The organism is Bifidobacterium moraviense (genome assembly GCF_012932365.1).
GTDB lineage: Bacteria > Actinomycetota > Actinomycetes > Actinomycetales > Bifidobacteriaceae > Bifidobacterium > Bifidobacterium moraviense.
Genome location: NZ_JAAIIH010000002.1, coordinates 1 through 115343, shown reverse-complemented (window position 1 = coordinate 115343; position 115343 = coordinate 1). Strand labels below are relative to the sequence as shown.

Below are 115343 nucleotides of genomic sequence, written 5' to 3'. Positions count from 1 at the left end.
GCGGCGCTGCTGGCGACGATCGCCGTGTCGTGATTTGCCGTCACGATTCGGCATCGTCCGCGCCGTCGCGGGCGGATGACTGCGTGCCGTTGACCTCGGTGTTTGCTCTGGGCGAAACCGTCGGACGTGCCTTCGGCATCGGATTAGTACAGAAGGTGTCAGAAGGACCCGTGAAGTGCGGGGTCCGAAACGTGATTGGAGACTCTCATGGACGAGAAGGAACTGGTTGCCGAGCTGAGCAATGCGCAGGTGGTGCAGGATGTGCTGGCCACCGCCAAGAAGTACGGCAAGGAGCTCACGTTCGAGCAGGCCGACAAGCTGTTCGGCCACATCCTGCAGACCAAGTCCGACACCGCCGATCTGGACGGCGATTCGCTCGAGGGCCTCGTCAAGGAGACGTTCGGCCTGTGATGCGGGCCCGCTGACGGCGGCGTGCGCGTCGCCGGATAGCCGAAGGTCCCGATCCGCCACATGCGGATCGGGACCTTTTCGCGTTCTGGGTCGAGCCGTTACGCGGGCAGCCCTGTGGGCCGAGCCGTTAAACGGAAGCCCCAGTGGGGCTTCCGTAGGCGAGGTGAGAGGCCGCCAAGGCCCCGAAGGGTACTCAGGACAGATTGTCCTGAGTACCCGCAGTCGCCTCGTTGGCCTGCTGCTCGGCCTGCGCGGCGTCGAGCTTGGCGCGCACCTCGTCGAGCAGCCCCTGCGCGCGCCTGGCCAGCGCCTCGCCGAGCTCCCACTGGCGCATGGACTGGTCGAGGTCCAGCCCGCCGGTCTCCAGCGCCTGCACGGCCTTGATGAGCTCGTCGCGCGCCTGCTCGTACGGCATGCGCGCGATGGCCTCGCGCTCCTTGTCCGTCAGGCTGGACGCCGGCGCCGCGCCGGTCATGGTCTTCGTCTCGTCGGTCATGATGATGCTCCTGTTCTCTTGCGTCCGTAATCGTCGGTCAGTCACTAATCGTCAGTAATCGTCAGTCGTCGCCGTCGGCGGGCTCGGCGCCGCTCGCCACGGCGGTCACGCGGCCGCGGCGCAGCGTCAGCGTCAGCTCGTCGCCGGGACGCACCGCCGCCGCGTCGGTGAGCACGTGCCCGTCGGCGGTCTGCGCCACGGCGTAGCCGCGGTCGAGCGTGGACTGGGGGCTCAGGGCGGTCAGCGCCGCGTGGCGCTTCTCGATGGTCATGGTCTCGTAGTCCACCGTGCGGCGCAGCGCCACGTCCATGCGCCGGCGCGCGTCGTCGATGAGCCGCTGGTGCGGTTCGAGCATGGTGAGCGGGCGCGTCAGGCTCGGGCGGTTCGCATAGCCCTCCACGAGTCGGATCTCCCCGGCGATGCGGTTCTCGATGCGCAGCCGCATGCGCTGGCGCGCGCCCTCCACGAGCTGCAGCTGCTCGTGCACGTCCGGCACCACGCGCTTGGCGGCGTCGGTGGGCGTGGAGGCCCTGAGGTCCGCGGCCAGGTCGATGAGCGTCCAGTCGTCCTCGTGTCCCACGGCGGTCACGATCGGCGTGGCGCATTCGGCCGCGGCGCGCACCACGCCCTCGTCGGAGAAGCCGATGAGGTCCTCGAAGCTGCCGCCGCCGCGCGCCACGATGATCACGTCCACGTCCGGATCGGCGTCGAGCCGACGGATCGCGGCGATCACGTCCGCGGGACACTGCTCGCCCTGCACGTGCACGTGCACGACCGTGAAGTCCACGACCGGCCAGCGCAGGCGCACGTTGGTGATCACGTCGCCCTCGGCGCGGGCCTGCGGAGCGCAGATCAGGCCGATGCGGTGCGGGAACTCCGGCAGCGGCACCTTACGGTCGGCGTCGAACAGACCCTCGCCCTTGAGGCGGCGGCGCAGCTCCTCGATCCGCGCCTTGAGGCTGCCGCCGGCGCCCACGCGCACGATCGCGTCGCCCCTGAGGGACAGCGACGTGCGCTTCATCCACAGATTGGGCCTGCCGTGGATCGTGACGCGGTCGCCCTGCACGAACACCGAGGCGGCCTGCGCGAACGGGCCGAAGCCGTTGACCTCCATGGCCACGTCCTCGCGGTCGTCGCGCAGCGTCAGATAGACGCTGCCGGCGCGGCGGGCGTTGATCTGCGTGATCTGCCCGGTCACCCACACGCTCGGCCAGCGCTCCACGGCCGCGTAGAACTTCTGGCTCAGCACGCTCACCGGCCACGGACGCTCCACCGTGGTGTCGCGGGCCAGACGCGGCAGCTCCTGCGGCTGCTGGGGCCGCGTCCCGTCCGGCGTCGTCGATGCATAGGTTCCCATGTCGGTCATGTCCCTTACTTTGGGTCATCGGCCCGACATCGGGGAGCCGCCCCGGAGCCGGCGCGAAACACGCCGAAGCGACGAATCACACGGGTGTGGTTTTCGGCGGAATGTCGCCGAAATCACTATTCCTAGTGCTGGGAACCCCCGTTCGTAACTAGATATTGGGGTGGGGATGCATTATCTTTTCTATAGCCCAATACGACTTACATGACTGTAGTTTGCCGCGCCCCGACGAGGGACGGGCGAACGGAGGAGACAGAGAGGACACCATGGAGACCAACGTGCTTGTCGACACGCGGCCCGCAGCCGCCGCTTCCACCGCCACCGTGCTTGTGGAGAAGCGCGACGGCCGTGTGGTCGACTTCGACCCGATCAACATCATCTCCGCCGTCAAGGCGGCCTTCGGCGACCTCAACAAGCAGGTCGGCCCGGAGGAGGAGGCCATGATCCGCGGCTTCGCCAACCACATCGAAGGCGAAATCAAAGAACGCTACGCCGGCCCCGCCAAGATCGAGGACATCCAGAACCTCGTGGAGCACGCGCTCATCGACGCCCACCTGTACGACGTGGCGCGCGCCTACACCAACTACCGTCTCGACAAGGACATCCAGCGCGCCAAGGCCACGGACGTCAACGAGGCCGTGTCCCGCTTCATCAACCAGGACCCCACCCTCATCCACGAGAACGCCAACAAGGACGCCAACGTCTACGCCACCCAGCGCGACCTGCTGGCCGGCGCCGTCTCCAAGGCCGCCGCGTTCAACATGCTGCCCCCGGCCGTCTCCAACGCGCACATGAAGGGCGACATCCACTTCCACGACGCCGACTACTCGCCGTTCACCGCGCAGTCCAACTGCTCGCTGCCCAACTTCTGGGACATGCTGGCCAACGGCTTCACGCTCGGCAACGCGCCCATGGCCTCCCCGAAGTCCATCGCCATCGCCGCCACGCAGATCACGCAGATCATGAAGGACGTGGCCTCCAGCCAGTACGGCGGCCAGACCGCCAACCGCGCCGACGAGCACCTCGCCACCTACGCGCGCCTCGACTACGCGAAGTTCCTCGACGAGGCCCGCGAGACCATCCCGGACGGCATGCCCGTGGAGTTCGCGCGCCGCCAGGTGGAGAACGCCAAGCGCAACGAGCCCGCCAAGCTGCACTTCGGCTCCCGCGAGCCGCTGCCCATGGACACCCCGTTCCACACGGACGTGGACGAGCTCGAGCAGGAGCGCGAGATCCTCGCCAAGATCCGTACCCGCAAGGCCATCTACGACGCCATGCAGACCATGGAGTACCAGATCAACTCCAACCGCGTCTCCAACGGCCAGACCCCGTTCGTCACCATCGGCTTCGGACTCGGCACCGACTGGTTCTCCCGCGAGATCCAGCGCGCCATCCTGCTCAACCGCATCCGCGGCCTCGGCAAGGAGCACCACACCGCCATCTTCCCGAAGCTCGTGTTCACCATCCGCCACGGCGTGAACGCCGACCCCGGCGACCCGAACTACGACCTCAAGCAGCTGGCGCTCGAATCCGCCACCAAGCGCATGTACCCGGACGTGGTGTTCTACGAGAACATCGTCAAGATCACCGGCTCCTTCAAGGCCCCCATGGGCTGCCGCTCCTTCCTGCAGGGCTGGATCAACCCCGCCACCGGCAAGGACGAGGAGGACGGCCGCATGAACCTCGGCGTCGTCTCCGTGAACATCCCGCGCATCGCGCTCGAATCCCACGGCAGCAAGGAACGCTTCTGGAAGCTGTTCGCCGAGCGTATGGAGGTCGCGCACCAAGCGCTGCAGTTCCGCATCATGCGCTGCAAGCAGGCCACGCCGGTCAACGCGCCCACCCTGTTCCGCTTCGGCGCGTTCGGCCGCCTCGGCGCCAACGACAACGTGGACCAGCTCTTCAAGAACGAGCGCGCCACCGTCTCGCTCGGCTACATCGGTCTGGCCGAAGCGACCGCCGTGTTCTACGGCAAGAACTGGATCCGCGACCACGGCTGGGATCCGGAAGGCAAGGAGTTCGCGCTGTCCATCGTCAAGCGCATGAGCGAACTGTGCCACCAGTGGAGCAAGGCCGAGGGCTACCACTACTCCGTGTACTCCACGCCCGCCGAGTCGCTCACCGACCGCTTCAACCGCATGGACCGCGAGAAGTTCGGCCGCGTCGAAGGCGTGACCGACCACGACTTCTACACCAACTCGTTCCACTACCCGGTGTGGCTGCAGCCCACCCCGATGGAGAAGCTCAACTACGAGAAGGACTTCCCGTACTACGCTTCCGGCGGCTTCATCAACTACTGCGAGTACCCGTGCCTGCAGGACAACCCGAAGGCGCTCGAAGCCGTGTGGGACTACGCGTACCACATCGGCATCGGCTACCTCGGCACGAACACCCCGATCGACCACTGCTTCGTGTGCGGCTTCCAGGGCGACTTCGAGCCCACCGAGGAAGGCTTCAAGTGCCCCGAGTGCGGCAACTCCGACCCGGACAAGTGCAACGTCACCAAGCGCACCTGCGGCTACCTCGGCAACCCGGTCCAGCGCCCGATGGTGCACGGCCGCCACGAGGAGATCTCCCACCGCGTCAAGCACATGGCCGGCGAGACCGGTCACGTGACGCTGGCGGACGGGGAGACGCGCGAGTGGTTCGAGGATACGAAGTGACGTTGCGTCGCTAAGACGCTCCACGGGGATCGGGACGTACGATCCACGACACGCTCAAGGCCGCTCGGCCAAGCCTACGGTCGCGGATCGTATGTCCCGATCCCCGTTTCGCTGCGTCTGACGTCACGGGTTCGGTGAAGCGCCAAAATGGGATGACGGGCCGCTCGTCCAAGCTTACGGTCGTGAACCATGCGCCTTCATCCATGCTCCGCGTTCGATGGCCGCGTCACCGATTCGGTGAAGCGCATGGTGATGGAATGATGAGTGGGAAGGAGACGACGATGGGGGAGATGACGAGGAGGGACTTCGCGGCGGGGGAGACCGACCGCGGGCCGGGCGTGCCGTCGAACGGACTGGCCAACGATCCCAGGGCCGGCCAGTGGGACGGACGGCGCATGTCGAAGCGCATGATCGCCGACTACAAGACCTTCATCGTCACCGACGGCGAAGGCGTGCGCAACTCGCTGTACGTCTCCGGCTGCCCGTTCCACTGCGTCGACTGCTTCAACGCCTCCATCTGGGACTTCAAGGCCGGGCACGAATACACGCCCAAGCTGGAGGAACGCATCATCGAGGATCTGAAGGCCTCGTGGGTGCAGGGCATCACGTTCCTCGGCGGCGAGCCGCTGCTCAACACGCCCGTGCTGGTGCCGCTCGCCCGTCGCATCCGCGCCGAGTTCGGCCACGACAAGGACATCTGGTGCTGGACCGGTTACACGTGGGAGGAGCTCATGCGCCCCGGCGAAACCCCCGACAAGCGCGAACTGCTCGAACTCATCGACGTGCTCGTGGACGGCCGCTACCTCAGGGACCGCAAGGATTCCCTGCTGCAGTTCCGCGGCTCCTCCAACCAGCGCATCCTCGACGTGCCGAAGTCCCTTGCCGCAGGCTCGCCCGTCATCTGGCCCAAGCTGCACGATCAGGAGCGCGACATCCCCGAGATCTACCTCAGGGACCGTGAAGCCGGCGAAGGCGCGCAGGCCTCGTAGCGTCACGATGCCGCGGCGTCAGCGATGGGCACCGTGGCGCAGTGCCGTGCTGCCCGATGTGCGCGGGGAACGCTGGTCATTCGGGAAGTTCGGATGTGGATGCGGACGTTGTGCGCGCCCGGATCGTCCGTTTCGACATCCGATCCCTGCTTCGGATGTGCGTCCGGACGTTTTCGCCGCCGATTTCGTCTGTTTCGACCTCCGATGCTCATTGCGGATGTGGATGCGGACGTTGTGCGCGTTGTGTGCGTCGCACGTGTCGCGCACTCGGGCCGTCCCGCGGCCCCCGCCTCCGACCGCGCCGGGCGACCCGGCTCCGGAGGCCCGGATATCCGTCAGGCCGGCGCGCGATGTCGGGTTTCGCTGTTCTTTGTCGGCTAAATCACACGGCGTCCCGCAGGTGCTGGGCGGGCTTCAGACTAAGTTAGCTCGTAGTGAGCAGCCGGGCTCAGGGGTCGTGCGCACCCGCGTGCGCGCCGTCAATGCCGCAAGGGGCGGGGCCCACCCGGAGGACGAGACGATTGAGGTAAAGCAATGGGTGAAGCGACGGATACGCTGCGCGTGGGACTGGACATCGGCTCCACCACGGTCAAGGCCGTGGTGCTCGGCGACTCCGACAGGCTCGAGGACGCGCTGTTCTCCGACTACCGGCGCCACCACGCCAACGTGCGCAAGGCCACCGCCGACCTGCTGACGGACGTGAAGGCCACGCTCGCCGCCAAGGGCATGGAGCATCGTCCGATCCGCTTCGCGATCACCGGCTCCGGCGGTCTGGAGCTCGCCAACCAGCTCGGCTGCGAGTTCATCCAGGAGGTCATCGCCGAGACCGACGCCATCAACGTCACCTACCCGGACGCCGACGTCATCATCGAGCTCGGCGGCGAGGACGCCAAGATCACGTACCTCAAGCCCGTGCCCGAGCAGCGCATGAACGGCTCGTGCGCAGGCGGCACCGGCGCGTTCATCGACCAGATGGCCACGCTGCTCAACACCGACGCCCCCGGCCTCAACGAACTGGCCAAGCAGTACAAGACGCTCTATCCGATCGCGTCGCGCTGCGGCGTGTTCGCCAAGTCCGACCTGCAGCCGCTCATCAACGACGGCGCCGACAAGGAGGACCTCGCCGCGTCGATCTTCCAGGCCGTGGCCACGCAGACCATCGCCGGCCTCGCCTGCGGACGCCCCGTCAAGGGCAACATCGTGTTCCTCGGCGGCCCGCTGTTCTTCATGTCCGAGCTGCGTGAGGCGTTCAAGCGCATCCTCGAAGGCAAGGCGAGCGAATACATCGTGCCGGAGAACGCGCACCTGTACGTGGCGTACGGCGCCGCGCTGGAAGCCGGCGAAAGCTCCAAGGCGACCGTGGAACGCACCGCCGGCGTCGAAGGCAACCCGCTTTCGGAGGACGTCAACGATCCGTTCGGCCCCGCATTCTGCATGCTCGAAGACATGAAGGACGGCCTCGCCACGCTCAAGGTCAGGCGCCACGGCGACGACGCGGCCGACGACGCATCCGCCGCCGCATCGCGCGACGCCGACGCGCAGCATGCCGCCAGCGCCGCCGCCGCAGCCGACCCGCTGCACTTCGCCAACGAAGCCTCGCAGACGCTGTCCGAAGTGGAAACGCAGGGACACTTCGACCTGTCCACGCTCGACGGCGTGCTCGACGCCCTCGACTCGCTCAAGAACCGTCCGAACACCGCGCGCACCATCCGCCCGCTGTTCCTCAACGACGACGAGCGCCGCGAATTCGACGAGCGCCACGCCAGGCAGAAGATCGCCGTCGGCAACCTCGACGGTGCGCACGGCCCGCACTTCCTGGGCATCGACGCCGGCTCCACCACCATCAAGGCCACGCTCATCAACGACGACAAGACCATCGTGTGGTCCTCCTACGCCACGCACAAGGAGAACCCGCTGCTCGCCGCCGCGGACATCGTCAGGGCCATCACGGCCGCCATGCCCGACGGCGCGTACATCGCGCGCGCCTGCGCCACCGGCTACGGCGAAGGCCTCATCACCGCAGGCCTGCACATCGACGAAGGCGTGGTGGAGACCATGGCCCACTACCGCGCCGCCGAGGAGATCAGCCCCGGCGTCACCGCCGTCATCGACATCGGCGGTCAGGACATGAAGTACATGGACGTCAACGACGGCGTCATCGACTCGATCTGCGTCAACGAGGCCTGCTCGTCCGGCTGCGGCTCGTTCCTGCAGACGTTCGCGCAGTCCCTGGGACTCACGATCCAGCAGTTCACGCAGGAGGCACTCGCCTCCAAGGCGCCGGCCGACCTCGGCTCGCGCTGCACCGTGTTCATGAACTCCGCCGTCAAGCAGGCGCAGAAGGAAGGCGCGTCCCCCGAGGACATCGCCGCCGGCCTGTGCTACTCCGTGGTGCGCAACGCCCTGTACAAGGTGATCAAGCTGCGCGACGCGAACGCGCTCGGACCGGTGGTGGTGGTGCAGGGCGGCACGTTCCTCAACGACGCCGTGCTGCGCGCCTTCGAGCTACTCACCGGCCGCAAGGTCACCAGGCCCAACATCGCCGGCCTCATGGGCGCGTACGGCGCCGCGCTCACCGCGCGCATGCACTGCCCGGCCGAATCCGAGGCGGACGCGGCGGCCGGCACCGAGGCCGCGCACCCCGTGTCCACGATGCTCACCGGCGACGCGCTCGACCATCTGAGCATGACCACCACGCACGACGTGTGCAAGCTGTGCCAGAACCACTGCAAGCTCACCATCACCGAATTCGAGGACGGCACGCGCTACGTGACCGGCAACCGCTGCGAGCGCGGCGGCGACAAGACCAAGAAGCGCTCCGACCGCCCGAACCTGTACGACTTCAAGTACAAGCGCGCGTTCGCGTACCGCAGGCTCACGCCCGCCAAGGCGACGCGCGGCGACATCGGCATCCCGCGCGTGCTCAACATGTACGAGGACTACCCGTTCTGGTTCACGCTGCTGACCAACCTCGGCTTCCGCGTCATCATCTCCGGCCGGTCCGACCACAAGCTGTTCGAGGAGGGCATGGACTCCATCGCTTCCGAGAACATCTGCTACCCGGCCAAGCTGGTGCACGGGCACATCCGCGACCTCGTCGCCAAGGGCGTCAAGCGCATCTTCTACCCGTGCGTCTCCTACGAGCAGCAGCTCGTGCCGGACACGCAGAACCGCTACAACTGCCCGATCGTGGCCAACTATCCGGTGGTCATCGAGGCGAACATGCCCGAACTGGCCGCGGAGGGCGTGCGGTTCATGCGCCCGTACTTCAACCTTGCCAACAAGGACAAGATGGTCGACCGCATCGTCGAGGTGTTCGCCGACGACGGCGTGACGCGCGAGGAGGCCGAGCTGGCCGTGACCGCCGCCTACCGCGAGGACGCCGTGTTCAAGAACGACGTCAAGCAGGAGGGCCTGCGCGCGCTCGCCTACATGCAGGAGCACCGCGTGCGCGGCGTCGTGCTCGCCGGCCGCCCGTACCACATCGACCCGGAGGTCAACCACGGCATCCCGGAGACGATCTGCGCGCTCGGCATGGCGGTGCTCTCCGAGGACTCGGTGTGCGAGCTCGACCCGCACCACATGCCGCGCATCACCGAATACCTGAACGACGACAAGGCGCAGCGCGCGCTCGAGGCCAACCGCGAGGCCGACGGGTTCCGCAAGACCGTGCCCGCGTTCGACGCCGACCACAAGATGCCGCTGCGCGTCTTCAACCAGTGGGCCTACCATTCGCGCCTGTACGAGGCGGCGCGCTTCGTGAGCGAATACCCGAACCTGCAGCTCGTACAGCTCGTGAGCTTCGGCTGCGGCGTGGACGCCATCACCACCGATCAGGTGCAGGAGATTCTGGCGGACAAGGGCGACGTGTACACGCAGCTCAAGATCGACGAGGTCTCGAACCTCGGCGCCGCGAAGATCCGTCTGCGCTCGCTCAAGGCCGCCATGGAGGAGCGCGACCGCAGGAACGATCTCGCGCTCGGGGCCGGCGTCACCGCCATGCCCACCAAGCGCGACGGTTCCGCGCCCGACGGCTCGGGCCGCGAAGCCGGCAAGACCACCGGTTGGGTGAGGACCTCCCGCGAGCCGTTCGACCAGGCCATCATCGACACGTCCGCCAAACCGCGCCATCCGCTCGCCGGGCAGTTCGCTCCGGTCGATGCCGCGCAGACCGGCGCCGGCGCGAACCTCGACGCGATCACCGCAGACATCGTCGCCAAGGGCATGACGTCCGAGCACGTGAGCCTCGACGAGGCCAAGGCCACGATCGCCGAGCTCGCCGGATTCGTGGCGCGCCACGACGCCACCGCCAGCTCCGGCATCGCGGTCGGCAAGCGGGAGGACGTCATGTCGCACGGCTGCCCCGCGTCCGCGTTCGACGACGCCGCGCAGTCCGACGACGCCGAAGCGAAGCGCAAGCCCGCATCCTCGGCGGACATCAAGCCGTCGCTGAGCAAGTACAAGACGCTGCACCCGTTCACCAAGGCAATGGCGCACACGTACACCGTGCTCGCCCCGCAGATGAGCCCCGTGCACTTCTCGCTGCTCAAGAGCGTGTTCACGTCCGGCCACTACAACTTCGAACTGCTCACGCACGCCACGCAGGAAGACATCGAAACCGGCGTCAAGTACGTGAACAACGACGCCTGCTTCCCGGCCATCATCGTGGTGGGCCAGCTCGTCAACGCGTTCCTCACCGGCAAGTACGATCCGCATCGCTGCGCGCTCGTGATCACGCAGACCGGCGGCATGTGCCGCGCCACCAACTATCTGGCGCTGCTGCGCAAGGCGCTCGCCGACGCCGGCTACGACTACGTGCCGATCATCGCGCTGTCGGTGCAGGGCTTCAACGACAACCCCGGCTTTAAGGCGACGCCGGCGCTGGCGCACCGCGCGGTCAAGGTGTTCTATCTCGGCGACATCCTTTCGCAGCTGCTGCTGCGCGTGCGCCCGTACGAGGCGGAGCCCGGATCGGCGAACCGCCTGTACCGCGTGTGGGACACGATCACGCGCGAGACGATCGAGCATCACGGCTGGTCGGCCACGTATCAGAAGCTCTACCACCGTCCCGGATATCTGCCGTACGGCAGGCTCATCCGCCGCATGACCGAAGCGTTCGACAAGCTGCCGCTGCGCGACATTCCGCGCAAGCCGCGCGTGGGCGTGGTCGGCGAGATCCTCGTCAAGTACCATCCCGACGCCAACAATCACGTCGTCGACCTCATCGAGGAGCAGGGATGCGAGGCCGTGCTGCCCGGCATCTGCGACTTCATGCTCAACGGCATCTACTCGGCCGACTGGAACGAGGACCATCTCGGCACCGGCGGCAACCTGAAGATGAACCATCTGATCCGTCGCATCGCCGACCTGTACCGCAGGCCCATGGTCAAGGCGTTCGAGGCGAGCCACGGCAAGTTCGAAGTGCCGTGGCCGGTCGACAAGCTGCGCGACAAGGCCGCCACCGTCACGTCGATCGGCGTGCAGGCCGGCGAAGGCTGGCTGCTCACCGGCGAGATCGTGGAGCTCATCGAGACCGGCGCGCCGAACGTCGTGTGCGCGCAGCCGTTCGCCTGCCTGCCCAACCACGTGACCGGCCGCGGCATGTTCGGCAAGATCCGCCGCGTGTACCCCGAGGCCAACATCGTGTCGATCGACTACGATCCGGGCGCTTCCGAGGCGAATCAGCTCAACAGGCTCAAGCTCATGATCGCTGCTGCGAAGAAGAACATCACCAAGGCCGACTGAGCGCGCCGGTTCCCTCTGTCATTCTGTGCGGCGCCGGTTCCCTCCGTCATCCTGAGCGGAGCCCGTTCCCTTCCTTTCGTCATCCTGAGCGGAGCCCGAAGGGCGGAGTCGAAGGATCCTTGACCAGCAGGCATGTCAAAGATCCTTCGACTCCGCTGCGCTTCGCTCAGGATGACCGGGGGAGGGCGCTTCTCTCGGGATCGCCGGACTTCTGCTCCTTCTTGCCGTCCCATGTGCAACCGATCCCTTCTCTTCGTCATCCTGCGCGGCGCCGGTTCCCTTCCCGTCATCCTGAGCGGAGCCCGAAGGGCGGAGTCGAAGGATCCTTGACATGCTGCTGGTCGGAGATCCTTCGACTCCGCTGCGCTTCGCTCAGGATGACCGGGGGAGGACGTGCTTCGCTCAGGATGACCGGGGGAGGACGTGCTCTGCTCAGGATGACCGATGGGGACCGTCCGCTCGGGATCCCCGCGCGTGAACCCGTTATCGATTTTCCGTATGGGATTGCCGCCTCATCGCCCGTCAGGGTCGGTTATGCTGAGCGCATGAACGCACCAAGGATCAGCTATGCCCATCTTCTGACCAAACCGAACCCCAAGCACGTGGACAGCCTGCTCAGGTTCTTCGAGAAGGGCAAGTCGCAGCCCGGCACCGGTGGATTCGGCGTGGAGATCGAGCACCTGCCGGTGCACAACGCGGACGACACCGCCGTGAGCTACTACGAGCCGAACGGCATCGAGACGCTCCTCAAGCGCATCGCCCCGTACTACGACAAGGAGAAGGAGTACTGGGAGAACGGGCATCTGGTGGGTCTCGGACGCGAGGGCATCGCCGTTTCCCTCGAGCCGGGCGGTCAGGTGGAGTGTTCGCTCGGCATCCTCAGGAAGCCCGAGGACCTCATCGCCCTGTACCGTTCGTTCCGCAGGGACGTGGACCCGGTGCTCGACGATCTGGGCTTCCGTCTGGTCAACTACGGCTACCAGCCCAAGTCGAGCTACGCGGACGTGAAGGTCAATCCCAAGGACCGCTACGACGCCATGACCGCCTATCTGGGACGTGTGGGCCAGTTCGGCCCGTGCATGATGCGCTGCTCCGCTTCCACGCAGGTGAGCATCGACTTCGTGGACGAGCGCGACGCCATCGAGAAGATGCGTCTGGGCACGGTGATCGGCCCGATCCTCGCATGGTTCTTCCGCAACACCCCGTACTTCGAGGGTCGCGAGAACCCGTGGCCGCTGCTGCGCCAGCGCATGTGGGACTATCTGGACTTCCAGCGCACCAACGTGATCCCCGGCCTGTTCGACCCGCGCTTCGGCTGGGAGGACTACGCGGTGGACGTGCTGTCCACGCCGCTGATGTTCGCCGACCTCACCCACACCCCGGAGGCCGCGGGACTGTCCGGCAAGGAGCTGCACCACCCGGCGTTCTACGAGAACGCGGCGGACGTGTACCCGGATCGCGAGCTCAACGCATACGAGATCAACCACATCATCTCCACGCACTTCAACGACGTGCGTCTCAAGAACTTCATCGAGCTGCGCCACTGGGATTCGCTGCCGATCGTGCGCGCGGAGCGTCTGACGGAGATCATCGCGTCCTTGTTCTACGTGCCGGCCAACCGCAATCGGCTGGAGAGCTACTTCGACGGCATCCGCGAGGAGGACGTGCTCGAGGCTAAGTGGAACCTGCAGGCGCACGGCCGCGACGCCACCCCGTACGGGCAGCCGCTGGAGTTCTGGCGCGCGTTCCTGGGGCTCGAGGGGCTGCTGGCCGACGAGCCGGGCGATCCGAAGCATCCCGACGTGTTCCAGGCGTAGCGGATCCGGACGGGCGGTTTCGCCTCGCCGGACATCGTGTCGGGCCCCGTCATGGCGACGGGGCCCATTTGTCATCTATATGGGGTTTCCTCCGCCGTTCCGAGTTAGGACGCGGTCCGTCCCCGGTCGTCTTGGGCGGAGGAGCAGTCCGTTCCTCCGGTCGTCCTGGGTGAGGGAACGGTCCATCCCCCGGTCATCCTGAGCGGAGGCGGAGCCGGAGTCGAAGGATCCTTGGGGTGCGTGTCGTGTCACGGATCCTTCGACTCCGCCCTTCGGCCTTCGCTCAGGATGACCGGAGAAGGCCGCGCTTCGCTCAGGATGACCGGAAAGGACGGTCTTCGTCCGCACCCCCGATGGCTGGGGATGGGGCCTTTTTCTTCTGTCATCCTGAGCGGAGCGCAGCGGAGTCGAAGGATCTTTGGTGCGCCGTGTGGGTGTTCAGAGATCCTTCGACTTCGGCCTTGCGGCCTTCGCTCAGGATGACGGGAGAAGGCCGCGCTTCGCTCGGGATGACGGGGGATGGCGCGTTTCGCTTGGGATGACAGGGGTCTCTTCGTCATCCTGAGCGGAGGCGGAGCCGGAGTCGAAGGATCCTTGGCGGCGCGGCACCTCCGACACGCCGATTGTTGCATGTGCAACTGTTGTATGTGGGACGTATTACACTGCACTGATGCAGAAAGAAGTTGCATATACAACCAAGTCATGACGGAGGCGATGCGATGTGGACCAACACGTCCTCAGCATGGAGATGAAAGCGCTGTGCAAGACCGTCAACCGGTACCTCGGCGAGACGATGCCCGAATCCGCCAGAGAGGCCACCGGGGGCAACGCCCACATCATCATCTTCCTGGCGCGCAACCGCGACAGGGAGATCTACCAGCACACCATCGAGGAGAAGTTCTGCGTCACGCGCTCCACCGCGTCGCGCGTGCTCGCCCTCATGGAGAAGAAGGGACTCATCGTGCGCGAACCGGTGCCGCACGACGCCCGTCTCAAGCGCATCGTGCTCACCGGCAAGGCCGACGCGATCGTGAACGACCTCAGAGCCAACGGCGACCGCACGGAAACGCTGCTGCTGCGCGGCTTCACGGAGGCGGAGAAGGCCGCGTTCCATGATTACCTCCACCGCATGCGCGCGAACATCGACGCCGCGCAGCGCGACTACGAGGCGAATCATGACGCGAATCGCGAGCCGAAGCGCGAAACGAAACCCGGAACGAAGGACATCATGAAGGAGGAAGGCAAGTGACAGACACCGCAACCGCCAGGGACCGCGCGTCCGCCGAAGAGCCGGCGCGTCCGAAGCACATCATCCGCACGCTGGGCGCATCCCTGCGCGAATACAAAAAGGCCAGCTGGCTCGCCCCGGCGTTCGTCGCCGTCGAAGCCATTCTGGAGATTCTCATCCCCACCGTCATGGCCTCGCTCATCGACGAGGGCATCACCGGCGGGTCCATGCCCGCCATCGTCAAGTTCGGTCTGATCCTGCTGGCCTGCGCCATGGTGTCGCTCGCCTGCGGCTTCATGGCCGGCCGCTATTCGGCCATCGCCGGCGCCGGCTTCGCCAAGAACCTGCGCCACGATCAGTTCGAGCGGATGCAGGCGTTCAGCTTCACCAACATCGACCGGTTCTCCACCGGCTCGATCATCACGCGCCTCACCACCGACGTGACGAACCTGCAGATGGCGTACTCGATGATGATCCGCATGGGCGTGCGCGCCCCGATCATGGTCGTGGTCGCGTGGATCTTCTCGTTCCGCATCAGCCCGTCCATCTCGCTGGTGTTCCTCGCCTGCATCCCGATCCTCGGCATCGGCCTGTGCGGACTCGCCGTGCTGGTCCACCCGGTGTTCAAGCGCGTGTTCCGCACGTACGACAAGCTCAACAACGTGGTGGACGAGAACCTGCAGGGCATGCGCGTGGTCAAGTCGTTCGACCGCGAGGACTTCGAGATCGACAAGTTCGGCCGCATCTCGCAGCGCATCTTCAGGGACTTCTCGAAGGCCGACCGCATCATGAGCCTCAACATGCCGATCATGATGGTCTGCATCTACGGCTCGATGCTCATGATCTCGTGGATGGGCGCCAACCAGATCGTCGCCTCGGGCAACGACCCGGCCGTGGGACTCACCACCGGCGACCTGACCGCCCTGGTGACGTATGCGATGCAGATCCTCATGGCCATGATGATGCTCTCGATGATCTTCGTCATGGTGATCATCTCGCAGGCGTCCGCCGAGCGCGTCTGCCAGGTGCTGCAGGAGAAGAGTACCGTGACGAACCCCGAGCATCCGGTTTCCGACGTGGCGGACGGCTCCATCGAGTTCCGCGACGTGACGTTCCGCTATTCCGACAGCTCCGAGAAGCCCGTGCTCGACGACGTCAATCTCGACATCCGCTCCGGCATGACCGTGGGCGTGGTGGGCGGCACCGGCTCCGCGAAGTCGAGCCTCGTCCAGCTGATCCCGCGCCTGTACGACGTGTCCTCCGGCTCGCTCAAGGTGGGCGGGCGCGACGTGCGCGACTACGATCTGGAGGCGCTGCGCGATCAGGTGGCCATGGTGCTGCAGAAGAACGTGCTGTTCTCCGGCACCATCGCCGAGAACCTGCGCTGGGGCAACCCGGACGCCACGGACGAGGAGATCCGCCACGCCGCGCGTCTCGCGCAGGCCGACGGCTTCGTGCAGGAGTTCCCCGACAAGTACTACACGATGATCGAGCAGGGCGGCACCAACGTGTCCGGCGGCCAGCGCCAGCGTCTGTGCATCGCCCGCGCGCTGCTGAAGAAGCCGAGGATCCTCATCCTCGACGATTCCACCAGCGCCGTGGACACCAAGACCGATCAGCTCATCCGTCAGGCGTTCCGCGACGAGATCCCAGACACCACGAAGATCATCATCGCCCAGCGTCTCGCCTCCGTGCAGGACGCGGACATGATCCTCGTCATGGACGAGGGCCGCATCATGGCGCGCGGCACGCACGAGGAGCTGCTGAAGACCTGCGACGAATACCGCTCCATCTACGAATCCCAGACCAAGAACCAGGGCAGGCCGGCGGCGATCGAAGCCGAGGCACAGGCCGAGGCCCGTGCTCTGGTCAGCAGTTCGCTCGGCTCCCCCTCGCAGGAGGAGTTGTCGGCAGCATCGCGTCCTGAACTCGCCCTTGGCTCCCCCTCGCAGGGGGAGCTGTCGGCAACGCCGACTGAGGGGGTCCCCAGCATCGAAGGAGGTGCACGATAATGGCAACCACCACCAAACCCGAACAGCACGGCAAGCCCGAGCAGTCCGGCAAACCCGGCGCCAGCTTCGGCAAGCGCAAGCCCGGCATGGCCAAGGCCGCGCCCGGCACCACCAAGCGCATCTTCGGATACATCATGCAGTACCGGTGGCGCGTGATCGCCATCGTGGCGTGCATCCTCGTCGGCGCCGCCGCGCAAGCCGGCTCCGCGCTGTTCCTCCAGTCGCTCATCGACTCGTACATTCTGCCGATGGTGGGCGTCGCGAATCCCGACTGGGCGCCGCTCATCCGGGCCCTGACGCTCATGGGCTGCCTGTACGCGGCCGGCATCATCGCCAGCTGGGCGTGGCAGTGGATCATCGTCACCGTGGAGCAGGGCGTGCTCAAGAAGATCCGCGACGACATGTTCGCCCATCAGCAGCGGCTGCCGATCCGCTACTTCGACACCAACGAGCACGGCGACATCATGAGCCGCTACACCAACGACACCGACACCCTGCGCCAGGCCATCTCGCAGTCGTTCCCGCAGATGTTCTCCTCGATGATCTCCGTGGTCGCCGCGGTCATCTCGATGCTGTGGCTCTCGGTGCCGATCACGCTGTTCGTGCTGCTGTTCACCGTGCTGCTGTTCGTCATCATGCGCAAGGTCGTCTCCCGCGCCGGCCGCTACTTCGTCAAGCAGCAGCACTGGCTGGGCGACGTGAACGCGTTCGTGGAGGAGTCCGTCAACGGCCAGAAGGTCATCAAGGTCTTCAACCACGAGGACGCCACCCAGAAGACGTTCGACGAGAAGAACGAGGAGCTGTTCCAGGCGTCCGCCGAGGCGAACACGTGGGGCAACGTCACCATGCCGATCGTGGGCAACATGGGCTACGTGCTCTACATCCTGCTGGCGATCGTCGGCGGCGCGATGGCGCTTTCCGGCGTGGGCAACTTCGGCCTGTCCGGCTTCGGTCCGCTCACGCTCGGCACGCTGGTCTCGCTGCTCACGCTGTCGCGCTCGTACATCAACCCGATCGGCCAGGTCTCCATGCAGTTCAACATGGTGATGATGGCGCTCGCCGGCGCGTCGCGCATCTTCGCACTCATGGACGAGCCGGTGGAGTCCGACGGCGGCACGGTCACGCTGGTGAACGTGGAGCTCGCTTCCGACGGCCGCACCATGACCGAGACGGATCGCGTGACCGGCCACTGGGCGTGGAAGCGCGAGGCCGGCGACGACGGCACTCGTTCGCTCAAGGCCGCGGAGAAGCTCGAAGGCCAGGCCCGCGAGGTGGCCGTCAAGGCCAAGGAGCAGGCGATCACTTCGCCGGACGGGCGTCTGACGCTGCTGCGCGGCGACGTGCGCTTCACCGACGTGACGTTCGGCTACGATCCGGCCAAGCCGGTGCTGCACGACATCACGTGGTTCGCCAAGCCCGGCCAGAAGATCGCCCTCGTGGGCGCGACCGGCGCCGGCAAGACCACGGTGACGAACCTCATCAACCGCTTCTACGACATCCAGCAGGGCCAGATCCTCTACGACGGCATTTCCGTGGCGGGCATCCGCAAGCCGGACCTGCGTCGATCGCTCGGCGTGGTACTGCAGGACGTGAACCTGTTCACCGGCACGGTGATGGACAACATCCGCTACGGCAAGCTCGACGCGACCGACGAGGAGTGCATCCGCGCCGCGAAGCTGGTGAACGCGGACGGCTTCATCCGCATGCTGCCGGACGGCTATGACACGGTGCTCGAGGGCGACGGCTCCGGCCTGTCGCAGGGCCAGCGCCAGCTCATCTCGATCGCGCGCGCCGCCGTGGCCGATCCGCCCGCGCTGATCCTCGACGAGGCGACGTCGTCGATCGACACGCGCACCGAGGAGGTCGTGCAGGCCGGCATGGATGCGCTGATGAAGGGACGCACGGTGTTCGTCATCGCGCACCGCCTGTCCACCGTGCGCAACTCCGACGTGATCATGGTGCTCGACCACGGCCGCATCATCGAGCGCGGCTCGCACGACGAGCTCATCGCGCAGCGCGGCGAGTATTACCAGCTCTACACCGGAGCTGTAGAGCTGGAGTAGACGGTCTTCGACTGCCAGTCAGTCGTCTGCTGCGCACAGACGATTCGGCCCGTCGACATGGTGCTTGCCATGCCGACGGGCCGAATCGCGTTCAGAAGCCTGGCGGCATCCGTCACCAGAACTGCGGCGCCGCTGCGCCGATCGACTGGAGGAACGCGGCCACGTCGCGCATCTCGTCCATGCAGATCGAATGCTCCATGCCGGGGTAGACCTTCTCAGTGAGCGTGCCGTGTTCGCGCCAGAACGCGCCCATCGCCGCCACCTCCTCGGGCGGGAAGATCGTGTCTGCGCCGCCGTGGCCGTAGAACACCGGCGGCCTGCTCGCCGCCAGCGTCGCGTCGCCCGGGTCGACCGCGCCCGGCGCCAGCCAGCCGGAGAAGCTCACGGCCGCGCGGTAGCGCCCAGGATCCAGTCGCAGCAGATGCGCCGCCAGCAGGCCGCCCTGCGAGAATCCCATGGGGATCACCGCACGGTCGGCGGGAATGTTCGCCGCCACCCAGCGGTTCACCGCCTCGCCCGCGTCGCGCGCCTGCTCATCCAGCGACGCGCCCTCCGGCACGCCTTCGTGCGCCCACGATCCGAACCACGTGTAGCCCATGCCGTAGGCGATCGGCGCGCGCAGGCTCGCAAAGTCCGCGCCGGGCGCGCAATAGCGCAGCAGATCGGGCAGATCATGCTCGTTGGACCCCCACCCGTGCAGCAGCACGAAGACCGGCCGGCTCGCCGGCCCCCTCAGCTGCGTGATCGCCGTCGTGACCTCGAGTCGCGCCATCGTCGTACCCCTTCCGCATCGTTCCGTCGGATCGCTCGTCCGCAGCCCAGTCTAGCCCGTGCCCCGTCCGCCGCCACCCGGTAGGTTGTTGTCCTGCAAGCACACGAACACGCCCGAACCGAGGAGGTGCGCAATGACGAGATTCAACACTCAGCTGGTCCACGGACTGCCGGGAGACGACAACAACACCGGTGCCGTGAATCCGCCCATCTACAATTCTTCGACCTATGCCTTCGAATCGGTCGGCGCCATGCCCCGTTGGGACTACGCCCGCAGCGGCAACCCCACGCGCGACTTCCTCGAGCGCCAGATCGCGCAGCTCGAGCACGGTTCGCGCGGCTTCGCCTTCTCCTCCGGACTCGCGGCCATTCACGCGGTGCTGAGCATCTTCGAGCCCGGCGACCGCATCGTGGTGGGCGACAACATCTACGGCGGCACCTACTCGCAGATCAACGAATTCTTCTCCCGGTGGGGCCTGCGCTTCACGCCCGTGGACACGCAGGACCTCAACGCCGTCCAGCGGGCGCTGGCGGGGGACGAGGCGAACGGCGTCGCGCCCGCCAAGGCCGTCTACTTCGAGACCCTCACCAACCCGCTGCTCAAGGTGAACGACGTCAAGGCGCTCTCCGCGCTCGCGCACCGCGTGGGTGCCATCGCCGTGGTGGACAACACGTTCGTCTCCCCGTACCTGCAGCAGCCGCTCGATCTGGGCGCCGACGTGGTGATCCACTCGGCCACCAAGTACATCGCCGGCCACTCCGACGTGGTCGCGGGTCTCGCCGTGGTGCGCGACGAGGAGCTGGGCAGGCGCGTGTACTTCGCGCTCAACCGTCTGGGCGGCGTGCTGCCGCCCGCCGAATGCGACGCCGTGCGCCGCGGCCTGCAGACGCTCGCGCTGCGCATGGACCGCCAGCAGGAGAACGCCGCGAAGATCGCCAACTATCTCAGGCGCCATCCGCTCGTCGCCGCGGTGCACTATCCCGGGCTCTCCTGCGATCCGGGCTATGCGCTCGCCTCCCGCGAGCTGCGCGGCTTCGGCGGCGTGCTCTCCTTCGAGGTGCTGCCCGGCGTGAACCCGGCCGTGGTGCTCGACTCGCTGAAGGTGTTCCGTCTGGCCGTTTCGCTGGGCGCCGTGGAGTCGCTCGCGGAGCTGCCGTGTCGCATGACGCACTTCGAGCTGCCGCGCGAGGAGCGCCTCAAGATCGGCATCACCGACCAGCTCATCCGTCTCTCGGTGGGCATCGAGGATTCCGTGGACCTGCTCGAGGATCTGGAGCAGGCGTTCGAGCAGGCGCGTCGCGCCCGCGTGGAGGTTCCCGAGGTCGCCGCGTCCGACGCCGCGCCCGCCGTGTCCGCCGTGTCCGCGAAGACGGACGCGCGTGTGGCGGCGCTGGTCTGAGCGCGGGGAACGGCACAGGGGAACATCGAGGGAAGACAGAGCATGACGAGTTTCGCGACCAGGGCCGTGCACGCGGGCTACGATCCGCAGGCGAACGCCAACGCGGCGGTGCCGCCCGTCTACGCCTCCGCGGCGTTCGATCTGGGCGACGCCGAGCGCGGTGACGCCCTGGCCGCCGGCGAGATCGACGGCTTCGAATACTCGCGCGTGGCCAACCCCACCGTGGATGCGCTCGAACGCCGGCTCGCCGCGCTCGAGGGCGGCGTCGGCGCGGTGGCGGTCGGCTCCGGCATGGCCGCGGTCACGTACGCGCTCATGTGCGCCGGCGAGGGCGGCGGACGCATCATCGCCCCGTCGGACCTGTACGGCGCCTCCGTAGACGCGCTCGCCGACTTCCTGCCGCAGTTCGGCATTCACACCGACTTCGTGAACGACGTCAACGACCTCGACGAGGTGGCCTCGAAGATCGGCCCGGACACGCGCGCGATCTTCGCCGAGACCGTCGCCAACCCGTCCACCGCGTTGCTCGACATCGCCCCGCTCGCCGATCTGGCGCACCGCAACGGCATCGCGCTCATCGTGGACAACACCGTGCCCACGCCCTACCTGCTCAACCCCATCGCATTCGGCGCCGACGTGGTGGTGCACTCCACCACCAAGGGCATCACCGGCCACGGCAACGCGATCGGCGGTGCGATCATCGACGGCGGACGCTTTGACTGGGCCAACGGACGCTTCCCTCAGTTCACTGCGCGCCAGCAGGTCATCAGCGACGACCGCGCCGGCGTCTGGCACAGCTTCGCGGGCAAGTTCGGCAACGAGGCGTTCATCAAACGCATCCGCATCAAGTACCTGCGCACGTTCGGCGCCGTGGCGAGCCCGTTCAACGCGTACCTCACGCTCGTGGGGCTGGAGACGCTGCCGCAGCGCGTGGCACGGCAGGTGGAGACGGCCCGGCGCGTCGCCGAGCACCTCACGCGCACGCCGCACGTGATCAAGGTCAACTATTCGGGATTGGGCAACACGCCCCAGTTCGCGCTCGTGGGGCGGTATTTCCCGCGCGGCGTGGGGCAGATCCTCTCGTTCCTCGTGGACGGCAGCGCCGAGAACGTGCGCCGCATCCTCGACGGGACGCGCCTGTTCTCCTACGTGCCCAACATCGGCGACGCCCGATCGCTCATCGTGGACCCGGCGCACATCACGCACCGCGAGGTGCCGGCCGCGGCGCGCGTGGCCGCCGGCGTGACCGACAACCTCATCCGCCTGTCCATCGGCCTCGAGGACGCGGACGACCTGATCGCCGACCTCGACCAAGCCATCGCCGGCGCCTACTGAGCCTCGCGCGGTCCTCTGAGACCCGCGGGTCTCATGATGCGGACCGCCGCCCATACCGCCCGGTTGATAGGATGGGCACTACCAGCCGAACCGAGGGAGGTCCGGCGTAGCAAAGAAGGGGGCTCTCATGGGCCTGATCATTCTGGCGGTCGTTGCGGTGCTGGTGATTCTGCTGCTCATCGCATCGATCTTCATCGTTCCGCAGCAGCAGGCATACATCATCGAGCGATTCGGCAAGTACAAGACGGTGCAGTTCGCCGGCATCCACGCCAAGATCCCGTTCGTGGACCGCATCGCCATGAAGACCAACATGCGCGTCAACCAGCTCAACGTGCAGCTGGAGACCAAGACGCTCGACAACGTGTTCGTCACGGTCGTCGCGTCCACGCAGTTCCGCGTCAACCCCAACGACGTGGCCACCGCGTACTACGAGCTGCGCGACCCGGCGGGCCAGCTCAGGAGCTACATGGAGGACGCGCTGCGCTCCGCCATCCCGGCGCTGAGCCTCGACGACGCGTTCGCCCGCAAGGACGACGTCGCCTTCGACGTGCAGAAGACCGTGGGCAACGAGATGAGCCGCTTCGGCTTCACCGTGGTCAAGACGCTGATCACCGCCATCGACCCGAGTCCGCAGGTCAAGAACGCGATGGACTCCATCAACGCCGCCCAGCGCGAGAAGGAGGCCACGCGCCAGCGCGCCGAGGCCAACCGCATCCAGATCGAGACGCAGGCGCAGGCCGACGCCGAGAAGACCCGCCTGCAGGGCGAGGGCCAGGCCAACTACCGCCGCGAGATCGCCAACGGCATCGTCGACCAGATCAAGAGCCTGCAGGCCGTGGGCATGAACATCGCCGACGTGAACAACGTGGTGCTGTTCAACCAGTACCTCGACGTGATGCGTTCGCTCGCCGAGTCGAAGAACGCCAAGACCGTGGTGCTGCCGTCCAGCACGCCCGGCGGCTACTCCGACCTGTACGAGCAGGTCACCAAGGCCATGCTCACCGCAGGCGAGACCAAGCCGCAGCAGTGAGATGACGGCGATGGGGGTCTCCCGATTTCGGGCGGCCCCTTTTTCGTCCCCTGAGAGTGGGGCGCTTCTTCTTTCCCCGTCATCCTGAGCGGAGGGCGAAGCCCGGAGTCGAAGGATCCTTGACCTTGTGCGCAGGTATTCGCGCGCGGGGTGTCAGAGATCCTTCGACTCGGCTGCGCCTCGCTCAGGATGACGAGGGGAGAAGACCCGCCTCGCCCCGGATGGCAGGGGAGGGGACCCGCCTCGCTCGGGGATGACAAGGAAGAAGCCGTTGTTCTGCGCCCGGGCCGACGGGCGACCGCCTCACCGTGCCAGGAACGCGGGGATCGCGGCAGCCGCCGCATATCCCTTGCGGTACATGCGCTCCAGTCCTTCGAAGCTCTTGCTCAGCGTGCTCAGTCCGCACAGGTCGTCCGGGGCGAGGATGAGCACGCGGCCGTCCGCCTCGTATTTCTTGGCCAGCGCCACCTCGTCGTTGTACGTCCGGTACCGCTCCAGCAGGCGCTCGGCGGCGGCAGGGTAGCGGTGGCGCAGGATGCGCGCCGGGGCCACGTCCTTCCTCTGTTCGCGCAGCACGTCCTTCAGACGCGTGAGGATCACCACCACGCGGTCGTAGCCGTCGTCCAGGGCCTTCTGCACCGGGATCGGATCCGCGATGCCGCCGTCGTAGTACGGCACCCCGTCCACCACGTACGGCTCGCACGCCACCGGCACCGCGCTGGACGCCTTGACCACGTCGAAGTCGTCGTAGCGGATGCGCGACTTGTCGAAGTACTTGGTGCTGCCGTCCTCCGCGTTGCACGCCACCACCGTGAAGCCGGTCGGATTCGCCTCGAACGCCTCGAAGTCCACCGGGTATTCGCCGTCGTGGTTGGAGAGCGTGCCGTAGATGTAGTCGAGGTTCGCGAAGTTGTGGTACCTGAAGAACGCCTCCGGGCTGGCGTACTCCTTGCGGAACGCGTACTCGGTGTAGAACTTGTGGTTGCGGCCGGGCTGTCGCGCGATGTACGACGTCATGTTCGCCGCCCCCGCGGAGACGCCGTAGCAGTGGTCGAAGTCGATGCCGTCGTCGAGCAGCCGGTCCATCACGCCGCATCCGAAGATCGCGCGGAAGCCGCCGCCCACGTCGATGAGCGCCGTCCGATGCGTGGTTGCCTGTGCCGATGCGTCCATCATTGCCGTTCCCCTTCCCTGATGACGTCTCCGACGAGCATATCGCCCCTGAGCGGACAACGCGGACGTCCGATCGTCACGCGGCGCCGAGGTGTCGTTCCGGACCGCGCCCCGGCCGGTCTGCTCCCACGTCACCGCATCCTCCCGTCTGCGCGCTGCACCCACCTGCGCGTCTGTGCGTCAGCCCGCATCCGTCTGTGCATCCTCCCCTCTGCGCATCCGCCCGTCTGTGCATCCGACCGCATCTGTCTGTGCGCCCGCGTCCCTTCTCGTCTGTGCATCCCGTCCGTCCGTCTGTGCGTCCGCGTCCGCCCCGTCCGTATTCTCCCCGTTTGTGCGCCCGCGTCCTCCCGCACTCTCACCTTCTTCACGAGTCGACGCCAACATTCCGGGCTCAAAAGGACGAAATCCCGGATTCCGAGCGCCAAATGGACGGGAATGCGGGGGTTTGGCGCTTAGAATTGCGGATTTCGTCCTTTTGAGCCCGCAAAGTTGGGCAATCCGGTGCAGTTCAGCCTAGTGCAGCGCAACACAGTCCAGTGCAGTGCAGTCCGGCGTAATGCAGTACGGCACAGCTCGGCGTAGCGCAGTGCGGCGTAGCGCGGCACAGTGCGGCGCACTACAGCAAGCACGTTGCGGCACAGCGCCGCGCACTCAGCGCCCGTAGGCGAGCAGCTCGCGCGACAGCGCGGCGATGCGCGGCGACGGATCGGAATTGGCGAGCTCCACGCCTCCGACGGCGTCGTCGGGGGCCAGACGCCCCAGCGATTCGAGCACCACGCCCAGATGGCGCACGGTGCCCTCGTTGCCGTCGATGATCGCGGCGGTGGGCGGCAGCAGCTCGCGGAAGTAGTCGCGGTAGAACACGAAGTGCGTGCAGCCGAGCACCACGGAGTCGATGGCGTCCAGATCGTAGCGGTCGAAGTAGCCGTGCAGCGTGCGCATCACCAGATCGTGGTCTCCCAGCCGCCCGGACTCCACGATCTCCACCAGGTCGGGGCACGGTTCGCGGTAGATGGTGTGCTGCTCCTTGAACCGGTCCATGAGCGCGGCGAACTTGCGTTCGCGCAGCGTCAGCGGCGTGGCGGCCACGATGACGCGCTGCCGCGTGCCGTGGCCGGCGTCGCAGGCCACCTTGAGCGCCGGTTCCATGCCGATGATCGGGATGTCGTAGCGTTCGCGCAGGTCGTTCACGGCCGCCGACGTGGCCGTGTTGCAGGCGACCACGATGGCCTTGACGCCTTGGCGCACGAATCGCTCGGCGATGGCGAGGCTCAGCTCGCGCACCTGCTCCGGCGTCTTGATGCCGTAGGGCGCGTTGGCCGAGTCGCCGAAGTACAGCACATGCTCGTGCGGCATGTCCCTCACGATCTGCCTCACGACGGAGATGCCGCCGAGCCCGGAGTCGAAGACGCCGACCGGAGCCGTGGATGCCATGTCAGAACCTCCCGTTCCCGTTCGTTCCCAATGCCGTGATGCGACGTGATGCGCGTCCGGCGCGTTCAGCCGCGCGGTTCCAGCGTCACGCGGCCCACGATCGTCGCCGCGCCGGTGAGCGTCACGTCACGGTCGGTCACGTCCACGCGCAGCACGCCGCCGCGCACGCGGATGGTCCAGTGGCCGATGCCGGTCAGCGCCCGCAGCGTCACGCCGGTGGCGCACAGTCCGGTGCCGCATGAGAGCGTCTCGCCGCAGCCGCGCTCGTTGACGCGCATCGTGGCGCGTCCTTCGCCGGTCTCCTCGTCCGTGCCGTCCACGCGCACGAACTCCACGTTCTGGTCGGACTCGATGACCGGCAGCACCTGCGGCTTGACGGCGAGGTCCAGATCCTCCACCGCCGGCAGCGTCGCGATGCCGTCCTGCAGCACCGCCACCACGTGCGGGTTGCCCATGTCCACGAACGTGCCGCGCGCGGATCCCGCGGTGCCGGGGATCGTCACCTCGTATTCGCCGATCTCGCCGATGCGCCATGCGCCGATCTCCACGCGGAACACGTCGCGACCAAGCCCCTCAACGGCGCCGAGCGGGGTGAGCGTCTTGACGCCCGCGCGCGTGCCCAGACGGAACGCGCCCTCGTCGGGCTTCGGCGCGAGACCCAGGCTCTGCGCGAACAGCGTGACGGCGCGCGTGCCGTTGCCGCACATCTCCGCCAGCGATCCGTCCGCGTTGCGGTAGTCCATGAACCATGCGGCGCCGCCGTCCTCGCACGCCAGCACCTGCTCCGGCGTGAGGTCGGACACGTCCGCGGGGTGCGCGAGGCGGATCAGGCCGTCCGCGCCCACGCCGAAGTGACGGTCGCACAGGAACCGCACCTCGTCGGGCGTCGGTTCGTAGGCACCGTCCGGATCGGCGTAGACGACGAAGTCGTTGCCGGTGGCGTGGGTCTTGGTGATCTGCTGCGGAATGCTCATGGCTTGCATCCTAGCGCGGGCGATGAACCGGATCCCGCGGCCGTCGCGCGCCTTTTTCCGAGTTCTGCATGCCCGAACGCCGGTGCGCCGGATAGTCGTCGCCGTCGTTCCGCCGTTTTGGAGGCATCGTTGACCGGCGAGGAACCGACCGGGCATGCAGGACTCGGAAATGCGTTCGGGCGGATGCGCGCCGGACGCCCGAACCCGCCGCGAACCCGCCGCGAACCCGTCTCACGGAGCGATTCAGAACAGCACGGCGCCGTACTGCAGCAGGATGAGCGCCACGAGGATCACGATCCACAGCGCGTCCGCCATGAGATCGAATCCCAGACGGTAGTACTTGTCGAGCGCGCGAAGGGCGCCGCCGCGCGGCAGCCGCTGCACGGTCACGGACGCGTGGCTGAGCGCCATGAACTGCACGGTGGTGGCGAACATGAGTCCCAGACACCACGGGCACAGGGCGTGGATCACGTACATGGACTGCGAGAACAGCCAGTAGGCGTAGGCGAGGGCGGCCAGACCGCCCAGCCACGTGCACAGCGCGAACCAGCGCGGCACGGTCACTCGTGCCATGCCGATCACGGCCACGGTGACGAACACGGATTCGGCGGCGATGCCGAAGAACGCGTTCGGGAAGCTCATCCCCGCGAACTTGATGATCTCCGACTGCCAGGCCTGCGCCACCGTGGAGCACGAGACCACGCCGTTGACGTCGCAGCCGAGTTTCACGCCGGGGTTGCGCGCCATCACCAGCGTCTCCGCGGACAGCACGAGCGAGACCACGAGCGCCGCCGCGGAGGCGAGCAGCATCACCAGATACGTCCACACGGCGCCGTGACGGAAGCCGGTCGGCGCGGACGCCTGCGCCGGACGCGCGGATGCGGACGGGACGTCCTCTGCGACGGGATCGTTCGCGGGATCGTTCGCGGAATCGGTCATGACAAAGCCCCCTGCACGGATGAACGGATACGCGGAAAGGCCGTGCGATGCGCGCGGTGCGCGCCGTCGGCCGGTTACAGCTTACGATGGTGATATGACTCGTGACGTCGAACGACTTGAACCCCCGCGCAGCGGCTGGGACCTGCACTGCCACACGGCGTTCTCCGATGGCACCGAAACGCCGCGCACGATGATCGCCCGCGCCGCCGAGCTCGGCCTGCACGGCGTGGCGATCACCGACCACGACACCACCTCCGGATGGGAGGAGGCCGAGGCCGCCGCCCTCGAATTCGGCCTGCCGCTGGTGCGCGGCACCGAGATCACCGCGGAGGACGGCCGGGTGAGCGTGCACATGCTCGCCTACCAGTACGACCCGCGTTCGCAGACCATCGCGCAGCTGTTCGCCTCCACGCGCGCCGCGCGTCTGGAGCGCACCAAGGCGATGGTGGAGCTGCTGAGCCGCGACTTCCCGATCACCTGGGAGGACGTGCAGGCGCAGGTGCGCGAGGGCGGGCGCACCACCATCGGCCGCCCGCACATCGCCGACGCGCTGGTGTCCGCCGGCGTGTACGCGAACCGTTCCGAGGCGTTCGCCGACGCGGTGTCCGCCACGAGCAGGTACTACATCCCCACGCCCTCGCCATCCACGCATGAGGTGGTGCACGCGGTGGGCGCGGCGGGCGGCGTGATCCTCATCGCGCACGCGGGCGGCCTCAACCGCAACCCGGTGCTGCTGAGCGACCGGCAGATCGAGGATCTCATCGACGACGGGCTCGACGGCCTCGAGGTGTGGCACCGCGACAACCCGTCCGAGCAGCGCCGCCGTCTGCTCGGCATCTGCCGTCGCCGCGGGCTGCTGGTCACGGGCGGCTCCGACTGGCACGGCAAGGGCAAGCCCAACCGTCTGGGGGAGAACCTCACCGACGACGCCACCGTGCGCGAGATCGTCGACCGCGGCGCCATCACGCTGGTCGGAGGACGCAGCGCCTGAGCACGCGAAAACGGCCGGGATCCTCACCGCAAGATGAGGATCCCGGCCGTTTTCGTATCCGGAGTATCCGGAGTGTCCGCAGGCCCTGCGACCCGCTGCCGCGGCCTTCCGCGACTCAGGCGTCGAGCGCGCCGAATCCCACGGCGTGCTTGGTCTCGGAGCCGATGATCGCGTAGCCGAGCGCGGCGGCCGGCACCACGATGCGGCGGCCCTTGTCGTCCGTCAGATCGATCACCTTGCCGGAGGCCACGGCGTCGGCGATCACCGCGCCCACCTCGTCGGCGCTCGCCTCGGTGCTGAAGGTGACGGGACGGGCCACGTTCTGGACGCCCAGTTCGATATCCATGTTGTTCCTCGCATTCCTTGTTGTACGTGTTGTGCGTTGTTGTGCGTTTGCCGTATCGCGTTCCATTGTTCCGCGCGGCACGGATCGGGCGACGCGCTTACGCCGTGCGCTTAGGTCCGTCAGGGGCGGTGCAGCGTCACGGTGGCCATGTCGTCCGGCTTCGCGTCCCCGCCGCCGGACTGCGCCGGGATCACCACGGTCTCCGCGTCGCCGGAGGCCTTCGCCGCCGCGCCCGTCCTGCCGATCGCGCCCGTCGCTCCCATCGTCCCCGCGGCGTCCCCGTCGAGATGCACCACGTTCGCCACCGGCACGTCGGGCATGGTGGGCACGCGCGGCGTGTTCGGCCGGATGTCGTCGTAGGCGCCCCGCAGCGGGACCGTGGTGCGCGTGGCGGAGCGCATGCCCACGGCGGTCTCCGGTGCGGGGGCGGGACGCGCCGCGCCGCGTGCCGGGGCGTCGCCCAGCAGCGTGCCGACGGTGATCGTGGACGACGACTGTCCGTTGCCGCGTGCCGCGCCGGGATCGCGGCGCGGTGCCGAGTCGGCGGAGAGCATCGCGAGCTGATGCGCGAGCCGCTCCACCTGCGCCTTGAACTGGATGATGCGGGCGTTGTCCGCGCGGTCGATGGCGTCGATGAAGTCGCCCACCTGCTCCATCTGCAGCCACAGGTTGGCGCGCAGCATGATCAGGTCGTCGAGCCGCGAGCCCATCATGCGCCCGTACGCGGCGATGACGGCGTTGCGGTGCGTCTCGTCCAGCTTGCCGAAGATCCAGGCCAGATCGCGCGCCGGATCGTTGATCTGCATGCTCTGCCAGTGGTGGACGGCCGTCAGGCCGGAGCCGGAGAACAGCAGGTCGCCGTCGTCGAACCCGCCGTGCACCGGGCAGGTGGCGAAGTCCCACAGGCCCTCCGTCTCCACCACGCGCGACCAGCTGGAGGTGATCTCCGGCGGGACGTGCCCGGCCTGCTTGAGCCGTGCGATCCAGGCGATGAGCTGGGCGTGGATCTGCTCGGTGGAGTACGAGGGGTACTTCGCGTCGGTCAGGAACGTGCCGCGCAGGCGGTGGATGGCGCCGATGGCGGTGCCCACGGACGAGCACTCGTCCGTGGTGAGCGTCTCCAGCGGCTTGGCGACGCCTTCGACGTGCTGCATGATGAGCAGCGCCGTGCCGCCGGTCGGACTGTGCTCCTCGTCGCCGGCGACGAACTTGAGCACGCGTTCGATGCCGAAGCTCAGCCCCGCGGGCTCCTTGGCCTCCGCCAGCGTGCGCGCGGCCTTCACGCGGCGCTTGAGCAGCGTGCGGGCCTTGTCGCCGTCGGCGGCGACCACGTCGTACAGGTGACCGGTGCCGTCCTGGATGACGGCGTTGCGGATGCCGAGCGCGGCGTCGGCGTCGCCGGTTCCCGCGCCGTCGCGCACCCCGGTCACGGTGAGTCCGGGGGCGGCGGCGGAGGCCAGCGCGGCGAGTGTGTAGTAGCTAGAAAACGTCACGTTTCCACAGTAATACACGCGCGCGTCCGACTCGGGCGGGACGCGGAACGCACGGACGCATGGACGGACGCATGGACGGGCACATGAACGGGCGCACGGACCGACGCGCGGCGGCCGGGTCCGCGGCGGCGGGCTCGGCGGGATAATGGGGGAGTGAACGATCAGCCGGAATCCATACTCGAATCGCTCGACGAGGCGCAGCGCGAGGCCGCGGGCGCGCTCGACGGCCCGGTGCGCATCGTCGCGGGCGCCGGTGCGGGCAAGACGCGCACCATCACGCGGCGCATCGCCTACGCCTGCGCGCGGGGCGACTGGGATCCGGCGCGCACGCTGGCCGTCACGTTCTCCGTCAAGGCGGCGCAGGAGATGCGTTCGCGCATCGCGGATCTGGGCGTGGACGGCGTGACCGCGGCGACGTTCCACTCGGCGGCGCTGCATCAGCTCAACCGCGTGTGGGCGGACGTGACCGAGGCGCCGTTTCCGGATCTGGTCTCGGACAACCGCGCGCTGATCGCCGGCGCGTACCGCCGCGCCACCGGCTCCGACGCCGAGGATCCGCTCGCGCTGCGCGACCTCGAGGCGGAGATCAACTGGACCAAGGTGAGCCTGATCAGCCCCGCCGACTACGCGCGCGTCACGGCCGCCACGCACCGCCAGCCGCCGGCCGGGCTCGACGCGCAGCGCATGGCCGACCTCATCGGCGCGTACGAGGCGGACAAGACGGCGCGCAACCAGATCGACTTCAACGACATCCTGCTCATGGTCTGCCATCTGCTCGAGGACCCGGAGCTGAAGGACGCGGCGGCCGTGATCCGCCGGCGCATCGGATGGCTCACCGTGGACGAGTACCAGGACGTCTCGCCGCTGCAGCACCGGCTCATGCGCCTGTGGACGGGGGACGGGAGCAACCGCAACGTGTGCGTGGTGGGCGACGCCGCCCAGACCATCTACTCGTTCGCCGGCGCCACGAGCTACTACCTGCGTTCGTTCGGCGAGGAGTTCGGTCCGCTCGCCGCGGACGTGACGCTCAACGTCGACTACCGCTCCACCGCCGCGGTGGTGCGCTACGCCAACCGCGTGCTCGCGGCCAGTCCCGAACGCGCCGGGTACATCCGGCTCACGTCGGGACGCGAGGGGACGGGCGCGCGCGTGACGCAGATGCGCTATGCGACCGACATGGACGAGGCTCGCGGCGTGGCGCAGCGCTTCCGCCGTTTCGTGGACCGCGGTGCGAAACCGTCGCAGTGCGCGGTGCTCACGCGCATCAACGCGCAGCAGGGCATGGTCGGCGCCGCGCTGCGCGAGGCGGGGCTGTCGTACCGCGTGCGCACGGACGCCGGCTGGCAGGCGCAGTCGCTGGACGTCGAGTCGCTGAAGGTCGATCCGTCCGGTGGCGCGGTGACGATCTCCACCATCCACGCCGCCAAGGGCCTCGAGTTCCCGCACGTGTGCATCGTCGGCTGCTCGGAGGGACTGATGCCGTTCGGCTCGCCCGCGCCCGGCGACGCGCTGGAGGAGGAGCGCCGGCTCATGTACGTGGGCGTGACGCGCGCCGAGGACACGCTGCAGCTCTCGTTCGCCGACTCCAAGGACGGCTACGGCGGCGCGTCGCGCGTCCCGTGCCGCTTCCTGCAGCGCTGAGCGCGCGGCGCGCCGCCGCGTCGTGGTCGGCACCCTGCGGACGGGGCGCCGGGTCAGGCGTTCGGGGTTCCGACGTCCGGGGTCTCGGCGGGATCGCCGTCGCCCGCGTCCGCGGATCCGTCCGCGGGACCGTCCGTGCCGTCGCCGTCCTCGCCGAGGAGCTTGCTCAGTTCGGCGTCCCAGTCCACCGTGCTGTTCATCGTGGTGCCGTTCATCGTGCCGCCGTTGACCGCACCCGTGCCCGCGTCGGCGCCCAGGTTCGCGTCGCCCGCAGCGCCGTTCGCGCCGTCACCCGTACCCGATGCCGCGGATGCCTCGCCCGACGCGCCCGCGGGCTGCTCCAGCGCCGGCAGCAGATCCGGGTGCGACCATTTCGCGTCGCGCGCCTCGGCGCCCTCGGCCGCGGTGACGCGCTCCCACATCGCGCTCGCCTCGCGCTGGCGCTTGGGATGCAGGTCGAGGCCCAGCAGCGACTCGAACGTGCGCTCGGCCGGGCCTCCCACGGCACGCTCGCGGCGCAGCATCTCGCGCAGCTGCTCGATGTGCGGGATGTGGGCCATGCCGGCGCGCCACGTCACGCAGTCCACCCAGCCCTCCACGGTGGCCAGCAGCGTCTCCAGCGCGTTCAGCGCCTCGCGCTGCTCCGGGGTGTCCGTGAGCCCCACCTTGGTGAGGTTCACCGCATCCGCGATCGATTCGGGGTTCATGTCCTGCGCCTCGCGCAGCTGCTGCTCCATGGCGTCCAGATCGATGGAGATGCCGCGCGCGTACTTGCCGATCAGCGCCTCGAAGCGCGGCATGAGCCACGGCACGGAGGCGAACAGGCGCGCGTGCGCCGCCTCCTGCAGCGCCAGGAACGCCATCACCTCGCCGCGGGGCAGGTCCAGCGAGTCGGCGTATTCGTCGATGTTCTGCGGGATCAGGCCGCCGGCCGGGGTCCTGAGCAGCGCGATGCCCTGATCGAAGCTGCCGCGCACCTCGGTGGACAGCGCGCCCGCCGCCTGCCCGAGCTGCATGGCGAACGACGTGTTGCCCAGCAGACGCATGAGCTGGCCGGGGTCCTTCATCGAATCGGGGATCGGGATCGGCACGGGGCCGGCGAACATGCCGGAGATCTCGCCGCCGTCGAACATGCCGCCCAGACGCTCGGAGATCACCGAGGCCAGCGCGTCGCTCATCGACTGCGCAACGGGCGCGGCGAAATCCGCCCACGCGTCGATGGTGCCCTCCACCCATCCGGCGCGGGTGAGCACCTGCGCCTCGCCGCTCGGCGGGTTCATCTCGCACACCGAATCGAGCCAGAGATTCGCCTCGCTCAGCGCCCTGCGCGCCGCCTGCCCGTCCTGCGCGCTCACCATGGCCTGCGCGCCGGTCTCGTTGACCTTGCCCAGCGCGATGGACCGGGCCAGCTTCACGTTGATGGGCCCCTCGTCCACCGTGCGGCGCATGTCCGCCATGGAGTTGAGTCCGCCGGCGGACAGCGCCTGGATCAGGGACTGCACCTCGCTGGGCTTGGGCAGGCCGCTCTTGCCCTGGCTGAGGATCTGGTCGCGCACCGGCTGGGGCAGCTGCGCGAACTGCTGCCATGCCATCTCGCCCTCCACGGGCCCGAAGCATTCGATGAGCCACTGGCGAATCTCGTTTTCTTCCATGCCTTAAGTCTAGACAACGTTCCTACACTGTGCCTATGGCTGATTTCACGAATGTCGTCCGCGCGCTGCCCGCGCGGGCCCGCGACTGGTTCCGCGCCCGCACCCCGCGCTTCCGTCTGGGGGCGGCCACCGCCGCGCTCGCCGTGGTGACGCTCGCCCTGCCGAGCCCCTACGTGGTGGAGCAGCCGGGGCCCACGGCGGACGTGCTGGGCGAATCGGGCGGCGCGGCCGTCATCACGATCAGCGGCGGGCGGACATACCGCGACGAGGGCAAACTGCTGCTCACCACGGTCAACGCCGCGGGCATGCCGGGATACGTGGTCACCAACGCGGAGGTGCTCGTGGGATGGCTGCGTTCCGACAGCATCGTCCTGCCGCGCGAGGCCGTGGTGCCCGCCGGGCAGAGCGCCGACGAGTACAAGCGCGAGACCGAGTCGCAGATGACCGGGTCGCAGGACGCGGCGTCCTCGCAGGCGCTCGCGTTCCTCAGGGCGCGCGGCGTGGACGTGGACGGCGTGCAGGTGAGCATGCACGTGGACGACATCGGCGGCCCCTCGGCGGGCATGATGTACACGCTCGGCGTGATCGACGAGCTGACCCCGGAGTCCGAGACCGGCGGGCAGACCATCGCCGGCACCGGCACGATCAACGAGGACGGCACCATCGGCAAGATCGGCGGCATCCGGCTCAAGATGCTCGGCGCGAAGCGCGACGGCGCCACGTGGTTCCTCGCCCCTGCGGACAACTGCTCCGAGGTGGCCGGGCACGTGCCCGAGGGGTTGCGCGACGTGCGCGTCTCCACGCTCGAGGAGGCCTACGACGCGCTGACCGCGATCGGGCGCGGCGAGGCGGATGCGCTGCCGCACTGCACCGCGCAGTAGGGGAGCGACGGAAGACGCGGCGGCGGGTCCGTCCCGTGTCCGTCCTTCGGTCGTGTGTCGCCGGCGTTACGTGGCTGTTCGCCCAGACTTGTTATGCTGGTCCTCGTGACTGAAACGGCATCACAGAAAGCGGAAGAGTTCGGTTTCCACCCCGGGGACATCGTTCAGGAGTGGCTGTGGGACGACGACGTGGATGATTCCATCCGCGCCGCCATCGAGGAGCTGACCGGCGAGGACCTGGTGGACGAGGACTACGACTCCGCGGTGGACGGCGTCATCATCTGGTGGCGCGACGGCGACGACGAGGACGAGCTGTCCGACACGATCGTCGACGCGGTCGCCGTGCTCGGCGACGACGGTCCCCTGTGGGTGCTGACCCCCAAGCCCGGACGCAAGGGCGCAGCCAGCTCCACCACCGTGCAGAACGCGGCCAAGACGGCCGGCATGAACGCCGCCACGCCGCTGACGGTGGGCGCCGACTGGAACGGCATCCGCCTGCGCGCGTTCGGCAAGGGACGCTGAACCATCGTTTCCGCCTGTGCGCCTGGCCGTGCGCGGCCGGGAACGCGAACACGCAACACGAACGCGAAACGCGAACGTACAGAGCAAAGGAAACCATGAAGAAGACCATCAGGAAGGCCGTCGCGCTGCTGGCCGCCGCCACGCTCCTCGTGGGCGTGGGCGCATGCTCCGGATCCTCCGACGCCACCGCCACGGACACGGCGTCCACCAGCCAGAGCGCCAGACCCGCCGCGTCGAGCCTCGTCAAGCCCGGCGACAATCTCTTCGACGCCGAGGAGGCGCTCCAGGACGCCGGATACGAATACTCCGACTACGAGATCGAGAGCGACAGCGGCAAGACCGTCCTCCTCTCCTCGAACTGGACGGTCGTCTCCGTGACCGACGGCGACAAGCCCGTCCTCACCGTCACCAAGGCCGCCGACGCCACCGACGATGCCTCCTCCGACGCCTCCGAGTCGGCCGAGCCGTCCGCGACGCCCACCTCGGCATCGCCCACGGCAACCCCCACGCCGACCGCGACCCCCACGGCGACGCCCACGCCCACCGCCACGGCGTCTTCGACGCCCAAGGCCACATCCACACCGAAGGCCACGCAGTCGTCCTCCGCCGCGAGCACCTACTATTCGTCCTGCTCCGAGGCCAAGGCCGCCGGCGCCGCCCCAATCTACAAGGGCCAGCCCGGCTACTCCAAGAAGCTCGACCGCGACGGCGACGGCGTCGCCTGCGAGAAGTAGCGCGCAGACCACCTAAGCCGCTTATGGCATGACGAAGCCCCGGAACCGTTGCGGTTCCGGGGCTTTTCCGTGTGGGCGATGAGGGACTCGAACCCCCGACGTCCACCGTGTAAAGGTGGCGCTCTAACCAACTGAGCTAATCGCCCGCATCGCACAAGGATAGCGCATGTTCCGCGTTTCGGCCGGCACGAGTCGCGTTGGTCACGTAAGGTGGGGTGCAGTGTAATCCCTCGTCGTAGGAGGTACGTTCATGTCCCAGCAGCCTGAGGGCTCCGGCCGCGGCCCCGTGATCTCGCGGGCCGGCAAGCGCAAGTGGGGGTACGACGTCGGCCAGGTGGACGAGTTCCTCGCCCATGCGCATGAGCTGTACGACAGCGAGGAGCCGAAGCTCACGCAGCACGACATCCAGAACGCCTCGTTCGATCTGGTGAAGAACGGCTACGTGATCGCGCAGGTGGACGCGGCGCTCGCCCGTCTGGAGCGCGCCGTGGTGGACCAGCACACGTCGTGGGAGCTCGCGCACGGCGGGCGCGTGCCGTTCAAGGCCCGCAGCGAGTCGATGCTCGCCGAGCTGAAGCCGCACTACGAGCGCGAGCATGGGGAGCGCTTCCGCGCCGGCACCGGCAAGCAGCCCTCGTACGACCGCAAGCAGGTGGACCGTCTGATCGACCAGGTGATCGCCAAGGCCTCCGCCGCGGTGGGCGCTGCGGGCGCCGACGCCGACGCCGACGACCGCAAGACGTCCGATCTGACCGCCGCGCGCGTGGCCGGCGCGGTCTTCACCCAGCGCAAGGGCAAGCGCGGCTACGACGAGCGCTGCGTCGACTACTATCTCGACGCCGCGGTGCAGCTGCTGTCGCGCCTTGAATCGTTCGCGCGCGTGAACGAATACGACCATGCGGACGACCGTGCCGCGGCTCCCGCGCATGACGCCGCCGTCCGTGCCGACGGTCGCGACGCGGTGTCCGCCGTGCCGCCCGCGCCGGCGCCCGCGGCTGCCGCCGCATCGTCCCTGTTCGCGGCCGCCGCCGCGTCCGCCCCGGTTCCGGCTCCGCCCGCGCCCGCCGCACCGACCCGGCAGGATCGTCTGGCCGCCGAGGAGCGTCAGGAGTCGTTCGCGTCGCTCAACGCGGCGGAACAATCGATCTTCAGGCCGCGCACCGATTCCGCGACCGTGCCGGCTCCGGCTGCGCAGACTCCGGCTCCAGCCCCCGCCCCGCAGCAGGCGCCCAAGCCGTCGGTCGCGCCCGCGCCCGCGTTCAACGCCGCCGAGACGCCGGGCGAAACGGCCAGCAGCTCGCTCGCCGCGCTGGCGCATTCCGTCGATCATGCCGACGTCGCTCCCGCGCCGGCCTCTCACGATCCGGAACCGCAGGCAGCGCCGAAGCCCGCGCAGGACATGGCCGCCACGCAGTCCTTCACCCCGTGGTTCGCGCAGGATACCGCGCAGAACATCGCTCCGGTCCCGGCTCCGCAGCCGCAGCCCGCGCCGGATCGCGCCGCCGCGCCCGCCGCCCCGCAGCAGACCTCTCCCGCGCCCGCTTCGGAACCGCAGCCCGCGCCGCAGCCCGCCGCCGAGCCGGAACAGGACGACGCCGACCGCTACCTGTCCAACCTGCTCGCCAACACCTCGTTCCCGAAGGTCGATCTGGACATTCCGGACCTCGCCTTCCCGTCGCTCAGCGGCGGCCTCGACGCCCCCAAGGACGCGTCCAAGCCGGGCACGGACCACGCCGGCCACGATCATGAGTGACCAGCGCACCCATTAGTGTGGTGGGTGTGTCAGAGGGTTTCAATTCACAGCAAACATCACCGGAGCGGGAGCCGTCGGCGTCCGCCGTGCGCAGCGTGACGCTGCTCGGATCCACCGGCTCCATCGGCACGCAGGGGCTGGACGTCATCGCCCGGCACCCCGAGCGCTTCCGCGTGTACGGTCTCGCCGCGTCCGGAGGTCATCTCGATCTCCTCGCCCGTCAGACGGCGCGGTTCGGCGCGCGCCACGTCGCCATCGCCGACGCCTCGAAGGTTGCCGACCTGCGTGACGCGCTCGCCGCGGCCGGAGTGAACGCCGCGGACGTGGAGGTGACCGCGGGCCCCGACGCCGTCATCGCGCTCGCCGGCGCGGGCGCCGACGTGGTGCTCAACGGCATCACCGGATCGGTCGGCCTCGAACCGTCCATCGCCGCGCTCCGGGCCGGCTCGCAGCTCGCGCTCGCCAACAAGGAGTCCGTCGTGGCCGGCGGCCACCTGCTGTTCGAATCACAGGTCCGCGCCAACCAGATCAACCCCGTGGACTCCGAGCATTCCGCCATCTGGCAGTCGCTCAGGTCCGGCGCGCACGGCGAGGTCGCCAGACTCGTCGTCACCGCGTCCGGCGGCCCGTTCCGCGGCTGGAAGCGCGAGCAGATGACCGGCATCACGCCCGAGCAGGCGCTGCATCACCCCACGTGGAACATGGGCCCGGTCGTCACCATCAACTCGTCCACACTCATGAACAAGGGCCTTGAGGTCATCGAGGCGAGCCGCCTGTTCGACATTCCGCCCGAGCGCATCGCCGTGACCGTGCATCCGCAGTCCATCGTGCATTCGATGGTCGAGTTCGTCGACGGTGCCACCATCGGCCAGGCGTCCCCGCCGGACATGCGCCTGCCCATCGCGCTCGGCCTGTCCGCGCCGGACCGTCTGCCCAACGTGGCCAGCCCCTGCGACTGGACCAAGGCCGCCGAGTGGACGTTCGAGCCGCTGGACGACGAGGCGTTCCCGGCCGTGAGCCTCGCCCGCCACTGCATCGCCGCCTCGGAGAAGCACACGGCGGTGCTCAACGCCGCCAACGAGCAGGCCGTGCACGCGTTCCTCGACCACCGCCTGCCGTACCTCGGCATCGTGGACACCGTCAGGGCCGTGCTCGACCACATGGACGCCGAACTGCGCGGCAACCCGCGCTTCGCGTCCGTGGAGGAAATGCATCAGGTGGAGCGCGAGGCCCGCCTGCGCGCCGACCGTCTGATAGACAAGGCTGCATGACCGTGACCGAATCGAACGTGACCGAATCGAATTCCTTCCGCAGAACCGGCGAGGCCTCCTACGCCGAGTCTCCGCTGCACCCGCGCCGCACGTCCCGCCGCATCATGGTGGGGCCGGTGCCGGTGGGCGGCGGCGCGCCGATCTCCGTACAGTCGATGACCAACACGCTCACCGCGGACGTCAACGCCACGCTCCGCCAGATCGGCGAGCTCGCGCAGGCCGGATGCGACATCGTGCGCGTGGCCGTGCCGAGCCAGGACGATGCCGACGCGCTGCCGGCGATCGTCGCCAAGTCGCCGATTCCCGTCATCGCCGACATTCACTTCCAGTCCAAGTACGTGTTCCAGGCGATCGACGCCGGCTGCGCGGCCGTGCGCGTCAACCCCGGCAACATCCGCAAGTTCGACGAGGTGGGCCCTTCGATCTGCAAGGCGGCCACGGATGCGGGCATCAGCCTGCGCATCGGCGTGAACGCCGGCTCGCTCGACAAGACGCTGTACGCCAAGTACGGCGGCCCCACCCCGGAGGCGCTGGTGGCCAGCGCGCTCAAGGAAGCGCACATGTTCGAGGATGTGGGCTTCCACGACTTCAAGATCTCCGTCAAGCACCACGACGTGATCACCATGGTGCAGACGTACCGCCTGCTCGCCTCCAAGGGCGACTGGCCGCTGCACCTCGGCGTCACCGAGGCCGGCCCCGCATGGCAGGGCACCATCAAGTCGTGTCTGGCGTTCGGCGCGCTGCTGGCCGAGGGCATCGGCGACACGATCCGCGTCTCGCTGTCCGCGCCGCCCGTCGAGGAGGTCAAGGTCGGCTGCAAGCTGCTGGAATACATGGGACTGCGCAGGCGCAAGTTCGACATCATCTCCTGCCCGAGCTGCGGACGCGCGCAGGTGGACGTGATCCAGCTGGCCAACGCCGTGACCGAAGGACTCAAGGGCGTCACCGCCCCGATCCGCGTGGCCGTGATGGGCTGCATCGTCAACGGCCCGGGCGAGGCACGCGAGGCGGACCTCGGCGTGGCGTCCGGCAACGGCAAGGGGCAGATCTTCATCAAGGGCAAGGTCGTGGAGACCGTGCCGGAGGACCGGATCGTCGAGACGCTGCTGACGCGCGCGCAGGACATCGCCGCGCAGATGGAGGCCGACGGCACCGCGACCCCGGACGCCGCGGCATCGGGCGCGACGGGACCCGTCGTCATCCCGATCCAGTTCCCCAACCACGTGGGTCGCGCCGGTCACGCGGGCCGCGCCGCCTGAACCACTGAACCACGTCCGGAGCGCGTCCGGAGCACATCCGGAGCCGGAAACGGATGTGGTTCAGGACGAAGCACGGCCGACATCCGTCCGGATGCACATCCATGTCGCGTTCTGGCTGTGATTCCGGACGGGAAACGGCCCATATCGGTCCGATGCCACACCCGTCAGCGATATGGGATGTGACATCGGACGCCGCCGACCCCCCGCATACGCCCTCGGCGTACTCCCGTCCGGCACGGGCGGCTAGAATGACGGCGTGTCGATGAACGATGGAACCCCGAAGGCGCGGACCGACAGGTCGCCGGTGTATGAAGAGCCGTCGGCGCAGCCGTGGAGCGTGCGCCGGCGGCTCATGACGAGCCTGCCCATCTTCATCGTGCTGCTCGGCATCCTCGTCACCGTGTCCAACTGGACCAACATCCCCTGGGACAACGAGCCCACCGGCCAGACCATGGAGTCCCTGAGCGCCGACACGTCCGTCACCTTCGCCAACCCCACCGGCGAGACGCTGCCCACACGCGGCACCTACGAGGTGGAGGTGATCGAGGACGACATGACCGTCACCCGCGCGTCCACCGGGGAGACCGAGGACCTGCATCTGGTGGTGCGCGTGCCCACGGGCGTCTCCGGCAAGATCCCCGGCGTGGTGTTCATGCACGGCGCCGGCTACGGACTCGCCAAGGACTGGTTCGTCGACGTGGGGGACGATCTCGCCTCGGCGGGCTTCGCCACCATCGCCATCGACAAGCCGGTGTGGAGCACCAACGACGTGACGCGCGACTATCCCGCCTCCGCGGACGCCTACGAGCAGGCCGCCGAATACCTGCGCGCCCTGCCGAACGTGGACGGCGACCGCATCGGCATCTACGCCACGTCGGAGAGCACGTGGATCTCCGCGTTCCTGCTGCAGAAGGACCCGCGCATCGCGTTCCAGATCCTCGTGAGCCCCATGGTGCACACGCCGCGTCACGGCCTGGGCTTCCTGGCGGCGCAGGACTTCGCGCTCGTGGGCGCGCACCCCGGCTACCAGTCGATCGTCCGGCGCGTGTTCAGCGCCGACCTGACCGTGTTCGGCCTGACGAACTTCGACATCGACACCGACCTGCCGCGCGCCTACGCCATCCCCACGTTCGTGGCCTACGGGTCCAAGGACGTCATGACCGCGCAGGTGGAGGGCGCCCGCGTCATCTTCGACCGCGCACACCGCGCCGGCAACTGGGACGTGACCGTGCGCGACTACCCGGTGGGCAACCACGTGCTGCGCATCGGCGACGAGGAGCAGGGCGACACCAAGCTCGCCGACCATTTCGAGGACGACATGGTGAACTGGGCGGTGGGCAAGGTCCGCGGGCTCGAACAGACCGACGTGCGCGTGGCCGGCACGGACATCTACCAGTCGATCGCCGTGCCGCAGGATCTGTACGGCCACCGCGCCCTGACCGTCTACATGGTGGCCGTGCACGTGCTGGCGGTGGTGCTGCTGCTGGCCTCGGCGGTGCTCGCCGTCGTGGCGCTGGTGCGGCGGATCCGCTACGCGGTGCGCCGGCGGGGGCCGCGCCCCGGGTTCCTCAACGGGTTCGGCGGCGTGCTGGCCGCGCTTTCGTTCACCACGCTCGCCACGCTGGACCTGTTCGCCTCCGGCATCGGACAGGTGGTGATGCAGATCGTCTCGCTGGTGTGGGGCGCCGCGCCCGATCCGATCCCGATGATCTACTGGAGCTGGCCGGTCATCCAGACCGTCACCACGGCGGTGGTGTGGGCGTGGTCGCGCGTGTTCGCCCGCCTCATCGAGGTCGCCTCGATGCGCGGCTACACGCGGCTGGGCCTGCGTGAGTTCGTCCGGCAGTCGCGCAGCGGCGAGCTCATGCGTTCGGTGCGCCGGCCCGTGATCGCCGACACGCGGTTCTCGCGCGTGCAGTTCTGGGTGACCACGAGCGCCATGTTCTGCGTGCTGCTCGTGTTCGCGTTCTGGGGCATGTTCATCTACTGAGATACTGAGACCGATCGGGAAGCACGGGAGCAATCGCATGCCGCTGTATCGAGACGAGGGCGTGGTGCTGCGCACCGCGAAGCTGGGGGAGGCCGACCGCATCATCTGGCTGTTCACGCGTGCGCACGGCAAGGTGCGTGCGGTGGCCAAGGGCGTGCGCCGCACCAAGTCGCGCTTCGGCGCGCGGCTGGAGCCGTTCATGCGCGCCGACGTGCTGATCAACACGGGCCGTTCGCTCGACGTGGTCTCGCAGGCCGCCACGATCGCCGCCTACGCCGCGCCGCTCGCCGCCGACTACGACTCCTACGCCGCCGCGAACGTCATCGCGGAGACGGCGGACAGGATCGTCTCCACCGAGCGCGAGCCCGCGCCCGACCAGTACCGTATGCTCGTGGCCGCCCTGGCCGCCCTGGCCCGCGGGGCCCATCGCCCGCAGGCGGTCGGCGCGTCGTACGTGCTGCGCGCGCTGGCGCTGGCCGGCTGGCGTCCGCGGCTCGAGTCATGCGTGGTGTGCGGGGACCCGGCGGGGGAGGACGCGCCGGACGGGCGTTCCGCGTACTTCTCCGTGCCGGCGGGCGGGGTGATGTGCGAGGCCGACCACACGCCGGAGTCGCGCAGGCTGCTCGGCGGCGGCCCGGACGGCGGCGGCACGGGCGCCGCCCCCGGCACGCTGCGCCAGCTGCGCGCCCTGCTCGACGGCGACTGGACGGTGCTCGACGCCGCGCCGCTCGCGGCGCAGAGCGAGCACATCGTGTCCGATTGGGGCGCATATTATCTGGAGCGCCCGATTCGTTCGCTGCGGCTGCTAGATTCCTGAACTATGGCTTTCGAACACGTCGACTACACGTCTCTGGACATCCCCGCGGCCCCGTTCTCCGATCCTTCGAGGATTCCGGACTTCCCGAAGAACAAGGTGCCGCGGCACGTGGGCGTCATCATGGACGGCAACGGCCGCTGGGCGCAGCAGCGCGGACTGATCCGCACGGACGGGCATCAGGCCGCCGAACCGGTGGTGTTCGACACGATCGCCGGCGCCATCGAGGCCGGCGTGCGCTATCTGAGCCTGTACACGTTCTCCACGGAGAACTGGAAGCGCAGCCCGCAGGAGGTGCGCTTCCTCATGGGGTTCAGCCGCGAGATCATCCACCGCCGCGTGTCGCAGATGGACGACTGGGGCGTGCGCGTGCGCTGGTCGGGGCGTCGGCCGAAGCTGTGGAAGTCGGTGATCGACGAGCTGGAGGCAGCGCAGGAGCGCACGAAGCGCAACAAGGTGATCGACGTGGTGTTCTGCATCAACTACGGCGGCCGCGCGGAGATCGCGGACGCGTGCGCGGCGATCGCGCGCGAGGTGGCGGCCGGCCGCATCAAGGGCGACCGCGTCACCGAGAAGATGGTGGCCGAGCACCTGTACAACCCGGACATCCCCGACTGCGATCTGGTGATCCGCACGTCCGGCGAGCAGCGCACGTCGAACTTCCTGCCGTGGGAGGCCGCCTACGCGGAGCTCGACTTCGTGCCGGAGCTGTTCCCGGATTGCGGCCGCGAGGTCCTCTGGCGTTCCATCGACCACTACATCCACCGCGACAGGCGGTTTGGAGGCGTGAAGCGGTAGCCGACAGCCCTGTGGGCTGTCGGTAGCTTCACGCCGAGCGCCCCACCAAGGGGCGCTCGGAAACATGACAGCCCGGCCCGCAGGGCCGGTCCGTAATTACGGTTGTGAAGCGGTAGCCGCCGGGCTCAGCGGTCGGTCGGCTAGTTATCGGTCTGTTTCAGGTACACCGTCGGCGTCATGCCGTTGCCGGTCATGAGCACTCGCTGCTTGTCGGTGATGTCGTGGAACGAGTTGATGCCCGGGTCCCTTGTCCCGGTGTCGTAGACGTTGGCCGCAGGATTGCCTGCGTAGGTTACGCCGGCGGGGATGAACACTATTTTTTCGTCGGCACGGGGATCCGACATGCTGACGATGCCCTGACCTTCCGAAATCGGTTCGGACAGCCTCTGTGCCACATATGTTCCATCTTCGTCGTATCGAGTCATGGAATGTGTGCAGTCGGCCTTCACCTGAATGGTGACGTCGGCGAGCCACGTCGAGTATGTTCCGACGAAGGCCGAGCAATCGACGGGCTGCGCTGATTGGTTCGACTGAGCCGACTGAGTCGGTTTCGCTGATTGGCTCGGCTGACCCGATTGGCTTGGCTGCGGGGAGGCATCCTTCTGGTCGGAAGACGACGTGCCCTGCGTGGCCGTGTCGTCGCTCGTGCCCTTGTCGGTGTTGTCCGTGATGGACTCGCCATGCTTGAGCTTGTCATCCGCGTTCCTGAGCGCGTTACAGGCCGTGTTCAGCGCCGCTATGGTCTTGCGCACGTCATCGTTGTAGGACGTGGCCTGCGCGGCGAAATTCTCCCAGCTGGCGCTCCAATCGGACAAGGCGTTGGCCGTATTGTCTGTGTCGCAATAGCCGGTATAGACGTCCTGCCCGGTCTGCGATTGCATTCGTGAAGCGTCCCGCACGGCCTTGATCAGGTCGTCCATGCGGGACGCGGTGGCGGAGTCGATGTTCGCGAACTCGCCGGTGCGCTCGTAGTAGCTCTTCATGATGTCGTTGGCGTCTTTGTAGATCCTGTGGTATTCGGCCACGCTGTTCTGACAGGTCACCGCCGCCGATGTTCCCCTGTATCGCCAGTATGTTGTGACGAACGAAGGAGCGCTGAACCCTACCGCGGCCGCGCATAGGACTGCGATCCCCACGGCCACGGGCTTGTTTATCTTGGTCTTGGCCTTGGTGTGGCTTTTGACAGGCGATTCCGGGGAACCGCCACCCACCGGTTCGGGGGATGGGGTCGGGATCATGGATGGGGGCGTGGACGAATTGTGCGTTGCCTGTTCCTCTCCGCCGTGCGCGGCGCCGTCGCCGAGATAGGCTCCGCATTGGGGACAGACGGTTGTCCCGCCGGTGATGCTGCTCCCGCAACGAGAGCAAAACTCCTGATTCATCGTGAACTCCTACTACAGTCTGGTGGCATTGCCCGAATGGGCGCCATTGTTCGTTGTGCATCGGTCGGATGCCTGGCCGGTGGCCGTTTCAGTTGAAATGACTGCGCTTGGCGGCCTTGTACCCTCCGGGATCCTCGGTGAGCTCCTTCTGACACTTGCTGATGGTCGATGTGATGTTGGGCGGAAGACCGGCAGCGCTGTCAATGCTTTTCCTGAGATCGCTCGGGTCGTCGTTCGGATCGCATTCCACGCCGTTCGCGGTGTACAGGGCTGTTTTCAGGTATCGATATTGGACGTATATCCCGGACAGATGGGCCGTATTGACATTGTCGTTGACGTCGTACTGGCTGTTGGCATCCAGATAGGCCTTGGCTTTGTCCTTGGCGGTTTCCAGATCGGGCATCAGCGCCTGACACTGTGCATACAGGTCTTCGGTTTCGGCGGTTTTGGCGGCCTGCGTGGCCTGGAACGCCCGTTGATTGAACATGGAGTTGAGCGATGCGTTCGCGCTCAGTGCAATGGCGAAAACCACCGTGATGGCTATGATCACGAGGGCGGGCCGCGCCAGCACCCAAGGATCTCGTTGCAGTGCTTCGTTTGCCTGCGCCGTCATGGTACGGAGCTGGTCGGCCTTGTTGGGGACAGCGGCCTTGGTGCCGCATTGCCGGCAGAATCTGGCATCGTCGGACATGGGCGAACCGCAATTGGCACATAGACGTCGTCCTAAATCGTCGGTTCTCTCGACCTTCTGCCCGCAGTTCGGGCAGAACTTGGCGTCGTCGTCAAGAACGGCGTGGCAGCGATTGCAGTGCTGACTCATCTTCTTCTCCTTCTCGAGGCCATCATAGGCCCGCTGGGTCGTCTCTCCGAAGGGTCATATCGGAAGAAGGCCCCGCACGTCCTTGGTAGGTGTGCGAGGCCTGTGTGGCGGAGTTCCTATGGCCTAGTCGGCGTTGGCCCGGAAGGGCGTGCCCTCGTCGTTCCAGCCATTCGCGGTCACCACGTCACGCTCCTCGGCGTTGGTGGTGAACATGTGGTCGCCGTTCTGCGGGTTGTACACCCTGTACACGGCGTTCGTGCCGTCCCCGTCCTCCGGGGCGAGGAACGCGACGCCCTCGTACGTCCAGCCGGAACGCAGCAGCGAGTCGATCTCGATCTGGCTGGAGGTGTACATGTGCTTGCCTCCGGGCAGGTAGAAGCGCTTGATCTGCTCGCCGCCCGTCCTGTTCGCGTCGAACGCCACGCCCTCGTACGTCCAGTCGCCCGCGGCAAGGACGTCGCGCTCCTCGACGCTGGCGGTCAGCAGGTGCTCGCCCGTGTACGGGTTGTACAGCCTGTACACCGGCACCGTATCGTCGGCGGGCTGCCCCGGCGTGGTCGTGCCGCCGTTGCCGCTGCCTCCGTTGCCGCCGCCCGGGGTGGTCGTGCCTCCATGGTTGCTGCCATTGCCTCCCGGCTGGGTGGGAGTGGTGCTCTTCGCCTTGACCGTCACCGTTCGCGTCACCGTGGTCACATTACCCGCAGCATCCTTGGCGGTGTAGGTCAGCGTGTAGGTACCGGGCTTGTTCACATCCACCGAACCAGACACTGTGACGGTGACCGTGCCATCCTTCGCATCCAGACCACTCACGCCATTCATCGGGTCGAACGTGCCACCCTGAGTAATCTCGGTGTTGGACGCTCCAGAAATCACTGGCGCATCCTTGTCAGCGGTCAGCTCATCGTACGCCTTCTGAGCAGCAGCGAGGTTCGCCTGCGCCTCATTGAGCGCCTTCCGAGCATCCTCGACGGCCTTGAGTGCAGCATCATTCGCCGTCACCGTGTCCTGAGCCGTCTTGAGCGCCTTCTGAGCAGATTCCAGCTTCGCCTTGGCCTCAGTAAGCTTCTTGACCTGCTCGTTGAGCTTCTCATACGCGACCCTGATGCGGGCGAGCTGTTCAGGCTGAATGCCCGAAGCATCCTCAAGGGCCTTGAGCTTGTCGGACGCCGTCTTCAGCGCCGCGGCAGCATCGGCGGCATCCTGCTTGGCCTCACCCAGAGCCTTGTCCGCGGCGGTCTTGTCCGTGGTCGCAGCTTCCAGTGCCTTCTTGGTTTCGGCGAGGGTGTTCGCCGCAGCGGTCTGCTTGGCCTGAGCTTCAGCGTACGCAGACTGCGCGGCATTCACTTTGTCACGCAGGTCAGTGAGCGTCTTCAGCTCATCCTTCGCCGCCTTGAGCGCATCCTTCTTCTGCTTCAGCGTCTGATCGGCGGTCGCCTTGGCCGCGGCGGTGTCGGCGACCTTCTGTTCGGCCGCGGTCACCTTCCGGTCAAGCTCGTTCACCGCATCCGTCTGCGTGGTGATTTCCGCATTCTTGGTGGTGATCTGGGTATCCACGTCGTTCAGCTCGTTCTGGAGCTTCACGATGGTGTCCTGATCGCCTTCGGTCGGCTCGCCATGTTCGGCGACCCACTGATCATACGCACCTTGAGCGGAGTCAAGTGCGTTCTTCAGCGTCTGAGCTTCGGCAGCAAGTGCGTCCTTGTCACCGACCTTCTGATCGTATGTGGTCTGCTTCTTCTCGGTTTCAGTCGTTGCCGCTTCAGCCGCCTTTTGCGCTTCCTCCGCCTTCGCCTGCGCCTCTGCATATTCCTGCGGCGCGTTCTTCAGCGAGCTCTCATACTCATCGAGCATCTTCCCGAACTCAGCGACCGTGTATCGTCCGTCGGTCTTGCCGGTGATCGATGTGCCTGCAAGCGAGGAGTGCGTGGTTTCGTAATCACGTCCGCCGATGAGACCCCAGTCGGATTCCTTGGTGGTGTCCTTGCCGAATGCGGCGCCGGAGGCATAGATGTCCTCCTGCACGATGTTCAGGTAGTGGCCAGCCTGATGATCTTGATCTTGATGCCACACATTCGGTCGGTTGACAGAGACCCAGTAGGCATCATGACGATGGGCTGCGAGCTCGGGGTCATTCTTGGCCATCTCATCAAAGTATGCCTTTTCCTCGGTGTACCATCCATCGAATGGGCTGCCGCCCATGTTCTCAGAGCCGTAAGAAAGGTTCTCGTTGATCATGTAGTGCTGGATCATATCCGTGTCGTGTTCAAGGGAACCGCGATTCTTCTGAACCTCATTGGAGCCGGCGGCAGTTGCCATGAGCGTGTCGGAGACCTTGACTTCGGAGAGTCCTTCAGCCGCACGATACTGGTTGATCTGATCAATGTAGGCGAGTGCCTTGCGGACGTTGGCGAGGTTGAAGGAGTTGTTCGCGTCCTTCGGATTCACCAGTCCCTTGTTGACCCATTCGGCGAACTTGGAATCACTGGTGATCAGCGCTTTGGCGGCATCGGAACCATGCTGTCCAAGGAAACCGAGGTATCCCTTATCCAGCTGCGCCTGTGCGGTGTCTGCAGCCTGCTTCTTGCCGGCCGCATCATTAGCCGTCTTCTGGGCCTCGGCCTTCTTGCCGGTTTCATCCTTCTTGGCGGCGTCCAGTGCGTTCTTCGCATCGGTCACTGCCTGTTCCGCCGTGGTGACCTCGGCCTGCTTGGCATCATACTTGGCCTGTGCATCCGCGAGTTCCTGCTTGAGCTTAATGCCCTCAGCATCACTGTTCGCATTGTCAATCTGCTTCTGGAGGTCATCGCGCCTAGTCTTCAGCGCATTGAGCTCGGAATTGAGAGTGTTGAGCTTGTCCTTGGCCTCATCCCTCTTCTGCACCGCCTCGGTCTTCTCGGTGGTCGCATCGGACGCGGCCCTATCCGCAGAGTCGGCGGTCTTCTGTGCCTCGTCGACCTGCGGCGTCACGGTGTTGACCGTGTTCTGCGCCTGCTGAATCTTCTCGTCGGTGGCACCGGCATCGGCGGCATCCTTCTGGGCGGCGTCGAGGGTGTTCTTCGCCTCGGTTGCCGTCTTGTCGGCGGCGTCCGCATCCTGCTGGGCCGCGTTGACGTTGGCCTGCGCGTCGGTCGCCTTCTGCGCAGCGTCATCGGCCGTCTTCTGTGCCTCGGTCGCCTTCGCGTCGGCCGCGGTCTTGTCCGCCTCGGCCTGAGTCACCTTGTCGGCCGCTTCGCCCATTTCCGGCGTGTACTCGCCGGAAGCGTCGCCTTTGGCGGCATCGTATTCCTGCTGTGCAGCGTCCTTGTCGGCCTGTGCCTTGTCGAGGGCGGCCTGTGCGTCCTTCACTGTCTGTTCCGCCTTGGCGGCTGCATCCTTGTTGGCGGCCTGCTGGGCATCGGATGGGACGTTCTTCTTGGCGGCGTCGAGGGCGGCCTGCTTGGCGGCGACGTCCTTCTTCGCGGCGTCCAGCGCCTTCTGAGCGTCCGCAAGCACGTCGCGGGTGGCGCCGGCCGGCGACTGGTCCACCGGAGCGGTCGAGGAGGCGTTGTCCGCGGCCATTGCATTCGGGGCCACCATGCCGGACAGCACCGCGGCCGTCACCGCCGTGGTCGCGATCCGCCTGTAGTTCGGCGTGTGCCTGATCTTCTTGCGAGCATGACGAGCAGTCATAACGGCTGAATCCTTTCTGCGCAGTCTGTCGCCGCGCACCTTCTCCATCCGAGAGAGGATCATGGCCGCGACGCCAAACACCCCACGCCGCGCATGAGCCAACTCTCCGTAAAGCCTTACAGATAAAGCTTTACCGGTTAGGCTAGTACGTGTGGCAGACTCCCATAGCGTGACCTCATGCCGCATACCCAGATGCCGGACGAATGGCCCGGATACGCCAAGGAGCTCGGCCTGAGCATCCAGCGCAAGCGCAATGAGAAAGGACTCAGTCAGGAGCGCGTAGCCTACAATGCCAACCTTTCGCGCTTCTCGTACCAGCAGCTGGAAAAAGGGGAATCGAGGCCCGGCAGGCCCTCGAACCCGAGCCTGCTGAACGTCATGGCGGTCGCCCAAGTACTCGGGGTCACGCTCGACCAGCTGCTGCCGAAGCCGTGGCCGGATCTGAGGGCTAAATGACGGAAGGAGATGCCGGGCTCCTGAATGGAGAAGCCCCGGCCCTTTGACGGACCGCATCTCGATCGCCGCTCCGGCCGAACCGCTTACCGCTTCCCGTCCGCCACCGAGTCCTTCTCGATGAGCGCGCAGTGCACCTTCACCTGATCGGGCCCGTCGAGCGGCGGCAGCGGCGCGGAGGTGCGTGCCATCCGGTTCGCGGCCGGCTTGCGTCCCTCGATGAGCGTCACCGCCTTGCATACCGCCCAGTATCCCATCTCGTAGTGCGGCAGCTCCACGGTCGTCAGCTCCGGCACCACCGTCTCGGCGATGAGCCGGTGGTTGTCCACGCCCACCACCGAAAGATCGCGGCCCACCGTGAGATCCAGCTTGAGCGCCGCCTGGTACACGTACAGCGCGCGGGCGTCGTTCCAGCAGAACACGCCGTCCGGGCGCTGTTCGCCGATGAGCCGGTCCACGGCGTCCTGCGCCGGCTGGTGGTACATCACGTCCACGGCCAGCGACTCGTCGAAGCGCAGTCCGGCGTCGGCCAGCGCGTGCCGGTATCCGGCGAAGCGTTCGGTCTGCGCCACCAGCGGCTTCGCGCATCCCACGTAGGCGATGCGCCGGCATCCGGCCCTGACGAGCCGCATCGTGGCGTCGTAGCCTATGGCCTGTTCGTCCGGCGTGATGCCGGGCGCCCTGCCTGCGCGGTCGGTGGCGTCCACCAGCACGGTGGGGTAGTCGCTCAGCTCCCGCGGGATATCCGTGACGCGGTTCGACATCTTGGCGTACAGGAATCCGTCCACGCCGTAGCGCTTGAGCGCGGCGATCTGCTTCGCCTCGTCCGCTTCGCCGTCGGTGTTCACGGTGATGAGCATGTAGCCGAACGCGTTCGCGGCGTTCTGTGCGCCCAGGATGATGCCGCCCGCGAACGGCGTGGTTGCGATCTCCTCGCTGACGAAGCCGAGGATCCTGGTGTGGCTGGTGCGCAGGGAGCGGGCCAGCGGGTTCGGCTTATACCCCAGCCGTTCCGCCGTCTCGCGCACCCTGCGGGCGATCTCGGGTTTGACGCGCCCTGAATCACGTCCGTTGAGGACAAGTGAAACGCTGGAGACCGAGACCCCCGTCTTCTCGGCAATCTCCTTCATGGTTGTCATGACCGTATAGTTTAGCCGATGTGAACGCTCAACCGCACATTTGTGATCGTTTTCGGTAAACGTTGTCTTACATGTTGACGACGGCACGGCGCGACGATGTGCTCGCTCACGGAAGTCGGACCGGGGGAAGGCTATAGATTATGCGTATGACCGGTGCCTTGCACGCGGAACGGGCGGCGGGGTAGCGTGTGGGGAAACGCCCGCGCATCATGCGGGGCCGGACGGGAGGCACGCGTTGAGGATTCCGCTGATCTACCAGATGACCCGCTACGACTGCGGCCCCACCACGCTGGTCAACGCGCTGCGCTTCCTCTACGAGCGCGAGGAGATCGACCCGGAGCTCGTGCGCGCCGTCTACGCGCGCACGCTCGACGACTTCAGCGAGGACGGCGAACTTGGCAAGATGGGCACCTCGCATCAGGCCATGCGCCATGTGGCGCGCTACCTCAACGTCTATGCGCGCGGCGCGGCGTTCCCCGTCGAGACACGCATCCTCTCCGGCGCGGACGCCCGGCTGGCGCCGGATTCGGCCGTGTACCGGGCGCTGGCGTCCAACGGCACGGCGAAGAATAGACGTCCCCGCGCGGCGGCGATCGCGCGCGTCTGGCATGGGGCGAACGGCCACTACATCCTGCTCACCGGCGTGGAGGACGGGCGCGTGCTCGCCTTCGATCCGTTTCTGGAGGACGCGGACGGCGGCGCCGTGGACGGAACGGTCATCCGCGAGGTGCGTGATCTGCCGCTCGCGGCCAACCGCAGCGTGGACGTGCGCGCGTTCAACCGCGACGTCCGGGCCGACTATGCGCTCAAGAGCTCGCGCAACGCCGACCCGTCCGATCCGGAGGGCGGCGAGCTGATCCTCATCCGTCGCACCGATCGCTGACGCCGGCGGAACGGTCCGCATCCGTGGCGCGCTCGGCATCCGTGCGTCCGACGCCCCGTCGACGCAGCATCGCGCCGACCAGATAGGCGAACGCCCATACGGCTGCCGGGATCACATAGAACTGCATCGCCAGTCCGGCGTCGAGGTGCAGCACCCATCCGTTCGGCAGCGTCGTGCAGGACGATTCCAATTCAGTGCAGACACCGGGACCGATCGGCGCGACGCCGAGCGACCAGACCAGCGCGATCTGCATCACCGCGCCGGCCGCCGTGAGCCGCCAGGCGCGCGGACCCGCATACGCCGCCAGCCCGTTCAGCGCGGTCAGTGCCGTCGGCGTGACCACGACCGCCACGAGCGCCGATACAAATCCGTACTGGTCGACCGCGCGCACCGCCGCGGCGCATCCGAACGTGACCAGCAGCATGATCCAGCATCCGGCCGTCACCGGGTCGCGTCCCAGCGTCGCGCGCACGCGCAGCGTCAGCCGCCCGGTGCGCGTGGCGGGATCCGGTTCGGCGAACAGCCCGCGCAGTCCGTGATGCGCGATCGCATAGGGCACGAACGCGGCGATCGCGAACCATGCCAGCGCCAGTGCCGCGTTCATCAGCGCGCCTCCTGCATCCAGGCCGAGCGCGGACCCGGCTGCGCCGAATCCCACCACCACGGCGAACGTCAGCACGCCGCTGAGCGCGGGCATCGTGAGGCTGCCGCGGCGCAGCAGACCGCCCGCGAAGTTGGCCACGGCGAGCCCCAGACCGCCGGCCTTGAGTCCGAGCCGCAGCCACGTCGGCACCGCCTCGGAGGCCTCCGGGGATCCGCCGGTCCACGCGTTGATCGCGGTCTGGAAGACGAGGATGACGAGGACCACGCAGTACGCGATCATGAAGATGACGTGCGTGCGGTTCCACGTGAAACGACGGTCCGCGGCGTTGCCGCCGCGTCCGGGTCGTGTGGTCGATGATCGTGTGGTCGATGACATCCGTTCCATCGGTCCCACCTCCTTGCGCGTATGCCGATGTGCGTTCCGGTCATCATCCATGATGACAGGTCGAGGCGGCGCGGGCTAGCATTGTCATGACGACGATGACGTCCGCCGGCAGCGGTGCCGCGCGGATGGCAGCATGGAACCACGGAACCGGGGCCGTGACGCCCCGGGATTCGACGGACGGACGCAGGGAGGGGACATGACGGACACGACGGTTCGCATTGGCATCGTGGACAACGACCCCTACGCGCTCAAGGTGCTGCGCGCGGTGATCGGGCGTCTGGATCCGGCGTTCGAGGTGGCGTGGACGGCCGAGCTCGGCGCGGTCGCCGTCAGCCGCTGTCTGAGCCCGGCGAGGCGACCGGACGTGCTGGTCACCGACATGTCGATGCGCGACGTCTCCGGCACCGACGTGTGCCGCGCGATCCGCGTGAAGACCCCGGCCGTGGGACTGGTGGGCATCACCTCCTACGCCGTGGAGGCGTTCCGCGACGAGGCCGCGCGCTGCGGCGCGCAGGCGCTGGTGTCCAAGACCGACCTCGCCGCGCTGACCCGTGCGATCCGCGCCGCCGCGCGGGGACTGCCGTACGATCCGCAGAGACCGCCGGCCGGGTCTTCCAAGTCTTTCGAGTCTTCCGGGGCAGCAGGGCCATCCGGGGCTCCCGCTTCGGACGCGCCCGCGTTCCTCACCGCGGCCGATGCGCACGCGCTGCTGGAGGACGCCTCCCTCGCCTCCCCGTCCTCGCGCAGGGCGCTGTCGCCCAAGGAACGCGAGACCCTGCGCCGCTACGCGGATGGCGAGAACACCAGGGAGGTGGCCGCGTCGCTCGGCGTGAGCGTGGCCACGGTCGGCACGTTCGAGCGGCGCGCGCTCGCCAAGCTCGGCGCCCGCTCCCGCGCCCACGCCATCTCGATCTGCGTGAGGAGGCATGAGTTCTGATGGACGGCATGACCGAGGACCTGCGCGCGCTGCGCCTGTGGTTCCGCCGCGCCGACGACGAATCGCGCAACGCCTGGCTGCTGCTCGTGACGCTGCTCTCGGCTTTCGTCTGCGCCGTCGAGGCGCTGCACGGGCTCGCTGCGGCGGGGACGTCGCAGGGCATGCCACAGGGCATGTCGCAGTGGGCGACGCTCGCGGCCTTCGCGTTCTGCGGGACGCTGTGCCTGGCGGCGTGGCGTCCGGTGAGCGGCGGGCTGCTGACGGTGCTGTGGTGGGCGCTGCTGTGCGTCACGCCGGCCGAGCTGCCGTCCTCGATGCTGATCGGCGTGCTGCTGTGCGTGGGCGTGCTGGGATACGCGCGCAGGGGACTGGGCGTGGCGGTGGCGGCGACGGCGGTGGCCGTATGGGCGTTCTCGCGCGGTGGAATGACGCTGGGAGGCTGGGGCGCGGCCGATTCCGGCGATGCCGTCGGCGCAGCGCCGCAATCGCCGTCGCCGTCCGTGCCATCGTCTGCGCCCACGGCGCCCGACGTCCCGTCCGGTGCCGGCCACGGATCCTCGTTGCTGGGCATGATGACGTTCAACGGCGTCCTGCCGGTGGCCGCGCTGTTCCTGGGGTTCCTGATCGGTGGCATCGCGGCCCGCTGGGGCCACGACCGGGACGCGGCCGAGTCCGAGCTGCGCATGCGGAGGGAGCGCGAACGGGCCGCGCGCACCATCCACGACTATGTGTCCAACGATCTGGCCTACGTGATCCTCAGACTCGATCAGGACATCGCCTCCGGCGGGACGGTGAGCGCGGCGGAACTGCACGAGCTGCGTCAGGCCGCGGCCAAGGCGCTCGGGCACACGCACGAGGTCATCGCGCTGATCGAGGGGCCCGAGGACGCGGAACGGGCCGTGCCACGGATGGCGCCGCGCGACGCGGCCGGCGTCGACGCCGAGGCGATCGCCGGATTGCGCGACCAGTGCGCGCGATACGAGGAGCGGCTGCGGGCGCTGGGCTTCGACGGGCAGACCATCGTCACCGTGCAGCCGGAGGCCCGTCTCTCCACCGCGCGGCGGGAGCTGATGGGCGGTCTGATGGAGGAGTTGTACACGAACATCGGCAAGCACGCGGACCCGGCGTACGGCTACGTGGTCGCCGTGCGCATCGCCGCGGACGGCATCGACGTGGCCGTCGCGGACACCGCCGCGCACGCCGGAGCCGTGGACCCGGCGCTGTCCGCCGGCACCGGGCTGAAGCGCTGCCGCGAACGCATCGAACGGCTCGGCGGCACGATGCGCGTCGGCGCCGGCGAGGACGGCGAATGGTCGCTCGCGGCGTGGCTGCCGGCGGACGACGGCCACGCGGGCTGATCCGATCGACTGATGTCCGACCGACCTGGCCGGACCGATGCGACCGATGCGTGCGTCGGCGCTATTCCGCCTGTTCCGCCTGTACCGCCTGTTCCTTGGCGAGGATGCGGTTCACCAGCGCCGGCTTCTCGGTGAGCTGGCCCTCGAATCCGGGACGGATGTCGAGCTTCAGCGTCACGCCGGTGCGGTAGCCCTGCTCGGCGAGCTTCTTGGCGGCGGCCACGGCCACGCGCACCACGTCGTCCAGATCGCCCTCCATGTTGGTGAACATCGCGTTCGTCTCGTTCGGAATGCCGGATTCGCGGATCACCTCGATGGCCTGCGAGACGTAGTCGCTCAGCTCGGCGCCCACGCCGTTCGGCGCGATGGCGAGCGCCGCCACGGTGTTGAGGTACGGCTTGCCGGTCTCGGGGTTGACGGGGACTTCCTGCTTTTCCGCGTAGCGGTCGATGGCCATGTGCGTTGCCTTTCGTGGGTCGTGATGATGGGTGATGACGGATCGGATGATGACGCTGGATGACGCGTGGCGAGCCGTGCGCGATGATGCGTGTCCTCGCACGTCGGCGTATCGGCGGTGGGACGACTCAGAGCTTGTGCGCCTTCCACGCGTGGTTGAGCGGCCCGGAGCCGTGCCCCAGATCGAGCCCGTCCCTGATGGCGCCGGTCAGGTACTTCTTGGCGTGCTTGACGGCCTTGGGCAGCGGTTCGCCCTTGGCGAGGAATGACGCGATCGCCGAACTGAGCGTGCACCCGGTGCCGTGCGTGTTCGGATTGTCCACGCGCGCGGCCTTGAACCAGACCGTCTCGCCGTCCGGCGTGACCAGCACGTCGCTGGCGGTGTGGGGGGAGCCGTGGCCGCCCTTGACGAGCGCGGCGCATCCGAACCGTTCGGCCAGACGCGCGCCGGCGGTCTCCATGTCCTCCGCGTTGGCGATGTGCGCCACGGTGAGCGTCTCGGCCTCGGGGATGTTCGGCGTGACGAGCGTGGCCAGCGGGAACAGCCGCGACGTGAGCGCGTCCACGGCCTCGTCGGCGAGCAGCCGGGCGCCGGATGTGGCGATCATCACCGGGTCCAGCACCACGTCGTCGGCCTTCCAGTGCCGCAGCCGGTCCTCGATCACTTCGATCAGCGCCACGGACGAGACCATGCCGATCTTCACGGCGGCCGGGCGGATGTCCTCGAACACCGCGTCGATCTGCGCGGCCAGCATCTCCGGGGTCACGTCCTCCACCATGCGCACGCCGGTGGTGTTCTGCGCGGTGAGCGACGTGACGGCGGTCATGCCGTAGACGCCGCACGCCATCATGGTCTTCAGGTCCGCCTGGATGCCGGCCCCACCCGACGAATCCGACCCTGCGATCGACAGCACCGCCGGCATGGCGTGTGCGTTCCTTGCCCCTTGGTTCATGGCTCCCACTCTATCGACGGGGGCTCCCATGGCCGCGGCGTCACGTCGACGTCGCGGCCATGGGAGCCCCGCAATGGTTCATTGCGCGGTCATGCCGCCGCACGGGTTCACTGCGCGGTGGTGTAGAGCTTGCCGCCCTGCTCGCGGAACTTCTCGCTCATCTTCGCCATGCCCTCGGCGGCCTCGGCCACCGAATCGGCCACGACCTGCTCCTGCGCGGCCGCGTCGCCGAACTGCTTGCGGATGTTCTGCGAAATGGCCATTGAGCAGAACTTCGGGCCGCACATCGAGCAGAAGTGCGCCATCTTGGCCGGCTCGGCAGGCAGCGTCTCGTCATGGAACGCGATGGCGGTGTCCGGGTCGTAGCTCAGGTTGAACTGGTCGAGCCAGCGGAACTCGAAGCGCGCCTTCGAGATCGCCAGATCGCGATCCTGCGCATGCGGGTGATGCTTGGCGATGTCGGCCGCGTGGCAGGCGATCTTGTAGGCGATCACGCCCTGCTTGACGTCGTCCTTGTTCGGCAGGCCCAGATGCTCCTTCGGCGTCACGTAGCACAGCATGGCCGTGCCGTAGCGCGCGATCTCCACGCCGCCGATCGCGGACGTGATGTGATCGTAGCCGGGCGCCGTGTCGGTGGTCAGCGGGCCGAGCGTGTAGAACGGCGCATCCTGGCAGATCGCCTTCTCCATCTCGATGTTCATGCGCACGGTGTCGAACGGCACGTGGCCCGGGCCCTCGATCATCACCTGCACGTCCTTCGCCCAGGCGCGCTTGGTGAGCTCGCCCAGCGTCATCAGCTCGGCGATCTGCGCGGCGTCGTTGGCATCCGCCAGCGAGCCGGGGCGCAGGCCGTCGCCCAGCGAGAACGCCACGTCGTACTTGGCGAAGATGTCGCACAGCTCGTCGAAGTGCGTGTACAGGAAGCTCTCCTGATGATGCTGCAGGCACCACTCGGCCATGATCGATCCGCCGCGCGAAACGATGCCGGTCACGCGGTTCGCGGTCAGCGGCACGAAGCGCAGCAGCACGCCCGCGTGGATCGTCATGTAGTCGACGCCCTGCTCGCACTGCTCGATCACGGTGTCGCGGAACAGCTCCCAGCTCAGCTTCGACGCATCGTCCTCGACCTTCTCCAGCGCCTGGTACATCGGCACGGTGCCGATCGGCACGGGGGAGTTGCGCAGGATCCACTCGCGCGTGGTGTGGATGTCGTTGCCGGTGGACAGATCCATCACGGTGTCGGCGCCCCACTTGGTGGCCCACGTGAGCTTCTCCACCTCCTCGTCGATGGAGCTCGTCACGGCGGAGTTGCCCATGTTGGCGTTGAGCTTGGTGAGGAACTTCGTGCCGATGATCATCGGCTCGGCCTCGGGATGGTTGATGTTGCACGGCATCACCGCGCGGCCCGCGGCCAGCTCGGAGCGCACCAGCTCCACGTCGCAGTTCTCGCGCTCGGCCACGTACTTCATCTCCGGGGTGATGATGTTGTGGCGGGCGTACCACATCTGCGTGACCGGATGGTCCTTGGCCTTCATCGGGTTGTGCTTGCGGCCGCGCCACTCCTTGGTGGCCTTGCCGCGCTTGATGGCGCGCTTGCCGTCATCGGCCAGGTTGCGGGCGCGGCCCTCGTACTCCACCACGTCGCCGCGGTCGAGGATCCAGTCGAGGCGCAGGGGCTTCAGGCCCTCCTTCGGATCGCACTTGGGACCCTCGGTGTTGTAGTCGATGAACGGCGGGTTGGGGCCCACGCCGGGCGTATCCGACAGCTTGATCTCGGTGTACGGCACTTCGAGGTCGTACGAGCCGTGCTCGTTCTCGAAGTGCACCGGCTTGGTCTTGCGGATGTGCGCCTTGTCGCGCTGCTTGGAGCCGCGGGCGGCGATGTCCACGCGCTGCTGCTTGGCCAGGCGCTGCGCCTCCTTGGCTTCCTTCGCGTTGGTGAACTTGGGCTCGGCGCTCTTGGCGTCGGCCTCGGCCTCGCTCGGCTCGGCGATCACGCGCTTGGCGTAGCCGTGCTTCGCGTCGCCGCGCACGGCCTTCCACGCCTGCACGAGCTCGCGCGTGGCGGCCTGCGGATCGTCGGCGCCGGCGATCGCGGAGACCACGAACCAGCCGGCGGCCTTGGTGGCGGCCAGCATCGGAATGTCGGCGGCCTTCACGCCGCCGCCCACGACGACCGGGAAGTCGCAGGCCGCGCAGATCGTGTTGATCTGGTCGGCGTCCAGCGTGCGGCCGGAGCCGTCGTTGCCGCCCACCGAAGCCTCGGGCTTGGTGGAGGACACGTGCAGCGGGCCGGCGCCGATGTAGTCGATGCAGCCGTCGGGCAGCTCGTTGATGAGCTTGACGAGGCTTTCGGTCTCCGCCGACAGGCCCACGATCGCGTCATCGCCCAGCAGGGCGCGGGCCTCGCGCGGCTCCATGTCGGTCTGGCCGATGTGCACGCCGTCGACCTTGATACCCTTGTTGCGGCACTGCCACACCACGTCCACGCGGTCGTCGATCACGAACGCCACGGAATCGGACTTGTCGTTGTCCTCGATGATCTGCGCCACGTCCTGGGCGAGCGAGGTGATCTCCTTGGCGTCGGCGTCCTTGGCGCGAAGCTGGATGAAGGTGGCGCCGCCGCGCAGCGCCTCCTCGATGACGTCGGTGACCGGTCGGTCCTTGGTGTCCTGCGGGCCCACCACGAAGTACGCGGACAGGTCGAAGCTGTCGCGCATCGAGGCGAATGGATAGTTGTTCATCGGTGCTCCTTTTGGTTGTGATGACGTCTGATGAAATCTTGGAAATCAGGGAGGCGCGTGCGGCGGCCGTGCGATGGCGCGGATCATGCCCCCGAGGATCGGTCGGCGGATTGCGCGGCGGCTTGTTCGAGGATCTCGCTGCCGGCCACCTGCTCGGGCGTGACGTTCCACAGTGCATCGAGGAACGCGACCTGGAACGAGCCGGGCCCGTGCGCCACGCGCTCTGCGGCCTCTCCGGCGCGGTTGTACAGCGCGCTCGCGGCCAGCGCGGCGGTCAGCGGGTCGGCGACGGCCAGATAGGTGGCGACGACGCCGCCCAACGAGCAGCCGGCGCCGGTGATCTTCGTCATCAGTGCGCTGCCGCCGGGGATCCTGAACACGCGCTCGCCGTCGGTTACCAGATCGACCTTGCCGGAGATCGCCACGGCGGCCCGGCCCTGCGGCGCGTACCTGGCCAGATGGCGTGCGATGGCGCGGGCGGCATCGACGGCGGCGTCCACTTCGTCGACGGACTCCACGCCGGCCGGGCGCGACGCGCCGTCCGGGTCGATGAGGCGCCACATGCTCGCCAGCGCGATGGCCTCCGACGCATTGGCGCGCACGATGGTCGGCGGCACGGCGCGGAAGGCGTTGAGGATCTCGGTGCGGGTCTTGCCGATGCCGGCCGCGACCGGGTCGAGCACCCACGGGTGGCCGGCCTTGGCGAACGCGCGGGCGATCTGGGGCAGCGCGTCCTTGTAGAACGGCAGCAGCGTGCCGACGTTGACGTAGTCGGCGCCGCTGATGGCGGCCGTGTCGATGACGTCGTCGGGAAGGAAGCTCATGGCCGCAGTGCCGCCGGCGGCAAGCTGCGCGTTCGCCACGAGGTTGATGGTCACGAAGTTCGTGAACGACTGGGCGAGCGGCGTGCGTGCGCGGACGTCGCGCACGGCCTGCGCGATGCGCTCGCGCAGCGGGTGGGTACACGGAAGGTTTGCTGGATCGCTCATTGCTGCTCCCTACGCTGGTCTTAACCAACAGGTTCAAAGGGTCAGGCCGGATGCCTATCTCAACCCGCCGAGTGGGTGCGGGTTCCCCTGCATGTTCGACTACAAACCTAGGAAAAACTCTGGACAGACGGACGTTTTGGTGGTAATGGGGGCGTCGCCGCGCTTCGCCCCGCGAATCGTCACCACTGGTCGGTGAACGTGCCGGACGCGGCCCACGGCTGGTCCGGGGCGAGATGATGGTCGCGCGAATAGTAGACCCAGCCCGGCTGCGGCCTGCCGCCGAGCAGCTGCGGGATGGTGACGAACGTGAATCCGCGCGCCTTGAGGTCCGTGATGATGCGTTCGATCGACTGCGCGGTGCTCGGCTGGATGTCGTGCAGCAGGATGATCGACCCCGGATGCGTCCACCTGATGACGTTGTCGTGCACGTGCTCGGCGTCACGCGCCCAGTCCACTCCCGCGGTGTCGTAGTTGACGAGCGCCGCGTTCATCAGGACTGCCTCGTCGCGCACCGCGTCGTTCCAGTTGCTGTAGGGCGGGCGGATCATGCCCGGCATGTATCCCGTGACGCGTTCCACGGCGTCGCTGGCGTCCTGCAGCTGATGCGTGAGGTCTGCGGCGCCGAGCCTGCTGAGATCCGCGTGGTTCCACGAATGGTTCTCGATGGGGTACCCGGCGTCCGCGAGCCGCTTGGTGAGCGCGCCTTCCTGCGGATCGGAGACGTGCTCGCCCACGGTGAAGAACGTGGCGATGGTCCGGGTGCGCTCGAGCACGTCGATGACCGTGGGCGTGGTGGCCCCGCTCGGACCGTCGTCGAAGGTCAGCGCCACGCAGCGCGCGCTCGCGCAGTCCACGCCGAGCGCCTTCACGTTGGACTCGGCCACGGCGTCCATCGCCGTGTTGAGCGCGGCCGTGGCCTGCCGGTACGGGGCGTCGTCGACGACGACGTCGCTGCCGTCGAGCAGGGCGCGGGCGTCGGAGACGGCGGCGTTGAGCGTCGATCTGAGCGCGTCATCGGTCACCTTGCCGGCCGTGGAGTCGAACCACCATCGTCCCTGCGAGACGGCGGCGGACAGTGTGCGCCGCGCTCCGGCGTTCAGTGCGTCCGCGCGCTCGCGGTTCAGCGTCGCCAGTTCGTCCGACCGCGTGCGGACGTCGTCGGAGCGGCTCCGCAGCGCGTCGGCGCGCGCGGTCAGGTCCTCGGCGGTGCGCGCATCCGAACACTGCGGGACGTCCGCGGCAGCATCCGCATGCGCCGCGGAGACGGCCGCGTCGAAGGTTTGCGAATCGGCGTCCGGCGCGGTCCCGCGCGCGCGGTCCGCGATGGCGTCGGACGTGCCGAGCGTGTTCCGCAGCGTCGTCAGCTGCGCGGAAAGGCCGCGGGCCGCGTCATCGCATTGCGCCGTCAGCCGCGCGGTGCGTTCGGCGAGCGTCCAGTGCGCGGCCAGGCCGGCCGCGAGCAGGACCGCCAGCGTGCAGGCGATCGCCGTGACGATGATGCGGTGCCGCGGGGCGGGCATCCCCCAACGTGCGTGTCTTGGCATGAATCCCCCTGAGACGCTCCGTATGTTGCTCACGATGATAACGGTCGCGCGGTACGCGGGGTCAGCGCGGCACGTGGATCAGCGCGGCATGGCGTCGGCTACGACGCGGTAGGCCTCCGCGAGCCGCGGCAGTGACATCGCGGCGTTCGCGGCGCTGGTGGACGGCAAAGGCGTGACGGGGATCGCGTCCAGACCGGCGTCCGCCATGCGCGGGGCGACGAGCCGGCGGTACAGCTGCGCGGCGCGTGCCCCGGTGAGGACGATGCGTCGGATCGGCGCTCCGGACGAGCGCAGCAGACCGGGGATGTCGTTCGGCACCGCGTTGCGGATGCTCGCGTCGCTGGCGCCCGTGATGTCGCACGAGGCGATCACGTCCCACAGGGCGACGTGATGGTCCAATGCGAACGCGCGCCGGGCAGCGACCAGTCCGGCCAGTCCGTCCGCCGACGCCGGCCATCCGTCCGCGGGCAGGCACGAATCGTCGCCGAAGGCCGCCGCCATCACCGGCCAGAACCGATTGGACCGGTGCATGTAATAGAAGTCCGCCTCGCGCGACTTCGGACTCGGCATCGACCCGAGCACCAGTACGCGCGAGTCCGCGTCGATCACCGGACCGAACCCGTGCTCCACGTGCTGCGGCACGTTCCGCGAATCCGCCTTTCCGCTCATGCCACCGAGCATAGCCCCGCGATCCGTCCCCCGTCATCGCCAACCGCGATGCCTGCCTCCTTCCTTGTCGTTCTGAGGGCGATGGCCGTCTCCTTCCCCGGTCATCCTGAGCGGAGGCGGAGCCGGAGTCGAAGGATCTTTGACATGGCGCGTGATGGTCAGGGATCCTTCGACTGCGCGCTGCGCGCTCCGCTCAGGATGACCGGGGAAGAGCGGCCGCCTCCAGGATGACCGGGGGAAGAGCAGCTGTCTTCAGGATGACCGGAGGAGGGATGCCGCCTTCAGAATGGCGGAGACTGGCGTCTTCTCTCCGCCGTTCCGAACAGGTGCCTTCTCGTTGCCGTTCCGGGCGTCGTCGGCTCGCTGCCGTCGCCCCGGAAGCGATGGCCGCTTCTTTTCTCGTCATCGGGCGATGGCCGCTTCCTTCCTCGTCATCGGGCGATGGCCGCTTCCTTTTTCGTCATCCTGAGCGGAGGCGGAGCCGGAGTCGAAGGATCTGTGACATGGCGCGTGATGGTCAGGGATCCTTCGACTCCGCGCTGCGCGCTCCGCTCAGGATGACCAGGGGAAGAGCGGCCGCCTTCAGAATGACCAATGGAAAAGAGCGGCCGCCTTCAGGATGACCGGAGAAGGGAAGCCGAACGGCTCCGTCGCCGCGTGCGGATATGCTGAAGCGGCTAATACAAGTCCCCAAACCGTTCAAACCAGAAGGTGCATTGTGGCTCAGTCCAAACTTGATGAAGTAGTGTCCCTCGCGAAGCGCCGCGGCTTCGTGTTCCCCGCCGGCGAGATCTACGGCGGCACCCGTTCCGCCTGGGACTACGGCCCGCTCGGCGTGGCCCTCAAGGACAACATCAAGCGCGAATGGTGGCGTTCGATGGTCGTCACCCGCCCGGACATCGTGGGCGTGGACACCTCCATCATCCTGCCCACCCCGGTGTGGGTCGCCTCCGGCCACGTGGCGGTGTTCAACGACCCGCTGGTCGAGTGCCTCAACTGCCACAAGCGCAACCGCGCGGACAAGCTCGAGGAGTCCTACGCGGAGAAGCACGGCGACAAGCTGCCGGAGAACGGCATGAAGGACATCGTCTGCCCCGACTGCGGCGCCCGCGGCCAGTGGACCGAGCCCCGCGACTTCAACATGATGCTGCGCACGCACCTCGGCCCGGTGGAGGACGAGAACAGCCTGCACTACCTGCGCCCGGAGACCGCGCAGGGCATCTTCGTGGACTTCAAGAACGTCATGACCTCCTCGCGTTCCAAGCCGCCGTTCGGCATCGCGAACATGGGCAAGTCGTTCCGCAACGAGATCACGCCCGGCAACTTCATCTTCCGCACCCGCGAGTTCGAGCAGATGGAGATGGAGTTCTTCGTGGAGCCCGGCACCGACGAGGAATGGCATCAGTACTGGATCGACGCCCGCACCCAGTGGTACCTGGACCTCGGCGTCAAGCCGGAGAACCTGCGCCACTACGAGCATCCGAAGGAGAAGCTCGCGCACTACTCCAAGCGCACGGTGGACATCGAGTACAAGTTCGGCTTCCAGGGCTCCGACTGGGGCGAGCTCGAGGGCGTGGCCAACCGCACCGACTTCGACCTGTCCGCCCACGCCAAGCACTCCGGCGAGGACCTGAGCTACTTCAACCAGGCCACCGGCGAGAAGTTCGTGCCGTACGTCATCGAGCCGGCCGCCGGCCTGACCCGCTCCCTCATGTGCTTCCTCGTGGACGCCTACGACGTGGACGAGGCCCCGAACACCAAGGGCGGCGTGGACAATCGCACTGTGCTGCGCCTCGATCCGCGCCTCGCCCCGGTCAAGGCCGCCGTGCTGCCGCTGAGCAAGAAGCCCGAGCTGCAGTCCGTGGCCCAGGATCTGGCCGCCGACCTGCGCCAGCACGAGTGGATGATCGACTACGACGAGTCCGGCGCCATCGGCCGCCGCTACCGCCGCGAGGACGAGATCGGCACCCCGCTGTGCATCACCGTCGACTTCGACACCCTCGAGGACCAGGCCGTCACCATCCGCGACCGCGACACCATGAACCAGGAGCGCGTGGCCCTGAACAAGGTGGCCGAGTACGTGGACTCCCGCATCGGCGAGCACCGCACCCGCGTGCCGATGAAGCCGGTCCAGCTGGGCGGCGAGCCGTTCGGCGACGAGGTGAAGATCCAGGAAGCCGGCGGTCTGTACTAAATTGACGGACCATACGGACGAAACCGTGGTCGACGAGCGCGGGGACTGCCTCACCGGGCAGGATCCGCGCTCGCCGCGTCATAGCGACCCGCACGGCGCACCGGACCTCGCCGACCCCGCGTCGGCCTTGCCGCTCGACGTGCGGCCCGTGCAGCTCGGACCGGTCAGCGTGCCCACGCCGGTCGTGCTGTCCCCGATGGCCGGCGTGACCAACTGGCCGTTCCGCGTCCTGTGCGAGGAATACGGTCCCGAGGGCCTGTACGTGGCGGAGATGATCACCGCTCGCGCCTTGGTGGCCCGCAACCCCAAGGCGCTGCGGCTGTGCCGTTTCGCGCCCACCGAGCGTGTGCGCTCCCTGCAGCTGTACGGCGTCAACCCGTCGATCACCGAGCAGGCCGCCAGGATCGTGGTGGACGAAGGCATGGCGGACCACGTGGACCTCAACTTCGGCTGCCCGGTGCCCAAGGTCACCCGTCGCGGCGGCGGATCGGCGCTGCCGTGGAAGACGGACATCTTCACCGAGCTCATCCACCGGGTGGTCGCGGTGTGCGAACCGGCGAACATCCCGGTGACCGCGAAGATCCGCGTCGGCATCGACCACAGCCACGAGACCTTCCTCGAGGCCGGCCGCATCGCGCAGGAGGAGGGCTGCAAGGCCGTCACGCTCCACGCGCGCACCACCGCCGAATACTATGGAGGCCACTCCGACTGGAGCCGGATCGGCGAGCTCAAGGCCGCGCTGGACATCCCGGTGTTCGGCAACGGCGACATCTGGGGCGCCGAGGACGCGATCGCCATGATCCGCGAGACCGGATGCGACGGCGTGGCCGTGGGACGCGGCTGCCAGGGCCGTCCATGGCTGTTCGCCAACATCCGCAACGCCTTCGCCGGCGATCCGGAGCGCGTGAACCCGAAGCTGGGGGAGGTGTGCCGCGTGATCCTGCGCCATGCCGAGCTCCTCACCGAGTTCTACGAGGGCGACGAGCGCATGGCCGTGCATGATCTGCGCAAGCACATCGCCTGGTATCTCAAGGGGTTCCCGGTGGGCGGCTCCACGCGCAGGGCGTTCATGGAGTGCGAGTCGATCGACGACGTGCGCCGCGAGTGCGACCGGCTGGACCCGACGATCGAATACCCCCCGCGCGTGATCGACAAGCCCCGCGGCCGCGTGCGCTTCGCCAAGAAGGTGCATCTGCCGTACGGATGGCTCGATTCGCGCACCACCACGCACGAGGAGCGCGAGACGCTGTTCGGCGACGATCCGATGGACGCGTCCTACTGAGCGGACGGCGGTCGGACGCCGGTCGTCGGACGTCCGGCCGCCTGCCCGAAAGCCGTGTGCGGACGGGCGCGAGGCGGGCGCGTGAAACTTTGAGGCCACACGCCGCGGCAATCCGTGTGCTCGTTCGGATGCTGCGATACAGTGAGACATAACCGTGAGTGACAGGAGCCAAACCGTGAGCGAGATTGCCCAGGAAGAATTCAACGACCGCACCAACATCAAGGTCGTCGGCGTGGGTGGCGCCGGCGGCAACGCGGTCAACCGCATGATCGCCGAGGGTCTGCAGAACGTCGAGTTCGTGGCCATCAACACCGATGCCAAGGATCTGCTGCGCTCGGACGCGGACGTGAAGATCTCGCTGTCCGACAAGACCAGCCGCGGCCTGGGCGCCGGCGCCGACCCGGAGAAGGGCGCCAAGGCGGCCCAGGACCACCAGTCCGACATCGAGGAGGCGCTCAAGGGTTCGGACATGGTCTTCGTCACCTGCGGCGAGGGCGGCGGCACCGGCACCGGCGCCAGCCCCATCGTCGCGCGCGCGGCCCGTCAGCAGGGCGCGCTCACCATCGCGGTCGTCACCCGTCCGTTCTCCTTCGAGGGCCCGCGCCGCTCCGCCTCCGCGGATTCCGGCATCGAGAACCTGCGCAAGGAGGTGGACGCCCTCATCGTCATCCCCAACGACCGTCTGCTCGACCTGTCCGACCGCACGGTGTCGGTCATGGACGCGTTCAAGACGGCGGACACCGCGCTGCTCGCCGGCGTTCAGGGCATCACGGACCTGATCACCATGAACTCCTACATCCACGTCGACTTCTCCGACGTCACGGCCATCCTCAAGGATTCCGGCACCGCGCTGTTCGGCATCGGCGCCGCGCGCGGGGAGGACCGCGCCACCCAGGCCGCGGAGATCGCCATCAGCTCCCCGCTGCTGGAGGAGAGCATCGAGGGCGCCCACGGCGCGCTCATCAACGTGGCCGGCCCCACGGACCTCACCATGCAGGAGGCGTACGCCGCCGCCCAGCTCGTGCAGGACGCCATCCACCCCGAGGCGCAGATCATCTGGGGTCTCGCGCTGGACGACTCCTACGGCGACGAGGTGCGCGTCACCGTCATCGCCGCCGGCTTCGACCCGTCCGCCAAGAAGGACGGCGACGCCACGCAGGACGAGGCGGGCGAGGTGAAGCCCCTCACCGACTACACTCCGGCCGCTCAGCAGACCTCGGCCGCGGCGCAGCCCGCTCCGACGGTCCCGCAGGTCGCTCCCGTGACCCCGGCCCCGGTCCAGCAGCCCGCCCCTGCCTCGTTCGACGAGACCAGCGAGCGTCCGGTCGTGCGTCCCGCCGCCCCCGTGGCGCCGCAGCCCGATCTGGGCGATCTGGACATCCCGGACTTCCTGCGCTGAGCGCCGACCGCGGACGATCGAGCAAGCACGAGTAAGGAGCTGATATGGCCGGTTTCATGAAGAACGCGATGTCGTACCTCGGCATGTCGGACGTCGTCGACGACGAGGACGACGACATCGTCGACTCGCCCGCCGCCGCCCCGAATTCCTTCGATTCGGACCATTCGGTGACGCCCCAGCCCACGGTGTCCGCCGCTCCCGCCGCGCGCGAGACGCCCGCCGCCATCCGTCAGGGGCGCATCAACCGCATCACCACCATCCACCCCAAGACGTACGAGGACGCGCAGCTGGTGGGTCGCGCCATCCGCGACGGCGTGCCCGTGGTGCTCAACCTCACGGGCGTGGCCGAGGCCGTGGCCTACCGCATCGTGGACTTCTCGGCCGGTGTGGTGTTCGGCGTGCGCGGCTCCATCGAGCGCGTCACCCCGCGCGTGTTCCTGCTCAGCCCCGCCCAGGTGAACATCAAGGTGGAGGAGCCGCAGGCCACGGCGTCCTCGCGCGACCTGTTCGCCGACTGACGCCTCCGGCGTCTCCGCCGCGGCGTCCTCGGTGCCGTGGTCTCCGGCGTCGTGGTCTCCGGCGTCGTGGTCTCCGACGCCGTCGGCGCCGCGTCCGGCGTCCGTCCGGCTCGCTCCCAGCGGACGCCCAGACCGCCACGGAGGCGCGATGGTAGGGTAGGCGCCATGGTGCTCATTCTGATCCGCTTCGTCATCGCCCTGCTCATCGACGCCTACATGCTCGTCCTGTTCGCCCGGATGCTGCTGGACTGGGTGAGCGTCCTCGCGCCGCGCTGGTATCCGCGCGGCGTGGTCTCCACGCTCATCGCCGCGGTGTACGCGGTCACCGAGCCGCCCCTGAGATGGCTGCGCCGCTACGTGCGGCCGATTCCCATGGGCATGGTGAGCTTCGACGTGAGCTTCATGGTGCTCTGGTTCGCGCTGGTGGTGCTGCGCGTGCTGATCTGACGTGCCGCGGGCCGCAGGTGGCCGAGTCGTGATAGAGTCAAAACTTGAAGCCAGCGTATACGTCTATAGGCATAGCCCCAAAGTGAGGTGGGAATAACATGGCTCTGTTGACGCCTAAGGATATTCGGGAGCATACCTTCCAGACCGTCCGATTCAAGGAAGGCTACGATGTCGACGAGGTCGACGATTTTCTGGATCAGGTGACCGAGACCGTGGAGGCTCTGGGCAAGCAGGCCGTCGCTTCCACCCAGTCGCTCGGCGCGGACGTGGCTCCGCTCAACGCCAAGATCTCCGAGCTCAGCGCTCAGGTGGACGCGCTCAAGGCCGAGAACGCCCAGCTGAAGTCCGCGGCATCGGCTCCGGCGTCCGCCGACGCGGCCGCCGCCGGCAAGATCGCTGAGGCCGAGGAGAACGCCAAGGCGCTGGCATCCCAGAACGAACAGCTCAAGGGACAGGTGGACCAGCTCAACAAGCAGATCGACCAGCTCACCGCGCAGGCGGCCCAGGGCGGCGACGACGCCAAGGCCCTCGCCGATCAGCTCGCCGCCGTGCAGAACGAGCGCACCGAGGCCCTCAAGCGCGCCGAGACCCTCACCAACGAGCTGGCCGAGGCCAAGAGCCAGGCCGCCTCGTCCGCCGCGCAGGCCGAGCAGGTGAACAAGCAGGCCCAGCAGGCCGCCGCCCAGGTGCAGCAGGCCGCCGCGCAGATCCAGCAGCTCAACAAGCAGCTCGAGGAGTCCAAGCAGCGCGAGGACGCCCTGCGCGAGCAGGTCGCCAAGATCGAGCCGTCTACCGAGACCGGCAGCCTCAAGAAGATCGCCGGCGCTGGCGCGGACGCCAACAGCGAGCCGGAGCGCGCCACTGCCATGCTCACCCTGGCCATGCAGCTGCACGACCAGTATGTGGACAAGGGCAAGGCCAAGGGCGCCGAGCTTATCGCCGACGGCCAGGCCAAGCACGACGAGGCCGTCGCCAAGGCGAACGACTACTCCAACCGCACCCGCACCGAGGCCGACGACTACTCCAAGCGCGTGCACAACGACGCCGACTCCTACTCCGAGCGCGTGCGCTCCGAGGCGGACAACTACTCCGTCAAGACCCGTCAGGACGCGGACAACTACTCCAAGGACAAGCACGCCGACGCCGAGGCCTACGAGCAGGACGTCCAGCGCCGCGCCCAGGAGTACGACAAGAACACGCGCGACGGCGCCGATCAGTACGCGGCCGACGTCAAGAACAAGCTCATCACCCAGTCCAAGGTCATCGAGGGCAACATCCAGGGGCTCAAGCAGTTCGAGGCCGAGTACCGCAGCCGCCTCACCGAGTTCCTCGGCCAGCTGGTCAACCAGGTCTCGGACACGAACGCGTTCCAGAGCGTCGAGGCCAACCACCCCGGCGAGAACCACTGAGCCCGCCGGACGCAAGGCACTGACTAGTACGGCATGACCACTCATTCCGCCACCACAGGACGGCTGCGCACCCGCGCGGCCGTCTTTGCGTGCGTGGCCGCGGCGGCGCTGATCCTCGATCAGGGCACCAAGGCCCTCGCGCAGTCGTTCCTCAGCGAGACCCACGCGGTCCGCGTCATCCCCGGCCTGCTGTCGCTGCGGCTGGTGCACAACCCCGGCGCCTCACTCGGCATGGGATCCTCGGCCACGTGGCTGATCTCCCTGTTCGCGCTCGTCGCCTGCTGCGCGCTCGCGTGGCTGGCGCTGCGCACGGTGTCCATGCGGTGGACCGTGCTGCTGGCGCTGGCGTTCTCCGGCGCGCTCGGCAACCTCATCGACCGCGTGGCCTACGCCGACGGCTTCCTCAACGGCAAAGTCGTCGACTTCCTCGACTACGGGTGGTCGGTGGGCAACGTGGCCGACGTCTTCCTGGTGCTCGCCGGCGCGGGCATCGTGCTGCTCATCGCGCGCAACGAACCGCTGACGGCCAAGGATCTCGAGGCGCGCGCCGCCTCCTCCGACGCGGACGCCGCCGAAGCCGAGGCCGCGGGCGCCGATACGGACGGATCCGACACGGACAAGGAGGAGCACGCCCAGCGATGAGCCGACTCCTTCCCGCTCCCGACGCCCTGGTAGGCCGGCGCATCGACGTCGCCGTGTCCAAGATGCTCGGCATCTCGCGCGCCAAGGCCAGCGAACTCGTGGCCTCCGGCCAGGTGCGTTCCCTCACCCGCGAGATCTCCAAGTCCTCCGCGCTCATGGCGGGGGAGACCCTCGAGGTGGATCTGCACGACGAGACGCCCGCCCCCGAGCCCATCGCCGACGACATGGCCGTGGTCTACGAGGACGACGACGTGGTGGTGGTGGACAAGCCCGTCGGCGTGGCCGCGCACGCCTCGGTGGGCTGGACCGGACCCACGGTGCTCGGCAGCCTGCTGGAGCGCGGCGTGCGCATCACGTCGTACGGCGCCCCCGGACGTCAGGGCATCGTCTCGCGCCTCGACGTGGGCACGTCCGGACTCATGCTGGTATGCAAGTCGGAGCTCGCCTACAAGGAGATGCGCCGGCAGTTCGCCGAACACGAGGTCGTCAAGACGTACCACGCCATCGCGCAGGGCAACCTCAGGGAGGACAGGGCCACCATCGAGGCGCCCATCGGACGCGCCAAGGTGTCCGACTTCCGCTTCACCGTCACGCCCGCGGGCAAGGAGGCCATCACGCACTGGGACGTGATGGAGCGCTTCGGCGAGGCCACGCTCGTCTCCGTGAACCTCGAGACCGGGCGCACGCACCAGATCCGCGTGCACTTCTCCTCGATCGGGCATCCGCTGGTGGGCGACCCGATGTACGGCGCCAACCCGCAGCTGTCCGAGGCGCTGGGGCTCGACCGCCAGTGGCTGCACGCCATGCGGCTCGAGTTCCGCCATCCGCGCACGCACGTGTGGACCACGGTCTCCAGCCGGTACCCCGCCGACCTGCAGCACGCGCTCGACACGCTGCGCGCACGCGCGGCCGCGCGGAGCCGCGAGTAGGGAGACCGGCCCGGACAAGGCCGCCGGGTAGCATGGACCCCATGGCTGATTCCGGGAACTTCGTACATCTGCACAACCACACGCACTACTCGCTGCTGGACGGCGCGTCGAAGATCCCGAACCTGGCGAAGAAGGTCGCCGCACTGGGCATGCCGGCCGTGGCGATCACCGACCACGGCAACATGCACGGCGCGTACGAGATGTACACGAACTGCGTGGCGGCCGGCGTCAAGCCGATCATCGGCATCGAGGCGTACGTCACGCCGGAGACCGCCCGCCAGGACAAGTCCCGCGTGCACTGGGGCACCGAGACGCAGCGCAGCGACGACGTCTCCGGCGGCGGCCTGATCACCCACATGACGATGTGGGCGGAGAACGACGAAGGCCTCGTGAACCTCATCAAGGCCTCCTCCGTGGCCAACCTCGAAGGCCGCGTCATGCGCTACCCGCGTATGGACAAGGAGGTGCTCGCCACGTACTCGAAGGGCGTGATCGCCACGTCCGGCTGCCCCTCGGGCATCATCCAGACCAGGCTCCGCCTCGGCCAGTTCGACGAGGCGATGCGCGCGGCCGGCGAGTTCCAGGACATCTTCGGCAGGGACAACTTCTTCATCGAGATCATGGACCACGGCCTGACGATCGAGAGGGAGGTCACCTCCGGCCTGCTCACCATCGCGAAGAAGCTGAACGCGCCGCTCGTCGCCACCAACGACTCGCACTACGTGGAGGCCAAGGACGCGGAGGCGCAGGACGCCATGCTGTGCATCAACTCCGGCTCCCGGCTGGACGACCCCGACCGCTTCAAGTTCGACGGCAGCGGCTACTACATCAAGCCCGCCGAGGAGATGCGCGAGCTGTTCCGCGAGTTCCCGGAGGCGTGCGACAACACGCTCGCCATCGCCGACCGCTGCAACGTGATGTTCGACGACCACGAGGACGGCGCGTTCATGCCCAAGTTCCCGTGCCCGGAAGGCTGGGACGAGACGTCGCTGTTCCTCAAGAAGGTGGAGGAGGGCCTGGAGAAGCGCTACGACGGCAATCCGCCCGCCAAGGTGCTCAAGCAGGCCGACTACGAGTGCGGCGTGATCTGCCAGATGCAGTTCTGCGGCTACTTCCTCGTGGTGGCCGACTACATCCAGTGGGCCAAGGACCACGGCATCATGGTCGGCCCCGGCCGAGGCTCCGCCGCAGGCTCGATGGTGGCGTACGCGATGGGCATCACCGAGCTGGACCCGCTGGAGCACGGCCTGATCTTCGAGAGGTTCCTCAACCCGGAGCGCGTGAGCCTGCCGGATATCGACGTCGACTTCGACCCCGAGGGCCGCCTCGACGTCATCAAATACTGCGGCGAGAAGTACGGCACGGACAAGGTCGCGCAGTGCGTGATCTACGGCGTCATCAAGACCAAGCAGGCGCTCAAGGACTCGGCGCGCATCATGGGCTACGAGTTCTCGATGGGCGACCGCGTCACCAAGGCGCTGCCGCCGAGCAAGAACGGCAAGGACGCGTCGCTCAGCGAGATCTTCGACCCGAACTCGAAGCGCTACGCCGAGGCGCGCGAGTTCCGCGAGCTGTACGACTCCGACCACGACGCGCACCAGATCATCGACAAGGCCAAGACCATCGAGGGCCTGATCCGCCAGACCGGAGTCCACGCGTGCGCCACCATCATGGGTAGCGCGCCCATCACGGACACGTCGCCGCTGCTGGAACGCACCGACGGCACCGTGACCACCACGTTCGAGTACCACACGTGCGAGACGCTGGGCCTGGTGAAGATGGACTTCCTGGGCCTGTCCAACCTCACGGTCATCCACGACACGCTGAAGAACATCGAGGCGAACGGCAAGGAGCCGATCGACTACACCAAGATCCCGCTGGACGACAGGGAAACGTACCAGCTGCTCTCCCGCGGCGACACGCTGGGCGTGTTCCAGCTCGATTCCGACGGCATGCGCTCGCTGCTCAAGAGCCTCAAGCCGGACAACTTCAACGACATCTCGGCACTGATCGCGCTGTACCGCCCGGGCCCCATGGATATGGACTCGCACAACAACTACGCCAAGCGCAAGAATGGGCTGCAGAAGATCGAGCCGATCCACCCCGAGCTCGAACAGCCCCTCAAGCAGGTGCTCGACGAGACGTACGGCCTCATCGTGTACCAGGAGCAGGTGCAGTCCGCCGCGCGAATCCTGGCCGGCTATTCGCTCGGCAAGGCCGACGTGCTGCGCCGAGCCATGGGCAAGAAGAAGCCGGAGGTGCTGGCCAAGGAGAAGGTGCCGTTCTTCGCCGGCATGAAGGAGCACGGCTACTCGGAGGAGGCGGCTCAGGCCGTGTGGGACGTGCTGGTCCCGTTCTCCGGCTACGCGTTCAACAAGGCGCATTCCGCCGCGTACGGCCTGATCTCGTACTGGACCGCGTATCTCAAGACCCACTACCCGGTGGAGTTCATGGCCGCGCTGCTGCAGGGCACGCGCGACAACAAGGACAAGACCGCGCTGTACCTCGGCGAGGCGCGTCGCATGGGCATCCAGGTGCTCTCGCCGGACGTCAACGAGTCGCGCTTCGAGTACTCGGCCGTCGGCGACGTGGTGCGCTTCGGTCTGGGCGCCATCCGCAACGTGGGCGAGAAGGCCGTGGCGGACATCATCGCCGAGCGTGAGGGCAAGCGCGGCAGGTACGTCAACTTCATGGACTTCATCCGCCGCGTGCCGCTGACCGCCCTGAACAAGCGCCTCGTGGAGTCGCTCATCAAGGCGGGCGCGTTCGATTCCATCGACCCGAACCGCCGTGCGCTGTTCACCATCCACGAGGCCGCCATCGACTCGGTGGTGGGGCTCAAGCGCAAGCAGGCGGAGGGCCAGTTCGACCTGTTCGCGGACGACGACGGCGGCTCGGACGACGAGGCGATGGGCGACGCGACGATCAGCGTGCCGGACATCGAGGAGTGGGACAAGAAGACCAAGCTCAACTTCGAGCGCGAGATGCTGGGCCTGTACGTGTCCGACCATCCGCTCTCCGGCATGCAGTCGGTGCTCGCCTCGCTGCGCGAGATGTCCATCGCGCACCTCATCGACCGCGCCAAGACCATGCCGGACGGGCAGCAGGTCACGCTCGCGGGACTCATCACCGGCGTGGACCGGCGCGTGTCCAAGAAGGGCAACCCGTGGGCGCTGGTGACGATCGAGGACATGGAGTCGTCCATCCAGTGCATGTTCTTCGGCAAGGTGTACGAGGCCGCGGCCCCCGAACTGCAGATCGACACGGTGGTGCAGGTGCGCGGTCAGGTGGATGTGCGTGACGAGTCCGTGTCGCTGCGCGCAACCGAAATGCAGGTGCCGACGCTCGAGGCGGCCGACGAGCGTCCGCTGGTGATCACGCTGCCGCAGGTTGCGCTGGGGCGCGAGAACATGGCGCAGCTCGGGCAGGTGCTCCACAACCATCCCGGCTACTGCGAGGTGCGTCTGGCCGTGGTGGACGACAGGGGAGGCGCGCGGGTGCTCACGTTCGGCGACCGGTTCCGCGTCAAGCGCGACACCAGCTTGTTCGCCGAGATCAAGATCATCTTCGGCCCCAGCTGCCTGCCCGCCGCGTAAGACGCCGGAGTCGTCGACGGGTGTCCCTATATGTGGGACACCCGTCCAGATTTTGCGCGATTTGTCAGGTTGCGCCCAGCTGGACCGTTACACTGGAATGCGGTGAGTGGCCCACGAGGATCGCGGGCGTTCACGGAAGGTAACGAACCAGCTTAAAGGAGAGCGTTATGGTCTACAGGATGATCTTCAACCAGACGGCGTACTTCGGTCGCGGCGCGATCAAGGAGATCCCCGAGGTCGCCAGGAAGCACGGCTTCAAGAAGGCGTTCATCGTCACCGACCCGGTGCTGCTGGAGACCGGCACCGCCAAGAAGGTCACCGACGTGCTCGACGCCGCCGGCCTGCCCTACGAGGTCTTCGACAACGTCAAGCCGAACCCGCCGGTCGAGTGCATCCAGGACGGCGTGCTGCGCTTCAAGGCGTCCGGCGCCGACTTTCTGATCGGCCTCGGCGGCGGCTCCCCGCAGGACACCTGCAAGGGCATCGGCATCATCACCGCCAACCCGGAGTTCGGCGACGTGCTCTCCCTCGAGGGCGTGGCGGACACCAAGAACCCGTCCGTCCCGATCTTCGGCGTGCCCACCACCGCCGGCACCGCGTCCGAGACGACCATCAACTACGTAATCACCGACACCAAGAACAAGCGCAAGTTCGTGGCCGTGGACCCGCACGACATCCCGATCGTCGCGTTCGTGGACCCGGACCTGACCGACTCCATGCCGCGCGGCCTGAAGGTCGCCACCGGCCTCGACGCCCTGACCCACGCCATCGAGGGCTACATCACCCCGGGCGCCTGGAGCCTGTCCGACTGCCTGTCCATGCAGACCATCCGCATGATCGCCAAGAACCTCGCCAAGTCCGCCGACGGCGACATCCCGGCCGGCGAGCAGATGGCGTACGCGTCCTACATCACCGGCATGGCCTACTCCAACGTCGGCCTCGGTCTGGTGCACGGCATGGCCCACCCGCTGGGCGGCCGCCTGGGCGTGGCCCACGGCGTGGCCAACGGCATCCTGCTGGCCCCGGTCATGGAGTACAACAAGGACTTCACCGGCGAGAAGTACCGCGACATCGCCGACGCGTTCGGCGTCGAGGACGCCTACACCGGCGACCTCGAGAAGGTGCGCGAGGAGGCCGTGCAGGCCGTCCACAAGCTGACCGTGGACCTGAAGAACCCCACCACTATCTCCGAGGTGGGCGCCACCGAGGCCGACCTCGAGCCGCTCGCCCACGACGCGTTCAACGACGTGTGCACCCCGGGCAACCCGCGCAAGGCCACCGAGGAAGACATCCTGGCCATCTACAAGTCCCTGATGTGATCCGCGCGGCGGGTCGTGGATGACGGTCGATGAGCCTCGGGCGACCGTGTGCTCATCGCCGTTGTGCCGTTCCGTCTGCCACATGGGCATACGGGCCCTTCCGCTGTGTCATGCACGGCGGAAGGGCCCGTTTCGTTGCCTGTGTTGCTTTTGGGCTTCGATGTCCCGGATCGGCGTTCCTGCGTCTTCGGCGTTGTGCGCTTTGTCGTTCCTGCGACCGGCGTTTGCCGCGTCGCGTCGCTCGGTCCGTTGGCGTGAACGGCCCGTCGACGTGATCGATCCGCTGGTGCGATCGGGGCCGATGACGCGCCCGATGCTGACGATGCGATCGGGGCCGACGATGCGATTGGGGCCGACGATGCTGACTAAGCCCGTCGGCGCGATCGGACCTGCCGATGCTGACTAGGTTCGCCGTCATGATCAGAGCTGCCGATGCTGACTAGGTTCGCCGCCGTCATGACATGCCTGTTCCCAGCTCGTTTGCCTTGGCGCGTCCTGTCGCGCGGCATATTTCCCCTCCCTATGCGGATTGAGCATATTCAGTTCGGCCGGAGTGCGGATTGAGCTGATCGAGTTCGCCACGTGTCTTGGAATCGCCCTGCGGGACTGGATTAGCACAATTTGCGTATCCGCGGGACTGCATCCGCTCAATCCGTGATGTGTGGACTGCGCATACGGTCGGATTGAGCGGATCCAGTTCGGCTGGAACGCGGATTGAGCTGATCGAGTTCGCCACGTGTCTTGGAATCGCTCTGCGGGACTGGATTGGCTCAATCCGCGTATCCGTGGGACTGCATCCGCTCAATCCGTGGTGTTCGTGCGGCATATGTCGTCAGATTGAGCATATTCAGTTCGTTCGAATCGCGGAGGGGTACGGACGAAAAGTTGGACGCTTTCGGGCGTCCGGATCGGAGCCCACGATGTACCATTCCGACATCAGACGCATGGTCGTCGCCCTGCGGGACTGGATTAGCTCAGTCCGTGCCATCCGCGGGACTGCATCCGCTCAATCCGCATCGCGCTGCCGGCCACGCAACCGTCATTCTCACGATCGCTCACTATCGCCAGTCGTGCACATGTGGATAACCATAGACCCGACGCGCGCGGACCTGCGCCGGACAGCCCACATTCATCCACATGGGTCCGTCCGGCTGGACTCCGCCGTCACGGTCCCCCTACCGTGACGGTATGAGATACTTTCCTCGACTCGCCAAAGCCATCGACGCGGCCGAACGCGCGCGGACGTGCTTGTGGACGCGTCGGTCGAACGGTCTGAAATCGCTGCGTCGTCGCGTGGCGGACGGGTCGCTGATCGCGGTGCGACCGGACATGTTCGCCCGTCGGGAGTATTGGGATGCGCTCGGCTATCGGGAACGCATCATGCACACGCTGCGCGCGGTGACGGCTCGCCACCCGAACTGGATACTGTGCTGCATCAGCGCCGCCACGGTCTGGGGACTCAGCGAGACCTACGCCCTGCACGAGTTTGTGCACGTTGCGATCGACGGCCATTCGCGCACACGCGACCGCGGCTATTACCGGTTCCATTATGTGGCGAACGTCCGAGGAGAACTACGCGACGGAGTATTGGTGACGCCGTTGCTGCAGACCGTATTCGACTGCATACGGATGTTGCCGTTCCCCGAGGCTTTGGCGATCTGCGACGCCGCATTGCGGGACCTTCATCTTGATTCCGGTGATCTCGCGCGATTCATCGATGAGAAAGCCGGACATAAAGGTGTCCGACGCGCCAGGATCGTGGCGCACCATGCGGATCCGCGCAGCGAGAACGGCGGCGAATCGATCGCCCGCGCTTAGTTCATCATCTGGGGATACGCCGTGCCCCAATTGCAATGCGAGTTTCGCGATCCGGTGACGGGACGGCGTCGGCGCGTGGACTTCATGTGGCTGCTGGACAATGGTCGGATCGTCATCGGCGAACTGGACGGTCGCGCGAAGTATGCGAATCCGGACATGCTCGGAGAGGGCGATGCCGTCGATGCCGTGCTGGAGGAGAAGGAACGCGAAAGCAACATCCAGCTGCTGCGGCGCGGCATCGTGTTCGTGCGATGGTCTTTCCGACAGCTGATCGAGCAGCCGGACGTCGTGCGGCGCAAGCTCGACGCCGCCGGCGTGCCGCGGACCTCCCAAGGATTGGGGCAGGATGCGCTTCGCTGGTTGTGAAGCCTTTCCGCATGACCTGGCGCGGAGCGAGCGATCCGACCTATGCGACGCGGATTGAGCGGATCCAGTCCGGCCGGAGCGCGGATTGAGCTGATCGAGTTCGGCGTGTGCCTCGGAATCGCCCTGTGGAACTGGATTAGCTCAATTTGCGTATCCACAGGACTGAATCTGCTCTGTTTGTGATGTGCGTATTGCGTGCGTACGCGGATTGAGCGGATCCAGTCCGGCCGGAATGCGGATTGAGCTGATCGAGTTCGGTACGTGCCTTGGAACCGCCCTGCGGGACTGGATCCGCTCAATCCGTGCATCCGCGGAACTGCATTTGCTCAGTCTGCCCAATTCAGATCGCGCCGACAGCCATGCGAGAGGCCGCGGCGCGGACGTGCGGCCTCAGTCGACTCAGTGCGTGAGCGCGCTCGTGCCCTTGAGGATGCGGTTCTGCTCGTCGCGCCACACCATGGCCGCGCAGTCGATGTGCTCGCGCTCCATCCGGCGCTGGTAGAGCGGATAGAGGAAGTGGATGAACGGCCACATCATGCGCAGCAGGTACTCCGGGCGGAAGAAGCGCGTGTGGCGCGGATGCGCGTCGAACGTGTTGCGGAAGCGGTCCGTGTAGTGCTTGAACGAGACGAACCCGGAGGCCATGCGGCGCGCGCTCATGCCCACGATCATGCGCGGCGAGTACACGGTCTTGAACCCCTTGCCCAGCATGTGCAGCGAGATGTCCACGTCCTCGTGCATCACGTCCTCGTAGTCGCGGCACACCTCGCCGGCGATGGCGCGCCATGCGGTCGCGCGCAGCGCCATGTTCGATCCGAACAGCATCGTGCGGTTGCCGTCGGCGCGGTAGATGAGCCGGCGCGTGCGGTTGTCGCCGCGCAGTCCCGTCTTCTTGAGCGGCATGTCGTAGTACACCACCGGTCCGGACGCGCCCATGGCCTTCGGATCCTCGGTGAAGATGGCGGTAACCACCTCCACCCAGTCGGGCTTGAGCATGCAGTCGGCGTCCACGCGGCCCAGCACGTCGCCGGTCGCGGCGTTGAGCCCGGCGTTGCGCGTGGGGATGAGCCCCTGCTCGGCGTCCTGGTGGATGAGTCGGACCGGAGCCTCCGGGTGCGCGGCGGCGAAGCGTTCCACGATCTCCACGGTGCGGTCGGTGGACTTGTTGTCGACGACGATGATCTCGTGCGGCATCACGGTCTGGCGCGCGGCGCACGTCAGACAGTCGTCGATGCGCTCCTCTTCGTTCCACGCGGGGATGATGATCGAAACCTTGAGCATGCCTCCAACAATAGCGAACGGCGGCGAACGGACCCGCCTCATCCTCCCTCCCAAGGCCCAATGTCACCGAAGCGCACAATAATGGTGCCCATGAAGCAGCAGCAGTTCGATCTCGCGTCCGTGTTTCCGGCCAAGGGGGACCCGCGACGGCCGCCTGAATGGTTCTCCCGCGCATTGCTGTACATCGCCATCGCCATCTTCCTCGCCGTGTTCGTGTGGCATGCGCTCGGCGACCTCGAGTACCTGGCCGTGGATCTGGTCATCTCCGTGTTCATCGCGCTCGCCGTGGAGCCGCTGGTGCTCATCCTCGTCAAGCACGGCTGGAAGCGCGGCGTGGCTTCGGGCGTCACGCTGGTGGGGCTGGTGATCGTGACCATCGGCCTGCTCGCCATGTTCGGCAACATGTTCGTGCAGCAGGTGATCGGCCTCGTCAGGGGACTGCCGAACATGTACGAGCAGCTGAGCGCGTGGGTGGCCTCGCGCACCACGTTCAGGATGCCCGCCATCCAGAACCTCGGCAGCGAGATCATCAACAACATCCAGACCTCGTGGGTCACCAACTTCGCCACGCAGGCCGCCGCCACCCTGGGCAGCGTGGGCGCGGGGCTGCTCAACGTCATGACGGTCATGCTGGTCACGTACTACGTCTCCGCGTGCAGCCCGCGCATGCGCCGCAGCCTGTGCCAGTGGCTCAGCCCGGACACGCAGCGCAAGTTCGTGCTCGTGTGGCAGGTGGTGCAGGACCAGATCTCCAACTTCCTATTCTCCCGCGGCATCCTGGCCATGATCAACTCGGTGTGCACGGCCGTGTTCCTGGAGATCCTCGACGTGCCGTACTGGTTGCCGCTGGCCCTGTTCTGCGGCCTGACCTCGCAGTTCGTGCCCACGGTGGGCACGTACATCGGCGGCGCGCTGCCGGTGCTGTTCGCGTGGATCAGCGGCGGCATCTGGTATGCGGTGGGCGTACTGGCGTACATCGTGGTCTACCAGCAGATCGAGAACCTGATCCTCAGCCCCAAGATCTCGCAGCGCACGATGGACCTCAACCCGGCCGTGGCGTTCCTCGTGGTGCTGGCGCTCGGATCGGTGTTCGGCGCGCTCGGCGCGTTCCTCGCGCTGCCGGTGGCGGCCAGCTTCCAGGCGATCTTCACCGTGTACACCAAGCGCTACGAGCTCATCGACTCCCCGCTGCTGGGCGACCCCAAGCCGGTGAAGAAGTCGAGGATCGTGGAGGGCGTGGAGGCGTTCAGCGAACACGTGATCCAGCCGGTCACCGGGCACATGCCGCGCGCCGCGCAGGGCTCCAGCAAGCGCGTCATGATCGAGGAGGAGCTCGACGCCGTGACGCGCAAGGCCTACGGCGTGCCGGTGCCCGCGCCCACGTCCGAGGATCTGGATTCCTCCGAGACGGTGGCGATTCCCAAGCACGTGCTCGACGGCGTCAGACCCGCGGGGCTCGCGGGCGCGGAGAGCCACGGCGACGAGGACCACGGTGCGGACGAGGACCATGGAGCGGATGCGGATCGCAGCGCGGATGCGGACCATGACGCCGACGCCGACGCCGCCGATCCGGACGCCGGGCGCGCCGCCAACCCCCGCGGAGGGTGGCGCTGATGGCGCTGCTCACCGTGCTCGACTGGCTCATCACCATCCTGGGCGCCTGCGTGGTGGTCTATCAGGCGGCCTACGTGCTGGTGTCATTCTTCGCCAGGCCCGAGGCGTTCCCGGACGCCCCGATGGACAAGCGGTACGCGGTGCTCATCTCCGCGCGCAACGAGTCGGCGGTCATCGCCAACCTCATCGGCGACCTGCAGTCGCAGAGCTATCCGCGCGACCTCATCGACATCTGGATCGTGGCCGACAACTGCACCGACGACACCGCCGACATCGCCCGGTCCATGGGCTGCCACGTGGTGGAGCGCTTCAACACCGAGCAGGTCGGCAAGGGGTACGCGCTGAGCTACCTGCTCGAGTCCATGGGCAGGCAAGGCAAGGCCTCGCGGTACGACGCGTTCTTCGTGTTCGACGCGGACAACCGGCTCGACCACCACTACGTGGAGGAGATGAACAAGGCGTTCCAGTCCGGCTTCAAGGTGCTCACCAGCTACCGCAACTCGGTCAACCTCAACGCGAACTGGGTCTCCAGCGGCACGGCGCTGTGGTTCCTCAGGGAGTCGCGCTTCGTGAACTCGTCGCGCATGGTGATCGGGTCGAGCTGCCATGTGGCGGGCACCGGGTTCATGTTCTCGCGCGAGATCATGGAGCGCAACAACGGCTGGAAGTTCCATCTGCTCACCGAGGACATGGAGTTCACGATGGACTGCGTGCTGCACGGCGACCGCATCGGCTACTGCGGCAGCGCGATCCTCTACGACGAGCAGCCCACGTCGTTCAAGCAGAGCTGGCGTCAGCGCGTGCGCTGGAGCAAGGGGTACCTGCAGGTGTTCCGCTACTACGGTCCGGCGATGATGCGCCACGGCATCCAGGAGCGCGACTTCTCCTCGGTGGATCTGACGCTGCTCGTCTGCCCGTTCATGGTGCTCACGGTGGTGCGTCTGGCGCTGGGCGCGCTGTTCGCCGCGCTGGGGTTCGTCTCGTGGTCCAGCCAGCTGGGGGCGTTCAACGGCTGGGGCATGGGCGTGCTCGTCTCGATGCTCACGATGATGCTGCTGGCCGCGCTGACGGTGATCGCCGAGCGCGACAAGATCCGCGCCACCAACAAGGAGCTGTTCGCCTACTGCCTGAGCTTCCCGATCTTCGCGCTGAGCTACGTGGTCATCTCGTTCCAGGCCATCTTCGCGAAGCCCGAGTGGAAGCCGATCGTGCACAAGGGCTGAGCGCGCATGCACGAGCCGCCCGTCGCAGCGCTGCGGTGATCGGCGCGCGCGGCGGGCCGCATGAACGCACGGTGAACCTCCCGGCGAGTCGCGGACGGCTGCTGTAGGGTCGAACCATGACATACGACATTCCGGCCCGATCCGTCGGCAATCCGCCCGCAGTTCCCTCTCCGTCGGCCTCCGACCCGGTCGCCTACGTCCCCGTCCCTCCGGATCCGCACGCCGCCGTGTCGATCCGCGGACTCGTCAAGCGCTTCGGCGAGAAGATCGCGGTGAACGGCCTCGCGCTCGACATCCCGGTCGGATCGTTCTACGGGCTCGTGGGCCCCAACGGCGCCGGCAAGACCACCACGCTCAACATGGTGACCGGTCTGCTGCGCCCCGATGCGGGCACCGCGATGATCCTCGGCGCGGACGTGTGGGACGACGTGAACCGCGCCAAGCGCGTGATCGGCGTGATGCCGCAGGGCGACCAGATCTTCGACCGTCTCACCGGCCTGCAGCTGCTGGTCTACGCCGGCATGCTGCGCGGCATGGGACGCGCCGAGGTGGTCTCGCGCGCGAACGACCTGCTCGCCGCCTTCGACCTCACGGACGACGCGGACAAGATGGTCGCCGACTATTCGGCCGGCATGACCAAGAAGATCTGCCTCGCCTCCGCGATGATCCACAGCCCGCGCATCCTGGTGCTGGACGAGCCGTTCGAGTCCGTGGACCCGGTCTCCAGCGCCAACCTGCGCGACATCCTGGCGGAGTACGCGGCCACCGGCGGCACGGTCATCATCTCGTCGCACGTGATGGCGCTGGTGGAGAAGATGTGCACGCACGTGGCGATCGTCAACGCCGGCCAGGTGTGCGCGGCCGGCACCGTGGCGCAGGTCGCGGCCGGGGAGGATCTGGAGGACCGGTTCATGCAGCTGGTGGGCGGGCGCCACGAGGCGGCCAAGCTCAGCTGGCTCGACGGCGGCGCGTCCGCGGTCCCGGCCCCGGACGCAGCCCCGGCCCCGGATGCGCCCGCCGGCGCGGAGGCGCTGCGATGATGCGGTCCGTCGCCACCATCGTCCGCCTGCGCTGGGCCCTCACCTTCGCGGCGATGCGCAAATCCGTGGGCCAGACCATCGGCTACGTGGTCGGTCTCCTGCTGGGTCTCGGCGGGGTGGCGCTCGTCGCCGTGCTCGCCTTCGACCTCGGCGGCCACGCGGCCGAGATCGGCCCGTTCCGCGCCGGCACGGTGCTCGTCGACGCGTTCGGGGCGATCATGGTCGTCATGGTGCAGGTCCTGTATCTGGGGCAGAGGTCGACGCTGAGCCCCGGCCGCTTCGCGCTGTACGGCATTCCCGACCGCACGCTGAGCCTCGGCCTGCTGGCCGCCGGTCTCTCCGGCCTGCCCTCGATCATGGGCGCCGTCGCGCTGCTGCTCTGGTCGGCGGCGTTCCGTCCGTTCGGCGCGCTCGCCGTGATCGTGCAGCTCGTCGCCGCCCTGCTCGCGGTGCTCACGATCATGAGCCTGTCCAAGCTGGCGATCGCCGCGGCCACGTCGCTGGTGCGTTCCAAGCGCAGCCGGAGCGTGCTCTACATCGTCGCCGTGCTGTTCTTCGTGTTCGTCATGCAGATCCCGAGCATCATGACCGCCAACTCTGGTTCGGACGCGGACGTCTACGAGGCCGCCGTGGGCGTGCACCTCGGCACGGACATGCGCTTCGACACCTACTCCGGCATGGCCGACGTGCTCGCGTGGACGCCGTTCGGCGCGGCCTTCCAGCTGCCGTTCGACGCGATGGCGGGCGCATGGGGGCCGTTCGCGGCGCGTCTGGCCGTCATCGCCGCCACGGTGGCGCTGTGCTTCGCGGGTTCCACCGCGTGCCTCCGCCACGACCGCCTCACCGTGGGCGCCGCCGAGCGGACCGTGACCGCCAGGGGGCTCGGCGCGTTCGGTCGGGTGCCCGATTCGGCGTCCGGCGCGATCGCCGCACGTCTGCTCACCTATCTGCGGCGCGATCCGCGCCAGGCGCTGTTCTTCGCCATGCCGCTGCTCATGACGGTGCTGATGGCGCTGCAGTCGCGAGGCATCGGCGAAGTGGTGTGGATGGGCCCGGTGATGGGCGGCTGGTTCATGTTCCTCGCCGAAGGCAACGGGCTGGCCTACGACGGACGCGGCTACGCGATGGAGGTGATCTGCGGCGTGCCCGGCACCGCCGACCGCAGGGGGCGCGCCGGCCTGCTCGCGGTGATCGGCACCGTCTACCTGCTGATCCTCGCCGTGTGCGTCGCCGCCTTCACCGGACTGTGGTACGGCGGGAGCGACCCCGTCTACGCGATCATGATCACCGGCGTCTCCCTCGGTCTCGCCTACGCCTCGCTGGGCGTGGCGGAGATCGTCTCCGTGATCCTCATGTATCCGGTGCCGTCCGTCGACCGCCCGTTCTCCTCGCCGCAGGGCAGGGCCGTGGCGCAGGGCTTCTTCCCGTTCGTGCAGATGCTCGGCACGCCGCTGACGCTCGTGCCCACCGCCGTGGCGGGCGTGGTCATGGCGTTCGCCGGGGCGTTCGGTTCCGACGCGGGCTGGCTGGCGCTCGGCGCGTGCGCGCTGGTCAACGGCGCGGCCGCGCTGGCGCTCGGTACGTGGCTGGGCGGTAAGCTGTTGGATGCGCGCTCGCTGAGCGTGCTCAGGACATTGGACGGATTCGCCAGCCTGCAGCAGTGACCGGGCCGGCAAGCGGAGTGGAGGTGACCTGCCGGTGGGCACTCGTCGTGACGCGCTTCGGCGTTCATGGACCGTGGGCATCAGCGTCGTCGTGACGGCGGGGCTGTGCGCGGGGGCGATCGTGGCGGACGCGTTCGATCTGATTCCCGGCGCGATCACCATGCATCCGGTGAACGTGCGCACCTTCGACGATCCGCGCGGCGCCGTGGCGCCGGCCGGTCTCGTGGCCGACCTCGAGTCCGACGTGCCCCTCGACCCCGCCGCCGTGACGCGCGCGGCCGACGAATTCGCCGCATCGGCCGGCGTGGGCGCCGACTATTCGCTCGTGGTGGCCGGTCAGGACGGCACGGTGGCGCTCGACCGCAACGGCGCCGTCGCCCGCGAACCCGCCTCCACGATGAAGACGATCACCGCCTTCGCCGCGTCGCTCGCGCTCGACACGGACTCCACGCTGGACACCGAGACGCGGCTCGTCACGGACGGCGGCACCGCCACCGTGACGCTCACCGGCCACGGCAACATGCTGCTCGGTTCCGGCGAAAGCGACCCGGACCACGTCAACGGCCGCGCCGGTCTCGGCACGCTCGCCCGCGCCACGGCGCAGGCCCTGGAAGCGCAGGGCATCACCGTCGTGAACCTCGCGTACGACGGCTCGCTGTTCGGCGCGCCCGTCACGCCCGCCGGCATCGAGCAGAACAACGGCGACCACCGCTACGCCACGCCGGTCACCGCCATGGCCGTGGACGGCGGACGCATCTGGGGCGCCGAGGCCAGACCGAGCGACCCGGACGACGGCCACGTCTACCCGGAACTCTCGTTCACCACCGTGGAGGACGCCGCGAAGGTCTTCGCCGAACGTCTCGCCGAACAGGGCATCACCGTCAACGGGACTCCCGCCGCGGGCGCCACGCCGGACGCCGAGCCGATCGCCACGGTCCGCTCCGCCACGATCGGCGAGCTCATGACGTACGCGCTGCGCAACTCCGACAACACCCAGGCCGAACTCCTCGGACGCCTCGTCGCCCTGCGCGACGGCGCGGAGAACTCGCCCGCCGGCGCGGTCGCCGCCGTGCGCGCGCGGCTCCAGCAGGCCGGCATCCCCATGGACGGGCTCGTCATGGCCGACTGCTCCGGCCTGACGCCCGGATCCACCGCCACCGTGGAGACGCTGCTGCAGGTGCAGATCGCGGCCATGCGCTCCGGCAACGCCACCGCCGCGTTCGCCGAGGGACTGCCCGTCAGCGGACTGACCGGCACGCTGGGACTCGCGACCCGCGGCTTCACCGCCGACGCCAAGGGTCTGGTGCGCGGCAAGACCGGCAGCCTCACGGGCGTGCGCTCGCTGGCCGGCAACGTGTCGCGCCGATCCGGCGGCATCCTGTACTTCGCCGTGATCGTCAACAACTCGCAGGATCCGGCGTCCGCGGTCACGGCCATCGACAGGCTCGCCTCCGCGCTCAGCGCGCTGTAACGGCGCACGGGCACGGAGCATCGGGCACGGAACATCGGGGGAGACGGCGTCACATGGCATATTCGGCATCGCTGCGCAAGGCCATCGGGGATCTGCGTCTGTGCCTGGCCGCGCAGGGGCTCGCGCGCCAGTCCGCACGGTTCGCCGAGCACGGGCGCCACGAGCCGGACCCGGGCGCGCCGCTGGTGCTCGTGGCCTGTTCGGGCGGGCGCGATTCGATGGCGCTCGCCGCCGTGAGCCGCATCGTGTGCGGCATGCTGGGACTGCGCTGCGGAGCCGTGACGATCGACCACGGCATCGCAGCCGACTCCGCCGCCGTCGCCGCGGACGTCGTCGCCCGCTGCCGCGGGCTCGGCCTCGATCCCGTGGTCTCCCGGGCCGTCGCCGTGGACCGTGCCTCGGCGACCGGTCTCGAGGCCGCCGCGCGGCAGGCCCGGTACGGCGCGCTCGTCGACTGCGCCCGCGAACTGGGCGCCGCCGTGGTGCTGCTGGCGCACACCCGCGACGACCAGGCGGAGACCGTGCTCATCGGCCTGGCACGCAGCGGGGGACTGAACGCCATCGTGGGCATGCCGTCCGCGTTCCGGCGCGGCGGCGTGCGGTTCGCGCGCCCCTGGCTCGACGTGACGCGCGCGCGGACCGGCGCCATGTGCGGGGAGCTGGGCCTGCGCTGGTGGGACGACCCCACGAACGGGGACGCCGCGGACCCGGACGCGCCGCTCGACGCCTCCTATCCGCTGCGCTCGCGCATCCGGCACGACCTGATCCCCGCCATGACGCGCTGCTACGGGCACGACCCCACCGCCGCGCTCGCCGCGGGCGCCGCCTCGGCCGCACTCGACGCCGACTGCCTCGAGACCGCCGCGGCGCGGATCGCCGCCGACGTGCTCTCCGGGGACACGCTCTGCGGGGACGAGAAGGACGGCAGCAACGACACCGGACGTCGCGTGCTCATCGACGCGGCGCGGCTGGCGGACGAGCACCCCGCGCTGCGCAGACGCGTGATCGTCGAGGCGCTGCGCCGCGCGGGGGCGTCGATGTCAAGCACGCACGTCGAGGCGATCGACCGTCTGACCGTCGACTGGCACGGCCAGAAGCCGCTGTCCCTTCCCAGCGGATGCACAGTGATCCGTAAGGGTCACGTCATTGAAGTGTGCAAAGATAGTGGGCATGCGTATCGCTGACATTCAAGACGACATCGACCATGAGCTGGTCTCCAGGGAGGAGATCGCCGCAAAGATCCAAGGCGTCGCCGACCAGGTGAGCCGGGACTACCGGGACAAGGACGTACTGCTGGTGGCGGTGCTCAAGGGAGCCGTCAACACGGTGGTGGCGCTGTCCCAGGCCATGAGCATCCCCGTGCAGATGGACTTCATGAGCCTATCGAGCTACGGGTCGGGCACCACGTCGTCCGGCACCGTCACCGTGCGCCAGGACCTGTCGACCGATGTTCGCGGTCGGCACATTCTCATCGCCGAGGATATCGTGGACTCAGGCCGCACCCTCGCATGGCTGGTGGACGAGCTCAGGCGTCGCGGCGCGGCCTCCGTGGAGATCTTCGCGCTGCTCGAGAAGCCCGCCCGCCGCGAGGTGGAGGTGGACGTGAAGTACAAGGGGTTCGAGATCCCGGACGAGTTCGTGGTCGGCTTCGGCCTCGACTACGCCGAGCGCTACCGCAACCTCGACTCCATCGCCGTGCTCAAGCCGCGCGTATACCAAGGAGATGAGTCATGAGCTTTCCGCAGGGACCGCAGCAGCCCAATAACAACAACCGGCCCAACAACGGCAACCCGTTCATGAACCCCAACCGGGGCGGCGGGTCCAACGGCGCCGACGGCAAGAAGCCGTTCTGGCAGTCGCCGTGGCTGTGGATCGTGGTCGTCGTGCTGCTCGCCATGAGCGCGTTCTCGGTGTTCACCATCGGCGGCACCCAGACCATCGACACCAAGGACGGCCTGAACCTCATCCAGAACGGCCAGGCCACCTACGCGCAGATCACCGACAACACGCAGAAGGTGCGTCTGGAGCTCAAGAACGACTTCACCAAGACGGATCCGGACACCGGCCGCGTCAAGAACTACGGCAAGGACGTCCAGTTCTACTACACCTTCGCGCAGGGTCAGCAGATCTCCCAGGCCGTGCAGAACGCCGAGCTCTCCAAGGGCTGGACGTCCAACATGCAGCAGACGAGCATGCTGAGCTACCTCATCACCTCGATCCTGCCGTTCCTCATCTTCTTCGGCCTGTTCTGGTTCCTCATGAGCCGCATGCAGGGCGCGTCCGGCATGTTCGGCATGGGCGGCAAGAAGAACAACGGCAAGCTGCTCGAAGGCCAAACGCCCAAGACCAAGTTCGCGGACGTGGCCGGCGAGGACGAGGCGCTCGCCGAGGTGGAGGAGATCAAGGACTTCCTGCAGAACCCGGCCAAGTACAAGGCGCTCGGTGCGCGCATCCCACGCGGCGTGCTGCTGTACGGCCCTCCCGGCACCGGCAAGACGCTGCTCGCGCGCGCCATCGCCGGCGAGGCGGGCGTGCCGTTCTACTCCATGGCGGGCTCCGACTTCGTGGAGATGTTCGTGGGCCTCGGCGCCTCCCGTGTGCGCGACCTGTTCGACGAGGCGAAGAAGAACGCCCCGGCCATCATCTTCATCGACGAGATCGACGCCGTGGGCCGCAAGCGCGGCTCCGGCATGGGCGGCGGCCACGACGAGCGCGAGCAGACGCTCAACCAGCTGCTCGTGGAGATGGACGGCTTCGACAACGACACCAACCTCATCATCATCGCCGCAACCAACCGTCCCGACGTGCTCGACCCGGCGCTGCTGCGCCCGGGGCGCTTCGACCGTCAGGTGGGCGTGGGCGCGCCGGACCTGGAGGGCCGCGAGGCGATCCTCAAGGTGCACGCCAAGGGCAAGCCGTTCGTGCCGGACGTGGACCTGCACATGGTGGCCGTGCGCACGCCTGGCTTCACCGGCGCCGACCTGGCCAACGTGCTCAACGAGGCCGCCCTGCTGTGCGCCCGCTCCGGCGCCCAGCTCATCGACAACCGCGCCATCGACGAGGCCATCGACCGCGTGCAGGCCGGCCCCAAGAAGAAGTCGAAGGGCATGGCGCTCGAGGAGCTGCGCAACACCGCGTACCACGAGGGCGGCCACGCGCTGGTCGCCGCCGCGCTGCACCACACCGACCCGGTCACCAAGGTGACGATCCTGCCGCGCGGCCGCGCGCTCGGCTACACCGCCGTGATGCCCACGTCCGACCGCTACTCGCAGTCGCGCAACCAGCTGCTCGACCAGATGGCGTACGCGATGGGCGGGCGCACCGCCGAGGAGATCGTGTTCCACGATCCCACCACCGGCGCGTCCAACGACATCGAGAAGGCCACGAAGATCGCGCGCACCATGGTCACGCAGTACGGCTTCTCCGCGCAGCTCGGCGCCATCAAGTACGGCGACGAGGACGAGCAGACCACCGTCATGGACGGTCTGCAGCCCCGCCAGTACTCCGACCGCACCGCCGAGATCATCGACGACGAGGTGCTCAGGCTCGTGGAGACCGCGCACACCGAGGCGTGGACCATCATCAACGAGAACCGCGAGGTGCTCGACGAGCTGGTCCGTCAGCTGCTCGTCAAGGAGACGCTGAACGAGAAGGAGCTCGCGGTCATCTTCGCGAACCTCAAGAAGGCGCCGGAACGCACCACGTGGCTGTCGAACGACCGTCGTCCCGACTCCGACCTGCCGCCCGTGCCGATCCCCGAATCGCTCAGGCGTTCGGCCGGCCTGAGCGCCGAGTGACCGATGCGGGCCTACGGCACGCGAACGACCATGCATTGAACCGGATTCGCCGCCGCGGTGATGTCTCGCCGCGGCGGCGAATCGTCGAAAGGGGTGTTGTGCGATGACAGGAACCGACATCGATGCCAGGAACGGTGCGGAGAGCGGCAGGGGCGGCGTGAGCGCGAGGGTCACGCTCACGGTGACGCCCGAGGTGGCCGAACTGCTGAAGGGCGGCGCGCACGTGGACGTGATCGTGCACGGCGACGCCGGATTCGCGGCGCTGGCGGCGGACGCGGCCGTGGAGGTGCGTCTGGCGGACGGGACCGTGGTCGCGGCGTCGGCCGGGACGGACGGCCGGGGCGCCGCCGCGGACGCATCTTCCGCATCTTCCGGGTCTTCCGCGCCGACCGAGCCGCCCGTGGCGCGGCACGCGATCATCGCGCTGGAAAGCACGTCGCCGAACGCCGAACGCACCTTCCGCGAGGTGGTGGTGGCGCTGGACGGCCTGCCGGGCGTGGAGATCACCGGCATCTCGCCGCTGTACAACGTCACGAACTTCGATGCGCCGGACGCCTTCGCGGCCGTGCTCACCGTGAGCGCCACGCTGGGGCCGAGGGAGCTGCTCGCCGCCACACAGACCATCGAGTCCGCGCAGGACGACGACTCGCTCGACATCGACATCGTGGACGTCGAGGGCGTCACCAGCGACGATCCGGAGCTCACGCTGCCGTGGCCGTCCGCGAAGGAGCACGCCTCGGTGCTCGCCCCGCTGCTCGACCTCGATCCGGACGCGCGCATCGGCAAGGATCCGGTGTCGTTCCTGCTGGCCATGGCGCCGGACGCCGCGCGCGTGGGAATGCTTTCCGCCAACTGGATCCTGGGCGACACCACGTCCGGCGGGGCGTCGTCGGGAAGCGCCTTCCCGGGAGGCGGCAACCCGTTCGGCGGCAATCCGTTCGGGGGACTCGCATGAGCGCGCGCCGCACGCCGTGGTGGCGGTTCGCCGTGGCGGTCGTGCTGGGTCTGGCGGCCGGCGCGGCACTGGTCAAGATCACCGAGCGCAGCGACTTCACCGTGATGGGCGCGCCGTGGATCGTGCCGATCCTGCTCGCTGTGGTGGGCGTCGTGGTGTTCGCGATGGCCTGGCAGGTGCGCCAGTACGTCTCCGGCAAGCGCAAGTACCTCAATCCGGCCGTGTCCGTGTACGCGCTGGTGCTGTCCAAGGCGCTGGGACTGGTCGCGGCCGCGCTGTTCGGCTGGTACGTGGGGCAGATCCTCGCCGCCCTGGGGCATGCCGACGCCCCGTTCTACGCGCAGGCGATGGTCGAATGCGGCGTGAGCGCCGTGGTGTGCCTCGCGGACATGGTCGTGGGCATCGTGGGGGAGCGGTTCTGCCAGCTGCCGCCCGGCGAGGGACCGGAGAATCCCAAGATCAAGGCCGCCGAGCGCCGGCGCAACCTCGCCGCCGCGTCGTCCGCCGAATCCGCGGCGTCCAAGGCATCTGCTGCTGGTACGGCTGCGTCCGCGACATCCGAGGTGGCCTCGCGCTGATCGTCGTATCCCTGCTTCGGACGGGATTTGCTCAGTCTGCGTATGGTCGGAACTGGATCTGCTCAGTTTGCGCTTTGTCGGAACTGGATCTGCTCAGTCTGCGGTGCCGTCGATGCGGAATGAGCGGATCCAGTTCCGTGCAGCCTGTTTCAGCCTGCTCTGGGACGGGATTTGCTCAGTCTGCGGTGCCGCAGATACGGAATGAGCGGATCCAGTTCCGCACGGTCTCTTTCGGCCGGCTCCGGGACTGGATCCGCTCACTTTGCGCTTTGCCGGAACTGAATCTGCTCAGTCTGCGGTGCCGTCGATGCGGAATGAGCGAATCCGGTTCCGTACGGTCTCTTTCGGCCGGCTCCGGGACTGGATCCGCTCACTTCATGCTTTGCGGGACTGGATTTGCTCGCTTTGCGGGGCTGCTGGTACAGAATGAGCGGATCCAGTTCCGTGCAGCCTGTTTCAGCCTGCTCCGGGACTGAATCTGCTCAGTCTGCGCTTTGCCGGGACTGGATCTGCTCAGTATGCATATGGTCGGAACTGAATCTGCTCAGTCTGCGGTGCCGCAGATACGGAATGAGCGGATCCAGTTCCGTGTGGCCTGTTTCGGCCGGCTCCGGGACTGGATTCGCTCAGTTTGCGCTTTGTCGGAACTGGATCCGCTCAATCCGTCGGCTCGTCGCGGCGGCTCACTGCTGCGATGCCTGCGGCGCCTTCGGCACGCGGACCATGGCCTCCTGCGCCATCGCGGCCACGAGCTCGCCGTCACGCGAGTAGACCTTCGCGGTGGCGAGACCGCGTCCGTGCGCGGCGGTGGGCGTGTCCTGCACGTAGAGGTGCCATTCGCTCACGTCGATGTCGCGGTACCACCACATGGAGTGGTCGATCGTGGCGTAGGAGATGCCCGGCGTCATGAAGCTCAGACCGGAGCGGCGCACGATCGGCTCCATCATGATCTGGTCGCAGCCGAGCGCCAGGATCGCGCGGTTCATGGTCTGCGAGACGTCCACCGTGCCGTCGGTGCGCATCCACACCATCTGCCTGCCGGAGCGGTGCGCCGGGTCCGTGGAGGTCTGGTCGGAACCGAGCATCACCGTGGAGGTGACGTGGCGGATGTCGAACGGGGACTTGCGCGCGTAGTAGTTGGCGAACGGGGACTTGTCCGCGAAGGGCTCCATGAGCTCCTTGGCGCTGGTGAGCGACTCCGGATCGGGCACGTTCTCCGGCATCGGGTCGGCGTACTCCACGCCGGTCTGCCCCTTCTCCTGGAAGCTGGTGATGGCGGTGAGGATCGGACCCTCCGCCTGCGTGGCGTTGACGCGTCGCGCGGAGAACGAGCGACCGTCGCGCAGCAGTTCCACGTCGAACAGCACGTCCTGTCGGATGTCGCCGGCGGCGATGAAGTAGCCGTGGATCGAGTGGGGCAGTCGTCCGGACGGCACGGTCTTGGAGGCCGCCATCACGCTCTGCGCGATCACCTGTCCGCCATACACGCGCCCGGTGGGAAAGTAGAGGCTCTCGCCGTTGACGTAGGTGTGGCTGCGGTACTGCGACGGCTCGCCGAGCTCCAGCACCTTCACCAGATGCTCCAGTGGGGTGACTGTCTTCTGCGCCATGAGCGGACCTCGATTCTCGATCTCATTCAGTTGTTGTTCAGTTCTTCGCGTCTTCGTGCCCGGTGTCGATGCATGACTGCATGACGTCCGATGCCCGCGCGCGTGGTCGATTACGTCTTGCAGTGTACCGGCAGGGGGTAAAAACCCGCTAAGCGCCATGTAACGAGTTCGTGAGCAACGTGAACGGCAGGTAAGGCGATGTTCGGATGACGGGAGCGTCCACATATGCGTTCGCATGGTGAGATGCATGGGCTTGTCGCAGCGATGTGACGGCGCCGTTCGCCGCGACGTTGCGATGAAAGGCCATCATGGATCGTCCTGCGGGGTTCTGCGATGGCCGATCATCGCAACGCTGCGCTGATCGACCCCCAGGGCGAGAGCGCATACGAAATCACCGGTTAAGGGAGGCTTGGGCGGTGAAAGCGTATGCGCACATACGAAATCACCGGCAAGGATCGTCCCCGCCGGTGATTTCGTATCGATGGGCGTCATGCGTCGTGCGTCATGCGCCGCGCTGTTCGCTTAACGGGTCAGCTTCCTGTGCAGACGATGCGGGCGGGCCGCGTCCTCGCCGAGGCGGGCGACGCGGTTCTCCTGATACGCCTGGAAGTTGCCCTCGAACCAGTACCACTTGGCCGGGTTCTCGTCATCGCCCTCCCACGCCAGGATGTGCGTGGCCACGCGGTCGAGGAACCAACGGTCGTGGGAGATCACCACGGCGCAGCCCGGGAAGCCGAGCAGCGCGTTCTCCAGCGACTCTAGGGTCTCCACGTCAAGGTCGTTCGTGGGCTCGTCGAGCAGCAGCAGGTTGCCGCCCTGCTTGAGCGTGAGGGCCAGGTTCAGTCGGTTGCGCTCGCCGCCGGACAGCACGCCGGTGAGCTTCTGCTGGTCGGAGCCCTTGAAGCCGAAGCTCGCCACGTAGGCGCGGGTGGGCACCTCCACGCCGGCCACCTCGATGAAGTCGAGGCCGTCGGACACCGCCTCCCACAAGTTCTTGTTCGGATCGAGGCCGGCGCGGTTCTGGTCCACGTAGCTGATCTTCACCGTGTCGCCGATCTTCAGCTCGCCGCTGGTGAGCGGCTCGAGGCCGACGATCGTCTTGAACAGCGTGGACTTGCCCACGCCGTTCGGGCCGATCACGCCCACGATGCCGTTGCGCGGCAGCGTGAAGCTCAGGTCGTCGATGAGTACGCGGTCGCCGAACGCCTTGTGGATGTGGTTCGCCTCCAGCACCAGCGAGCCCAGACGCGGGCCGGCCGGAATCTGGATCTCGGAGAAGTCGAGCTTCTTGTTGTTGCGCGCCTCCTGCTCCATCTGGTCGTAGCGCTCCAGACGGGCCTTGTTCTTGGCCTGGCGGGCCTTGGGGGAGGAGCGCACCCAGTCAAGCTCGTTCTTCAGGCGCTTGGCGAGCTTGGCGTCCTTGGCGCCCTGGATCTCCAGACGCTTCGCCTTGGTCTCCAGATACGTGGAGTAGTTGCCCTTGTACGGGTACAGGTGGCCGCGGTCCACCTCGCAGATCCACTCGGCCACGTTGTCCATGAAGTAGCGGTCGTGGGTGACGGCGATGACGGCGCCCTTGTACTGGTGCAGGAACTGCTCCAGCCACAGGATCGACTCGGCGTCGAGATGGTTGGTGGGCTCGTCGAGCAGCAGCAGGTCGGGCGCTTCGAGCAGCAGCTTGCACAGGGCCACGCGGCGGCGCTCGCCGCCGGAGCACACGTTCACCGGAGTGTCCGGGTCGGGGCACTGCAGAGCGTCCATGGCCTGCTCCAGCTGCGAGTCGAGATCCCAGCCGTTGGCCGCGTCGATCTCGGTCTGCAGCTTGCCCATCTCGTCCATGAGGGCGTCGAAGTCGGCGTCCGGGTTGGCCATCTCCTCGCCGATCTGGTTGAATCGAGCAACCTTGTCGGCAATGGGGCCGAACGCCATCTTGATGTTCTCGCCCACGGTCTTGGTGTCGTCCAGCGGCGGCTCCTGCTGCAGAATGCCCACGGTGTAGCCCGGCGTCAGGGTCGCCTCGCCGTTGGAGACGGTGTCGATGCCCGCCATGATCTTGAGCAGCGTGGACTTGCCCATGCCGTTGGGGCCCACCACGCCGATCTTCGCGCCGGGCAGGAAGCTCAGCGTCACGTCATCGAGGATCACGCGATCGCCGTACGCCTTGCGCGCCTTGATCATCTGATAGATAAACTCTGCCATTGGTTGCGGCTTCTCCTTAAAAGTGTTGAAATTCCGCCGTTTCCGGTCTGTCTGTATGTTCGGCCCGGATGTTCGGTCCGGCGTGGTGCGCCGATTGCGCCGCACCTGTCCGCATGCTGGTCGGATTCGGGCCAAACCACCGCGAACCATGGTATCGGAAGGGCTGGAATGGCGCGGTCGCGGCGGCGCGCGGGCCAGTCCCTCAGGTACGGTATGCGGGTCGGCGCGGAAGCCCCCCGTCCGCCGCCGGACCGTCATCCGTACACCGTCAGACCACCGAAGGAGCGGTTCGCATGCTGCCGAACTTCATCGAGGACGCCGGGCTCGGCGACGTCAGGGTCATCGCCAGCGACATGGACTGCACGCTGCTCGCCGACGACGGCACGATGCCTCCCCATATGGCGGAGCGCATTCGCGCGCTTGACGCGGCGGGCGTCACGTTCTGCGCGGCGAGCGGACGCCCGAGCTACACGCTGGCCGAGATGTTCCCGGGACTTGAGGACCACATGGCGTTCATGTCGGACAACGGCGCGGCGATCCGCTGCCGCGGCGAACTCGTCTACACGAGCCTCATCCCCGTCGGGGAGTACCGGCGGATGATCGAGTTCACGCTCGCCGACGGCCGCGGCTGCCCCACCGTATGCGGCATCGAGGCGTGCTTCGTCCGTTCGTGCGACCGCGTGTACGACGAGTATTTCCGCACGTTCTACAAGCGGATCGTCTACATGGACGATCTGACGACGCTCGACCGCGACGTGAACAAATACACGGTGTTCTTCCCCCGCAGCGACTCCGAGGAGGTCTATCGCGACCTCTACCGGGACGCATGGTCCGGGAGCTATTCGGTGACGGCCGCCGGCAGGATGTGGATCGACATGATGAACCCCGGCGTGAACAAGGGGACTGGGCTCATCCGGCTGTGCGGCCATCTCGGTGTGGACGTCCGGGACGCCTGCGCGCTCGGCGACACCTACAACGACGTCGAGATGCTCGAGACGGCGGGGCACGGCTACGTGGTGGCGAACGCCGAGGAGCACATGCGCGCCCACGCCGGCTGGCTCGCGCCAAGCAACAACGACCGCGGCGTGGCATCCGTGATCGACGCGGTGCTCGCGGCCGGACGGCGCGACGCATAGCGTCCTCACGGCGACAGTGCCGCGGTTCCCGGACGTCCCTGTCTACGCGGTTTCCACCGAACCCGCCGCCCGTGCCGCCGCTTCGACGAGCTCGGCCACGGCGAAGAGTCTATGATGCCGTTCCGGTGCATCACCATGGAACGTGGAACGTACGGCATGGAACATACGGAGGAATCGAGGACGGACGATGCGGATGGGACGGATGACGGCGACTCCGGCGCACAGTGATCGAACGGGCAGGACACGGTTGGAAGGACCACGGGGCGGCGGGCTCATGACGCGGGACGTCGTGATCGTCATGGCGGCCGGATTCTTCTACATGGCGGGCACCATGATGGGCACCACGCTGATCGTCGGATACTCGCATGCGCTGGGCGCCGGCGGCGAGCTGGCCGGCATGATCGCCGGCACGATGAACGTCGTCTCCCTGTTCTGCCGTCCCGGGGCGGGCCGCCTGAGCGACCGCGTCTCGCTGCGTCGCCTTGCCGTCGCCTCGCTGTCGCTGATGATCGCCGCGAACGCCGGATACATGCTCGCTCCGTCCCCGTTCGCGGTCATGGCGGCGCGCGTCGTCAACGGCGTCGGATTCTCGTGCCTCTCGGTGTGCCTGGCGGCGTGGCTGACCGCTCTGGTCCCGCTGGCCTACATCGGCAAGGGCATGGGATACTACGGGCTGGCCAACGCGCTCGCCATGGCGCTGGGGCCGGCCACGGGCATTCGGCTGGCGGCGACGTTCGGGTATCGCGCGGCGTTCGTCGCGGCGACGGCCGGCATGATCGCGGCCCTCGTGATGGTGCTGTCCGTGCGCGACGGCGGATCGGCCCGCAGGACGGCCAGATCCGCTTCCCGCCCGGCCATGCCGCCGAGCGCGCCGCCGCGGGTCTCGGCCGCCTCGCCCCACGCCCTGCTCGATCACGTGGTGGCCGTGCGCGTGATCCCGGTGGCGCTCGTGTTCATGCTGTTCGCGATCCCGTACTGCGCCACGCAGTCCTACATCGTCACCTACGTGTCCGCGCGCCGGCTGACCGTGGACGTCGGGCTGTTCTTCCCGGCGTATGCGGTCGCGCTGCTGGTGCTGCGTGTGGCGATGCGCAACCTGTTCGACCGCAGGTCGTTCACCTGGTTCCTATGGCTGTGCTCGGCGTGCATGCTCGTCACGCTTGGCGCGCTCGCCGTGATGCGCAACGACGGCATGCTGCTGGTGGGAGCGGTGTTCATGGCCGCATCGTACGGACTCATGAGCTCGGTGAGCCAGTCCGCCGCGGTCCGTCTTGCCGGCGAAGGGCACGGCGGACAAGGCAACGCCACGTACTACATCGGGATCGATCTGGGCATGGCACTGGGGCCGATCATCGGCGGCCAGCTGTACGCGAAGCTGGACCCGGCGTGGTTCTACCCGGCGCTCATGCTCGCCGTGCCGCTGGCCGTGGCCGTGCACCTCGTTTCGCGTCGGCGTGGTCATGGGACACGCGTCCATGGCAGGGTATCTGCATAGTCAGGGGTAGTTTTTCGACTTTGCGCGCAGATATCTGCGGAGTCAGGGTGCCTCGAAGCCGGATATCCCGGATACGGACCGCTGAAAACCGCGGAATTCCGGTGCCGGACACCGGGGATACGCCGTTCCGGGCACCCTGACTCTGCAGATACCTGCGTGCGGATCGCCGAATCTGCCCCTGACTCCGCAGATACGCCTCCGTTCCGATGCGTCGGCGCCTGTCAGTGCCGACTCCCACTGGCGCTGCGCTCGGTGCTGCGTTCATCGTGCCATGCAGCGTCGTGCCATGCCGTGCCGCCCGTCATCGCGCGGCGTATTCCTTCGGCGCGCCGGCACCGGCTCCCCGCAGCTCGGGCAGCATGGCGAAGAACAGCACGCCCGCCATGATCGCCGTGATGAGGTCGGCGACGGCCTGCGCGGCGATCACGCCGGCGTAGCCGGCCACGCGCGAGGCCACGACGAGCACGAGCACCAGCACCACGCCCTGCCGGTTGATCGACAGGATGAACGCGCCCAGCGCCTTGCCGGTGGACTGGAACGTGCACGTGGTCACCATGACGATGCCCACGCACACCAGACTGAGCAGCTGCACGCGCAGCATGCCCGCGCCGAGGTCGATGATGCGCGCGTCGCTGATGAAGAAGCCCATGAGCTTGCGGTCGAAGACGCTGAGCAGCACGGTCATGACGATCGCGAACCCGCTGAGGAACAGGTACGAGAAGCGCAGGATTCCGGCGAGCCGCGTCATGTTGCGCGCGCCGTAGTTGTAGCCGATGAGCGCCTGCGCGCCGAACGCGAAGCCCACGAACACCGAGACGGCGATCATCACGACCTTGAGTGCGATGCCCATGGCCGCCACCGGGTCGTTGCCGTAGGGCAGCAGATACAGGTTCACCATGACGATGCCGAAGCTCTGCGTGAGGTTGGTGACGGCGGACGGGATGCCGATGACGAGGATGTCGCGCAGCTCGGCGCCGGTGATGTCGAGGCGCAGGCGCGCGCGGCGTGCGACGTTGTCCGCTGCGCGGCGGACCATGAGTCGCGGGTCGACCGACAGGTTCTGGCTGCGGCGCAGCAGGAACCACACCAGATAGGCGTCGGTGCACACGTTGGCGAGCACGGTGGCGAACGCCGAGCCGCCCGCGCCCCAGCCGAACACGTGGATGAACAGCGGGTTGAGGATGATGTTGAGCACGGTGCCGGCGATCTGGCCGATCATGGACGGCACGGCGTGGCCTTCGGTGCGCAGCTGGTTGACCGGCGTCATCGAGACGATGATGAGCGGCGAGCCGATGATGATCCACGTGTAGTAGGCGGAGGCGTGCGCCCACGTGCCTTCGTTCGCGCCGAGCATGGCGAGGATCGGATCGCGGAACGCGAGGCCCAGCACCAGAATCGCCGCGCCGATGAGCGCCGAGCCGTAGAAGCAGAACACGCTCAGACGCCTGCCGTCGTCGTAGCGCCGCTGCCCGAAGAGCCGGGAGATGACCGAGCTGCCGCCGAGGCCGAAGATGTCGCCGATGGCGATCATCACCATGAACACCGGCGCCGAGATGGAGACGCCCGCCACCATGTTCGCATCGCCGGTGTGGGCGATGAAGTACGTGTCGACCATGTTGTACACGAGCGTGACGAGCATGCTCATGACCACCGGCATCGCCAGACTGAAGTATGCCTTGGGGATGGGTGCCCTGTCGAACAGTTCGCTGTCCATGGTCGTGTCGTCCTTTCCGAAAATGGTCGTCGTCCGCGTTGTCGTCCATACACGTTGTCGTCCATACACGCCGTCGTCCGCGTACGCCGTGACGTGACGCGACGGTCCGCGAGGCCGAGGACGCCGCTGTGTAGTAAACCGCCACGGCATGGACAAGCGCGTCGCCACGCGGATGGGCCCGATGTGCGGACATGCGAAAGGGGCGTGCCGGGAACGGAATCCCGGCACGCCCCTGCGGCGCAGGGCGCGGAAGCGCCGATGCGGGTCGGTCGACGTCAGTCGATGTCGGTGCCCTCGTCCGGACCGGGCTTCTTGCTCGGATCGAAGCCGGAGACGATGTACACCACGCGGCGGGCGGCGGACACGGAGTGGTCGCCCAGACGCTCCAGGAAGCGGCCGACGAGCACCAGATCGATGATGTGCTGCTTGTCGCCGTCGTAGTTGTCGGACAGCATGATGTCGAAGGTCTGGTGATGCAGCTCGTCCAGCTTGTCGTCGTCCAGGATGACCTGCTCGGCCACCTTGGTGTCGCGGTCGGAGAGCATTGCGGGCAGACGGTCGGCGGTCTTGTCCAGGAAGGCCACCATCTGCTCCACCACCGGACGGGCCTCGTCGGTCAGCGCGGACTGCGGGTAAGTGCGGCGCGCGGTCTCGGCGACGTGCTTGGCGAGATCGCCCATGCGCTCGAAGGTGGCGGCCAGACGCAGCGTGGAGACGACCACGCGCAGGTCGGTGGCGACCGGGTTCTGCTTGGCCAGCAGCTTGACGCACTGGTCGATGACGCTGGTCTCCAAGGCGTCGATCTCGATGTCGCCGTCGATCACGGTCTGCGCCGCCTCGACGTCGGACTTGAGCAGCGCCGAGCCGGCGCCCTTGATCGCCCTGGCGACGTCCTGCGCCATGCGGTCGAGGTCATCGGCGACGGCCTTCATCTCCTCGTTGAAAATAACGCGCATTTTCAGCCTTTCCTCGTAGGTTCAACCCATCTCATTGTATTCGGTCGCATCGGTTGACGTCACCCCCGTCGGGAAAAGCCGTGGCATGTTCGTTCAATGTTCATGGGACGGTTCACTTCCCATTCACCTTGGCCGTGTTGCCTCGGCGCATCTGCCACAATGAGGGCATGACGAACAATATGGGGGATTCAGTCGGCATCGTGGTGGCGTTCGGCCTGATCGGGCTGGCTCTGGCGACGGCGTTGGGCTTCGCGATCGCCGCCGCGCTGCGCGACGCGATGGTGCGCAGGACCGGCAACGTGCCGCTGACGAGCATGCTGGGGGCCAGATGGCATCGGTTCGCGCGGGATCATCGGCGAGGTTCCGGCGCGGACGACGAGGAGGCCGACGACCTGGACGACGACACCGCCGCGCTGCTGTCGATGCTGCCGATCTGCCCGGTCGTGGTGGACGTGCACGACGAGGTGGTCCGCTGCGGTCCCGAGGCCTACCGCTTCGGCGTGGTGCGCGACGACGCGATCGTGGAGCCGCGCGTGCTCGAGGAGGTGCGGCGCATCCGCAAGGCCGGAGGCAAGGCCACGTTCGACCTGACCACCACCACGGCCGGCCCGGCGCAGGAGGGCGCGGCCGACGAGAGGCGGGCGTCGCGTCCCAACTGGCTCAAGGTGACGGTGGGCAGGGTCGGCGACTCGTTCGTGGTGGTGCTGCTGGACGACGTGAGCGACATGGTGCGTTTCTCCCGCACCCGCGACTCGTTCATCGTCAACGTCTCGGAGCAGATGCTCAGGCCCACGCTCGCGCTCGACCGCGTGGCGCGCGATCTGAAGGACCACGGCGACGACGCGGACCGCGTGGCCGCGGACGCCGACGAGGTACGTTCGATCGGACGGCGCATGAACCGCATGGTGTCGGACCTCATGCTGCTCATCCGCGCGCAGGAGCCGGTGGTGGCGTCGAGCGCGAACCGTCTGTCGCTGCTGGGACAGGCGCGCGACGTGGTGACCGCGATGGCGCCGTCCGCGAAGGCCCGGGGCGTCAGGCTCGACGTGAGCGGCCAGGGCGATCTGACGGTCAACGGCGACGGCGACCAGATCCGCGCCGCCATCGGCAAGCTCGTCGAGAACGCGGTCGCCTATTCGCCGGACAAGGGCACGGTGAGCGTGGTGGTGGGACCCACCAAGGACGGCGGCCACGCCGTGGTCCGCGTGGTCGACCAGGGATGCGGCATCCCCAAGGACGAGCAGGAGCGTGTCTTCGAGCGGTTCTACCGCGGCCGCCGGCAGAACGAGAGGACGCGCGACGGGATCGGTCTGGGCCTGGCGGTGGTCAAGCACGTGGCGCTGACGCACCACGGCTCCGCGTCGGTGTGGAGCATGCCCGGCGCCGGCAGCACGTTCAGCCTGACGCTGCCGCTCGCGCAGTAGGACGGCGGCAGGGCGCCTAGCGGCCGAGCCTGCGGTAGTCCCAGCGGTGGAAGTGCTCCCACGTGAGCATCAGGATGCCGATGACGGTGCCGGCCACGCACACCACGAGCGGGCGGATGCCACACATGTCGAGCGCCAGCAGCACGGTGACCACCACCAGCGCCAGGACCCATGCGGCGGTCACGGCCAGGAACGCCTTCTGCAGGTCCACCTGGATGGGCTTGGGGGCGGGCTTGCGCACCGCGGGATCGAATATCGGCGCCAACTTCATGGACTTCACCATAGCGCGCGGGGTAGGCTTGTCACGGTCGAAAGGAGCTCCGCGTGATCGAGATCGAGCCCGTGCCCAAGCGCTATGCGTGGGGATCCCATACCGGGCTGCAGCGGCTGTTCCGCCTCGGGGAGGGGGCTTCGGGGGAGGGCGACGGCCGCCCTCTGGCCGAGATGTGGTTCTCCGGGCACGCCGGTTCCCCGTCCATGCTGCGCATGCCGGTCTCCGACGTCTCCGGGATCGGCGCCTCCGATCCCGACGTCACGGAGGCGGGGGCGTACCGTCTCGTGGGACTGGACGAGGCCATCCGCTCCGATCCCGACGGCATGGTGGGGCCGGCGTCGTCGCGCACGTTCGGCCCGGTGCTGCCGTATCTGTTCAAGGTCATCGCGGCGCGCATCCCGCTGTCGCTGCAGGTCCATCCGGTCGACTTCCGGGCGCGCGCCGGCTTCAACCGCGAGCAGGCCGCCGGCATCCCGCAGGACGCTCCCGAACGCTCGTTCCGGGACGCGCTCGCCAAGCACGAGATGGTGGTGGCGCTCGAGCCGTTCGAGGCGGCGGTGGGGTTCATGCCGCTCGACGAGACGCGCGGGGTCCTCGAGACGGTCGATCATCCCGTGGCGCGCCTCATGCTCGCGGCGCTGCGCGGCGATGCGACCTCCGCGACCGACGCGGCGGACCGCATGATGCCGCCCGCCGCGCTGACGTGGCCCATCTCGCACAAGGCGCTGTTCCGCGCGTTCCATGCGGCCGTGACCGCTCCCGCCGCTTCCGGCGACGGCATCGCCGAGGCGCTGGGACGTGCCTCGGCGAGATTCGGGGCGCCGGGCGCCGATGCGTCCCGCGCGGCCTTCGCGCTGGACGACGCCGCCAGGGCCGCCGCGGCGTTTCCCGGGGATCCCAGCGTGCTCGCGCTGCTCATGATGAATCCGGTGCGTCTGGAGGCGGGCGAGTCGGTGTTCATCCCGGCCGGCACTCCGCACGCCTATCTGCACGGCATGGCCGCGGAGATCATGACGAATTCGGACAATGTGCTGCGCGCCGGCATGACGCCCAAGCACAAGGACATCGGCAACCTGCTGCTCAATCTGGACTGCGCGCCGGGCGCTCCCATCGATCCTCGCTCGCGGATGCTCGGCGCGCGCATCGCCCGCGATCTGGTGACCTACCGTCCCAAGCTCGGCGAATACATGCTGGCGTACGGGCACGTGGGCGAGGCGACGCCGTGGACGCTGCTGCGCCGCCTCGCGGAGCGCTACGGCTGGCATGGCGCGTGGCCGGACCCGCACCGTCTGCCCGGTCCGGATCTGCTGCCGCAGCGGATCGCGCTGCCCGCGCACGCGCCCCGCGTGGTGCTGTGCTGCTCCGGAAGCGTGCGCGTGCGCGACGGCGAAGGCGCACGCACGCTGACGCGGGGGCAGGCGGTGTTCGTGCCGGCCCGCGCGGGCGCCGTGGACGTCGACGGCGACGGGCCCGGCGCGTTCCTGCTGGCCTCCACGCCGTTCTGAGCCGTGCCGCGCTCCGGGTCGGATCCCGTCTCGCACGGTGCCGGATGCGACCGGATACGCCCGGATATGCGAAGGCCCGGTCGGAGCGCGCCCCGATTCCTCGGGAACGATCCGACCGGGCCCTGGTCATGCCCGCGCGGGCGACCGGCGGGCGTTCGTCACAGGTGCTCGACGACGTAGTCGACGCACTGCGTGAGCGCCGCCACGTCGGACGGCTCGACCGACGGGAAGACGCCCACGCGCAGCTGGTTGCGGCCCAGCTTGCGGTAGGCGAACGTGTCGACGATGCCGTTCTCGCGCAGCAGCGCCACCACCTGGGCGGCGTTGACGGAATCGTCCAGATCCACGGTGACCACCGAATGCGAGCGGATCGTCGGGTCCTTGACGAACGGGGTGGCGTAGTCGCTCCGCTCGGCCCAGTCGTACAGCAGCGACGCCGACTTGGCGCAGCGTGCCGTGGCCCAGGCCATGCCGCCGTTGTCGTTGAGCCAGCGCACTTGGTTCTCCATCATGATGAGCGTGGCCACGGCGGGCGTGTTCAGCGTCTGGTCCTTGCGCGAGTTGGACAGCGCCGTGGTGAGCGAGAGGAACGGCGGCACCCAGCGGCGCGCGCCGGGCAGCTTCGCCGAGCGTTCCACGGATTCCGCGCGCTCCACGGCGGCGGGGGAGAGAACGGCCACCCACAGGCCGCCGTCCGCGCCGAAGGCCTTCTGCGGGGAGAAGTAGTAGGCGTCCGTCTCGCGCACGTCCACCCTGAGCGCGCCGGCGGCGCTGGTGGCGTCGATGAGCGTGAGCGCGCCCTGCTCCGCGCTGCCGGGGACGCGGCGGATCGGAGCCTCCACGCCGGTGGAGGTCTCGTCGTGCGCCCAGCAGTAGGCGTCCACGTCGTCGGTGAGGTCGGGCACGCGGCAGGTGCCGGGTTCGCTCTCATAGATCACCGGGGTCTCCAGGAACGGCGCGTTCTCCGCCGACTGCGCGAACTTGCGGCTGAACGAGCCGTAACAGCCGAACGCGGCGCGGCGGTTGATCAGCGAGGCGCACGCCACCTCCCAGAAGGCGCTGGCGCCGCCGTTGCCCAGCGCGATCTCGTAGTCGTCGGGCATGGAGAAGAACGCGGCCAGCCCCTCGCGGATGGAGGCGACCAGATGCTTCACGGGCGGCTGACGGTGCGAGGTGCCCAGCAGCGTCCTGCCGCCGGCCTCGAGCGCCGCCACCTGCTCGGGGCGGATCTTGCTCGGTCCGGAGCCGAAGCGGCCGTCCTCCGGGAGCAACGAAACGGGGATCGTCAATGAGGTTGTCATGCCCACCACAGTAATCAGTGCGCGCGATCGCGGGAAGGGGGAGGCGCATATTATGGAACGCGCGGGCAATCGCCGGGCGACTGGACGAAACGCAAGGCGACGGTGTAGGGTAGCGGACAGTGTGATGGTTGTGTGACGCCCGGAGGGTGTGAGGCGTCCCCGTCCACCGTTCAAGGAGTGATTGTTTATGAGGCATGCAGCGCATAAGGCCCCCAGGGTCGCACGCGCCGAGCGCGCGGGCATGCCCGCCGGGAAGTCCGAGTCGCTGTTCGCGCCCGCGGTGGATGCCGCGCTGGCCGCCCGTCTCAACGAAGTGGCGCCCCAGAGCCGTCGTGCCATGCGTGAGGCCGCCAAGGCATCCGCACGCAGGAACCACGTCATGGCGGGCACCGCGCTCGCCGCGCTGTTCGGCACCGCTGCGGGCGCAGTGGCCCTGGCGGGCCCCGCCCAGCGCGCCGTCTCCGTGGCCGACCCCCAGCCGCAGGCCACCAGCTCCCAGGTCTTCACGCCCGCCGTCACCGACGGCGAGGCCTCCCGTTCCCAGGTCCGCAAGGCGCTCGCCGAGGCGGGCATCGCCACGTCCGACGTGATCGACGCCTCGAACGTCGACGGCGACCAGCCGCAGGACTCCGTCGCGGCCGACGGCTCCGCGCAGGATTCCGGCACCAACGGCTCGTGGTCCCTGGGCGAGGAGAGCACCGACCTCGACGTCAGCCAGATGTCCAAGTCCAAGGCGGACAACGCCACCGTGGCCGCGCTGATGGACGTCAACGCCGCGGACATCCCCGCCGGATTCAACCCGAACCACGACACGCAGGACTACGGCAGTACCTATTCCTTCTCCCAGTGCACGTGGTGGGTGTATCTGCGCCGCCACGAGCTGAACCTGCCGGTCGGCTCGCACTACGGCAACGGTTACATGTGGGCGGACAGCGCCCGCTCGCTCGGCTACTGGGTGGACGACACCCCGCGCAACGTGGGCGACATCATGGTCTTCCGCCAGGGGCAGGAGGGCTCCAGCTCCGCGTACGGCCACGTGGCCATCGTGGAGGCCATCAACCCGGACGGCTCCGTCACCACGTCGGAGTGCGGCGCCTCCTACAACGGCAGGACGTTCAGCCGCACCTTCACCAACGTGCACGACTTCCAGTACATCCACTACTGATCGTCCGATCGTCGTTTCCGGTCATCGCTTCCGCGCCTCCGCCGATCGCCGATCGCCGATCGCGCGTGAGCGGCGGTGATCGACGATCGTTGCACTGTTTCGTTCCGTCGGGCGGGCACGCGCGTGCGGCATGTTCCGTCGCGACTTCCGCGGAACGGGCACGCGCGTTCGCCGACGAACCGTTTCGATCACGGCGTGTCCCCAGCGTTCACAGTGACTCGCGCCGCATCATGGCCCGAGGGACATCGGACCGCGCAATCGCCATGTGCTAATGTGTGGAAACGATGAAGAAGCTACGCTTGATGTATTCCATGACGGCGTCATGCATCGCCCTGACGATGATGGCCGCCGGTACGGTGACCGTTGCCAATGCGACCGACGGCGACGATGCCGTGGTCACGTCCGCCCGCTCCTTCCCCAAGCTCAACGCCACGCGCGTCGACCTGCTGGTGGAGTCCGCGTCGATCGCGGTGGACGATTCCGCCGCGTGGGGCGGCGTGGAGTCGCTGGACGTGCCGCAGACCAAGTCCCAGGCCGAGCTGGACGCGGAGGCGCAGGCCGCCGCCGACGCCGCGAAGGCCGAGGAGGAGGCACGTCAGCAGGCCGAAGCCCAGCGCGAGGCCGCCAGCCGCTCCAACAGCCGTCGATCCGCCTCCGCTTCCACGGGCACGTCCGCCACGACCTCCGGTTCCGCCTCGTCGTCCGCCGATTCGGCCGGCGGCGACGCCGCCGTGCAGGAGACGGTCTCCGGCAACGGTGCCGCGGTGATCTCCTACGCCATGCAGTTCATCGGCGTTCCGTACGTCATCGGCGGCAGCACCCCCAGCGGATGGGACTGCTCCGGATTCACGTCCTACGTCTTCCGCCACTTCGGCGTGAGCCTGTCGCGCACGTCCGGCGGCCAGGCAGGCAACGGCGTCTCCGTGTCCGATCCGCAGCCCGGCGATCTGGTGATCGCCCCCGGCCACGTGGGCATCTACATCGGCGGCGGCAAGATGGTGCACGCGCCTCGTCCCGGCCGCACCACCGCGGTGGATCCCATCTCCTACTTCAACGTGACCGACTTCCGCCGCGTGATCTGATCCGCGCCGCCGTTCGGCACATGAGGGGCGTCCTTCGGGACGCCCCTCGTCGTATGCGCATGTCGCGTCCCAAGGACGGTGTGGTATGGTGTGGCCTCAATGAATGCGCGTCCACGATTGACCACCGCCATAGCCGCGCTCACCGTCGCCGGCTCCCTGTTCGCATGCCTTTCCCCGTCCGCGTTCGGCATCGACGCCGATGCGGCCGTCACCGTCACGTCCGTCCGCTCCTTCCCCAAGCTCAACGCCACGCGCGTCGACCTGCTGGTGGAGTCCGCGTCGATTGCGGTGGACGGTTCCGCCGCGTGGGGCGGCGTGGAGTCGCTGGACGTGCCGCAGACCAAGTCCCAGGCCGAGCTGGACGCGGAGGCGCAGGCCGCCGCGCAGGAGGCCGCCGCCCAGGCCGAAGCGCAGGCGGAGACCGAAGCCCGCGCCCAGGCCGCAAGCCGTGCGTCCCGCCGCACGGCGACGAACGACGCGCAGGCCGCCGCATCGGACGCCGCGGGCGACGATGCCGATGCCGCAGCCGATGCCGCCGCATCCGGCGAAGTCTCGACGTCCCAGAACGGCGCCGCCGTCGCCACCGGCAACGGCGCGGCCGTCGTCGCCTACGCGCTGCAGTTCCAGGGCGTCCCGTACGTCTACGGCGGCAGCACCACGAGCGGATGGGACTGCTCCGGATTCACGTCCTACGTCTTCCGCCGCTTCGGCGTCACGCTGAGCCATTCGAGCTCCGCGCAGCGCGGCTCGGGCACGCGCGTCACCGACCCGCAGCCCGGCGACCTCATGTGGAAGCCCGGACACGTGGGCATCTACATCGGCAACGGCAGGATGGTGCACGCTTCCACGCCCGCCACGGGTACGCTCGTGGCCAGCACGTCGTACTACTCGGGGTGGGAGTACTACCGCCTCGTCTGAACGGCCGTGTCCGCTCCGTCCGTCATGCGGGACGACGCCGTCCGTCAAAGTGTGCGCCGTTGCCTTCCCATGCAACGTGAACGGGGTATTGTGTGAGATAAGGCGACGCATCGTGGCGTGGCCCAGTGACAGGTAAGGGAGGTCACCATGATCAATGACAAAGCCATCCTTGTAGGCGTCGACGGTTCGGACGCCAGCTACAAGGCCACGTGGTGGGCGGCCAACTACGCCAAGCATGCGGGACTGACCCTGCAGATCGTCTGCGCGTACTCGCTGCCCAGCTACGCCGCGGTGTCGTTCGACGCCACGTACACCGCCATGGGCGACGACAACGCCGCCCACTCCGACGCGCAGGAGATCCTCTCGCGCGCCAAGGCCATCGCCGACGAGCAGGGCGTGGAGGCCGCCACGCTGATCGTCACCGGTGATCCGGCGTCCGTGTTCGTGGAGCTGAGCCGCAACTACAACCTCATCGTCATCGGCAACCGCGGCAAGGGCGGTCTTGCCGAGCGCCTGCTGGGCACTACCAGTTCGTCGCTGCCGGCCTACGCGTACTGCCCGGTCGTCGTGGTGCCGTACACCGACGACGACGGCAACCTGATGCATCTCAACAACACGATCACCAAGGTGGCCGTGGGCGCCGACGAGTCCAAGTGGGGCGTCAAGGCGCTGTCCATCGCGGCCGCGTTCGCGGACAGCTGGGACGCCGAGCTCGACGTCATCTCCGCGGTGCCGAAGATCGACGGCGTCACCGGTTCCGGCACCGACGAGGAGCACGGCGTCATGGCCTCCTATCTGGACGACCTCGAGGTGCGCGTCAAGCCGCTGCGCGAGGAGCATCCGAATCTGGTGATCAACAAGCAGCTGGTGCCGGGGTCCGCGGTGAACGCGCTGACCGAGGCCAGCCACAACCACGACGTCGTCATCGTCGGCTCGCGCGGCCGCGGCGGCTTCACCGGCCTGCTGCTGGGCTCCACCAGCCAGGGACTGCTGCAGCACTCGGTCAGCCCCGTTTACGTGGTGCCGCGCAAGTACGTGGAGGCCGCGGAGCAGCGCCTCGACTCCGTGCCCGCGTCGCCCGCCGACGTCAGCCCCAAGCCGATCGACGACATCCAGGGCGTCAAGGAGGTGCCGGTGCCCAAGGCCGACGCCTCGGTGGCCCACGACATCGAGTCCACCATCGACCCGCTGCACAAGTAGGGACGTAGACGGTCGACGGGTCGCGCGCCGACATTGTACGACGCGCGATCGCTCGAACCGAGCGGCCCCGGCTCCGTGCCTTGCGGAACCGGGGCCGTGTCGTCTCGCCACGCCGCCGCCGCGCCTTTGCGGATGGGTATCTTGAGAGTCAGGGGTAGATTTCGGCCAGTGCAGGCAGATATCTGCATAGTCAGGGTGCTCCGAGTGACATATGCGGCATAATTCAACGATGAAATGGCGGTTTCGGAGGTGATTCCGCCCGCATTCCGGTCTACGAGGCACCCTGACTCCGCAGATACCTGCGTGCGGATGCCCGAATCCGCCCCTGACTCCGCAGATATCCTCGGCGATCCCCGGTTTCATCCGGTCTTGCGGTCGTAAGGGTGCCCGCCGGGCCGCTGGTGCCCATGCATCTCCTGTATCTTCGCTCGCAATGCCGTGCCCGGGTGGTTCCCGGGCGCGGCGACGGATCCGGCAAGAACCGGAACGCCGCCGGAACATGCGATGAGGGGTGGTCGCCGGATCGTGAGATCCGGCGACCACCCCTCATCGAGATGACATATGCGAAACGGTGCGACGCGCGTCAGTGACGGATCGTCACGTCCATGCGCACCGGGGTGACCTGCTCGTACGTGTGCTTGACCGTGCAGCCCTTGTTGATGTGGCGGGTGATGCGCTCCTTGAGCTTGTCGGCGTCCTCCTGCGACAGGCCGGCGTCGATGGCGTCCACCACCACCTGCTCGTTGAAATTGATGTAGGAGTCGTTGTCCGCGTCGTACGTGCCGTCGACCACCACGCGCGCGCCCTTGCCCTCGCCCAGCGTGTGGGAGACCGCGAACTCGCTGGACAGCGCGGCGCAGCCGGCCAGCGCGATCTTCATGAGGTCGCCGGGGGTGAACACGCCAGCGCCCTTGCCGAACTTGATGTGCGCGCCGTCCTCGGAGAACGCGTCCCAGGAACCGTCCTTGTTCTTCTCCACCCACAGTCGCTTGCCCATGTGAAATCCTCCTTACGGATCGTCGACGCGTCCGTTCGCGTCCACCTGCCACCAATGTAGCGCGAACGCGCGCCTTCTTCGGCTCCGGGCGCAATCGTGTCCGCGCGCCGCGCGTCCCGCGGCACTGGGTAGACTGGTCCCATGGCTTTGACACCCGAACAGCTCGCAGACATCCGCGCCCGCATTCCCGCCCGTCCCGTCACGGACGTCCCCATGCCGTACGAGGATCTGGTTCGCCGCATCCTCACGGAAGGCACCCTCAAGTCCGACCGCACTGGCACCGGCACGATCTCGCTGTTCGGCCAGCAGATGCGCTTCAGCCTGAGGGACTCCTTCCCGCTGCTGACCACCAAGACGGTGTTCTTCAAGGGGCTCGCGTACGAGCTGCTGTGGTTCCTCAAGGGCTCCAGCAACGTGCGCTGGCTGCAGGAGCACAACGTGCACATCTGGGACGAATGGGCGGACGAGAACGGCGATCTCGGCCCGGTGTACGGCGTGCAGTGGCGCAGCTGGCCCGCGCCGACTCCCGAGGATCCGAACCGCACGATCGACCAGATCGCCAACGTGCTTGACCTGATCCGCAATCACCCCGACTCGCGTCGCATGGTCGTCTCCGCGTGGAATCCGGCCGAAGTGGAGCAGATGGCGCTTCCGCCGTGCCACGCGCTGTTCCAGTTCTACGTGGCGGACGGGCGTCTGAGCTGCCAGCTCTACCAGCGCTCGTGCGACATGTTCCTCGGCGTGCCGTTCAACATCGCCTCCTACTCGCTGCTCACGCTCATGATGGCGCAGCAGACCGGTCTGGAGCCGGGGGAGTTCGTGTGGACCGGCGGCGACTGCCACGTGTACGACAACCACATCGAGCAGGTGCTGGAGCAGCTTTCGCGCGATCCATACCCGTACCCGCGCATCGAGATCGACAAGGCGGATTCGCTGTTCGACTACACGTACGAGGACTTCCACGTCATCGACTACCGCCATCATCCCGCCATCAAGGCGCCCGTGGCCGTCTGAGCCGCCCGTTACACTTCTGTCCCAGTCCAAACCACCCAAGGAGTGATCTGAAATGGAGCACGACAGTAGCAGTCGCAGTGGCTACCACGAACCCGAGCCCGGGGACTCCGGGCTTGACGAGGCCGAGGATTGGGGCGACGACGTGCCCAAGACGTTCTCGGTCAATCTGATCTGGGCCGAGGCCAGTGACGGCGAGGGCCGTCCCGGGGCCATCGGGTACGAGGGCGGCATGCCGTGGCATCTGGCCGAGGACATGCGGCACTTCAAGGAGCTGACCATCTCGCATCCGGTCATCATGGGCCGCAGGACGTGGGAGTCGCTCGACGCGAAGCATCGTCCGCTGCGCAACCGCGACAACATCGTGGTCTCGCACAATCCGCGGTACGTGGCGCCCGGCGCCACCGTGGTCGACAGTCTCGACGACGCCCTCGATCTGGCGCGTCAGGAGGCCATCCCGGATGACGGTCTCGACCGTTCGGAGATCTGGGTGATCGGCGGCGCGCAGCTGTTCCGTGAGGCCCTGCCGCTGGCCAACAAAGCGTACGTGACGCTGCTGCGCGGCACCGTGAACGCCGACGCCTACGCGCCGGACATCGCCGCGCTGGTGGACGAGGGCCTGTGGACCATCACGGACAAGACGCCGTGGATGGTCCCCGTGCGCGAGGAGGACGGCATCTCCGCCTACCGTTTCGTCACGTTCGAGAAGACCCGCTGACCCCGATGCCGTTCGGGACTGGAATGGAGCCGCAGTGAGCGAAAGCAAGCCGTACACCATCATGACCGTCTGCACCGGCAACATCTGCCGGTCGCCGATGGGCGAGATCATCCTGCGCCACTACGTCAACGAGCGCGGGCTGGGGGACAGGGTCGCCGTGGAGTCGAGCGGCGTGTCCGACGAGGAGTGGAGCCATCCGATCGATCCGCGCGCCGTGCGCGTGCTCAAGCAGCGCGGCTACGGTCCGGAGCTGCCGCAGCGTCATTTCGCGCACCGGATCACGCCCGAGGAGATCGAGCGCACGGACCTGTTCCTGCCCATGACGGCCTCGCACATGCGCGCCCTGCTGCGCGAGCTGCCGGCCGGCAAACGCTCCGAGGTGCACCTGTACCGCAGCTTCGACCCGAATCTGCCCAAGCCGGCGCTCGGACAGGAGAGCCGGATCGACCTGGTGGACCCGTGGTACGGCGGCATGCGCGAGTTCGAGGTGGCGATCGACCAGATCGAGGAGGTCGCCCCGTACATCGTGGACTGGGTGGCCAAGCGGCTCGGCTGACGTGGGCGCGTCGTGCCGCGGCAGGACCCCATGATGCGAGATGCGATGCCATCGCCGATGCGTCGGCGGTGGCATCGCCGTTTTTCTGGACCGTGGACGTGACGATTTGCCGCCTGCGCTGGCATCGCGGGCATCCCGGGACGCCGCCGCCCGAGCGGCCCATGAGCGTGGGGTACTGGGACGAGAACGGACAACTCGGGACCAAGTTCATCGAACCGGCAAAGTAGCGCCATTCCTTATATCGACACGGTGTTTTGCTACTGAATGCGTAGCATTTTCGTAGCACGGAGGGTTTTCCGGCGGATCGTGCCCGATACGATGAAACCCCCGCAGGCCAGTGTTTGCAAGGCCTGCGGGGGTTTCCGCGGTGGCTCCGAACGGCGTCGATCCGTTGACCTAGCGATTTTCAGTCGCTCGCTCTACCAACTGAGCTACAGAGCCAGAGAACAAGTGAAGGCCTGAAACCAAGTCTTCCTGTTCCAGCGACCCCGGCCGGACTTGAACCGGTGACCTCCGCCGTGACAGGGCGGCGCTCTAACCAACTGAGCTACGGGGCCGTGTTGTGGACTCGCTTGTGCGAGGCAACGAATGAATATATTACCCGAACGTCGGCATTGCGCAAGTTGAAGGTGCGTTCGGCGTGTTGCCGCATGATTCCAACGATTTGCGCCTTTCGCTCCAACGACGGGTGGGAAGGCTCTCAGCGCGTCGGCAGCATCGCGGCCACGTATCCGGTGAACTGCCCCAGCATGTCGTCCATGTCGTACATGTCGTCGGGGGACATGTCGTCGTAGTAGCCGTAGTAGCTCATGTCCTGCATGGCGCTGCCGATGGCCCAGAAGACGAAGACGACCGACAGCACGATCAGCAGCGTGTTCAGCACGCCGAGGACGATGCCGGCCACCGAGAGGCCCTTGCCGCGTTCGCCGGTCCTGCCGATCTGCAGCAGGGCGATGACGGAGACGATCAGCCCCGCGGGCGGCACGACGAACGCGAGCACCAGTCCGACGATCGACAGGCTGTTCCACGGCCGTGCGGCTGGCGGCTGGGCGTAGGGATAGGCCCCGACCGGGTATGCGGGCTGCTGCGCCGCGTAGAACGGGGTCTGCGCGTATTGGTTCGTGCCGTATTGCGCGCCGTACGGCGCATCGTATTGCGGGGTGTACTGCGTCGTCGGCTGCTGCGCGTACGGCGCGTAGGCGGCCTGCGGCGCGTCGGGCGTCCCGTAGATCGGCTGCCGGTCATCCGGCCGTCCATGGGGCTGCCGGAGCTGTTGCGGCTGCTGCGGCGTGGGTTGCTGATCGCTCATGACCTCAGTCTAGGCCTGTGGCGTCGTCGGCGCGAGAGCCTGCACGGGGTAGCGATGGGGCGATGCCGCGGTGCGTTTGGAGACGCGAAAGGGGCGCGTCGGAACGGATGGGTTCCGGCGCGCCCCTGGGGGGGTGTTCCTATGTTTTTGTCAACTCCTTGGGGAGTTGACGTGTCGGGATTCCGGTTGGCTGTCGTGGGCGCGCTTCGCCCTGCCGGTGGCGTCCGGCGTCCTTTCCCGTGTGGCCCGGTTCAGG

Annotated in this window: 90 protein-coding genes, 3 tRNA genes and 1 riboswitch (1 of these 94 running past the window's edge); of the genes, 60 read left to right on the top strand and 33 right to left on the bottom strand. The window is 67.7% G+C overall.

Annotated elements, in window-relative coordinates:
* On the top strand, positions 1-33 hold the 3' portion of the coding sequence (locus G1C96_RS03785; protein WP_417852164.1) for an endonuclease/exonuclease/phosphatase family protein. Its footprint begins 939 nt before the window's first position; only the last 33 of its 972 coding nucleotides appear in the window; its start codon lies off the left edge, out of view; its stop codon occupies positions 31-33.
* Positions 34-207: 174 nt separating this feature from the next.
* Positions 208-411, top strand: coding sequence for a hypothetical protein (locus G1C96_RS03780; RefSeq protein WP_169275325.1), 204 nt, complete (start codon positions 208-210; stop codon positions 409-411).
* Positions 412-604: 193 nt separating this feature from the next.
* Here the strand turns inward: G1C96_RS03780 and G1C96_RS03775 are convergent, their stop codons facing one another.
* Both G1C96_RS03775 and xseA read right to left on the bottom strand, forming a co-directional pair.
* Entirely contained in the window at positions 605-907 is a 303-nt protein-coding gene (locus G1C96_RS03775) for an exodeoxyribonuclease VII small subunit (RefSeq protein WP_169275324.1), read from the bottom strand.
* A 61-nt stretch (positions 908-968) separates the two neighbouring features.
* Positions 969-2264 carry an exodeoxyribonuclease VII large subunit gene (xseA, locus tag G1C96_RS03770; protein WP_417852167.1) on the bottom strand — a complete coding sequence of 432 codons (1296 nt, stop codon included), beginning with the start codon at positions 2262-2264 and terminating at the stop codon, positions 969-971.
* A gap of 272 nt (positions 2265-2536) precedes the next feature.
* Between xseA and nrdD the strand changes: the two genes are divergently transcribed.
* From nrdD to G1C96_RS03735, 7 genes are all read left to right on the top strand, one after another.
* Positions 2537-4933 carry an anaerobic ribonucleoside-triphosphate reductase gene (gene nrdD / locus G1C96_RS03765; protein ID WP_169275322.1) on the top strand — a complete coding sequence of 799 codons (2397 nt, stop codon included), beginning with the start codon at positions 2537-2539 and terminating at the stop codon, positions 4931-4933.
* Between the two features lie 260 nt (positions 4934-5193).
* Positions 5194-5922: an anaerobic ribonucleoside-triphosphate reductase activating protein gene (gene nrdG, locus G1C96_RS03760; protein WP_417852166.1), complete on the top strand. Its 729-nt coding sequence runs from the start codon at positions 5194-5196 to the stop codon at positions 5920-5922.
* A gap of 534 nt (positions 5923-6456) precedes the next feature.
* On the top strand, positions 6457-11667 hold the full coding sequence (locus tag G1C96_RS03755; protein ID WP_169275320.1) for an acyl-CoA dehydratase activase-related protein: 5211 nt from the start codon (positions 6457-6459) through the stop codon (positions 11665-11667).
* 545 nt (positions 11668-12212) lie between these two features.
* Positions 12213-13484 (top strand): glutamate-cysteine ligase family protein, encoded by a 1272-nt coding sequence (locus G1C96_RS03750; RefSeq protein ID WP_169275319.1) that lies wholly within the window; start codon positions 12213-12215, stop codon positions 13482-13484.
* A 721-nt stretch (positions 13485-14205) separates the two neighbouring features.
* Positions 14206-14733: a MarR family winged helix-turn-helix transcriptional regulator gene (locus tag G1C96_RS03745; RefSeq protein WP_169275318.1), complete on the top strand. Its 528-nt coding sequence runs from the start codon at positions 14206-14208 to the stop codon at positions 14731-14733.
* Positions 14730-16724: an ABC transporter ATP-binding protein gene (locus G1C96_RS03740; protein WP_169275317.1), complete on the top strand. Its 1995-nt coding sequence runs from the start codon at positions 14730-14732 to the stop codon at positions 16722-16724. The genes G1C96_RS03745 and G1C96_RS03740 overlap by 4 nt, the downstream gene beginning before the upstream one ends.
* 86 nt (positions 16725-16810) lie before the next feature.
* The gene (locus G1C96_RS03735; protein ID WP_240945093.1) at positions 16811-18787 is read left to right on the top strand and encodes an ABC transporter ATP-binding protein; all 1977 of its coding nucleotides are present in this window, start codon (positions 16811-16813) and stop codon (positions 18785-18787) included.
* Between the two features lie 112 nt (positions 18788-18899).
* On the opposite strand, the gene G1C96_RS03730 is transcribed toward G1C96_RS03735, so the two are convergent.
* A complete protein-coding gene (locus G1C96_RS03730; RefSeq protein WP_169275315.1) occupies positions 18900-19559 on the bottom strand; it encodes an alpha/beta hydrolase in 660 nt (219 codons plus the stop codon).
* A 133-nt stretch (positions 19560-19692) separates the two neighbouring features.
* On the opposite strand from G1C96_RS03730, the gene G1C96_RS03725 reads away from it, so the two are divergent.
* The 3 genes from G1C96_RS03725 to G1C96_RS03715 all read left to right on the top strand — a co-directional run bounded on the left by G1C96_RS03725 (position 19693) and on the right by G1C96_RS03715 (position 23323).
* Positions 19693-20958 carry a trans-sulfuration enzyme family protein gene (locus tag G1C96_RS03725; RefSeq protein ID WP_169275314.1) on the top strand — a complete coding sequence of 422 codons (1266 nt, stop codon included), beginning with the start codon at positions 19693-19695 and terminating at the stop codon, positions 20956-20958.
* A 42-nt stretch (positions 20959-21000) separates the two neighbouring features.
* Positions 21001-22293, top strand: a complete 1293-nt coding sequence (locus G1C96_RS03720) for an O-acetylhomoserine aminocarboxypropyltransferase/cysteine synthase family protein (RefSeq protein ID WP_169275313.1) — start codon at positions 21001-21003, stop codon at positions 22291-22293.
* Between the two features lie 127 nt (positions 22294-22420).
* Positions 22421-23323 (top strand): SPFH domain-containing protein, encoded by a 903-nt coding sequence (locus G1C96_RS03715; RefSeq protein ID WP_169275312.1) that lies wholly within the window; start codon positions 22421-22423, stop codon positions 23321-23323.
* A 303-nt stretch (positions 23324-23626) separates the two neighbouring features.
* On the opposite strand, the gene G1C96_RS03710 is transcribed toward G1C96_RS03715, so the two are convergent.
* From G1C96_RS03710 to G1C96_RS03695, 4 genes are all read right to left on the bottom strand, one after another.
* Positions 23627-24496: a patatin-like phospholipase family protein gene (locus G1C96_RS03710; protein ID WP_169275365.1), complete on the bottom strand. Its 870-nt coding sequence runs from the start codon at positions 24494-24496 to the stop codon at positions 23627-23629.
* 654 nt (positions 24497-25150) lie between these two features.
* On the bottom strand, positions 25151-25933 hold the full coding sequence (gene murI / locus G1C96_RS03705) for a glutamate racemase (RefSeq protein WP_169275311.1): 783 nt from the start codon (positions 25931-25933) through the stop codon (positions 25151-25153).
* A gap of 65 nt (positions 25934-25998) precedes the next feature.
* Positions 25999-26907, bottom strand: coding sequence for a diaminopimelate epimerase (dapF, locus tag G1C96_RS03700; RefSeq protein ID WP_169275310.1), 909 nt, complete (start codon positions 26905-26907; stop codon positions 25999-26001).
* A 243-nt stretch (positions 26908-27150) separates the two neighbouring features.
* Entirely contained in the window at positions 27151-27846 is a 696-nt protein-coding gene (locus tag G1C96_RS03695; protein ID WP_169275309.1) for a vitamin K epoxide reductase family protein, read from the bottom strand.
* Positions 27847-27940: 94 nt separating this feature from the next.
* Here G1C96_RS03695 and G1C96_RS03690 point away from each other — a divergent pair, with 94 nt between their 5' ends.
* Positions 27941-28837, top strand: coding sequence for a PHP domain-containing protein (locus tag G1C96_RS03690; protein WP_169275308.1), 897 nt, complete (start codon positions 27941-27943; stop codon positions 28835-28837).
* Between the two features lie 115 nt (positions 28838-28952).
* Here the strand turns inward: G1C96_RS03690 and G1C96_RS03685 are convergent, their stop codons facing one another.
* Both G1C96_RS03685 and G1C96_RS03680 read right to left on the bottom strand, forming a co-directional pair.
* Positions 28953-29183 carry a DUF3107 domain-containing protein gene (locus G1C96_RS03685; RefSeq protein ID WP_169275307.1) on the bottom strand — a complete coding sequence of 77 codons (231 nt, stop codon included), beginning with the start codon at positions 29181-29183 and terminating at the stop codon, positions 28953-28955.
* Between the two features lie 119 nt (positions 29184-29302).
* Entirely contained in the window at positions 29303-30676 is a 1374-nt protein-coding gene (locus G1C96_RS03680; RefSeq protein WP_169275306.1) for a phosphotransferase, read from the bottom strand.
* Positions 30677-30829: 153 nt separating this feature from the next.
* On the opposite strand from G1C96_RS03680, the gene G1C96_RS03675 reads away from it, so the two are divergent.
* Entirely contained in the window at positions 30830-32317 is a 1488-nt protein-coding gene (locus G1C96_RS03675) for an ATP-dependent helicase (RefSeq protein ID WP_169275305.1), read from the top strand.
* Positions 32318-32370: 53 nt separating this feature from the next.
* On the opposite strand, the gene G1C96_RS03670 is transcribed toward G1C96_RS03675, so the two are convergent.
* Positions 32371-33969, bottom strand: coding sequence for a zinc-dependent metalloprotease (locus G1C96_RS03670; RefSeq protein ID WP_169275304.1), 1599 nt, complete (start codon positions 33967-33969; stop codon positions 32371-32373).
* 35 nt (positions 33970-34004) lie between these two features.
* Here G1C96_RS03670 and G1C96_RS03665 point away from each other — a divergent pair, with 35 nt between their 5' ends.
* From G1C96_RS03665 to G1C96_RS03655, 3 genes are all read left to right on the top strand, one after another.
* A complete protein-coding gene (locus G1C96_RS03665) occupies positions 34005-34850 on the top strand; it encodes a YlbL family protein (protein WP_169275303.1) in 846 nt (281 codons plus the stop codon).
* 105 nt (positions 34851-34955) lie between these two features.
* A complete protein-coding gene (locus G1C96_RS03660; RefSeq protein ID WP_335341917.1) occupies positions 34956-35372 on the top strand; it encodes a DUF3052 domain-containing protein in 417 nt (138 codons plus the stop codon).
* A gap of 95 nt (positions 35373-35467) precedes the next feature.
* Complete coding sequence (locus G1C96_RS03655; protein ID WP_169275302.1) at positions 35468-36106, top strand: excalibur calcium-binding domain-containing protein; 639 nt, start codon at positions 35468-35470, stop codon at positions 36104-36106.
* A gap of 72 nt (positions 36107-36178) precedes the next feature.
* Here the strand turns inward: G1C96_RS03655 and G1C96_RS03650 are convergent.
* Positions 36179-36252, bottom strand: a tRNA-Val gene (locus G1C96_RS03650).
* A gap of 104 nt (positions 36253-36356) precedes the next feature.
* Here G1C96_RS03650 and G1C96_RS10345 point away from each other — a divergent pair.
* The 6 genes from G1C96_RS10345 (at position 36357) to G1C96_RS03620 (ending at position 43991) form a co-directional block, all read left to right on the top strand.
* On the top strand, positions 36357-37859 hold the full coding sequence (locus tag G1C96_RS10345; protein ID WP_277347680.1) for a DivIVA domain-containing protein: 1503 nt from the start codon (positions 36357-36359) through the stop codon (positions 37857-37859).
* Between the two features lie 86 nt (positions 37860-37945).
* Positions 37946-39130 carry a 1-deoxy-D-xylulose-5-phosphate reductoisomerase gene (gene dxr / locus G1C96_RS03640; protein WP_169275363.1) on the top strand — a complete coding sequence of 395 codons (1185 nt, stop codon included), beginning with the start codon at positions 37946-37948 and terminating at the stop codon, positions 39128-39130.
* The gene (gene ispG / locus G1C96_RS03635) at positions 39127-40389 is read left to right on the top strand and encodes a flavodoxin-dependent (E)-4-hydroxy-3-methylbut-2-enyl-diphosphate synthase (protein WP_169275301.1); all 1263 of its coding nucleotides are present in this window, start codon (positions 39127-39129) and stop codon (positions 40387-40389) included. The genes dxr and ispG overlap by 4 nt, the downstream gene beginning before the upstream one ends.
* 352 nt (positions 40390-40741) lie before the next feature.
* Positions 40742-42379: an alpha/beta hydrolase family protein gene (locus G1C96_RS03630; protein WP_169275362.1), complete on the top strand. Its 1638-nt coding sequence runs from the start codon at positions 40742-40744 to the stop codon at positions 42377-42379.
* A 37-nt stretch (positions 42380-42416) separates the two neighbouring features.
* A complete protein-coding gene (gene recO, locus G1C96_RS03625; RefSeq protein WP_169275300.1) occupies positions 42417-43196 on the top strand; it encodes a DNA repair protein RecO in 780 nt (259 codons plus the stop codon).
* Between the two features lie 3 nt (positions 43197-43199).
* Positions 43200-43991, top strand: a complete 792-nt coding sequence (locus G1C96_RS03620) for an isoprenyl transferase (RefSeq protein WP_169275299.1) — start codon at positions 43200-43202, stop codon at positions 43989-43991.
* A gap of 140 nt (positions 43992-44131) precedes the next feature.
* Here the strand turns inward: G1C96_RS03620 and G1C96_RS03615 are convergent, their stop codons facing one another.
* The 3 genes from G1C96_RS03615 to G1C96_RS03605 all read right to left on the bottom strand — a co-directional run bounded on the left by G1C96_RS03615 (position 44132) and on the right by G1C96_RS03605 (position 49862).
* The gene (locus G1C96_RS03615) at positions 44132-45373 is read right to left on the bottom strand and encodes a zinc ribbon domain-containing protein (protein ID WP_169275298.1); all 1242 of its coding nucleotides are present in this window, start codon (positions 45371-45373) and stop codon (positions 44132-44134) included.
* 88 nt (positions 45374-45461) lie between these two features.
* Positions 45462-46193, bottom strand: coding sequence for a zinc ribbon domain-containing protein (locus G1C96_RS03610; RefSeq protein WP_169275297.1), 732 nt, complete (start codon positions 46191-46193; stop codon positions 45462-45464).
* 123 nt (positions 46194-46316) lie between these two features.
* Positions 46317-49862: an immunoglobulin-like domain-containing protein gene (locus G1C96_RS03605; RefSeq protein WP_169275296.1), complete on the bottom strand. Its 3546-nt coding sequence runs from the start codon at positions 49860-49862 to the stop codon at positions 46317-46319.
* 177 nt (positions 49863-50039) lie between these two features.
* Between G1C96_RS03605 and G1C96_RS03600 the strand changes: the two genes are divergently transcribed.
* Positions 50040-50318 (top strand): helix-turn-helix transcriptional regulator, encoded by a 279-nt coding sequence (locus G1C96_RS03600; RefSeq protein WP_169275295.1) that lies wholly within the window; start codon positions 50040-50042, stop codon positions 50316-50318.
* Positions 50319-50401: 83 nt separating this feature from the next.
* Here the strand turns inward: G1C96_RS03600 and G1C96_RS03595 are convergent, their stop codons facing one another.
* Positions 50402-51454 carry a LacI family DNA-binding transcriptional regulator gene (locus tag G1C96_RS03595; RefSeq protein ID WP_169275294.1) on the bottom strand — a complete coding sequence of 351 codons (1053 nt, stop codon included), beginning with the start codon at positions 51452-51454 and terminating at the stop codon, positions 50402-50404.
* 235 nt (positions 51455-51689) lie between these two features.
* Between G1C96_RS03595 and G1C96_RS03590 the strand changes: the two genes are divergently transcribed.
* Positions 51690-52337 carry a peptidase C39 gene (locus G1C96_RS03590; RefSeq protein ID WP_169275293.1) on the top strand — a complete coding sequence of 216 codons (648 nt, stop codon included), beginning with the start codon at positions 51690-51692 and terminating at the stop codon, positions 52335-52337.
* On the opposite strand, the gene G1C96_RS03585 is transcribed toward G1C96_RS03590, so the two are convergent.
* Positions 52315-53325 (bottom strand): hypothetical protein, encoded by a 1011-nt coding sequence (locus G1C96_RS03585; protein WP_169275292.1) that lies wholly within the window; start codon positions 53323-53325, stop codon positions 52315-52317. The genes G1C96_RS03590 and G1C96_RS03585 overlap by 23 nt on opposite strands.
* A 196-nt stretch (positions 53326-53521) precedes the next feature.
* Here G1C96_RS03585 and G1C96_RS03580 point away from each other — a divergent pair, with 196 nt between their 5' ends.
* A complete protein-coding gene (locus tag G1C96_RS03580) occupies positions 53522-54262 on the top strand; it encodes a response regulator transcription factor (protein WP_169275291.1) in 741 nt (246 codons plus the stop codon).
* Positions 54262-55620, top strand: coding sequence for a sensor histidine kinase (locus tag G1C96_RS03575; RefSeq protein ID WP_169275290.1), 1359 nt, complete (start codon positions 54262-54264; stop codon positions 55618-55620). Before G1C96_RS03580 ends, G1C96_RS03575 begins: the two co-directional genes overlap by 1 nt.
* Before the next feature lie 61 nt (positions 55621-55681).
* On the opposite strand, the gene G1C96_RS03570 is transcribed toward G1C96_RS03575, so the two are convergent.
* The 6 genes from G1C96_RS03570 to G1C96_RS03545 form a co-directional block, all read right to left on the bottom strand.
* Positions 55682-56077, bottom strand: a complete 396-nt coding sequence (locus tag G1C96_RS03570; RefSeq protein ID WP_169275289.1) for a thiamine-binding protein — start codon at positions 56075-56077, stop codon at positions 55682-55684.
* Positions 56078-56204: 127 nt separating this feature from the next.
* Complete coding sequence (thiD, locus tag G1C96_RS03565) at positions 56205-57029, bottom strand: bifunctional hydroxymethylpyrimidine kinase/phosphomethylpyrimidine kinase (RefSeq protein ID WP_205832027.1); 825 nt, start codon at positions 57027-57029, stop codon at positions 56205-56207.
* A 107-nt stretch (positions 57030-57136) separates the two neighbouring features.
* Complete coding sequence (gene thiC / locus G1C96_RS03560) at positions 57137-59773, bottom strand: phosphomethylpyrimidine synthase ThiC (RefSeq protein ID WP_169275287.1); 2637 nt, start codon at positions 59771-59773, stop codon at positions 57137-57139.
* Positions 59774-59856: 83 nt separating this feature from the next.
* Positions 59857-60762 carry a hydroxyethylthiazole kinase gene (thiM, locus tag G1C96_RS03555; RefSeq protein ID WP_169275286.1) on the bottom strand — a complete coding sequence of 302 codons (906 nt, stop codon included), beginning with the start codon at positions 60760-60762 and terminating at the stop codon, positions 59857-59859.
* Positions 60752-60861, bottom strand: a riboswitch (TPP riboswitch). It overlaps the preceding gene by 11 nt.
* Positions 60862-60941: 80 nt before the next feature.
* A complete protein-coding gene (locus G1C96_RS03550; RefSeq protein WP_169275285.1) occupies positions 60942-62306 on the bottom strand; it encodes a polysaccharide deacetylase family protein in 1365 nt (454 codons plus the stop codon).
* Positions 62307-62384: 78 nt separating this feature from the next.
* Positions 62385-62975, bottom strand: a complete 591-nt coding sequence (locus G1C96_RS03545) for a uracil-DNA glycosylase family protein (protein ID WP_205832026.1) — start codon at positions 62973-62975, stop codon at positions 62385-62387.
* Between the two features lie 718 nt (positions 62976-63693).
* Here G1C96_RS03545 and G1C96_RS03540 point away from each other — a divergent pair.
* The 12 genes from G1C96_RS03540 (at position 63694) to G1C96_RS03485 (ending at position 78894) form a co-directional block, all read left to right on the top strand.
* Positions 63694-65169 (top strand): glycine--tRNA ligase, encoded by a 1476-nt coding sequence (locus G1C96_RS03540; protein WP_169275284.1) that lies wholly within the window; start codon positions 63694-63696, stop codon positions 65167-65169.
* 25 nt (positions 65170-65194) lie between these two features.
* Positions 65195-66451, top strand: coding sequence for a tRNA dihydrouridine synthase DusB (gene dusB, locus G1C96_RS03535; protein WP_335341916.1), 1257 nt, complete (start codon positions 65195-65197; stop codon positions 66449-66451).
* Positions 66452-66626: 175 nt separating this feature from the next.
* Positions 66627-67850 (top strand): cell division protein FtsZ, encoded by a 1224-nt coding sequence (gene ftsZ, locus G1C96_RS03530; RefSeq protein ID WP_169275282.1) that lies wholly within the window; start codon positions 66627-66629, stop codon positions 67848-67850.
* Positions 67851-67894: 44 nt separating this feature from the next.
* Positions 67895-68368 carry a cell division protein SepF gene (locus G1C96_RS03525; RefSeq protein ID WP_169275281.1) on the top strand — a complete coding sequence of 158 codons (474 nt, stop codon included), beginning with the start codon at positions 67895-67897 and terminating at the stop codon, positions 68366-68368.
* Between the two features lie 165 nt (positions 68369-68533).
* Entirely contained in the window at positions 68534-68815 is a 282-nt protein-coding gene (locus G1C96_RS03520; RefSeq protein ID WP_169275280.1) for a YggT family protein, read from the top strand.
* Between the two features lie 98 nt (positions 68816-68913).
* Entirely contained in the window at positions 68914-70224 is a 1311-nt protein-coding gene (locus G1C96_RS03515; RefSeq protein WP_169275279.1) for a DivIVA domain-containing protein, read from the top strand.
* A gap of 33 nt (positions 70225-70257) precedes the next feature.
* On the top strand, positions 70258-70866 hold the full coding sequence (locus G1C96_RS03510) for a signal peptidase II (protein ID WP_169275278.1): 609 nt from the start codon (positions 70258-70260) through the stop codon (positions 70864-70866).
* The gene (locus G1C96_RS03505) at positions 70863-71795 is read left to right on the top strand and encodes an RluA family pseudouridine synthase (protein ID WP_169275277.1); all 933 of its coding nucleotides are present in this window, start codon (positions 70863-70865) and stop codon (positions 71793-71795) included. Before G1C96_RS03510 ends, G1C96_RS03505 begins: the two co-directional genes overlap by 4 nt.
* A gap of 41 nt (positions 71796-71836) precedes the next feature.
* The gene (gene dnaE, locus G1C96_RS03500; RefSeq protein WP_169275276.1) at positions 71837-75391 is read left to right on the top strand and encodes a DNA polymerase III subunit alpha; all 3555 of its coding nucleotides are present in this window, start codon (positions 71837-71839) and stop codon (positions 75389-75391) included.
* A gap of 167 nt (positions 75392-75558) precedes the next feature.
* On the top strand, positions 75559-76710 hold the full coding sequence (gene fucO, locus G1C96_RS03495) for a lactaldehyde reductase (protein ID WP_169275275.1): 1152 nt from the start codon (positions 75559-75561) through the stop codon (positions 76708-76710).
* A 1188-nt stretch (positions 76711-77898) separates the two neighbouring features.
* Positions 77899-78528, top strand: a complete 630-nt coding sequence (locus G1C96_RS03490) for a hypothetical protein (protein ID WP_169275274.1) — start codon at positions 77899-77901, stop codon at positions 78526-78528.
* An 84-nt stretch (positions 78529-78612) separates the two neighbouring features.
* Positions 78613-78894: a hypothetical protein gene (locus G1C96_RS03485; protein WP_169275273.1), complete on the top strand. Its 282-nt coding sequence runs from the start codon at positions 78613-78615 to the stop codon at positions 78892-78894.
* Positions 78895-79293: 399 nt separating this feature from the next.
* On the opposite strand, the gene G1C96_RS03480 is transcribed toward G1C96_RS03485, so the two are convergent.
* Complete coding sequence (locus G1C96_RS03480; protein ID WP_169275272.1) at positions 79294-80175, bottom strand: glycosyltransferase family 2 protein; 882 nt, start codon at positions 80173-80175, stop codon at positions 79294-79296.
* Positions 80176-80256: 81 nt separating this feature from the next.
* On the opposite strand from G1C96_RS03480, the gene G1C96_RS03475 reads away from it, so the two are divergent.
* The 10 genes from G1C96_RS03475 to G1C96_RS03430 all read left to right on the top strand — a co-directional run bounded on the left by G1C96_RS03475 (position 80257) and on the right by G1C96_RS03430 (position 92517).
* Positions 80257-81789, top strand: coding sequence for an AI-2E family transporter (locus G1C96_RS03475; RefSeq protein ID WP_169275271.1), 1533 nt, complete (start codon positions 80257-80259; stop codon positions 81787-81789).
* Positions 81789-83012 carry a glycosyltransferase family 2 protein gene (locus tag G1C96_RS03470; protein ID WP_169275270.1) on the top strand — a complete coding sequence of 408 codons (1224 nt, stop codon included), beginning with the start codon at positions 81789-81791 and terminating at the stop codon, positions 83010-83012. The genes G1C96_RS03475 and G1C96_RS03470 overlap by 1 nt, the downstream gene beginning before the upstream one ends.
* A 116-nt stretch (positions 83013-83128) precedes the next feature.
* A complete protein-coding gene (locus G1C96_RS03465) occupies positions 83129-84052 on the top strand; it encodes an ABC transporter ATP-binding protein (protein ID WP_169275269.1) in 924 nt (307 codons plus the stop codon).
* Positions 84049-85716 (top strand): ABC transporter permease, encoded by a 1668-nt coding sequence (locus G1C96_RS03460; protein WP_205832025.1) that lies wholly within the window; start codon positions 84049-84051, stop codon positions 85714-85716. Before G1C96_RS03465 ends, G1C96_RS03460 begins: the two co-directional genes overlap by 4 nt.
* 34 nt (positions 85717-85750) lie before the next feature.
* Positions 85751-87187 carry a D-alanyl-D-alanine carboxypeptidase/D-alanyl-D-alanine endopeptidase gene (dacB, locus tag G1C96_RS03455; protein WP_335341915.1) on the top strand — a complete coding sequence of 479 codons (1437 nt, stop codon included), beginning with the start codon at positions 85751-85753 and terminating at the stop codon, positions 87185-87187.
* 53 nt (positions 87188-87240) lie between these two features.
* A complete protein-coding gene (gene tilS / locus G1C96_RS03450) occupies positions 87241-88371 on the top strand; it encodes a tRNA lysidine(34) synthetase TilS (RefSeq protein WP_169275268.1) in 1131 nt (376 codons plus the stop codon).
* Positions 88358-88921: a hypoxanthine phosphoribosyltransferase gene (hpt, locus tag G1C96_RS03445; RefSeq protein ID WP_169275267.1), complete on the top strand. Its 564-nt coding sequence runs from the start codon at positions 88358-88360 to the stop codon at positions 88919-88921. Before tilS ends, hpt begins: the two co-directional genes overlap by 14 nt.
* A complete protein-coding gene (gene ftsH / locus G1C96_RS03440) occupies positions 88918-90984 on the top strand; it encodes an ATP-dependent zinc metalloprotease FtsH (RefSeq protein ID WP_169275266.1) in 2067 nt (688 codons plus the stop codon). The genes hpt and ftsH overlap by 4 nt, the downstream gene beginning before the upstream one ends.
* A 103-nt stretch (positions 90985-91087) precedes the next feature.
* Positions 91088-91939, top strand: coding sequence for a 2-amino-4-hydroxy-6-hydroxymethyldihydropteridine diphosphokinase (locus tag G1C96_RS03435; protein WP_169275265.1), 852 nt, complete (start codon positions 91088-91090; stop codon positions 91937-91939).
* The gene (locus G1C96_RS03430; RefSeq protein ID WP_169275264.1) at positions 91936-92517 is read left to right on the top strand and encodes a DUF3180 domain-containing protein; all 582 of its coding nucleotides are present in this window, start codon (positions 91936-91938) and stop codon (positions 92515-92517) included. The genes G1C96_RS03435 and G1C96_RS03430 overlap by 4 nt, the downstream gene beginning before the upstream one ends.
* Positions 92518-93200: 683 nt before the next feature.
* Here G1C96_RS03430 and G1C96_RS03425 read toward each other — a convergent pair.
* Entirely contained in the window at positions 93201-94127 is a 927-nt protein-coding gene (locus G1C96_RS03425) for an acyl-CoA thioesterase (RefSeq protein ID WP_169275263.1), read from the bottom strand.
* Positions 94128-94649: 522 nt separating this feature from the next.
* A complete protein-coding gene (gene ettA, locus G1C96_RS03420) occupies positions 94650-96326 on the bottom strand; it encodes an energy-dependent translational throttle protein EttA (RefSeq protein ID WP_169275262.1) in 1677 nt (558 codons plus the stop codon).
* Between the two features lie 293 nt (positions 96327-96619).
* On the opposite strand from ettA, the gene G1C96_RS03415 reads away from it, so the two are divergent.
* Together G1C96_RS03415 and G1C96_RS03410 are read left to right on the top strand one after the other, a co-directional pair.
* Complete coding sequence (locus G1C96_RS03415; RefSeq protein ID WP_169275261.1) at positions 96620-97462, top strand: HAD-IIB family hydrolase; 843 nt, start codon at positions 96620-96622, stop codon at positions 97460-97462.
* Positions 97463-97736: 274 nt separating this feature from the next.
* Positions 97737-98957, top strand: a complete 1221-nt coding sequence (locus G1C96_RS03410; RefSeq protein ID WP_169275260.1) for an MFS transporter — start codon at positions 97737-97739, stop codon at positions 98955-98957.
* A gap of 301 nt (positions 98958-99258) precedes the next feature.
* Here the strand turns inward: G1C96_RS03410 and G1C96_RS03405 are convergent, their stop codons facing one another.
* Both G1C96_RS03405 and phoU read right to left on the bottom strand, forming a co-directional pair.
* Complete coding sequence (locus G1C96_RS03405) at positions 99259-100671, bottom strand: MATE family efflux transporter (protein ID WP_169275259.1); 1413 nt, start codon at positions 100669-100671, stop codon at positions 99259-99261.
* 275 nt (positions 100672-100946) lie between these two features.
* On the bottom strand, positions 100947-101627 hold the full coding sequence (gene phoU, locus G1C96_RS03400) for a phosphate signaling complex protein PhoU (RefSeq protein ID WP_169275258.1): 681 nt from the start codon (positions 101625-101627) through the stop codon (positions 100947-100949).
* Positions 101628-101794: 167 nt separating this feature from the next.
* Here phoU and G1C96_RS03395 point away from each other — a divergent pair, with 167 nt between their 5' ends.
* A complete protein-coding gene (locus G1C96_RS03395) occupies positions 101795-103051 on the top strand; it encodes a sensor histidine kinase (RefSeq protein WP_240945087.1) in 1257 nt (418 codons plus the stop codon).
* A 16-nt stretch (positions 103052-103067) separates the two neighbouring features.
* Here the strand turns inward: G1C96_RS03395 and G1C96_RS03390 are convergent, their stop codons facing one another.
* Entirely contained in the window at positions 103068-103322 is a 255-nt protein-coding gene (locus G1C96_RS03390) for a DUF2530 domain-containing protein (protein WP_169275257.1), read from the bottom strand.
* A 53-nt stretch (positions 103323-103375) separates the two neighbouring features.
* On the opposite strand from G1C96_RS03390, the gene G1C96_RS03385 reads away from it, so the two are divergent.
* Positions 103376-104830 carry a type I phosphomannose isomerase catalytic subunit gene (locus G1C96_RS03385; protein WP_169275256.1) on the top strand — a complete coding sequence of 485 codons (1455 nt, stop codon included), beginning with the start codon at positions 103376-103378 and terminating at the stop codon, positions 104828-104830.
* Between the two features lie 158 nt (positions 104831-104988).
* Here the strand turns inward: G1C96_RS03385 and serC are convergent, their stop codons facing one another.
* Complete coding sequence (gene serC / locus G1C96_RS03380) at positions 104989-106131, bottom strand: phosphoserine transaminase (protein WP_169275255.1); 1143 nt, start codon at positions 106129-106131, stop codon at positions 104989-104991.
* A 187-nt stretch (positions 106132-106318) separates the two neighbouring features.
* On the opposite strand from serC, the gene G1C96_RS03375 reads away from it, so the two are divergent.
* The 4 genes from G1C96_RS03375 (at position 106319) to G1C96_RS03360 (ending at position 110496) form a co-directional block, all read left to right on the top strand.
* A complete protein-coding gene (locus tag G1C96_RS03375) occupies positions 106319-107296 on the top strand; it encodes a CHAP domain-containing protein (protein WP_169275254.1) in 978 nt (325 codons plus the stop codon).
* A gap of 302 nt (positions 107297-107598) precedes the next feature.
* Positions 107599-108378 carry a C40 family peptidase gene (locus G1C96_RS03370; RefSeq protein WP_240945090.1) on the top strand — a complete coding sequence of 260 codons (780 nt, stop codon included), beginning with the start codon at positions 107599-107601 and terminating at the stop codon, positions 108376-108378.
* A 117-nt stretch (positions 108379-108495) separates the two neighbouring features.
* Positions 108496-109296: a C40 family peptidase gene (locus G1C96_RS03365; RefSeq protein ID WP_240945086.1), complete on the top strand. Its 801-nt coding sequence runs from the start codon at positions 108496-108498 to the stop codon at positions 109294-109296.
* A gap of 147 nt (positions 109297-109443) precedes the next feature.
* Positions 109444-110496 (top strand): universal stress protein, encoded by a 1053-nt coding sequence (locus G1C96_RS03360; protein ID WP_169275252.1) that lies wholly within the window; start codon positions 109444-109446, stop codon positions 110494-110496.
* Positions 110497-111079: 583 nt separating this feature from the next.
* On the opposite strand, the gene G1C96_RS03355 is transcribed toward G1C96_RS03360, so the two are convergent.
* Complete coding sequence (locus tag G1C96_RS03355) at positions 111080-111493, bottom strand: OsmC family protein (protein WP_169275251.1); 414 nt, start codon at positions 111491-111493, stop codon at positions 111080-111082.
* A 213-nt stretch (positions 111494-111706) separates the two neighbouring features.
* Between G1C96_RS03355 and G1C96_RS03350 the strand changes: the two genes are divergently transcribed.
* The 3 genes from G1C96_RS03350 to G1C96_RS03340 are packed head-to-tail and all read left to right on the top strand — an operon-like array spanning position 111707 to position 113778.
* Entirely contained in the window at positions 111707-112507 is an 801-nt protein-coding gene (locus tag G1C96_RS03350; protein ID WP_205832032.1) for a thymidylate synthase, read from the top strand.
* Positions 112508-112559: 52 nt separating this feature from the next.
* On the top strand, positions 112560-113222 hold the full coding sequence (locus G1C96_RS03345) for a dihydrofolate reductase (protein ID WP_169275249.1): 663 nt from the start codon (positions 112560-112562) through the stop codon (positions 113220-113222).
* A 34-nt stretch (positions 113223-113256) separates the two neighbouring features.
* Positions 113257-113778 (top strand): low molecular weight protein-tyrosine-phosphatase, encoded by a 522-nt coding sequence (locus G1C96_RS03340; protein ID WP_335341914.1) that lies wholly within the window; start codon positions 113257-113259, stop codon positions 113776-113778.
* A gap of 368 nt (positions 113779-114146) precedes the next feature.
* Here G1C96_RS03340 and G1C96_RS03335 read toward each other — a convergent pair.
* The 3 genes from G1C96_RS03335 to G1C96_RS03325 all read right to left on the bottom strand — a co-directional run bounded on the left by G1C96_RS03335 (position 114147) and on the right by G1C96_RS03325 (position 115087).
* Positions 114147-114219: transfer RNA gene (locus G1C96_RS03335), tRNA-Phe, on the bottom strand.
* A gap of 42 nt (positions 114220-114261) precedes the next feature.
* Positions 114262-114335: transfer RNA gene (locus tag G1C96_RS03330), tRNA-Asp, on the bottom strand.
* Positions 114336-114478: 143 nt separating this feature from the next.
* Complete coding sequence (locus tag G1C96_RS03325) at positions 114479-115087, bottom strand: DUF4190 domain-containing protein (RefSeq protein WP_169275248.1); 609 nt, start codon at positions 115085-115087, stop codon at positions 114479-114481.
* Positions 115088-115343 lie beyond the last annotated feature (256 nt).

What these genes read in the sequence shown, in the direction of transcription:
- G1C96_RS03350 (WP_205832032.1), top strand. Translation starts at nt 111,707, where the DNA reads ATGCCGTACGAGGATCTGGTTCGCCGCATCCTCACGGAAGGCACCCTC.
- G1C96_RS03610 (WP_169275297.1), bottom strand. Translation starts at nt 46,193, where the DNA reads ATGAGTCAGCACTGCAATCGCTGCCACGCCGTTCTTGACGACGACGCC.
- G1C96_RS03655 (WP_169275302.1), top strand. Translation starts at nt 35,468, where the DNA reads ATGAAGAAGACCATCAGGAAGGCCGTCGCGCTGCTGGCCGCCGCCACG.
- G1C96_RS03775 (WP_169275324.1), bottom strand. Translation starts at nt 907, where the DNA reads ATGACCGACGAGACGAAGACCATGACCGGCGCGGCGCCGGCGTCCAGC.
- G1C96_RS03595 (WP_169275294.1), bottom strand. Translation starts at nt 51,454, where the DNA reads ATGACAACCATGAAGGAGATTGCCGAGAAGACGGGGGTCTCGGTCTCC.
- tilS (WP_169275268.1), top strand. Translation starts at nt 87,241, where the DNA reads ATGGCATATTCGGCATCGCTGCGCAAGGCCATCGGGGATCTGCGTCTG.
- G1C96_RS03600 (WP_169275295.1), top strand. Translation starts at nt 50,040, where the DNA reads ATGCCGCATACCCAGATGCCGGACGAATGGCCCGGATACGCCAAGGAG.
- serC (WP_169275255.1), bottom strand. Translation starts at nt 106,131, where the DNA reads ATGACAACCTCATTGACGATCCCCGTTTCGTTGCTCCCGGAGGACGGC.
- G1C96_RS03475 (WP_169275271.1), top strand. Translation starts at nt 80,257, where the DNA reads ATGGTGCCCATGAAGCAGCAGCAGTTCGATCTCGCGTCCGTGTTTCCG.
- G1C96_RS03715 (WP_169275312.1), top strand. Translation starts at nt 22,421, where the DNA reads ATGGGCCTGATCATTCTGGCGGTCGTTGCGGTGCTGGTGATTCTGCTG.
- thiD (WP_205832027.1), bottom strand. Translation starts at nt 57,029, where the DNA reads ATGAACCAAGGGGCAAGGAACGCACACGCCATGCCGGCGGTGCTGTCG.
- ftsH (WP_169275266.1), top strand. Translation starts at nt 88,918, where the DNA reads ATGAGCTTTCCGCAGGGACCGCAGCAGCCCAATAACAACAACCGGCCC.
- G1C96_RS03490 (WP_169275274.1), top strand. Translation starts at nt 77,899, where the DNA reads ATGAGATACTTTCCTCGACTCGCCAAAGCCATCGACGCGGCCGAACGC.
- G1C96_RS03525 (WP_169275281.1), top strand. Translation starts at nt 67,895, where the DNA reads ATGGCCGGTTTCATGAAGAACGCGATGTCGTACCTCGGCATGTCGGAC.
- G1C96_RS03430 (WP_169275264.1), top strand. Translation starts at nt 91,936, where the DNA reads ATGAGCGCGCGCCGCACGCCGTGGTGGCGGTTCGCCGTGGCGGTCGTG.
- G1C96_RS03505 (WP_169275277.1), top strand. Translation starts at nt 70,863, where the DNA reads ATGAGCCGACTCCTTCCCGCTCCCGACGCCCTGGTAGGCCGGCGCATC.
- G1C96_RS03585 (WP_169275292.1), bottom strand. Translation starts at nt 53,325, where the DNA reads ATGGAACGGATGTCATCGACCACACGATCATCGACCACACGACCCGGA.
- ispG (WP_169275301.1), top strand. Translation starts at nt 39,127, where the DNA reads ATGACCGTGACCGAATCGAACGTGACCGAATCGAATTCCTTCCGCAGA.
- G1C96_RS03670 (WP_169275304.1), bottom strand. Translation starts at nt 33,969, where the DNA reads ATGGAAGAAAACGAGATTCGCCAGTGGCTCATCGAATGCTTCGGGCCC.
- G1C96_RS03515 (WP_169275279.1), top strand. Translation starts at nt 68,914, where the DNA reads ATGGCTCTGTTGACGCCTAAGGATATTCGGGAGCATACCTTCCAGACC.
- G1C96_RS03325 (WP_169275248.1), bottom strand. Translation starts at nt 115,087, where the DNA reads ATGAGCGATCAGCAACCCACGCCGCAGCAGCCGCAACAGCTCCGGCAG.
- G1C96_RS03690 (WP_169275308.1), top strand. Translation starts at nt 27,941, where the DNA reads ATGACTCGTGACGTCGAACGACTTGAACCCCCGCGCAGCGGCTGGGAC.
- G1C96_RS03370 (WP_240945090.1), top strand. Translation starts at nt 107,599, where the DNA reads ATGTATTCCATGACGGCGTCATGCATCGCCCTGACGATGATGGCCGCC.
- G1C96_RS03415 (WP_169275261.1), top strand. Translation starts at nt 96,620, where the DNA reads ATGCTGCCGAACTTCATCGAGGACGCCGGGCTCGGCGACGTCAGGGTC.
- xseA (WP_417852167.1), bottom strand. Translation starts at nt 2,264, where the DNA reads ATGGGAACCTATGCATCGACGACGCCGGACGGGACGCGGCCCCAGCAG.
- G1C96_RS03520 (WP_169275280.1), top strand. Translation starts at nt 68,534, where the DNA reads ATGGTGCTCATTCTGATCCGCTTCGTCATCGCCCTGCTCATCGACGCC.
- hpt (WP_169275267.1), top strand. Translation starts at nt 88,358, where the DNA reads ATGCGTATCGCTGACATTCAAGACGACATCGACCATGAGCTGGTCTCC.
- G1C96_RS03410 (WP_169275260.1), top strand. Translation starts at nt 97,737, where the DNA reads ATGACGCGGGACGTCGTGATCGTCATGGCGGCCGGATTCTTCTACATG.
- recO (WP_169275300.1), top strand. Translation starts at nt 42,417, where the DNA reads ATGCCGCTGTATCGAGACGAGGGCGTGGTGCTGCGCACCGCGAAGCTG.
- G1C96_RS03725 (WP_169275314.1), top strand. Translation starts at nt 19,693, where the DNA reads ATGACGAGATTCAACACTCAGCTGGTCCACGGACTGCCGGGAGACGAC.
- G1C96_RS03480 (WP_169275272.1), bottom strand. Translation starts at nt 80,175, where the DNA reads ATGCTCAAGGTTTCGATCATCATCCCCGCGTGGAACGAAGAGGAGCGC.
- G1C96_RS03615 (WP_169275298.1), bottom strand. Translation starts at nt 45,373, where the DNA reads ATGAATCAGGAGTTTTGCTCTCGTTGCGGGAGCAGCATCACCGGCGGG.
- fucO (WP_169275275.1), top strand. Translation starts at nt 75,559, where the DNA reads ATGGTCTACAGGATGATCTTCAACCAGACGGCGTACTTCGGTCGCGGC.
- G1C96_RS03570 (WP_169275289.1), bottom strand. Translation starts at nt 56,077, where the DNA reads ATGGCCATCGACCGCTACGCGGAAAAGCAGGAAGTCCCCGTCAACCCC.
- G1C96_RS03750 (WP_169275319.1), top strand. Translation starts at nt 12,213, where the DNA reads ATGAACGCACCAAGGATCAGCTATGCCCATCTTCTGACCAAACCGAAC.
- thiM (WP_169275286.1), bottom strand. Translation starts at nt 60,762, where the DNA reads ATGAGCGATCCAGCAAACCTTCCGTGTACCCACCCGCTGCGCGAGCGC.
- G1C96_RS03735 (WP_240945093.1), top strand. Translation starts at nt 16,811, where the DNA reads ATGGCCAAGGCCGCGCCCGGCACCACCAAGCGCATCTTCGGATACATC.
- G1C96_RS03580 (WP_169275291.1), top strand. Translation starts at nt 53,522, where the DNA reads ATGACGGACACGACGGTTCGCATTGGCATCGTGGACAACGACCCCTAC.
- nrdG (WP_417852166.1), top strand. Translation starts at nt 5,194, where the DNA reads ATGAGTGGGAAGGAGACGACGATGGGGGAGATGACGAGGAGGGACTTC.
- ettA (WP_169275262.1), bottom strand. Translation starts at nt 96,326, where the DNA reads ATGGCAGAGTTTATCTATCAGATGATCAAGGCGCGCAAGGCGTACGGC.
- phoU (WP_169275258.1), bottom strand. Translation starts at nt 101,627, where the DNA reads ATGCGCGTTATTTTCAACGAGGAGATGAAGGCCGTCGCCGATGACCTC.
- G1C96_RS03605 (WP_169275296.1), bottom strand. Translation starts at nt 49,862, where the DNA reads ATGACTGCTCGTCATGCTCGCAAGAAGATCAGGCACACGCCGAACTAC.
- G1C96_RS03510 (WP_169275278.1), top strand. Translation starts at nt 70,258, where the DNA reads ATGACCACTCATTCCGCCACCACAGGACGGCTGCGCACCCGCGCGGCC.
- G1C96_RS03360 (WP_169275252.1), top strand. Translation starts at nt 109,444, where the DNA reads ATGATCAATGACAAAGCCATCCTTGTAGGCGTCGACGGTTCGGACGCC.
- dapF (WP_169275310.1), bottom strand. Translation starts at nt 26,907, where the DNA reads ATGAGCATTCCGCAGCAGATCACCAAGACCCACGCCACCGGCAACGAC.
- thiC (WP_169275287.1), bottom strand. Translation starts at nt 59,773, where the DNA reads ATGAACAACTATCCATTCGCCTCGATGCGCGACAGCTTCGACCTGTCC.
- dnaE (WP_169275276.1), top strand. Translation starts at nt 71,837, where the DNA reads ATGGCTGATTCCGGGAACTTCGTACATCTGCACAACCACACGCACTAC.
- G1C96_RS03395 (WP_240945087.1), top strand. Translation starts at nt 101,795, where the DNA reads ATGACGAACAATATGGGGGATTCAGTCGGCATCGTGGTGGCGTTCGGC.
- G1C96_RS03665 (WP_169275303.1), top strand. Translation starts at nt 34,005, where the DNA reads ATGGCTGATTTCACGAATGTCGTCCGCGCGCTGCCCGCGCGGGCCCGC.
- G1C96_RS03485 (WP_169275273.1), top strand. Translation starts at nt 78,613, where the DNA reads ATGTGGCTGCTGGACAATGGTCGGATCGTCATCGGCGAACTGGACGGT.
- G1C96_RS03755 (WP_169275320.1), top strand. Translation starts at nt 6,457, where the DNA reads ATGGGTGAAGCGACGGATACGCTGCGCGTGGGACTGGACATCGGCTCC.
- G1C96_RS03375 (WP_169275254.1), top strand. Translation starts at nt 106,319, where the DNA reads ATGAGGCATGCAGCGCATAAGGCCCCCAGGGTCGCACGCGCCGAGCGC.
- G1C96_RS03730 (WP_169275315.1), bottom strand. Translation starts at nt 19,559, where the DNA reads ATGGCGCGACTCGAGGTCACGACGGCGATCACGCAGCTGAGGGGGCCG.
- G1C96_RS03720 (WP_169275313.1), top strand. Translation starts at nt 21,001, where the DNA reads ATGACGAGTTTCGCGACCAGGGCCGTGCACGCGGGCTACGATCCGCAG.
- G1C96_RS03355 (WP_169275251.1), bottom strand. Translation starts at nt 111,493, where the DNA reads ATGGGCAAGCGACTGTGGGTGGAGAAGAACAAGGACGGTTCCTGGGAC.
- G1C96_RS03390 (WP_169275257.1), bottom strand. Translation starts at nt 103,322, where the DNA reads ATGAAGTTGGCGCCGATATTCGATCCCGCGGTGCGCAAGCCCGCCCCC.
- G1C96_RS03550 (WP_169275285.1), bottom strand. Translation starts at nt 62,306, where the DNA reads ATGCCAAGACACGCACGTTGGGGGATGCCCGCCCCGCGGCACCGCATC.
- G1C96_RS03630 (WP_169275362.1), top strand. Translation starts at nt 40,742, where the DNA reads ATGACGAGCCTGCCCATCTTCATCGTGCTGCTCGGCATCCTCGTCACC.
- G1C96_RS03425 (WP_169275263.1), bottom strand. Translation starts at nt 94,127, where the DNA reads ATGGCGCAGAAGACAGTCACCCCACTGGAGCATCTGGTGAAGGTGCTG.
- G1C96_RS03545 (WP_205832026.1), bottom strand. Translation starts at nt 62,975, where the DNA reads ATGAGCGGAAAGGCGGATTCGCGGAACGTGCCGCAGCACGTGGAGCAC.
- G1C96_RS03470 (WP_169275270.1), top strand. Translation starts at nt 81,789, where the DNA reads ATGGCGCTGCTCACCGTGCTCGACTGGCTCATCACCATCCTGGGCGCC.
- G1C96_RS03710 (WP_169275365.1), bottom strand. Translation starts at nt 24,496, where the DNA reads ATGGACGCATCGGCACAGGCAACCACGCATCGGACGGCGCTCATCGAC.
- murI (WP_169275311.1), bottom strand. Translation starts at nt 25,933, where the DNA reads ATGGCATCCACGGCTCCGGTCGGCGTCTTCGACTCCGGGCTCGGCGGC.
- G1C96_RS10345 (WP_277347680.1), top strand. Translation starts at nt 36,357, where the DNA reads ATGTCCCAGCAGCCTGAGGGCTCCGGCCGCGGCCCCGTGATCTCGCGG.
- G1C96_RS03575 (WP_169275290.1), top strand. Translation starts at nt 54,262, where the DNA reads ATGGACGGCATGACCGAGGACCTGCGCGCGCTGCGCCTGTGGTTCCGC.
- G1C96_RS03460 (WP_205832025.1), top strand. Translation starts at nt 84,049, where the DNA reads ATGATGCGGTCCGTCGCCACCATCGTCCGCCTGCGCTGGGCCCTCACC.
- G1C96_RS03465 (WP_169275269.1), top strand. Translation starts at nt 83,129, where the DNA reads ATGACATACGACATTCCGGCCCGATCCGTCGGCAATCCGCCCGCAGTT.
- G1C96_RS03695 (WP_169275309.1), bottom strand. Translation starts at nt 27,846, where the DNA reads ATGACCGATTCCGCGAACGATCCCGCGAACGATCCCGTCGCAGAGGAC.
- G1C96_RS03685 (WP_169275307.1), bottom strand. Translation starts at nt 29,183, where the DNA reads ATGGATATCGAACTGGGCGTCCAGAACGTGGCCCGTCCCGTCACCTTC.
- nrdD (WP_169275322.1), top strand. Translation starts at nt 2,537, where the DNA reads ATGGAGACCAACGTGCTTGTCGACACGCGGCCCGCAGCCGCCGCTTCC.
- G1C96_RS03780 (WP_169275325.1), top strand. Translation starts at nt 208, where the DNA reads ATGGACGAGAAGGAACTGGTTGCCGAGCTGAGCAATGCGCAGGTGGTG.
- G1C96_RS03405 (WP_169275259.1), bottom strand. Translation starts at nt 100,671, where the DNA reads ATGGACAGCGAACTGTTCGACAGGGCACCCATCCCCAAGGCATACTTC.
- G1C96_RS03620 (WP_169275299.1), top strand. Translation starts at nt 43,200, where the DNA reads ATGGCTTTCGAACACGTCGACTACACGTCTCTGGACATCCCCGCGGCC.
- G1C96_RS03345 (WP_169275249.1), top strand. Translation starts at nt 112,560, where the DNA reads ATGGAGCACGACAGTAGCAGTCGCAGTGGCTACCACGAACCCGAGCCC.
- G1C96_RS03435 (WP_169275265.1), top strand. Translation starts at nt 91,088, where the DNA reads ATGACAGGAACCGACATCGATGCCAGGAACGGTGCGGAGAGCGGCAGG.